The 115,343-nt window shown below is 37.9% G+C and carries 108 protein-coding genes and 1 tRNA gene (2 of these 109 cut by a window edge); 88 read left to right on the top strand and 21 right to left on the bottom strand.

Features of this window, described 5'->3' with window-relative positions:
• Positions 1–865, bottom strand: partial view of an iron-containing alcohol dehydrogenase gene (locus DYE54_RS08605; protein WP_115310834.1) — the 5' portion only. It extends 290 nt beyond the left edge of the window; only the first 865 of its 1,155 coding nucleotides appear in the window; it begins with the start codon at positions 863–865; its stop codon lies off the left edge, out of view.
• Between the two features lie 220 nt (positions 866–1,085).
• Between DYE54_RS08605 and DYE54_RS08610 the strand changes: the two genes are divergently transcribed.
• Positions 1,086–1,454 (top strand): CGGC domain-containing protein, encoded by a 369-nt coding sequence (locus DYE54_RS08610; protein ID WP_115310835.1) that lies wholly within the window; start codon positions 1,086–1,088, stop codon positions 1,452–1,454.
• Between the two features lie 83 nt (positions 1,455–1,537).
• Here the strand turns inward: DYE54_RS08610 and DYE54_RS10170 are convergent, their stop codons facing one another.
• A complete protein-coding gene (locus tag DYE54_RS10170) occupies positions 1,538–1,693 on the bottom strand; it encodes a hypothetical protein (RefSeq protein ID WP_172460583.1) in 156 nt (51 codons plus the stop codon).
• 272 nt (positions 1,694–1,965) lie between these two features.
• Between DYE54_RS10170 and DYE54_RS08615 the strand changes: the two genes are divergently transcribed.
• The 3 genes from DYE54_RS08615 (at position 1,966) to bcp (ending at position 5,383) form a co-directional block, all read left to right on the top strand.
• Positions 1,966–3,279, top strand: coding sequence for a sodium/glutamate symporter (locus DYE54_RS08615; protein ID WP_115310836.1), 1,314 nt, complete (start codon positions 1,966–1,968; stop codon positions 3,277–3,279).
• A gap of 166 nt (positions 3,280–3,445) precedes the next feature.
• Positions 3,446–4,759, top strand: a complete 1,314-nt coding sequence (gene gltS, locus DYE54_RS08620; RefSeq protein ID WP_115310837.1) for a sodium/glutamate symporter — start codon at positions 3,446–3,448, stop codon at positions 4,757–4,759.
• A 159-nt stretch (positions 4,760–4,918) separates the two neighbouring features.
• Positions 4,919–5,383, top strand: coding sequence for a thioredoxin-dependent thiol peroxidase (bcp, locus tag DYE54_RS08625; RefSeq protein ID WP_115310838.1), 465 nt, complete (start codon positions 4,919–4,921; stop codon positions 5,381–5,383).
• A gap of 6 nt (positions 5,384–5,389) precedes the next feature.
• Here the strand turns inward: bcp and pflA are convergent, their stop codons facing one another.
• The 3 genes from pflA to pflB form a co-directional block, all read right to left on the bottom strand.
• Positions 5,390–6,169 carry a pyruvate formate-lyase-activating protein gene (pflA, locus tag DYE54_RS08630; RefSeq protein WP_115310839.1) on the bottom strand — a complete coding sequence of 260 codons (780 nt, stop codon included), beginning with the start codon at positions 6,167–6,169 and terminating at the stop codon, positions 5,390–5,392.
• A gap of 163 nt (positions 6,170–6,332) precedes the next feature.
• Positions 6,333–6,572, bottom strand: a complete 240-nt coding sequence (gene grcA3 / locus DYE54_RS08635; protein WP_115310840.1) for an autonomous glycyl radical cofactor GrcA3 — start codon at positions 6,570–6,572, stop codon at positions 6,333–6,335.
• Between the two features lies 1 nt (position 6,573).
• Positions 6,574–8,724 carry a formate C-acetyltransferase gene (gene pflB, locus DYE54_RS08640; RefSeq protein WP_115310841.1) on the bottom strand — a complete coding sequence of 717 codons (2,151 nt, stop codon included), beginning with the start codon at positions 8,722–8,724 and terminating at the stop codon, positions 6,574–6,576.
• Between the two features lie 529 nt (positions 8,725–9,253).
• On the opposite strand from pflB, the gene DYE54_RS08645 reads away from it, so the two are divergent.
• The 7 genes from DYE54_RS08645 (at position 9,254) to DYE54_RS10175 (ending at position 16,064) form a co-directional block, all read left to right on the top strand.
• Positions 9,254–9,865: a superoxide dismutase gene (locus DYE54_RS08645; protein ID WP_115310842.1), complete on the top strand. Its 612-nt coding sequence runs from the start codon at positions 9,254–9,256 to the stop codon at positions 9,863–9,865.
• A 192-nt stretch (positions 9,866–10,057) separates the two neighbouring features.
• Positions 10,058–11,584, top strand: coding sequence for a lyase family protein (locus tag DYE54_RS08650; protein WP_115310843.1), 1,527 nt, complete (start codon positions 10,058–10,060; stop codon positions 11,582–11,584).
• Positions 11,585–11,788: 204 nt separating this feature from the next.
• Positions 11,789–12,595, top strand: coding sequence for a hypothetical protein (locus DYE54_RS08655; protein WP_115310844.1), 807 nt, complete (start codon positions 11,789–11,791; stop codon positions 12,593–12,595).
• A gap of 24 nt (positions 12,596–12,619) precedes the next feature.
• Positions 12,620–13,741 carry an AAA family ATPase gene (locus tag DYE54_RS08660; protein ID WP_115310845.1) on the top strand — a complete coding sequence of 374 codons (1,122 nt, stop codon included), beginning with the start codon at positions 12,620–12,622 and terminating at the stop codon, positions 13,739–13,741.
• Positions 13,741–15,354: a vWA domain-containing protein gene (locus tag DYE54_RS08665; protein WP_115310846.1), complete on the top strand. Its 1,614-nt coding sequence runs from the start codon at positions 13,741–13,743 to the stop codon at positions 15,352–15,354. Before DYE54_RS08660 ends, DYE54_RS08665 begins: the two co-directional genes overlap by 1 nt.
• A 102-nt stretch (positions 15,355–15,456) precedes the next feature.
• Entirely contained in the window at positions 15,457–15,903 is a 447-nt protein-coding gene (locus tag DYE54_RS08670; protein ID WP_115310847.1) for an Rrf2 family transcriptional regulator, read from the top strand.
• Entirely contained in the window at positions 15,888–16,064 is a 177-nt protein-coding gene (locus DYE54_RS10175; RefSeq protein ID WP_172460584.1) for a hypothetical protein, read from the top strand. Before DYE54_RS08670 ends, DYE54_RS10175 begins: the two co-directional genes overlap by 16 nt.
• Before the next feature lie 248 nt (positions 16,065–16,312).
• Here DYE54_RS10175 and DYE54_RS08675 read toward each other — a convergent pair whose 3' ends face one another.
• Together DYE54_RS08675 and DYE54_RS08680 are read right to left on the bottom strand one after the other, a co-directional pair.
• Positions 16,313–17,209, bottom strand: a complete 897-nt coding sequence (locus DYE54_RS08675) for a prenyltransferase (protein ID WP_115310848.1) — start codon at positions 17,207–17,209, stop codon at positions 16,313–16,315.
• Between the two features lie 6 nt (positions 17,210–17,215).
• Entirely contained in the window at positions 17,216–18,109 is an 894-nt protein-coding gene (locus tag DYE54_RS08680) for a DMT family transporter (RefSeq protein ID WP_115310849.1), read from the bottom strand.
• 126 nt (positions 18,110–18,235) lie between these two features.
• Here DYE54_RS08680 and DYE54_RS08685 point away from each other — a divergent pair, with 126 nt between their 5' ends.
• From DYE54_RS08685 to DYE54_RS08705, 5 genes are all read left to right on the top strand, one after another.
• Positions 18,236–19,702 carry a nicotinate phosphoribosyltransferase gene (locus tag DYE54_RS08685; protein ID WP_115310850.1) on the top strand — a complete coding sequence of 489 codons (1,467 nt, stop codon included), beginning with the start codon at positions 18,236–18,238 and terminating at the stop codon, positions 19,700–19,702.
• A gap of 143 nt (positions 19,703–19,845) precedes the next feature.
• The gene (locus DYE54_RS08690; RefSeq protein ID WP_115310851.1) at positions 19,846–21,174 is read left to right on the top strand and encodes a hypothetical protein; all 1,329 of its coding nucleotides are present in this window, start codon (positions 19,846–19,848) and stop codon (positions 21,172–21,174) included.
• Between the two features lie 13 nt (positions 21,175–21,187).
• A complete protein-coding gene (locus tag DYE54_RS08695; protein WP_115310852.1) occupies positions 21,188–22,069 on the top strand; it encodes a hypothetical protein in 882 nt (293 codons plus the stop codon).
• A gap of 13 nt (positions 22,070–22,082) precedes the next feature.
• Complete coding sequence (locus DYE54_RS08700; protein WP_115310853.1) at positions 22,083–23,210, top strand: hypothetical protein; 1,128 nt, start codon at positions 22,083–22,085, stop codon at positions 23,208–23,210.
• Positions 23,211–23,221: 11 nt separating this feature from the next.
• Entirely contained in the window at positions 23,222–23,974 is a 753-nt protein-coding gene (locus tag DYE54_RS08705; RefSeq protein ID WP_115310854.1) for a hypothetical protein, read from the top strand.
• Between the two features lie 162 nt (positions 23,975–24,136).
• Here DYE54_RS08705 and DYE54_RS08710 read toward each other — a convergent pair.
• Positions 24,137–24,228: transfer RNA gene (locus tag DYE54_RS08710), tRNA-Ser, on the bottom strand.
• On the bottom strand, positions 24,182–24,679 hold the full coding sequence (tadA, locus tag DYE54_RS08715) for a tRNA adenosine(34) deaminase TadA (protein WP_218564780.1): 498 nt from the start codon (positions 24,677–24,679) through the stop codon (positions 24,182–24,184). The genes DYE54_RS08710 and tadA overlap by 47 nt, the downstream gene beginning before the upstream one ends.
• A 421-nt stretch (positions 24,680–25,100) precedes the next feature.
• Here tadA and DYE54_RS08720 point away from each other — a divergent pair, with 421 nt between their 5' ends.
• Positions 25,101–26,273 (top strand): phosphatase domain-containing putative toxin, encoded by a 1,173-nt coding sequence (locus tag DYE54_RS08720; protein ID WP_115310855.1) that lies wholly within the window; start codon positions 25,101–25,103, stop codon positions 26,271–26,273.
• Between the two features lie 100 nt (positions 26,274–26,373).
• Here DYE54_RS08720 and DYE54_RS08725 read toward each other — a convergent pair whose 3' ends face one another.
• The gene (locus DYE54_RS08725; RefSeq protein WP_115310856.1) at positions 26,374–26,748 is read right to left on the bottom strand and encodes a RidA family protein; all 375 of its coding nucleotides are present in this window, start codon (positions 26,746–26,748) and stop codon (positions 26,374–26,376) included.
• Positions 26,749–26,893: 145 nt separating this feature from the next.
• Here DYE54_RS08725 and DYE54_RS08730 point away from each other — a divergent pair, with 145 nt between their 5' ends.
• The 6 genes from DYE54_RS08730 (at position 26,894) to DYE54_RS08755 (ending at position 32,177) form a co-directional block, all read left to right on the top strand.
• Positions 26,894–27,445, top strand: coding sequence for a methylated-DNA--[protein]-cysteine S-methyltransferase (locus tag DYE54_RS08730; protein ID WP_245935712.1), 552 nt, complete (start codon positions 26,894–26,896; stop codon positions 27,443–27,445).
• 139 nt (positions 27,446–27,584) lie between these two features.
• Positions 27,585–28,046, top strand: coding sequence for an NfeD family protein (locus DYE54_RS08735; RefSeq protein WP_115310858.1), 462 nt, complete (start codon positions 27,585–27,587; stop codon positions 28,044–28,046).
• A 31-nt stretch (positions 28,047–28,077) separates the two neighbouring features.
• Positions 28,078–29,085 (top strand): flotillin-like protein FloA, encoded by a 1,008-nt coding sequence (gene floA / locus DYE54_RS08740; RefSeq protein ID WP_115310859.1) that lies wholly within the window; start codon positions 28,078–28,080, stop codon positions 29,083–29,085.
• Positions 29,086–29,102: 17 nt separating this feature from the next.
• Positions 29,103–29,690 carry a hypothetical protein gene (locus DYE54_RS08745; protein ID WP_115310860.1) on the top strand — a complete coding sequence of 196 codons (588 nt, stop codon included), beginning with the start codon at positions 29,103–29,105 and terminating at the stop codon, positions 29,688–29,690.
• Between the two features lie 30 nt (positions 29,691–29,720).
• Complete coding sequence (locus DYE54_RS08750) at positions 29,721–30,500, top strand: ferredoxin reductase domain-containing protein (protein ID WP_115310861.1); 780 nt, start codon at positions 29,721–29,723, stop codon at positions 30,498–30,500.
• 108 nt (positions 30,501–30,608) lie between these two features.
• Entirely contained in the window at positions 30,609–32,177 is a 1,569-nt protein-coding gene (locus DYE54_RS08755; RefSeq protein ID WP_115310862.1) for a nitrite/sulfite reductase, read from the top strand.
• 153 nt (positions 32,178–32,330) lie between these two features.
• Here DYE54_RS08755 and DYE54_RS08760 read toward each other — a convergent pair whose 3' ends face one another.
• The 7 genes from DYE54_RS08760 to rbsK form a co-directional block, all read right to left on the bottom strand.
• Positions 32,331–33,506 (bottom strand): aminotransferase class I/II-fold pyridoxal phosphate-dependent enzyme, encoded by a 1,176-nt coding sequence (locus DYE54_RS08760; protein ID WP_115310863.1) that lies wholly within the window; start codon positions 33,504–33,506, stop codon positions 32,331–32,333.
• Positions 33,499–34,011, bottom strand: coding sequence for an Lrp/AsnC family transcriptional regulator (locus DYE54_RS08765; protein ID WP_115310864.1), 513 nt, complete (start codon positions 34,009–34,011; stop codon positions 33,499–33,501). Before DYE54_RS08765 ends, DYE54_RS08760 begins: the two co-directional genes overlap by 8 nt.
• A gap of 259 nt (positions 34,012–34,270) precedes the next feature.
• Positions 34,271–35,182, bottom strand: a complete 912-nt coding sequence (rbsB, locus tag DYE54_RS08770) for a ribose ABC transporter substrate-binding protein RbsB (protein WP_115310865.1) — start codon at positions 35,180–35,182, stop codon at positions 34,271–34,273.
• Between the two features lie 9 nt (positions 35,183–35,191).
• Positions 35,192–36,127, bottom strand: a complete 936-nt coding sequence (locus tag DYE54_RS08775; protein ID WP_115310866.1) for an ABC transporter permease subunit — start codon at positions 36,125–36,127, stop codon at positions 35,192–35,194.
• Positions 36,127–37,608, bottom strand: coding sequence for a sugar ABC transporter ATP-binding protein (locus DYE54_RS08780; protein WP_115310867.1), 1,482 nt, complete (start codon positions 37,606–37,608; stop codon positions 36,127–36,129). The genes DYE54_RS08775 and DYE54_RS08780 overlap by 1 nt, the downstream gene beginning before the upstream one ends.
• A gap of 75 nt (positions 37,609–37,683) precedes the next feature.
• Positions 37,684–38,097 (bottom strand): D-ribose pyranase, encoded by a 414-nt coding sequence (gene rbsD / locus DYE54_RS08785; RefSeq protein WP_115310868.1) that lies wholly within the window; start codon positions 38,095–38,097, stop codon positions 37,684–37,686.
• A 1-nt stretch (position 38,098) separates the two neighbouring features.
• On the bottom strand, positions 38,099–38,989 hold the full coding sequence (gene rbsK / locus DYE54_RS08790) for a ribokinase (protein ID WP_115310869.1): 891 nt from the start codon (positions 38,987–38,989) through the stop codon (positions 38,099–38,101).
• A gap of 243 nt (positions 38,990–39,232) precedes the next feature.
• On the opposite strand from rbsK, the gene DYE54_RS08795 reads away from it, so the two are divergent.
• The gene (locus DYE54_RS08795; protein WP_115310870.1) at positions 39,233–39,568 is read left to right on the top strand and encodes a zinc ribbon domain-containing protein YjdM; all 336 of its coding nucleotides are present in this window, start codon (positions 39,233–39,235) and stop codon (positions 39,566–39,568) included.
• Positions 39,569–39,720: 152 nt separating this feature from the next.
• On the opposite strand, the gene DYE54_RS08800 is transcribed toward DYE54_RS08795, so the two are convergent.
• Together DYE54_RS08800 and DYE54_RS08805 are read right to left on the bottom strand one after the other, a co-directional pair.
• Complete coding sequence (locus DYE54_RS08800; RefSeq protein ID WP_115310871.1) at positions 39,721–40,959, bottom strand: FprA family A-type flavoprotein; 1,239 nt, start codon at positions 40,957–40,959, stop codon at positions 39,721–39,723.
• Between the two features lie 245 nt (positions 40,960–41,204).
• A complete protein-coding gene (locus DYE54_RS08805) occupies positions 41,205–44,945 on the bottom strand; it encodes a phosphoribosylformylglycinamidine synthase (RefSeq protein WP_115310872.1) in 3,741 nt (1,246 codons plus the stop codon).
• A 265-nt stretch (positions 44,946–45,210) separates the two neighbouring features.
• On the opposite strand from DYE54_RS08805, the gene DYE54_RS08810 reads away from it, so the two are divergent.
• From DYE54_RS08810 to DYE54_RS08865, 12 genes are all read left to right on the top strand, one after another.
• On the top strand, positions 45,211–46,092 hold the full coding sequence (locus DYE54_RS08810; RefSeq protein WP_115310873.1) for a LysR family transcriptional regulator: 882 nt from the start codon (positions 45,211–45,213) through the stop codon (positions 46,090–46,092).
• Between the two features lie 81 nt (positions 46,093–46,173).
• Positions 46,174–46,749, top strand: a complete 576-nt coding sequence (locus DYE54_RS08815; protein WP_115310874.1) for a xanthine phosphoribosyltransferase — start codon at positions 46,174–46,176, stop codon at positions 46,747–46,749.
• Between the two features lie 45 nt (positions 46,750–46,794).
• A complete protein-coding gene (locus DYE54_RS08820) occupies positions 46,795–47,289 on the top strand; it encodes a type III secretion system chaperone family protein (protein WP_115310875.1) in 495 nt (164 codons plus the stop codon).
• A gap of 76 nt (positions 47,290–47,365) precedes the next feature.
• Positions 47,366–47,857: a hypothetical protein gene (locus DYE54_RS08825; RefSeq protein WP_115310876.1), complete on the top strand. Its 492-nt coding sequence runs from the start codon at positions 47,366–47,368 to the stop codon at positions 47,855–47,857.
• A 207-nt stretch (positions 47,858–48,064) separates the two neighbouring features.
• Positions 48,065–48,556 carry a 5-(carboxyamino)imidazole ribonucleotide mutase gene (gene purE / locus DYE54_RS08830; RefSeq protein ID WP_115310877.1) on the top strand — a complete coding sequence of 164 codons (492 nt, stop codon included), beginning with the start codon at positions 48,065–48,067 and terminating at the stop codon, positions 48,554–48,556.
• A gap of 88 nt (positions 48,557–48,644) precedes the next feature.
• On the top strand, positions 48,645–49,349 hold the full coding sequence (gene purC, locus DYE54_RS08835) for a phosphoribosylaminoimidazolesuccinocarboxamide synthase (protein WP_115310878.1): 705 nt from the start codon (positions 48,645–48,647) through the stop codon (positions 49,347–49,349).
• A gap of 12 nt (positions 49,350–49,361) precedes the next feature.
• A complete protein-coding gene (purF, locus tag DYE54_RS08840) occupies positions 49,362–50,786 on the top strand; it encodes an amidophosphoribosyltransferase (protein WP_115310879.1) in 1,425 nt (474 codons plus the stop codon).
• A complete protein-coding gene (gene purM, locus DYE54_RS08845) occupies positions 50,773–51,837 on the top strand; it encodes a phosphoribosylformylglycinamidine cyclo-ligase (RefSeq protein ID WP_115310880.1) in 1,065 nt (354 codons plus the stop codon). Before purF ends, purM begins: the two co-directional genes overlap by 14 nt.
• Complete coding sequence (purN, locus tag DYE54_RS08850) at positions 51,821–52,438, top strand: phosphoribosylglycinamide formyltransferase (protein WP_115310881.1); 618 nt, start codon at positions 51,821–51,823, stop codon at positions 52,436–52,438. Before purM ends, purN begins: the two co-directional genes overlap by 17 nt.
• 61 nt (positions 52,439–52,499) lie before the next feature.
• Positions 52,500–54,029, top strand: a complete 1,530-nt coding sequence (gene purH, locus DYE54_RS08855) for a bifunctional phosphoribosylaminoimidazolecarboxamide formyltransferase/IMP cyclohydrolase (protein WP_115310882.1) — start codon at positions 52,500–52,502, stop codon at positions 54,027–54,029.
• A gap of 18 nt (positions 54,030–54,047) precedes the next feature.
• Positions 54,048–55,319, top strand: coding sequence for a phosphoribosylamine--glycine ligase (purD, locus tag DYE54_RS08860; protein ID WP_115310883.1), 1,272 nt, complete (start codon positions 54,048–54,050; stop codon positions 55,317–55,319).
• Between the two features lie 126 nt (positions 55,320–55,445).
• Positions 55,446–55,808, top strand: a complete 363-nt coding sequence (locus DYE54_RS08865; protein WP_115310884.1) for a helix-turn-helix domain-containing protein — start codon at positions 55,446–55,448, stop codon at positions 55,806–55,808.
• A gap of 271 nt (positions 55,809–56,079) precedes the next feature.
• On the opposite strand, the gene DYE54_RS08870 is transcribed toward DYE54_RS08865, so the two are convergent.
• Positions 56,080–56,751: a metal-dependent hydrolase gene (locus DYE54_RS08870; protein WP_115310885.1), complete on the bottom strand. Its 672-nt coding sequence runs from the start codon at positions 56,749–56,751 to the stop codon at positions 56,080–56,082.
• A gap of 168 nt (positions 56,752–56,919) precedes the next feature.
• Here DYE54_RS08870 and moaC point away from each other — a divergent pair, with 168 nt between their 5' ends.
• The 52 genes from moaC (at position 56,920) to DYE54_RS09130 (ending at position 115,019) form a co-directional block, all read left to right on the top strand.
• Positions 56,920–57,408: a cyclic pyranopterin monophosphate synthase MoaC gene (moaC, locus tag DYE54_RS08875; RefSeq protein ID WP_115310886.1), complete on the top strand. Its 489-nt coding sequence runs from the start codon at positions 56,920–56,922 to the stop codon at positions 57,406–57,408.
• 102 nt (positions 57,409–57,510) lie between these two features.
• Positions 57,511–58,002 carry a tRNA (uridine(34)/cytosine(34)/5-carboxymethylaminomethyluridine(34)-2'-O)-methyltransferase TrmL gene (gene trmL / locus DYE54_RS08880; RefSeq protein WP_115310887.1) on the top strand — a complete coding sequence of 164 codons (492 nt, stop codon included), beginning with the start codon at positions 57,511–57,513 and terminating at the stop codon, positions 58,000–58,002.
• Positions 58,003–58,006: 4 nt separating this feature from the next.
• Positions 58,007–58,360, top strand: a complete 354-nt coding sequence (locus tag DYE54_RS08885; protein WP_115310888.1) for a YlbF/YmcA family competence regulator — start codon at positions 58,007–58,009, stop codon at positions 58,358–58,360.
• The gene (murB, locus tag DYE54_RS08890; protein WP_115310889.1) at positions 58,341–59,270 is read left to right on the top strand and encodes a UDP-N-acetylmuramate dehydrogenase; all 930 of its coding nucleotides are present in this window, start codon (positions 58,341–58,343) and stop codon (positions 59,268–59,270) included. Before DYE54_RS08885 ends, murB begins: the two co-directional genes overlap by 20 nt.
• Before the next feature lie 206 nt (positions 59,271–59,476).
• Entirely contained in the window at positions 59,477–59,917 is a 441-nt protein-coding gene (gene rplM, locus DYE54_RS08895) for a 50S ribosomal protein L13 (protein WP_115310890.1), read from the top strand.
• A gap of 23 nt (positions 59,918–59,940) precedes the next feature.
• Positions 59,941–60,333 carry a 30S ribosomal protein S9 gene (gene rpsI / locus DYE54_RS08900; protein ID WP_115310891.1) on the top strand — a complete coding sequence of 131 codons (393 nt, stop codon included), beginning with the start codon at positions 59,941–59,943 and terminating at the stop codon, positions 60,331–60,333.
• A 211-nt stretch (positions 60,334–60,544) separates the two neighbouring features.
• The gene (locus DYE54_RS08905; protein ID WP_115310892.1) at positions 60,545–60,853 is read left to right on the top strand and encodes a TM2 domain-containing protein; all 309 of its coding nucleotides are present in this window, start codon (positions 60,545–60,547) and stop codon (positions 60,851–60,853) included.
• Between the two features lie 187 nt (positions 60,854–61,040).
• Positions 61,041–61,829, top strand: coding sequence for a tyrosine-protein phosphatase (locus DYE54_RS08910; protein ID WP_115310893.1), 789 nt, complete (start codon positions 61,041–61,043; stop codon positions 61,827–61,829).
• Between the two features lie 18 nt (positions 61,830–61,847).
• Positions 61,848–62,495 (top strand): polysaccharide biosynthesis/export family protein, encoded by a 648-nt coding sequence (locus DYE54_RS08915; RefSeq protein WP_115310894.1) that lies wholly within the window; start codon positions 61,848–61,850, stop codon positions 62,493–62,495.
• Between the two features lie 18 nt (positions 62,496–62,513).
• Complete coding sequence (locus DYE54_RS08920) at positions 62,514–63,983, top strand: GumC family protein (RefSeq protein WP_115310895.1); 1,470 nt, start codon at positions 62,514–62,516, stop codon at positions 63,981–63,983.
• A complete protein-coding gene (locus DYE54_RS08925) occupies positions 63,971–64,654 on the top strand; it encodes a CpsD/CapB family tyrosine-protein kinase (protein ID WP_115310896.1) in 684 nt (227 codons plus the stop codon). The genes DYE54_RS08920 and DYE54_RS08925 overlap by 13 nt, the downstream gene beginning before the upstream one ends.
• 86 nt (positions 64,655–64,740) lie before the next feature.
• Entirely contained in the window at positions 64,741–66,060 is a 1,320-nt protein-coding gene (locus DYE54_RS08930; protein WP_281267714.1) for an exopolysaccharide biosynthesis polyprenyl glycosylphosphotransferase, read from the top strand.
• A 70-nt stretch (positions 66,061–66,130) separates the two neighbouring features.
• On the top strand, positions 66,131–66,892 hold the full coding sequence (locus tag DYE54_RS08935) for a glycosyltransferase family 2 protein (protein ID WP_115310898.1): 762 nt from the start codon (positions 66,131–66,133) through the stop codon (positions 66,890–66,892).
• Between the two features lie 12 nt (positions 66,893–66,904).
• A complete protein-coding gene (locus DYE54_RS08940) occupies positions 66,905–68,041 on the top strand; it encodes a glycosyltransferase family protein (protein ID WP_115310899.1) in 1,137 nt (378 codons plus the stop codon).
• Entirely contained in the window at positions 68,032–68,661 is a 630-nt protein-coding gene (locus tag DYE54_RS08945; protein ID WP_115310900.1) for a hypothetical protein, read from the top strand. The genes DYE54_RS08940 and DYE54_RS08945 overlap by 10 nt, the downstream gene beginning before the upstream one ends.
• Before the next feature lie 110 nt (positions 68,662–68,771).
• Entirely contained in the window at positions 68,772–69,269 is a 498-nt protein-coding gene (locus tag DYE54_RS08950; protein WP_172460585.1) for a hypothetical protein, read from the top strand.
• Between the two features lie 49 nt (positions 69,270–69,318).
• A complete protein-coding gene (locus DYE54_RS08955; RefSeq protein WP_115310902.1) occupies positions 69,319–70,191 on the top strand; it encodes a glycosyltransferase in 873 nt (290 codons plus the stop codon).
• A gap of 54 nt (positions 70,192–70,245) precedes the next feature.
• The gene (gene glf / locus DYE54_RS08960) at positions 70,246–71,358 is read left to right on the top strand and encodes a UDP-galactopyranose mutase (RefSeq protein WP_115310903.1); all 1,113 of its coding nucleotides are present in this window, start codon (positions 70,246–70,248) and stop codon (positions 71,356–71,358) included.
• Positions 71,359–71,377: 19 nt separating this feature from the next.
• Positions 71,378–72,784, top strand: a complete 1,407-nt coding sequence (locus DYE54_RS08965; protein ID WP_115310904.1) for an MATE family efflux transporter — start codon at positions 71,378–71,380, stop codon at positions 72,782–72,784.
• Between the two features lie 29 nt (positions 72,785–72,813).
• A complete protein-coding gene (rfbA, locus tag DYE54_RS08970; protein ID WP_115310905.1) occupies positions 72,814–73,707 on the top strand; it encodes a glucose-1-phosphate thymidylyltransferase RfbA in 894 nt (297 codons plus the stop codon).
• Positions 73,708–73,720: 13 nt separating this feature from the next.
• Positions 73,721–74,749 carry a dTDP-glucose 4,6-dehydratase gene (gene rfbB, locus DYE54_RS08975; protein WP_115310906.1) on the top strand — a complete coding sequence of 343 codons (1,029 nt, stop codon included), beginning with the start codon at positions 73,721–73,723 and terminating at the stop codon, positions 74,747–74,749.
• 18 nt (positions 74,750–74,767) lie between these two features.
• Complete coding sequence (gene rfbD, locus DYE54_RS08980) at positions 74,768–75,685, top strand: dTDP-4-dehydrorhamnose reductase (protein ID WP_115310907.1); 918 nt, start codon at positions 74,768–74,770, stop codon at positions 75,683–75,685.
• Complete coding sequence (rfbC, locus tag DYE54_RS08985; RefSeq protein ID WP_115310908.1) at positions 75,666–76,217, top strand: dTDP-4-dehydrorhamnose 3,5-epimerase; 552 nt, start codon at positions 75,666–75,668, stop codon at positions 76,215–76,217. Before rfbD ends, rfbC begins: the two co-directional genes overlap by 20 nt.
• A 53-nt stretch (positions 76,218–76,270) precedes the next feature.
• On the top strand, positions 76,271–77,782 hold the full coding sequence (locus DYE54_RS08990; protein ID WP_115310909.1) for a capsule assembly Wzi family protein: 1,512 nt from the start codon (positions 76,271–76,273) through the stop codon (positions 77,780–77,782).
• 231 nt (positions 77,783–78,013) lie between these two features.
• Positions 78,014–79,141 carry an OmpA family protein gene (locus tag DYE54_RS08995; protein WP_172460586.1) on the top strand — a complete coding sequence of 376 codons (1,128 nt, stop codon included), beginning with the start codon at positions 78,014–78,016 and terminating at the stop codon, positions 79,139–79,141.
• A 192-nt stretch (positions 79,142–79,333) separates the two neighbouring features.
• Positions 79,334–80,500: a multidrug effflux MFS transporter gene (locus DYE54_RS09000; RefSeq protein ID WP_115310910.1), complete on the top strand. Its 1,167-nt coding sequence runs from the start codon at positions 79,334–79,336 to the stop codon at positions 80,498–80,500.
• A 326-nt stretch (positions 80,501–80,826) separates the two neighbouring features.
• A complete protein-coding gene (locus DYE54_RS09005) occupies positions 80,827–81,918 on the top strand; it encodes a glutathione S-transferase C-terminal domain-containing protein (RefSeq protein WP_245935713.1) in 1,092 nt (363 codons plus the stop codon).
• 9 nt (positions 81,919–81,927) lie between these two features.
• On the top strand, positions 81,928–83,286 hold the full coding sequence (locus tag DYE54_RS09010; RefSeq protein ID WP_218564770.1) for an MmgE/PrpD family protein: 1,359 nt from the start codon (positions 81,928–81,930) through the stop codon (positions 83,284–83,286).
• Between the two features lie 99 nt (positions 83,287–83,385).
• Entirely contained in the window at positions 83,386–84,228 is an 843-nt protein-coding gene (locus DYE54_RS09015; RefSeq protein WP_245935714.1) for a transporter substrate-binding domain-containing protein, read from the top strand.
• Between the two features lie 18 nt (positions 84,229–84,246).
• A complete protein-coding gene (locus DYE54_RS09020; protein WP_115310912.1) occupies positions 84,247–84,975 on the top strand; it encodes an amino acid ABC transporter permease in 729 nt (242 codons plus the stop codon).
• A gap of 5 nt (positions 84,976–84,980) precedes the next feature.
• Positions 84,981–85,703 (top strand): amino acid ABC transporter permease, encoded by a 723-nt coding sequence (locus tag DYE54_RS09025; RefSeq protein ID WP_115310913.1) that lies wholly within the window; start codon positions 84,981–84,983, stop codon positions 85,701–85,703.
• A gap of 93 nt (positions 85,704–85,796) precedes the next feature.
• Positions 85,797–86,555 carry an amino acid ABC transporter ATP-binding protein gene (locus DYE54_RS09030; protein WP_115310914.1) on the top strand — a complete coding sequence of 253 codons (759 nt, stop codon included), beginning with the start codon at positions 85,797–85,799 and terminating at the stop codon, positions 86,553–86,555.
• Positions 86,552–87,115: a GNAT family N-acetyltransferase gene (locus DYE54_RS09035; RefSeq protein WP_172460587.1), complete on the top strand. Its 564-nt coding sequence runs from the start codon at positions 86,552–86,554 to the stop codon at positions 87,113–87,115. Before DYE54_RS09030 ends, DYE54_RS09035 begins: the two co-directional genes overlap by 4 nt.
• A gap of 362 nt (positions 87,116–87,477) precedes the next feature.
• Positions 87,478–87,870: an aspartate 1-decarboxylase gene (gene panD / locus DYE54_RS09040; protein WP_115310915.1), complete on the top strand. Its 393-nt coding sequence runs from the start codon at positions 87,478–87,480 to the stop codon at positions 87,868–87,870.
• Positions 87,871–87,928: 58 nt separating this feature from the next.
• On the top strand, positions 87,929–88,798 hold the full coding sequence (gene panC, locus DYE54_RS09045) for a pantoate--beta-alanine ligase (protein WP_115310916.1): 870 nt from the start codon (positions 87,929–87,931) through the stop codon (positions 88,796–88,798).
• Positions 88,799–88,821: 23 nt separating this feature from the next.
• Positions 88,822–89,811 carry a bile acid:sodium symporter family protein gene (locus DYE54_RS09050; RefSeq protein ID WP_115310917.1) on the top strand — a complete coding sequence of 330 codons (990 nt, stop codon included), beginning with the start codon at positions 88,822–88,824 and terminating at the stop codon, positions 89,809–89,811.
• Between the two features lie 414 nt (positions 89,812–90,225).
• Complete coding sequence (locus DYE54_RS09055) at positions 90,226–92,064, top strand: carbon starvation CstA family protein (protein WP_172460588.1); 1,839 nt, start codon at positions 90,226–90,228, stop codon at positions 92,062–92,064.
• 686 nt (positions 92,065–92,750) lie between these two features.
• The gene (locus DYE54_RS09060) at positions 92,751–96,821 is read left to right on the top strand and encodes an ESPR-type extended signal peptide-containing protein (protein WP_172460589.1); all 4,071 of its coding nucleotides are present in this window, start codon (positions 92,751–92,753) and stop codon (positions 96,819–96,821) included.
• A gap of 147 nt (positions 96,822–96,968) precedes the next feature.
• Positions 96,969–98,501, top strand: a complete 1,533-nt coding sequence (gene zwf / locus DYE54_RS09065) for a glucose-6-phosphate dehydrogenase (RefSeq protein WP_115310919.1) — start codon at positions 96,969–96,971, stop codon at positions 98,499–98,501.
• On the top strand, positions 98,486–99,235 hold the full coding sequence (gene pgl, locus DYE54_RS09070) for a 6-phosphogluconolactonase (RefSeq protein WP_115310920.1): 750 nt from the start codon (positions 98,486–98,488) through the stop codon (positions 99,233–99,235). The genes zwf and pgl overlap by 16 nt, the downstream gene beginning before the upstream one ends.
• A 162-nt stretch (positions 99,236–99,397) precedes the next feature.
• Positions 99,398–99,634 carry a Sec-independent protein translocase subunit TatA/TatB gene (locus DYE54_RS09075; RefSeq protein ID WP_115310921.1) on the top strand — a complete coding sequence of 79 codons (237 nt, stop codon included), beginning with the start codon at positions 99,398–99,400 and terminating at the stop codon, positions 99,632–99,634.
• A 116-nt stretch (positions 99,635–99,750) separates the two neighbouring features.
• Positions 99,751–100,062 carry a heavy-metal-associated domain-containing protein gene (locus DYE54_RS09080; RefSeq protein ID WP_115310922.1) on the top strand — a complete coding sequence of 104 codons (312 nt, stop codon included), beginning with the start codon at positions 99,751–99,753 and terminating at the stop codon, positions 100,060–100,062.
• Between the two features lie 49 nt (positions 100,063–100,111).
• Complete coding sequence (locus DYE54_RS09085) at positions 100,112–100,555, top strand: cupin domain-containing protein (RefSeq protein WP_115310923.1); 444 nt, start codon at positions 100,112–100,114, stop codon at positions 100,553–100,555.
• A 166-nt stretch (positions 100,556–100,721) separates the two neighbouring features.
• Positions 100,722–102,533, top strand: a complete 1,812-nt coding sequence (gene typA / locus DYE54_RS09090; RefSeq protein ID WP_115310924.1) for a translational GTPase TypA — start codon at positions 100,722–100,724, stop codon at positions 102,531–102,533.
• Between the two features lie 8 nt (positions 102,534–102,541).
• Positions 102,542–103,321, top strand: coding sequence for a M48 family metallopeptidase (locus tag DYE54_RS09095; protein ID WP_115310925.1), 780 nt, complete (start codon positions 102,542–102,544; stop codon positions 103,319–103,321).
• 165 nt (positions 103,322–103,486) lie between these two features.
• Positions 103,487–106,897, top strand: coding sequence for a DNA polymerase III subunit alpha (locus DYE54_RS09100; RefSeq protein WP_115310926.1), 3,411 nt, complete (start codon positions 103,487–103,489; stop codon positions 106,895–106,897).
• A 77-nt stretch (positions 106,898–106,974) separates the two neighbouring features.
• A complete protein-coding gene (pyk, locus tag DYE54_RS09105) occupies positions 106,975–108,723 on the top strand; it encodes a pyruvate kinase (RefSeq protein ID WP_115310927.1) in 1,749 nt (582 codons plus the stop codon).
• Between the two features lie 58 nt (positions 108,724–108,781).
• On the top strand, positions 108,782–109,480 hold the full coding sequence (locus DYE54_RS09110; protein ID WP_115310928.1) for a Bax inhibitor-1/YccA family protein: 699 nt from the start codon (positions 108,782–108,784) through the stop codon (positions 109,478–109,480).
• 12 nt (positions 109,481–109,492) lie between these two features.
• Complete coding sequence (locus DYE54_RS09115) at positions 109,493–110,386, top strand: LysR family transcriptional regulator (RefSeq protein WP_115310929.1); 894 nt, start codon at positions 109,493–109,495, stop codon at positions 110,384–110,386.
• A 359-nt stretch (positions 110,387–110,745) separates the two neighbouring features.
• The gene (gene citD / locus DYE54_RS09120) at positions 110,746–111,990 is read left to right on the top strand and encodes a citrate lyase acyl carrier protein (protein WP_115310930.1); all 1,245 of its coding nucleotides are present in this window, start codon (positions 110,746–110,748) and stop codon (positions 111,988–111,990) included.
• Complete coding sequence (gene citF, locus DYE54_RS09125) at positions 111,980–113,533, top strand: citrate lyase subunit alpha (protein ID WP_115310931.1); 1,554 nt, start codon at positions 111,980–111,982, stop codon at positions 113,531–113,533. The genes citD and citF overlap by 11 nt, the downstream gene beginning before the upstream one ends.
• A 157-nt stretch (positions 113,534–113,690) precedes the next feature.
• The gene (locus tag DYE54_RS09130; protein WP_115310932.1) at positions 113,691–115,019 is read left to right on the top strand and encodes a CitMHS family transporter; all 1,329 of its coding nucleotides are present in this window, start codon (positions 113,691–113,693) and stop codon (positions 115,017–115,019) included.
• A 134-nt stretch (positions 115,020–115,153) separates the two neighbouring features.
• Here DYE54_RS09130 and DYE54_RS09135 read toward each other — a convergent pair whose 3' ends face one another.
• Positions 115,154–115,343, bottom strand: partial view of a hypothetical protein gene (locus DYE54_RS09135; RefSeq protein WP_115310933.1) — the end only. 284 nt of this gene lie beyond the right edge of the window; the window shows 190 of its 474 coding nt (coding positions 285–474); its start codon lies beyond the right edge, outside the window; the stop codon is at positions 115,154–115,156.

Raw genomic sequence — 115,343 nt, forward strand, 5'->3', positions numbered from 1 at the left:
GGATAATATATGGCAATAAAATCGCATTGGCTTCACCGTGAGTTAGATGGAATTCACCACCAATTTTGTGGGCCATACTGTGAACGATGCCAAGGGAGGCATTGGTAAAAGCCATCCCAGCCATAGTGGAGGCATTGTGGATTTTTTCACGGGCTAGCATATTATCAGGTTCTTTATAGGCTGTTTCTAAATATTCGAAAATAAGTTGAATGGCATGAAGGGCTAGTGGATCCGTATAATCATCAGCCGCTGTTGATACATAGGCTTCTACGGCATGGGTCATAACATCCATCCCAGTTTGCGCTGTAATCAGTGGTGGCATTTTAGCTGGAATACGATTATCCAATAAAGCAATATCTGGTACCATATCTGGGCATACTAGTGGATATTTAATATTATTGTCGGTATCTGTAATAACACTAAATGCTGTAATTTCAGAGGCTGTACCACTTGTGGATGGAATACAGATTAGTTTGGCTTTGGTACGAAGTTTAGGAAAATTAAATTTTACAAGTTCCATGAAATCATAGCCTGGATATTCGTAGTAGACCCACATAATTTTAGCGGCATCCATAGGGGAACCGCCACCGAGGGCTACAATCCAATCTGGCTTAAATTCAGCCATTTTGGCACCACCTTCAACACAGGTTTTAATAGATGGATCTGGTTCTACGCCATCAATAATTTGTACTTCCATACCTGCTTTTTCAAGTTGTTTCTTGGTTTCATCAAGAAAACCAAAGCGATGCATGGAATGGCCACCGGTCACGATAGTGGCTCGTTTGCCTTCTAACGTAGCTAAGTGGCAGAGCGCATCATTGCCGTGAATAATGGTATTAGGAATCCGAAATGTTGTGTACGCCATGATAAACCTCCTATATAATTTTAATACGAACGATTTACATATTTTTATTGTACGCTTATTCTTGAATAATATCAATGAGTTTACATCATTTTTATGATGAGTAACATGAATTATAGAATATAGTTTTGTGGAGTTGTGTCGCTTTTATGGCAAAATATAGAATCCAGCGTATTTTATAAGGGTTCTTGTATTGGATATATTGATAGTTAGAGGATATAGAATGAAAAAAATAGCAATTTTAGTTAATGAGGATACTATGCAACGTTGTTCTTGTGGTGGTTGTTTAGGTGCTTTTATGGGGAAACGAGATTCTTTTGCGCGCTATGAAGGCGAAGAGTTAGAGTTAGTTGGCTTTACTCATTCTGGGGGCGATTTAGCTAAAAAACTGGCCACGCTACGAAAGAAGGGTGTGGATATCGTTCATATTTCGACCTGTACTAAAAGTAAAAATCCGGAGTATGAAGCCATTGCAGATGCTTGTGCTGAATATTTTGATGTGGTGGGATATACGCATGGTAGCCCTGATGGCAAAGGGACCGGTAAGATGGCATTAATGTTAACAGCACGTCAGCCTAAGGAAGTTGAATAATAAACCAAAAGGACTATCTGGTAACCGAGTAATGGTTACTAGATAGTCCTTTTGGTTTATTATGATTCAGTGACTGATTGCTATTATTTGAAAATTGCATAGTAGATGACGTAGAGCCAGCCAAAAATACCGTGGATAATAGCCCAAGGAATTGAATGCCAATTGGCATAACTAATGACCATGGCCAAGGCAGAACCAAAGGAAATACCTGTGGTTACAGTGGATGATAAAAATTTCATACAAAAACCTCCTCAGCATATAATACTCTTTAATAGAGATGAAATGTAACATCGTAACAGAATTAACTGTTAGTTTACCATGATTATAACGTAGTATGGCGAGTTTTGTACAGTTTTCATAAAAGAAACATAAAACCTGTGGATTCTATATTCTATATTTAAAAAATCTGATTTTATGAAGCAGGAAAAATAATGTTATGTATAGAAGTAATGTTAAGTATGTTTGTCAGGTATAATGAGTATTATGTATTTGAATGTTAGGAGGCCATTGTATGTCATTTACATGGGAACAAGGTGTGCCAGTGATTCAGTTAGATATGGTAGCTACGTTGGCACTGGCGATGATGTTATTATTATTCGGACGATTTTTAGTAAATCGGATTACCGTACTTAGTCGATTTTGTATTCCTGCGCCTGTAGCTGGGGGGTTATTATTTTCTATTTTAATGTTAGTGTTACAACAAACGGGGATCTTGTTAATCAAAATGGATACGTTATTACAGACGCCGTTTATGTTAGCCTTTTTTGCCACTATTGGTTTAATTGCTAGTTTGCGATTAGTAAAAAAAGGTGGCAAATTGCTATTATTTTATTGGGGCCTGTGTGCTTTTTTATCATTTATGCAAAATGTTATCGGCGTATCTTGGTCGGAGGTGTTGGGCCTTGATCCTCTATTAGGCGTATTGATGGGGGCTGTTTCTATGGAAGGGGGCCACGGGAATGCGGCGGCCTTTGGGCCAGAAGTAGAAGCTATGGGTGTTTATGGTGCCACTGCTGTAGCCATGGCGGCTGCTACCTTTGGCCTTGTTTCAGGGGGCTTAATTGGTGGGCCGATTTCACGATATTTAATAAAAAAATATAATTTACATTCTACGGAATTAGAAGATGACAAAGAAGCTGAAGGTAAGCCTGTATTGGAACGAAATACGTCGCCTGGTGATGCTACGACAATTGAAGAAGCTACCACGGTAGAAGCTAAAGAAGAGATGGCTGAAGGGGAAGAGGTATCTTACGAAGTAGCGGCGCATGTCTTTATTATTCATGGCTCTTTAGTTGCGTTATGCATGGTTGTTGGCCTTGAATTAGCTGCTTGGATTAAAACGGCCTTTGGCATTGCTGTGCCTAGTTATGTTGGGGGCATGTTCTTTGCAGTGTTATTACGTAATTTGAATGATCAATTTAAACTTGTGAAACTTCATACACCGACAATCGGACTTATAGGAGATGTATGTTTAGGCATTTTCTTATCAATGGCATTGATGACGCTGAAACTTTGGGAGTTGGCAGATTTAGCATTACCTATGTTGTTAATTCTAGGATCTCAGGTTGTATTTATGATTATTTATAACATATTTATTGCATTTCCTTTATTGGGAAAATCGTATGATGCAGTTATTATGTGTGCGGGGATGGCTGGTCATGGCCTTGGGGCAACGCCGAATGCAATGGCGAATATGAAAGCCGTTACTGAACAATATGGACCATCGACAAAAGCATTTTTGATTGTACCACTTTGTGGAGCGTTTTTGGTTGATTTATTTGCCGTGCCTTGTATAGTATGGTTTATTAATTACTTTGCTCATTAAAGATACAGACTATTAGGTACTATTAATCTATAAAATAGACGTATTTTGGATGAAGATAGACTATATTGGGGATATTAGCAGCGAATGGCTGTAGGTATTAGACGTAAAGTTGCTGGTAGTCATTAGCTTTTTTACGGCTATAAGTGTAGTGAAGGAGGGCAAGGGTATGTCATTTTTATGGGAACAAGGAGTGCCGGTAATCAAGTTGGATATGATTGCCACATTAGCACTGGCAATTTTGTTATTGTTATTCGGTCGGATATTGGTAAATCGCATTAGTATTTTGGGGCGATTTTGTATACCCGCACCGGTAGCAGGGGGCTTATTATTTTCTATTCTTATGTTAATATTACAGCAAACAGGGCTTTTACTTGTAAAAATGGATACTTTATTGCAAGTCCCCTTTAGTTTGGCTTTTTTTACCACGATTGGTCTCATTGCTAGTTTAAAATTAGTAAAAAAAGGTGGAAAATTATTACTATTTTATTGGTTCTTTTGTGCGTTATTGTCGTTAATGCAAAATGTTATTGGTACTTCATTGGCACAAGTATTAGGCATTGATCCACTACTTGGTGTTCTTATGGGGGCTGTATCTATGGAAGGTGGTCATGGTGCAGCTGGTGCGTTTGGTCCTGAAATTGAAGCCATGGGTGTATATGGAGCTACTGCAGTAGCTATGGCTGCGGCAACTTTTGGCTTAGTATCCGGAGGCTTAATAGGTGGACCGATTGCTAAATACTTATTGAACAAATATAATTTACACTCTACGGAAAATGAAGAACTATTAAAAGGCACTGCACTGGATAAAGTGATGAAAAAATCAATAGATGCAGATTCGACAACTGTAACGGAAGCAACCGCAATAGAAGAAATTGAAGAGGCGGAAGAAAGTGGTGAAGTGGTACATGAAGTATCGGTACATTCTTTCTTGCTTCATAGTGGTATTATTGCTGTTTGTATGAGTGTAGGCCTTTGGGTAGCTACTTGGATGAAAGGGTCTTTAGGAATTGCTTTACCAAGTTATGTAGGAGCTATGTTCTTTGCTGTTGTTTTACGTAATTTGAATGATCAGTTTAAAGTTGTTAATTTCCATACACCAACGATTAGTTTGATTGGTGATGTATGTTTAGGTGTTTTTCTTTCTATGGCTTTAATGACGTTAAAATTATGGGAATTGGTTGACTTAGCAGTTCCTATGCTCGTTGTACTAGGGGCGCAAGTGCTCTTTATGATTCTTTATTGTTTATACTTGGTATTCCCTATGCTTGGCCGTTCTTACGATGCGGTTATAATGTGTGCTGGTATGGCTGGCCATGGTCTTGGCGCTACGCCAAATGCAATGGCGAATATGAAAGCCGTTACTGAAAAATATGGCCCATCAACCAAAGCATTTCTTATCGTGCCATTATGTGGGGCGTTCTTGATTGACTTGTTTGCATTACCATGTATCGTGTGGTTTATTAACTATTTTGCACATTAAGTAGTAGTAAAAAAATAAAGAAGGAGGCTGTAATGAAATGTGTGTAGGCACATTTGAGTTACAGCCTTTTGTATTCGTTGGTATTATATTCTTAGTAGTAAGCTATTTTGAATCGTAGTATAATAATAGTAGTTATTCTCAATCTAAGGAGTGATATATATGGCAGAACTAAAAGTAGGGGATAAAGCGCCTGACTTTTCTATTGTGAATGATGCGAATGAAATTGTTAGTTTAAAGGAGTTAACAGGGCAAAAGGTTATTTTATATTTTTATCCCAAAGATAATACACCCGGCTGTTCTGTAGAAGCACAACAATTTAATGAGGCGTATGAAATGCTGAAGAAAGCCGGTTATATAGTACTTGGTGTTAGCCGTGATACAGTGAAACGTCATGTTAATTTTAAAGCTAAATATGATTTACAATTTAATCTACTTGCTGATACGGAGGAAGTTCTTTGCCATGCGTATGGTGTGATGAAAGAGAAAAAGCTTTACGGGAAAGTATCTAGTGGTATAGAGCGTTCTACCTTTGTTATTGATGAGGCAGGTGTTCTTACACATGTTTATCGTGGTGTCAAAGCTAAAGAACATGTAGGGCAATTATTAAAAGACCTTGGTTTATAAGCTTTATTATATTACTTTCTCGGTGCTACTGTAATTTAAGGGGCTCCACCAATGACGACGATAAGCTTTAATGCCTTCGGCTACGACGGCAGACGCTTTACTGGCTAATGCTTTAGTAGCTGGGGGAACACATTTGAGTGGATAGGTTATTCCCATCTCTTCATATTTGCTTTTACCCATTACATGATAAGGTAAACAGTCAATGGTTTCTAGATTTTTTAAACGACCTATAAAAAAGCCAAGTCGGTACCAGCGATCTGCGTTATCAGTAATGGTAGGAACGACTACATGGCGAATCCAAATAGGGATATTGTAGTTGTCGATGAAGCGGGCAAATTTTAAAATTTGTTGATTACTTTGCCCGGTAAGAGCGATGTGTTTTGTATCGTCGATTTCTTTTATATCTAAAATGACAAGGTCTGTAACAGCCATCAGTGCTTCATAGATTTCATGGCGATTTTCATCAAAGTAGATGCCACTTGTGTCTAAGCAAGTATGAATGCCACGGTCTTTAAAATATTTGAAGAGTTCAATGACAAAAGGCAACTGCATTAAGGCTTCACCACCTGTAACGGTAAGGCCACCATGTTTGTAAAAACTTTGGTTTCGCTCAAATTGAGCCCAAACTTCGTCGATAGTTATATTTGTACCTTGCTGCGGATCCCAAGTATCAGGATTATGACAATATGCACAGCGCATAGGGCAGCCCTGTAAAAATAGAACCATGCGCACGCCAGGACCGTCAACTGTGCCCATAGTTTCTAGTGAGTGAATTCGCCCAACCATAATAGACCTTTCTAAATAATACAAAAAATAGTTTAATATAAAGCGATAAGTTAGTCAGTTTGCTATGAGTCAATAAGGCAGTTAGCTTATCATGCGATAATAAGACAATAGGCTCCTCATGTTGGGGAGCCTATTTGCTATATATTACAGAGACGGAGATGGCTTACATTTGTTCGTGGAAGGTACGAGAAATGACTTCATCCTGCTGTTGTTTTGTTAGTTTATTGAAGTGCACGGCATACCCAGATACACGAACTGTGAGTTGTGGATATTTTTCAGGGTGCTGCTGCGCATCACGAAGCATTTCACGGTCAAATACATTAACATTAAGATGATGGCCGCCTTTTTCAGAATAACCATCTAATAATTCTACTAAATTGTCGATTTGTTGTTGGTTGCTCATATTATTTGTCCTCCTTGTTAGAGATGGGAACGTTAGGTTCACGGCAAGCTAAGTTTTCATGGTTTACTGGTAAGCTTGTAGGTATATCGCTTTGTAAAATAGAGTCGAGATCTAAATCCATATCGAGGTCGCTCATGCGGATCATAGTGTCTCCATTTTTACCTAAGGCATCAGGAATAATAGAGAATGTGTTGGAAATGCCATCACTGCAATCACGCCAAGGCATTTTAGCGACAGAGGCCATCGAAGAAACCGCACCATGAGAATCACGGCCATGCATTGGATTAGCCCCGGGGGCAAATGGCATACCTTGTTTACGTCCATCCGGTGTACTACCAGTGGCATTGCCATATACAACATTAGATGTAATCGTTAACAAGGACATGGTTGGAATACTTTCTCGGTAGGTCGGATGTTTACGAATTTTATTCATAAAGGCTGATACGACGGTAGCGGCTAAGTCGTCAACACGATCATCGTCATTGCCGTATTTCGGAAAGTCTCCCGTGATTTCAAAATCAACAGCAATGCCATTTTCATCACGAATTGGTTTTACTTTAGCATGTTTAATAGCTGATAAGGAATCGGCTACTACAGACAGTCCAGCAATACCTGTGGCAAACCAACGAGTTACTTTACGGTCATGAAGTGCCATTTCCAGTTTTTCATAAGCGTATTTATCATGCATGTAATGGATGATATTGAGGGCGTTTACATATACGCCAGCCAGCCATTCCATCATGTCGTCAAATCGTTCCATCACTTCATCAAAATCGAGATATTCTGATGTGATAGGTTTATACTTAGGGCCTACTTGTTTCTTTAGTTTTTCATCTACTCCGCCATTAATAGCATAGAGTAAACATTTGGCAAGGTTACAACGAGCCCCAAAGAATTGCATTTCCTTACCAATGCGCATTGGTGAAACACAACAAGCAATCGCATAATCATCCCCACTGTTAGGGCGCATTAATTCATCATTTTCATATTGAATGGAGGATGTTTCAATGGACAGTTTAGCACAGAAACGTTTGAAACCATCTGGTAAACGAGGGGACCAGAGGACGGTTAAGTTTGGTTCTGGTGCAGGGCCTAAGTTAGTTAATGTATGGAGATAACGGAAGGCCATTTTGGAAACTAATGGACGCCCATCGGAGCCCATACCGCCGATGGATTCGGTAGTCCATACTGGATCACCTGTGAAAAGATTATTATATTCAATGATACGGGCAAATCGAACCATGCGCAGTTTCATAATGAAATGATCGACCATTTCCTGAATTTCTTCTTCGGTATAACGACCATCTTGTAAATCTCGTTCAGCGTAAATATCTAAGAATACGGTGTTACGACCGATTGACATGGCTGCCCCATTTTGTTCTTTGATGGCCCCTAAATAGCCGAAGTATAGCCATTGAATGGCTTCTTTCGTGTCTTTTGCTGGTTGGCTAATATCAAAGCCGTACGAAGCAGCCATTGCTTTTAACTCTTTGAGTGAACGAATTTGGTCACGAATTTCTTCCCGATCGCGAATTAATGTAGCTGTCATGTCGCCCATAGTGATGGAAAAGTCTTTTTCTTTTTCTTCAATTAAACGGTCAATCCCGTATAAGGCAATTCGGCGATAGTCGCCAATAATACGGCCACGGCTGTAAGCATCGGGTAATCCTGTAATGATGTGAGCAGAACGGGCTGCACGCATTTCAGGCGTGTAGACATCGAATACGCCATCATTGTGAGTTTTACGATGTTTTTGGAAAAAATCTTCCAATTGTGGATCCATATTGAAACCATATTCTTTTAGCGCCATTTTGGCAGTGCGCAGACCACCATATGGGAACATAGCCCGTTTCAACGGCTTATCTGTTTGAAGACCTACGATTTGCTCTAGGTCTTTTATAATATAGCCTGGACCATGGGAAGATACCGACGTAGCTACGTCAGTATCGGCATCGAGTACGCCACCCTTTGTTTTTTCTTCTTCATAAAGACGTAATACTTCTTGCCACAGTTGTTGTGTCCGTTCAGTTGGACCAACTAAGAATGAGTCGTCCCCTACATAGGGGTTATAGTTACGTTGGATAAAGTCACGCACATCAATGGCTTTATCCCATACACCTGTAATGAAGCCTTTCCATGCAGTATGTTGCATTGTTGCACCTCCATTAAGGAAATAAAGAATGATAAGATACTTTAAGTGTATACTGTCTTATAGGTTAATTCAATATTTATAATGATATTATTTTTCGATTAGTGCTATGCGTAAAATAAAAGATGAAGAAAAATGATAAGATTAATGAAGTTTGTTAAAAATTCATGATTATAAAAATATGATTAGTGATTTATGGCTGAAAGGAGCTGATGGAATATGTCTGAATGGATTATAATCAGCATTTATACTATCTTTCTGATGTTTATGATATGCTATTAAATATGTTTTTACATGATGTATTTATGAATATATATTTGACGGCTTGTGGTATTTTATGTCAAAAAAATGATAATTTTAAAACTAGTTATAGACAAAATAAATGAAAAGTGTTATCATTATTATATCGAAAGATTGAAAAATATAAATTTAGTTTTTGAAATTTGATTGAAATATTTTTTAGTTTACGTATAGGACATATTGATAGAGTCCTAATTTATGATTACCCCGATAGGGGCAAGGAGGTATTTTTATGGCATACACATTACCAGAATTACCATATGCTTATGAAGCTTTAGAACCACATATTGATGCAGAAACAATGCATTTTCATCATGATAAACATCACAACACGTATGTTGTAAACTTAAATGCGGCTATTGAAAAACATCCAGAATTGGGTGAAAAAGACGTGGAAGCGTTGATTGCAGACTTAAACGCGGTGCCAGAGGATATTCGCACAGCGGTGCGCAATAATGGTGGTGGCCATGCTAATCACACGTTCTTCTGGAACATTTTGGCACCTAATGCTGGTGGTAATCCAACAGGTGCTATTGCAACGGCTATTGATGAAGCTTTTGGTAGTTTTGAAAACTTTAAAACTGAATTTGGTAAAGCCGCAACGGGCCGTTTTGGTTCTGGTTGGGCTTGGCTTGTAGTGAATCATGGCAAATTAGAAGTTGTGTCTACACCAAATCAGGATTCACCACTTAGTGAAGGTAAAACACCTGTGTTAGGCCTTGATGTGTGGGAACATGCATATTATTTGAAGTATAAGAATGCACGTCCTGATTATGTAACTGCATTCTGGAACTTAGTTAATTGGGATCAAGTAAATAAACATTTTGCAGCAGCTACCAAGTAAGGGCTGACTGCAGCGGACATCCTCGCTAGTCCGTAGATATAAAAGAGCGCCACCTGTCTTTTGACAGGTGGCGCTCTTTTATGTTTTTTTATGACAAATACTTAAAAGCGTGTTATGGTTAAAAAAGATATATAGATATACAAATGCATAGTTCATAATAGTTATTAAGGTAGAATCATTTTAGGAGGGCTTATGAAAGAGGATTCTGTTAATAATACGATAAAGACTCAGTGGACATTTAATCCTTATAATTCATCACGAGAGCCTATGGTGCAGGCAATAGATACTGATACGGAGGATGTATTCTTTTGGATAGGTGAGATTAATAAGGCTTCGTTAGTAATTAATTCTAATCAAGGTTTATTAGATAGGCGTTTAGCTAAGGAGCTTGCCAAAGGGTTACAGCAGGTATTAGCTAAAGGGCAACGCATAGACACAAGACCTCAAAATGTTGTAGATTTTGAGGTCTTGTGGGTGAGGGAATCTGGTTCTGAGGTGAGTCGTATTCATATAGGGCGCTCTAGTCAAGATATGTTGACGACAGCTAATATGGCTATGCTAAGAACTGCTTTATTAGATTTAGGTAAAGCGTTGTTGGCACTTAATGGTATTCTTTTAGAATTAGCCATAAAGCATAAAGCAACTATCGTGCCAGCTTATACAAATGGTGTTGCTGCACAGCCAACGTCATATGGTCATTATTTACATGCTTTTTTTGAAGGTTTTTCACGAGACTTAGACTGTCTGCAGGCCGTGTATGGGCGAATTAATCGTAGTCCTATGGGGGCTATGGTGCTTAACGGAACGGGCTGGCCTTTGGACCGAGAGGCTATGGCGCAGTATTTGGGGTTCAGAACATTAGCCTATAATTGTTATGATGCCACACAGGTATATACGTTAGAATATGCTGTAGATTTGGCTTCCATAACTAATAGTATAGCGATTCATGTAGGCAATTTTATTGCCGATGTGATGCAGCAATATGCGCAACCTAGACCTTGGATTGTATTACAAGAAGGTCTAGGGAATACGTATATATCAAGTGCTATGCCACAGAAACGAAATCCTGGCTTATTAAATGCAACGCGCACGAAAGCAACGACTTTATTAGGAGAGGGATATACGGCTGTAATGAGAGCACATAATGTGCCACCAGGCATGGCTGATGCGCGAGGTATTGATTTAGTTGACTTGGTGCAATCAGCTCAGTTAGTAGTTACTCTGTTTAGCCATTGTTTACAGATGTTGCAAGTGAATGAAACGCGTGCTTTAGAAGAACTAAATTTAGATTGGACCGCGTCGCAAGAGGTGGCAGATATTTTAATGAGAGAGTATAATATCCCTTTTCGTATTGGACATCATGTAGCTTCAGATATTGTAAGTTATGCTAGGATGCATCAGATAAAACCTTTGGAGTTTCCTTACGAAGCAGTGATTCGAATTTATACATCCATTGTTGAGACGGTGAATGATATAGGGTTACCAGCCATTTTCCCCATGAGTGAAGCACGATTTAAAGAGGCGTTAAATCCTATTGAAATTGTACAACACCGCGCGGTTAAGGGGGGCCCTCAAATGGTGGAAATGGAATATATGTTACAGCAAAGCCAGGTTGTGTTAAACAATAAGGTGAATTGGTTGAAAGCGGAAACAGACATTTTACAAAAGGCCCGTGAAATATTACAACATGATTTTCAAACCGTATTGAATGTCGAATAGAGTGCGTTAGTAATGTAAAGACATGTTATTTTATATCTTTTTAGCGACAAAACTATTGAGAAATGGTATCATATATATAGAAACGAATTTATTCAATATAATAGAATGCAATTAAAGTGTAAAAGAGCGGTGACTGTATAGTTATTTTTAGTATATGGTCAGAGATGTAATTAGTAATATAGTGATTGTCAGTAAGGAAGTCATATGGATAACGAAAAAAATTTGCGGATTGTGAGTATCAATCCCTATGCAATTGCACAAATAGAAAATCCTACGGAAGAAATGAAATTGACAGCTCTTCGCAAAAATGGCATGGTGCTGCAATATATTAAAGACCCTACGCCTGAAATGGTAGATATTGCCATGACGAATGCACCAAGAGCAATTCAATATATTAAAAATCCATCACGTGAATTACTAGAATTAGTAGTTTCAAAGGGATGGAATAATTTAGAGCTTATCGATACTCCTGATGAAGGTTTAATTCGAATAGCATTAGCACAATCAGGTTGGGCCATTCAATATTTAAAAAATCCGAGTGAAGAGTTGCAATTATTGGCGGTTGAATCTAATTATGATGCGATAAAATTTATTGCCAAGCCCTCGGAAGTGGTGCAATTAGCTGCAGTGAAGCAGAATTATCAAGCATTAAGTTATATTAAAGAGCCAACGGATAGCGCTATTGATTTAGCCGTTACATTAGATCCGCAAGCTGTTCGTTTATTAGGTGAAGTGACAGTGGACCAAGCACTTCATTTTATCAAAATTAGTAGTTTGATTACTAAATATTTGCCAGCTGGCTACATGATTCCGCCAACATATTTAGAAGAAACCTTAAAAGTTGTTTTAGCGGATGAAAATACGAGTGAACAATATGTACGTGATTTGCTAAATTGTACCTATATTGGTAAACATAATAAAGGATTTGAAGCGGATGTAGTGGGGCTTATTGATCAATATGGGACTCAGAAAGCACGGCGTGTAGCAGTGGATGAATTATTGAAGTTTTAGAATAGAGTAAGAAGGATTAAATATATGAATTTTGTTGAAACAATGAAAAGTGTAGAGTTAGTATTGGCAGCCGGGCAGGTGCCATTGTTAATTGGTGAAACAGGGATTGGTAAAACCTCTTTAGCTCATAAATTAGCATTACAAAAGGATTGGGCTCTGGTGACTATTGATGGTAATTTATTGAAAGAAGGGGAAATTGGTGGGCTACCAACGGTAGATAGTTTTGCACGCCAAATGGAAGATGGAACCACGGCAACAGAAAAAGTGACAGTATATGCGATTCATTATAAATTGAAGAAAATTGCTGATGAATTGGCAGCAGGTCGGACTGTATTGTTGTTTATTGATGAAATTAATCGTTGTGAACATGCGGTACAACAAGAGTTAATGAATTTAATTTTGAATCGTGAGATTAATGGGTTTACCCTTGGTAAGGATGTACATATTGTAGCGGCTATGAACCCTACTAATAGCTATGATTACCAGACTGTTGAAATGGACGTGGCTCAACAAAACCGTTTTGTTTGGCTTCAGATGGAGCCCGATTATATGCAATGGCTCGATTGGGCTGCTGATGTTGAATTAGAGCCGATGGTCATGGAATTTATTAGTACTTATCCTGAGTATTTACATAAAATGAACGAAGATGATATTTATGCAACACCACGTAGTTATGAGCGTGTATCTGCTTTATATAAAATGTATAAAGAAAATCCAGAAGCCGTAGGGAAGGATGTATTTTTCAATGTCATCCGCGGTAATGTGGGGAAAGTGATTGCTCAGGAATTTGTCAGTTTTGTAGCGGCTGAACATGAGCCATTAATTACGTTTGATGATGTATTTAGTGGTGATGCCTTAGCAGAGGCCGTAGTGACACGTTTACAGACAGAAAGTCATACACGTTTATATTTGACGGCTAAAAATTTGATGCGTCATATGGAATTAAGAGCTCATCAATTATTTGTGGATGACACAACGGCTCAAGGGTTAATGCGTCGTTTTATGGACTTTATGAAACACTATCCAGAAGATTTACAGATGGCCGTGATGAAAGATATTCGCAATAATTTCCCTCGTTTTTATACAGAGGCTATTAAAAGTGATGATTTTGTCAATACGTTTTTTGACTTACAGCGGAGTTTATAATGTCTATTAATAGCGAAATTGATATTGTTACTCGTCGTGATTCGGTAGTTCATATGACGCCCACGTCTAAGGATCCTTTAGAGTTGAAGCGCGTACAATTATTGGCGGAAGCTAAACAAATTGTAACAGCTTGGCAACAAGAGCGCGAAGCCTTACAACGGGCCCAAGAAATCAAAGATAATGCGTATACCAATTCTATTGGTTATGCAATTACCGAAGCGGCAGCTCTTGCTGCAGGTAAACGAGATTTAGCAGTAGGTATGGTAGATTTAGAAGCGAGTGAAGATTTTAAGCGACGTTTTTTACAATTCGTTTCTAAATTAAATTTACGATTAGTTGAAAATGATCCATTTTATGGCTATTTCTTTTTACAAGTGGGGCAGGAAATTCGTTTTACTATGACGAGTGGCACAGGAATAAATTTTAAAGGTAGTCGCTATATTATGTATTTTAATCCGCTCATATTTTTAGATATGACGCCAGCCCAGATGGTAAGTTCTATTAAACATGAGATTTTGCATGTTATTTCGTTACATTTGATTCGGGCAAAACGACTCTATGAGCGGTATACGCCATTAGCGATTAATTTAGCCATGGATATTGTGGTGAATAATTATATTGAACCTTTGCCACCAGGCGCCATTGATGTGAAGTGGTTAAATAAAAATTTTGGTACTCATGTAGTCGCTTTTAAACCTTTGGAATATTATGTGGATGAAATTCAAGCTCATATAGATATGGCGCGTGAAACGGATGGGGCTACTGAAGTAGAAGATGGTTTGAGTGATGTGCCTATGAGTCCAACGGATGTGGCAGAATCGTTTGATGCGGCTAAAAGCCATGATATTTGGGCAGAATCTGATCAAGTAGATGGCGATTCGCAGGAGCAATTGACTGAAAAAATGGTAGATACATCGGCAAAAGGTGAACTTCCTGGCTATTTGTCTGGTTTACTTAGTGAAATGAAACAACATAAGGCGAGTTTGCCTTGGTCTGTTTATTTGAAACGTCTTATTGGTTCGGTGGCATATGGTCATCGTAAAACGACGACACGACGTAGTCGCCGACAACCAGAACGATTAGAGTTACGTGGTACTTTACGGAAACGGCGTGCTAAAATTGTAGTGGCGCTTGATTGTAGCGGTAGTATCACCGATGGAGCCTTTCGGCAAGCGATGCTTGAAGTATTGGAAATTACAAAAAGCTATGATTTTGAAATTACCGTTGTAGAATGTGATAGTGTGATTCGTCGTACCTATACAGTTAAAAAGATCCAAGATGTGGAGCCACGGGTAACAGCTCGTGGGAGTACCTTATTTACGCCAGTGGTGGCGTATGCTAATGAACTTCAAGCCGATTTGTTGATTTACTTTACGGATGGTAAAGGGGAAAAGCATTTAAAAGTAAATCCTAAACAGTATAAAATTTTGTGGGTTCTTGTGGGGGAAGAGGCAAAATTGTCAGTGGAGACACCATGGGGCTTAGTCAAACGGTTAGCACAAACTGTTAAAGAATATGATATGACTATCGATTATGAGCGGACTGATGGGTATTCAATGAATAACCAAGAGGGTTTCTCTATGGCTAATCAGGAAAAAGATTGGGACGAATAAGTAATATATTTAAAAAAATCGATTAATTTCATTGACAATTAATGTCTATGGATATACTATATCTATAGATGTTAATTGTCTTTTTATATAGAGGAGATTTATTTGAAAATAAGTAAAAGTTTAGAACAAGCAACCTTTGTATTGTTGATGTTAGCGTTACAAAAAGAACATCGTCCTATTAAAAGTATTGTTTTTAGTCAGCGGTTAGGAGTTTCAGACTCTTATTTAAAGAAAGTGTTAAGAAAACTTGTTGTTGCCGGTTTAATTAGTTCGAATGCTAGTAAAGATGGTGGCTTTCAATTAAGTCGCAATATTGAAACCATAACTTTATATGATGTATATAAAGCGGTTGAAACAGATGATATTAGTACATATCACTCGGAGATAGCAAGACATTTATTTAGCGATGAAGCTTATGTAGTACAGAGTGAAACTAAGATTCGTAATACGTTTTTACAAGCGGAGAATATTTTGCAAGAACGTAAGTTATCGGATTTGATACGCAAGGATAAGTATACAGAAGGTGCTGTAGAGTGGAGCACCGTTTAGTTAAAGATGCCAAGCGTATTATGGTGAGTGATTTAGAATATAATGCGGCTAGTCGTGATAAAATACGGTGCTTAGCACATGAATGGAAGGGCGTTAATTTAGAAACTTTCCAGTATAAAGAAACAAGAGTCAAGATGCTATTTATTCATTACAATGGTTAATCCATATGAGTAAAAAAGAAGAATGTCGAGCTATCATTGCGAATCATGATCCTGAGATTAAGCCAGGTATACTTACCATTTAATTGGTTTGGTGTAAGCGTTTGGTATATTCAATTAAATATAGTTATAGTAGTTTTAAGAGGTATGTCCTATATAGGAAAGATTAATGTTATAGGATAAAATTAATAACGCGGTTTGAAGAGTAATCAGTATCTTCAAACCGCGTTATTAGTTTTTAGTATATAGGGTTATCCTATTAATAACCCCAAGCTCACTAATACATGATATATCGTAACACTTATTGAGGTAAATTTCATAGCTTCGTTCATTTTTACTACATCAGCGTAGCGGGCTAGAATAACAGAGCTTTTAAAAGCTGGAATTAGCGCTAGTGCACCTAATAAGGTAGCATAGGGAAGTTTTCCTAATAAAGCCCAAAGTAATAACCAAAGTACACAGAAAACAAATAACCCCCGCAATAGACGAATGCCTTGATCTTTACCCAATAAGATAACTAAAGTGCGACGGCCATGAGCTTTATCATTGCTGAAATCACGCAAATTATTGGTCATCATAATATTACCAATTAAAATAGTAGAGGGAATAGCTGGAATTAAAAAGTCCCAAAATAGAGTACCTGTCCAGGTATAGGCGGTAATGTAAACGATGGCAAATCCCATGGCAATGCCGGAGGCTAATTCACCATATGGTGTGCGAGAGATAGGTTTAGGTCCACCAGAATAAAATAGGCTAATGAGAATACAAACAGTGCCGGCAGGAATGAGCCACCAAGAGACTTGTGAGGCAAGTAAAATACCTAATACAAGAGGTGTAATGGTAAATATATAGCCTAATTGTTTGACTTGCGTAGGAGAAATACCTTCGCGGACGATGGTACCACTATTACCAGCAACTTGATTTAAATCAAGGCCCGACTTGAAATCAAAATATTCATTCCAAATATTAGCCGCTATTTGAGCACTCATGACACAGATTAAAATTAATAGTGTATAAAATAAACTTAAAGCTGTACTTTGTGCCTGAGGATGCATCGTGCTAGCAAAGGTAGCACCTAGAATAACGGGGCTAAAGGCAGCTGTTAATGTGCGTGGTCTAGCCAAACGATACAATTGAGAAAATGTCATCAATACTTACTCCTTTCGACGACAGAAGGGACCAATATATAATTGTGGCGGACATGGTAATTGAGCTAATAATACGCCCGTACACATGGCGATTAAGCCGATGATTTCTTGATAGTTAAGGCGTTCATCTAAAATTAAATAGCCCATAATACCAGCAAAGACAATTTCAAGGCTCATAATGAGTGAAGCTTGAGTAGCTGGTAGTTTTCGCTGACCTAAGAGCTGGCCTGTGAAGCCAAGACCTACGGATAGCACACCACCCCACACAATAAATAACCAAGAATTTTCAATGGCTGTCCAAGATAGTGGTTCAGACCAAAAGGCGGCGATGCCTGAAAAGACGGCACAGCCTAAAAACTGTCCTATCGCTAATTTAAATGGATTATATTGCTTGCTAATGGCACTTAATAGAATAATGTGTAAAGCCCAAAAGAGCGTTGAAATTAATATAATTCCATCCCCATACGATGGGATAAAACTTTCTTTTAAACTCAATAAACCAGCGCCGGTTACCGAGCAAAGAACACCCGCTAAAGCCAGTAGACTAATGGGTTGTCCTATAAACAAACCAAGGGCAGGAACGATTACTATATAGAGTGCCGTTAAAAAGGCTGCTTTTGAAGCTGTTGTATAGGCGATGGCATATTGTTGTAAGCTGACGCCTAAAAAAAGTAAAAAGCCTAGCAATAAAGACGTCCAAATGATAGGAAATCGAGCTTTTTGTGAGGGTGGAGTTTGTTTCATAAAAAATAATAACGGACTGACCGTTAACACGCCTAATAAAAATCGCGTTGCATTATACGTATGAGGACCTACTAAATCAGCGGCTAATCGTTGCGCGACAAAGGTTGAGCCCCAAACAAAAGCGGTAAGTAATAAACATAAGCGAGCCTGTAACATAAAAAGAGGATTCCTTTCTATGAATATAGAATTATATAAAGATAGGCACTAACAATTGTAGCTTAAATACTAGTGCTTGTAAATTGTTATCCCATTTATAAATTATGGAGAGATGAGGAACGTATTGTGATTAGTAAAGCTTTATTAACAGATTTATATCAATTCACTATGATGCAAGGTTTGTTTAAAGAAAATTTACACCGTACACCTTGTGTGTTTGATCGTTTTTATCGTAAAAACCCTTTTAATGGTGCGTATACTGTAGTGGCCGGGTTAGAGCATGTCATTGATTATTTGAAAAACTTAGCGTTTAACGAGGATGATATTGCATATTTGCGTGAAACAGGTTTATTTGAAGAGGATTTTTTAGAATATTTAAAAGATTTTCGTTTTACTGGCACTGTGTATGCTGCACCGGAAGGTTCAGTCGTGTTTCCTGGCGAAGTTCTAGTTCGCATTGAAGCACCTAAGGATGAAGCTATGCTTATTGAAACGCCTTTATCTATGTATTTAAACCATGAGTCTTTGATTGCTACAAAAGCTCGTCGGATTCGCAGTGTCGCAGGGAGTGATAGCTTAGCGGAATTTGGCATGCGCCGCGCACAGGGGACTAATGCAGCTGTATATGGTGCCCGTGCTACTATTATTGGTGGTTTTAATGGTACGAGTAATGTATATTCAGCGGCTCAATATGGAATTAAGCCTGTTGGCACCATGGCTCATAGTTGGATTATGAGCTTTCCTGATGAATTGACAGCGTTTCGCTCGTATGCAGCGCAGTATGAAAATATGCTAGTATTGTTGGTTGATACCTATGATACGCTACAGCAAGGTGTTCCCAATGCGATACAGGTATTTAGAGAAGTGAAAGAACGACGAGGCGGCACTATGCCGAAAGGCTACGGTATTCGGTTGGATAGTGGTGATTTGTCGTATTTATCCCAAGAAGCGTTTCAAATGTTAAAAGAGGCTGGCTTTGAAGATGCTACTATTTTTGCCTCTAATGATTTAGATGAGCATCGTATTGCAGATTTAAAAAGTCAACATAGTGCAATCACATCTTGGGGTGTGGGAACCAAACTTATCACGGCTGACGGCACATCAGCTTTAGGCGGTGTGTATAAATTAGCAGGGCAATGGGATGAAGCGGGTCAATTCAGACCAACTATGAAATTTTCTGACAACATAGAAAAAGTGACGAATCCAGGGTGTAAGAAAGTGTTGCGCCTTATTAATCGACGGAATCGTAAGCTTATTGGTGATTTAATTTGTTTGGTCGATGAAACTATCGATACTACAAAACCTTATACGTTTGAAAATCCCATGTATCCTTGGAAATGCACTCATTTGGAAGCAAACAGCTTTGATGTGATTGATTTGTTAGTGCCAATTTTTGAAAAAGGCAAATTAGTGTATGACTTGCCAAAATTGCCAGAAATTGTGGCCTATGCTAATGAGCAAATTAAGCTATTGTGGCCTGAGTATTTGCGTTTAAATCGTCCACCAGTAGTGAAGGTAAATATTAGTCAGAAACTTCATGAACTAAAACAAACTTTATTATTGCAAAAAGTAAAACGTAATCATCATGAGTAAATTACGTTTTCATTAGAGTATATAATTAAAGGGTAGGTTAAGTAGAATTATAGTGTGTATTCAATAAATTCATTTAAAATATACTTTTTGGTTATATATTGATTATATAGCAAATTTTGATTAGAGGCAAAGGAGTGGGTTAGATGCAACGCAAACATATATATGGACTAGTCATGGCTGCTCTATTGGGGAGTAGCATGGGCTTTGTAGCGCAAGCGGCTGAAGTGAATAGTGCTACATTGGGAATGGTGTATGCAGTAAGTGAGAGAGCGCAAGCGACTAAGAGTAAAGCGGATAAAACAGCAGATTCAGCCCGTGAGATAACAGTAGGACAAGCTACGACAGTACCTAGTTATAGCGGCATTCAACCTGTATTAGTAAGCTCTGTTTTGACAACGGTAGATAATAGGGCATTGAATACACCACAAGGTGTGACGGTATTTGACCTAAAGCGGATGATGACGCCACAAGGTATGATTGATGGTACCGCTTTTCTTTCGGCTAAACAATTCAACGAGGATTATGTGAAAGATATTCGGGAATTGGCTGAAAATAAAGATATTAATTTACCTGAATTGAAAAATTTCCAAGGTGAGATTTTTAGGGATTGGAATGCCTATCAATTGCGTGGTGAAGATGCGAAAGGAGTTCATACGGCGTATGTCGTTGATTTGGCGTTAGGGAAAGATTATATTCAAGGTGAGCGGGCGGAATTGAAATTAACGAAAGCATTATGGCAGGCCTTGGAAAAAGAGGTCGATGGTACAATGTCTACAAGGGTTGCTGTACGTGGTGGTAATGTGAATTTATTAGATTCGTTACAAGCGGCTCAGCAAGCTACTGGATTTGCTAGTGGCGTATCAGATATAGCTACATTTGGTTCTGCCAATGATTCTAATAAAATGGCGCATACCTGGCAATTTATGAAAGAACTTAATGCGACTGTATTAGCTGAAAATGAAGCTTGGTTGGCGCCCTATCCGATGACGTATAACCCTGAAACATTCCACTTGGCTACGATTGAAGGGTATAAGGCGGTACAGACATCACAAGATGCTCTGGCCTTTAATACTTTCGTGAGCGTATATAAAGATAAGTTTGTGAAAGCGATAGTGGCTGATTTAGCGACTCATGAAAAAGAACTGGCTAAAGATGCTAAGACGAGTGAACGGGCCAAAGAAAAATTAGCGATGAGTGGTAAAATTCGTGAAGGTTTACAAAAATTCTTTGCTACTTCAGATATTAAGGCGGATGAGTTAGGTCAGTTACAACAAGTAACTTCAAAGCTAGGCCCCGTATTGTATGCTGATAGCCGTATGGCCTTCACATTTGATAGTTATGAAATTCCTGTAGGAAATATTAATTTGATTCGCTTCGAAGAAGAAGGACCGGTATTTACCTTCTTAGTTACGAATGATGGTGATTTTAATTATTGGGAAAAGCAATTAAAAGCAACCTATGGAATTCAATAAGGAGGAACGGGTTATGAAATTTTGGAAACGAAGTGCTTTAGTAGCTATGTTAGTAGTAGCTGGCGTGCCTTTTGTTGGGCAAAGTGCGACGCAAAATACTATGGGCGTAACAACCCCAGTCGTGACAACCGGGGCTGTAACAACTGAATCGATTAAGGTAGGGGCTACGGAAGTATTAGGTCATAAAGGGGCGATTATGGTGCCACGGGATGTAACGATTCGCCGATTATCTGATACGGTTATTGTGCCTGCTATAGCAGAGTTAGTTGAAAAGGGGTTAACAGAGGATATTGCCAAAGGACCACGTTTACGGAGTTGGGAAGATAATAAATTATTAACGGGTGAAGCAAGAGCACAAAGTCTAAAAATGTATGAACGACAACAGCGTCAGTTACGTCAGATGGATGACTACCGTTTGGGTGAAAAGGCTGATGTATATCAATGGCAATTAAAAGATCAAGAGGGGCGCAAGACAGCGACTGTATTTGGTTTAGTTTTGACACCTGAAACAACACAGGGGCTTTCTACCTTAGCACAACCAGCGTTTATTGATAGTCAATTGCCAACTTTAAATGAACAGTGGTTACAAAGTGATGGTAAATTATACAAAAAAGTACAAGAGTTAGCTATGAACAAAGGAATTTCAGCCTTTGCCTATACTAAAGCGGAATTAAAAGATCAGACACCTTGGACACGATTACCTCATAGTACACATCCCGCTTATATGGCAAGTACGAGATTTTTGGCTGGTGTTAATGGATTAGAATTGCCTTATTATTTGCAAGGGGCAGTTGTGTTAACTGAACCTGATCCGGTAGCTTATGTATTAGTAACGTCTGATGTTGAAAAAGAGGCGTTTGCACCTCGTTTTGTACAGTTTATTCAAGAATTATAAGAGGGATACATGTATGAAATTTAAAAATAAAAGACAGTTGCTATTAGCACTTGCTATAAGTTTTGGTGTAATTACGAGTGCTAGTGCTTCAGAGCGTGCGCTGGTTGCGGGTGGTAGTGCTTCATATAGTCCGGTTATCAACCCTATGTCTGGCGCTAGCAGCGTTAGTTCGGCAGCACCACTTAGCATCATAGATACAAGAAGTCATGTATGGCAGACTACAGATGGTAAGCGGGTACCTTTAAGTGATACCGTTAAAATTTTTGATTTGAAAAAAGCAATGGAAGCGCGTACAACGGATCCAACATTGTATGCGAAAGTTATAGATATTTACAATTCGCAATATGCGCAGCTTATTCGTAGTCTGGCTCAAAAAGATACGTTAGATATACCTGAGTTAGCTGAGTATAATAAAAATACAATCAAAAATGTTAACTTTTATCAATTTCAAGCACAAGATAAAGCGGCTCATCATGTAGCGTATGCTTTTGAACTTCAATTGGAGCCCGAGTCTATCATATATAATGAGGAAGGCTATCAATTGAGTCGTAAGCTATTTTTACAGATGATAGCTGCTGCAGAAAAAGATAATAATAAGGCCGTCGTAGAAAAATTAAAGGCTGACTTAAAACAACATGACGATTTTTATCAAAATAAGCGTGTTGGCTATCATCCTGATGAATTATATCGTTGGGCCGAGATTCAAAATCGTGAAAATATGGCACAGGGGAAACAGATAGAGGGATTCGATACGTATATTATGCAGATGATGCAGCAATTTTCACAAAGCCTTGTAAATCAACAGCAAACTAACAGTATTGACATGAAAGCCATAAAGCTAGAACAAAAAGACTTTATGGCTAAGGTACAAGCTTTACAAGAAGCTACTTTAAAAACGATGAATATAGAAAATTTAGAAACTGAAGCTATACCAGAAATTAAGGAGCATACCGCATTAGGTAAATTGATATTTAATCATCAACGTTCCAATTTGAGTTATGATGGCTATCAGGTTCCTATGGCTACATTTTCTTTGATTCGCTATGAAGCAACAGGACCGATTATTACCTTTATTATGTCTAATGATGCTGATGGTGAGTTTTGGCAACAGCAATTTGAAAGAATATTACAATTAAACTAGGGGGCTTATTAATGAAACAATGGAAGAAATGGGCACTAACGGTGACTTGCTTAGTTGGTTTAGTCAGCACTGTACCCGCTGTTAGTGCGGCTAGTTTGTCAGCGAACACTAATAGTAAGGTTGTTGCACAGAAAGTGATTGGTGGCACAGCTAATTTGCCAAACAATGTAACGGTAAGTCGCTTATCCAATAGTATTTTGATTCCAGGTTATATTGATTTAATTGAAAAAACGGCCCGAAAAGAAACGGGCAAGACGATTCAAAATAAAGATTTTAAATTAGGTGAAGCGGCTGATGCGTATCAGTGGCAACTGAAAGATAAAAAAGTGTTAAAAACCGCGAATGTGTTTACTATGGAGTTAACACCAGAGAACACTAAGGGATTTTCGGCCGTGTTAAATCCAGTGCTTGTCAAAGAACAGTTGCCAATGATTAATGCGATGTGGCTACAAAGCGAACATCAGATTAATCAATTTTTACAGGGAGCTTTTGACAATAGAGCTGTTAATTCACTATCAATGAATGTGACGGTTGATATGGAGGATCAAACCCCTTGGACAGAGTTAAAGGGGGCACAATATCCAACGTATACAGCCGGTTCTCGTTTATTTGTTAATGCACAAGGGGTTGAGTTACCATTCTATGCACAAGGCGCTATGATTTTGAAAGCTCCAAATCCAGTGGCCTATGTAATGGTAACTTCAGATGTAGAGCGAAATACGTTTGCTCCTGTTTTTGAAAATTATATAAAGAGTTTTAAGTAGCTTAGACGGAAACTAGACGGAAATTAGACGGAAATAGTTGAAAACTATGGGGAATATTTGACTATTTGACAAAAAGAAAAACCTCTTATAACACTAGATAATACCTAGTATTGTAAGAGGTTTGATTATTATTGAAATTAATCGAAAAATACGGTGTATAGATGGCGGAGAAGGAGGGATTTGAACCCCCGCGCCGGTTGTGCCGACCTACCGCATTTCGAGTGCGGACCCTTCAGCCTCTTGGGTACTTCTCCGTTTTTTACGCCGTTCTTTGAAAAAGTCTTTCATTATTTGACTACACTCATCCGCTAATACACCACTTAAAATTTCTGGTTCATGATTTAAGCCTGGATGCGTAAGTACATTAAATAAAGACTCTACAGCACCGCCCTTGTAATCGCTACTACCATATACTACTCGATCAATTCGACTGTTAATAATGGCACCAGCGCACATCGGACATGGCTCTATAGTAACATAAAGCGTGCAACCGGTCAACCGCCAACGATCAAGTATTTCGCAAGCTTCGCGAATGACTAAAATTTCAGCATGTGCTGTTGCGTCATGGTCTATTTCACGGCGGTTATGATGACGTGAAATAATAATACCATCTTTTACAATAATCGCGCCAATAGGAATTTCTCCTAACTCATAAGCTTTTTGGGCTTCCATAAGAGCCTCTTGCATATATTCTTGATCTGTCATGATTACCTCCTTGCTACTATTAATACTATATACTAAAATACCTTTCTTTGACTATATATAAGAGCATATTTTGATTATAAATAGAAGGACATTACAGGGGATAACCAAAGGGAATATGAGTAATAGGTGAAAAGTGATGAGAAAACTTCACTCAACTCTCACGGTTTTCACATGTAGAATTCATTTTAGACTTGTATTCTATACACATAGCAAGAAACTCTTACAGAGAAATGAGTTTTCATTTTCTGTTGTATGTAAGAGATTGCTATAATATCCCCTTTTAATGCCTCACGAAGCTTTAAAAGACTCTCTCTAAACACACAACACACAAACACAAAAAAACACACAAACACAACACACAAACAAAAAAGCCTGTGAATTAAGGATTTACAGGCTTTTTTGTTTTAAGAAAGGATTATGTATGAAACCAAAATCGAGCGCTATATGGCAACGAGCTGCATTAATGACAATAGTAGGTACCACTTTATATGGTACGGCTTTTGCTAACGAAGCTACATTGCCTAAATCGGCTATTCCACGTTTGCCATTACCTACGCAAGAAAGTCGTCTTGAAAGCGAAGCCGCTCATGGAAGCGTGGTTCACTCAGTGGCAAAAGTAACGCGTATGGCTGTCAATCCTAATATCATGTATGCTGATAAACGTCTTGTTAATCCTTATACACCCTATATGTGGCGGGTAGATAGTGAGGTTCATGCGACGTTGCCTGCTAACTTTAGAACAACACATGATTATTATAAGCTAAACACGGTGAAGGAAGCTAATGAGGAAGAGATTGAGTCTGTTAGCCCGATTGATGAGTTGGCAATGGCTACATTACCAACGCGCGAAGGATTAGATGGTTTACAAATGTCTGGGAGTGCGCAACCTTCGGAGTCTCAATTTAAGCAATTAACTAATATATTGCGGACTAAAACAGATGGTCCTATATATATTATTGACTTGCGTCAAGAAAGTCACCTATTTGTAAATGGGATTTCTGTTAGTCAGTATGGTAAACGGAATTGGGGTAATGTTGGAAAGTCACAAGCTACGGTTGTAGAAGAGGAAAAACATTGGCTGACTGCTTTGCCACATACGAATTTAGTGGTAGCATCTTTGAATAAAGAAAAAGAAGCGATTAATCAGCAATCATTAGTCGTTAATTCGGTTAAAACGGAGGAACAGGTAGTAAAAGAAAATGGGTTACGATATATACGGCTGGCAGTAACGGATCATACTTGGCCTGATGAAACGAGTATTGATCGGTTTATTGCGTTGTATAAAACCTTACCTAAAAATGCATGGCTTCATTTTCATTGTGAGGCCGGTAAAGGGCGGACAACAACCTTTATGGCTATGTATGATATAATGAAAAATCCTAATTTGTCATTAACAGATATTTTGAAACGTCAGCAATTACTTGGGGGGAATGATGTGGCTCATACAATGACAGAGGATACATGGAAAGCGCCTTATTATGAGGAAAAAGCTATGATGATACGCAAATTTTATCGGTATGTACAGCAGAATCATCACACTGATTTCCAATTAAGCTGGAGTGAATGGTTGTACCCTACGGCTATGAACAAATAATATACCTGTTAGTGATAGTTAAGAAAAGCACTTCTCATCATAAATTACAATGTATTGTGAGTTTATGGAGAAGTGCTTTGTAGTGTTTGCTTATATTTAATTATTCAGCAATTGCGATAACTTCGACTTCCACAGAGAAGTTAGCTGGTAATTCTTTAACCGCTACGCAACTACGAGCTGGTTTGCTTGTGAAATATTCTGCATAGATAGCATTAAATTTAGCGAAATCATTAATATCTGCTAAGAAACAAGTAGTTTTTACTACTTTGGAGAAATCAGAGCCTGCTTCTTTTAAAATGGCTTCAATATTTTTCATTGATTGTAAAGTTTCGGCTTCAACGCCACCTTCGACTAATTTGCCTGTTTCAGGATTAATGCCACCTTGACCAGAGATAAAGACAAAGCCATTGGCTTTAATAGCCTGTGAGTAAGGACCAAGTGCTTTTGGTGCATTTTCTGTAAATACTGCGTTCATAATGAAACTCCTTTCATAGACAATCACGTACTTAAATGAGTATAATTTACTTATACACTTATTATAAAATAAGTTGCTCCATAAGTACAACTGCAAATGGACAAATTATACTAAAATGTACAATTCCACGGCAAAGGAGGGTTTTATGTCGCAGATATTTTATTCGTATACTCGTAGTTTCCCTAGTATTGGTGCGATTACTTTGTATAGTGATGGCGACAGTTTAGTAGGTCTTACAATGCCTTCACAGCAATATGAGGTGGCTACCGACACGAGTTTAATTATTGAAGAATCATTACCTATCTTTGATGAAACCTTTATGTGGTTGACAGATTATTTTAATGGACATATATCAACAAAGTTACCTCAAATTCGCTTTATAGGCACAGCATTTAGGCAAGCAGTTTGGCAAGAATTGTGCCATATACCTGTAGGCTCTTTAGTTACTTACGGTGATTTAGCTAGAACATTGTATCCTAAGGATCGAAATACAGGAATTAGGGCACGGGCGATCGGGGGCGCCGTGGGACATAATCCGATTCCTATTATTGTGCCTTGTCATAGGGTTATTGGGGCAAATCATAATTTGACTGGATATACAGGTGGCTTAGCTATCAAAGTAAAACTTCTTGAACTAGAAGGTTTTGATGTGAGTCAATTGAAGTGGCCTAAACGGACAACAAAGAATACCGTATAAATGTATAAATCCCTGCTAGTCTAGCTTGATTAGGGGGATTTTTTATGACTTCATCAAAATTTTAGGGGAAGAAAAAAGGTATTTTGTAAAACCGTATCGAATTATATAAATAAGATTGAATGGAGAAAGGAGGAGAGGCATGATTACGTATTTAGTGATTGGTGGCGTAGTTTTACTAGGCATTGAATCTTTGGTGCCTGGTATTGGGATATTTGGCTTGCTAGGTATAATTGCTCTCTTGGGAGCTCTTTATTTATATTTGGGGGCGGGCCTATTGGCTACTATGGTTGTGGCCGTAGTGGCAATCATTGCCTTAATCGTTGGGGTTTGGTTAATTAGAAAGGCCCCTAACAGTCGTCTTGGTAAAGCACTAACTTTGACCTTAGAATCTACGAAAGAACGTGGGTATAGTGGTAGTGAAGAACGCAGTGATTTACTGGGTAAAACTGGTATAGCTCAATCTGTATTACGGCCAGCTGGGCGAGTTTTGTTTGATCAACAGCCGGTTGATGTAGTGACGGATGGTGAATTTTATGAACCTGGTACTGAAGTGGTTGTCGTTGAAGTAACCGGTGGTCGTATTGTAGTTAGAAAAGTCTAATGTAGTTAGTAAAACATAATGAGGAGGACGTATGGAAGATTTATTGAGTTTTAGCTTTATTTTTGTAATTTTTGCCGCCATTGTGGTTATATCTTTATTTTTCCATTTTGTGCCGTTAGGGCTCTGGATTTCAGCCTTAGCTGCTGGCGTAAATGTAGGTATTTTTACATTGATTGGCATGCGTTTGCGCCGTGTATCGCCATCGAAGATTGTGTTGCCTTTAGTAAAAGCGAATAAGGCCGGCTTAACGGTAAATGTTAATCAGTTAGAGGCCCATTACTTGGCTGGTGGCGATGTTGACCGCGTAGTAGATGCTTTAATTGCGGCTGAACGAGCTTCTATTCCGTTGACCTTTGAACGGGCGGCAGCGATTGACTTGGCTGGTCGTGATGTGTTAGAAGCAGTACAGATGAGTGTTAATCCGAAAGTGATTGAAACGCCGACTATTTCAGCTGTTGCAAAGAATGGTATTGAACTTAAAGTTCGTGCTCGAGTGACGGTACGTGCGAATATTGATCGTTTAGTTGGTGGTGCAGGTGAAGCTACGATTATTGCCCGTGTTGGGGAAGGTATTGTTACGACGGTAGGTTCTTCCGAGGAACATACAGATGTATTAGAAAATCCAGATCACATTTCACGGACTGTATTGAATAAAGGCCTTGATGCAGGGTCTGCTTTTGAAATCCTATCCATCGATATTGCTGACGTAGATGTGGGACGTAATATTGGGGCTCAGCTTATGACGGATCAAGCGGAAGCGGACAAAAATATTGCGCAAGCGAAGGCGGAAGAACGCCGTGCTATGGCGGTGGCCAAAGAGCAAGAAATGCGAGCCTATACTCAAGAGATGCAGGCAAAGGTTGTGGAAGCACAGGCAGAAGTACCACAGGCCTTATCGCAGGCATTGCGTGATGGTCATATGGGTGTTATGGATTATTATAATATGAATAATATTATGGCTGATACTAAGATGCGTGAAACAATTGCTGATGGTGAAACGACTGAATTGTCGACACAACAAGATAACCATAAGAAATAAGTAGCGGAGGCTAATATATGGATTTAGGTTTACTTGTGTTTTTATTGGTATTAGGATCTGTCATTTTTGATAGCCGTAAGAAAAAGCGTTCTCGTAATCAAGAGAATCCAGGTCAACAAGAGCCGACAGACGTGACTTCAACAAAGCGAGAACCGTATGATTGGTCAGAACCAAGTCGTCAGTCGCGACCTGGGCCGAAGCCGTCTAAAACAGCGAAGAAATCTTCAAAAGATACTATGACCTGGGAAGCTATGGAAGAGTATTATGGTATAAAAATGGAACGCAAAGAAACGCCTGTAGCAAGTGGCCAAGAAAAGCCTGAGGCGAAGGAAGCAATTCTGGCAACATTCCCAAGTAAAGAGAAGTCGGTAGACAGTAAGTCGGAGCTGGATGAGAGAACCAAAATACTAATAAAAATTGCGGAAGAAAATAATAATAAAAAAGAACCGTCTCTGCCTCAGGGGAAAGTCTGGGAGCCAACACAATTAAAACCAACGCATAAACGTTCACAAGTGTTGCCACCAGGTGGTTTACAGGCAGGTATAAAGTGGTCTTTAATTTTAGAGCCACCTAAGGCTAGACAATGTAGGGGGTATCGTCATTAATAGGAAGAAGCAAAGAGAGGAGTTTCTCTTATGGCAGTACGAATTGCAGAGATATTAGGCTGTCGCCGTTTAGGACGATTGATGAGGACCTATACATTGGCTATGCCTGAAGGCCTGACTTGGGCTGGTGGGGCTAATATGAAGATAGGCTTATTTGAAGGACTGGATCCTACGATGGGTTCAAGGATTAAAGGTTGTGATTTAGCCACTCGAAATGCTGAGTCAACTGCATTAACGCCAGCCTCTTTCGACCCTAAATATACGAGAGTGGTGTCGATATCGACACGACCACAAGATGGGGTTATCGTATTTTCCACTCGAATTCCTGATAATCCGTCCATATTTAAAGGTGACTTGGCAACGTATGAAGTTGGCGATAGTTTATTTATCTTAGAAGTAAATAATCATTTAACTGTGCCAGCCGAAGGACCTCTAGTGTTATTGACACAAGGGGTGGCCCTATCAAGTATGCATGCGTTTATTCGCGATATATTAGAGGCTGGTGGCGAAGGACCCATTATATGTGTGAATGTAGTGGAGCCTGTAGAAGAATTACGTGATTTAATGGTGGCTGATGAGCGAGTTCAATATATTTTTAAGAGCAATCGGTATGCGTTTGAGCAAACGGTACAAACAATATTGAAAAATGAATCAACGATAAGAAATTCTCGCTTTGTTGTACTAGGTGGTCATGGATTTATGAAACAATGGATTCATGGATTACGGACAGCCGGTATAGAGGACGAACGAATATTTATTGATCGGTTAGATTCACAACGTAGTATATACTTCCCTGAAATAAGTCCCTAGCACGGCATTCAGTATTGACGCGGTTTAGGGGACGTGTTACGATTGAATAGTTGTATATCATCTTGATTGATATAAGTATGTCGTTACAAAGATTGAGAGGGACAAGTTATGACATTTTTGACCAATGAGGTGAAGGAACGCCTCATTAAAGATTTACCAAGTTTTGCTAAAACGAGTGAACAATTCTTTAATAAAGAAATTTCTGTTAATGATTATAAGGGCTTGTCTGGTCCTTTTGGTACTTATGCAGAACGTGGTGCTAATACGGCTATGTATCGTTTGCGTTTGCCAGGGGGGCGCATTACGCAACAACAATTAGCGTTCTTAGCAGATATGTTTACACGTTTTGAATTGCCACATCTTCATTTTACAACAGGCCAGTCTATCCAGATTCATGGCTTACAGGGACCACAAGTTGTTGAAATGTTTAGAGAATGCCATGCTCATGGCATCTATTCTCGTGGTGGTGGTGGTGACCATCCACGTAATATTGCCGCTAGTCCTTTACGCGGTGTAGTTGCTGGTGAACCATTTGATATTACACCATATGTACAAATTGCGAGTGAATATATTCTTACATTGATTCCTGATTTTAAAATGCCTCGTAAACTTAAAATCGCGTTTACCAATGGTCTTGAAAATAGTACCCATGTTACTTTTAAGGACTTAGGGTTCTGGGCACAAGCTGATGGTACTTTTACTGTGTATGCAGCTGGTGGCTTGGGTGGTAATCCCCGTAAGGGCATTTTATTAGCTGAAAAGGTAGATCCTGCTGAGATTTTATACTACATTAAAGCGATGGTTCGCACATTTATTGAAAATGCAGATTATAAAACACGCAGTAAGAACCGTACTCGTTACATGGTAGCGGATATGGGTGAAGATAAATTCCGTGAAACATTTAATAAATTCTTAACGTTTGTAAAACGGACTGAAAATTTAAGTTTCGAATTGCCAGAAACAGCCATTACTAAAACAGGCACTGAACATTTGACAGACGAAGAGTTAGCTAAGGCTAATGGCTTAATTGGCGAACAAGTACAAGATGGTTTATACTACGTGTATTATCATCCAGTAGGTGGTCATGCACAACCGGTAGTGGCTCGTGATGTATTCCAATACGTAGGCTCCTTAGAAGGTGCTGAAGCCCGTATGACCAGTGAAGAAGGGACTTATTTTATTAATTTAACGGCTACGGAAGCACGTAAAGTGTACGAGTTAATTAAAGATGATAGTTCCACTTCTGAGTTTTCTGCTAGTGTATGTTGTGTAGGGGCTGCTAAATGTCAGGTCGGGTTCCAGAATTCTCAAGCAGCCTATAAGGATATTTTAGCGCATTTGGCGGCTGAAGGAATTGATGATAGCTTATTACCTAAGATTCATATGTCTGGTTGTCCATCTTCTTGTGGTACCCATCAAATTGGTACGCTTGGCTTACATGGCTTTGTTAAACAAGTAGACGGTAAACCACAGCCAGCATTTAACCTGTTCAAGGGCGGTAGTGATGCCTTAGGATTTGTTACGTTTGGTGAACCTTTAGGCGCGATTACTACAGCTGATTTACCAGCTTTTTTTGCTGACTTAGCCAATACCTTGAATAAAGCAGGTCAACCTTATGATACATGGATTAAAGATCATAGTGATGACTTTGAAACGCTAGCTAAAAAATATATCTAACGCTTTAAGGAGGATATAGAAGATTCTTTCATAATTAAATATGTGAGTTAAGAAATAGATAAGCCGTAGGCTACTAAAAGTTAGTAGACCTACGGCTTATTTTTAGTTATATATGGTATTTTAAGTAATGGCGGGCCTCATTGTAGGCTACGATTATTGTTTGATTTCTGTTAAGAATTCTTTAATTCGTTTTAAGGCCTCTTTAATATTGGCTAAGGAGTTAGCATAAGCTACGCGGACGAAACCTTCACCACAGTCGCCAAAGGCATTACCTGGCACGATAGCGACATGTTTGGCAAAGAGAAGTTTTTCACAGAAAGTTTCAGAGTCAAAGCCTGTGGAACGAATATCAGGGAATACATAGAAGGCGCCTTCTGGTTCAAAGCAAGTAAGACCTAATTCATTAAAGGTATTCACTAAGAGACGACGACGAATATCGTATTGATCACGCATGTACTCAATATCCTTATCGCCATTTTTAAGGGCTTCAATAGCGGCATATTGTGCAATGGATGGTGCACTCATAATGCCATATTGATGAAGTTTAGTCATTTGTGCAATCACTTCTTTAGGGCCTACGGCAATGCCTAGACGCCAGCCTGTCATAGCGAATGCCTTAGAAAAACCATTAATGACGATAGAGCGTTCCTTCATACCTGGAATAGAAGCAATTGTTACATGCGGTTGCGAACCATAGGTCAACTCACTATATAATTCATCAGAAATGACAAATAAATTATGCTTTTCAATGACGTGAGCGATTTCTTCTAAATGTTCACGGCGCATAACGGCTCCGGTTGGATTATTAGGAAATGGGAGCACTAATAGTTTAGTCCTTGGTGTAATATGTGCTTCTATATCAGCCGCAGTGAGGCGGAAGTTATTTTCTGCTTTAGTCTCAACTTGGACAGCCACGCCTTTAGCAACTTCTGTAAGTGGTGTATAACACACAAAGCTAGGTACGGGGATGAGGACTTCATCACCAGGATTAAGTAAACTACGTAGCGCCAAATCAATCGCTTCAGAGCCACCGACACTGACTAAAATATCAGTTGCAGGCGCATAGCTTACACCATATTTTCGTTCAAACCACCGACTGATTTCTTCTCGAAGATCAGCAAAACCCCGATTGGGAGAATACCAAGTTTTACCTTTTTCTAAGGAATCAATACCTGCTTCGCGGATATGCCAAGGGGTAGAGAAGTCAGGTTCCCCAATGCTAAGTGAAATCACATCATCAATTTCACTGGCAATATCAAAAAAACGGCGAATACCGGAAGGTTTTACATTAGCTAATTCTTGATTTAAAAACTGATCATAATTAATCATAGAACACATTGCTCCTTGTTTCTTTTTGTACCTCATCATGGTAAATTACGTTACGGTCTTTGTAACGGCTAAGAATGAAGTGTGTGCCCGTACCGCGTACCCCTTCGAGTGTAGATAGTCGACGAGCTACAAAAAGGGCAATATCACGCATACTTTTGCCTTGGATGATAACTGTTAAGTCATAGCCACCAGACATGAGATAAACGCCTTCTACTTCTTCAAATTGCATAATACGGTGGGCTAATTTATCAAAGCCTTGTTCTGGTTCTGGCGTTACCTGTAATTGAATGAGAGCCGTGGCCTTATTAGCATCAATTGCTTCCCAGTCAATAACAGCTTGATACCCTTTGATGATACCTTGTGATTCTAAGGCGGCAATACGTTCAGATACCTCGGCTTCGGCTACACCTAGCATGGCGGCTAATTGGCCATGGGTTAAATTAGCATCCGCGGCCAAAAGGTCGAGTAGCTTTTTGTCAGTAGCAGTTACATTAGAATTACTCATAATTAATGTCTCCTTTCATCTATCGGAAGGGTGAAACCATCCGAGGTAGGTCGGTTAGTCCGACGATTCATATACTGTCTATTTTACCACTCTTTGAAACTGAATAAAATAGTTGATTTAAATAAAATGCGTAAAAATTATAATTTAAATAACTTATATGCATATATAAAACAAAGGCCCTTACCACTAGTTAATATAGTTAGTAGTAGGGGCCTTTAATAGTTTCTATATGAGTTTCTATCAAATTTGTTGAAAAGTATTATTGTTTAGTAACAACTTTTAATTCTACAGGAATTTTGCTGTCAACTTGTTCGCCTTTGATCACTTTAGCAGCAGTATCTACGGCAATTTTACCCATTAATTCAGGTTGTTGGGCAATCGTAGCTGCTAAGGTACCATCTTGTACAGCTTTTTGTGCATCTTCAGTGCCATCAAAACCTACGATAAATACTTGTTTACCAGCAGATTTAGCAGCTTGAATAGCACCAAGCGCCATTTCGTCATTGTGAGCGAAGATAGCTTTTACATCAGCGTTAGCTTGAAGAATGTTTGTGGATACGTTTAAGCCTTTAGTGCGGTCAAAATCAGCACTTTGTTTAGCTACTACGTCTAAGGATTTATCAGCTACATTGTGGAAACCTTGACCACGTTCGCGTGTAGCCGATGCACCAGGGATACCTTCGATTTCAGCCACTTTAGCATTATTACCTAATTTATCAACGATTAATTGAGCAGCCATTTCGCCACCTTTTACATTGTCAGAAGCGATGTGGGCTACGACTTTACCATTATCAGTAGAGCGGTCAACCGTAATAACAGGAATGTTTTTAGCATTGGCAGCTTCTACAGAAGTAGCGATAGCTGCGGAGTCAACAGGGTTAACGATTAAAATGGATACACCACTTTCTAATAAATCAGCTACGTCATTAGCTTGTTTAGCTGGGTCATTTTGAGCGTCAACGATTTTAACTTTAAGACCTAATTCTTTAGCTTGTTTTTCAACACCATCTTTTAAAGATACAAAGAATGGGTTGTTTAAGGTAGAAACAGAGAAACCGATAGTACCTTGTTTTTTGTCGCCATCGCCACCGTTAGAAGAGCTGGAGCCACAGCCAGCGATTAAGCCAATCACTAGAACCATAGCAGCGATGATTGTTAATAATTTTTTCATTCTAACCTCCTACGCTTTTTTGCGGTCCCCAAGGACAGCAAGTAAAATTACAATACCTTTTACAATTTGTTGATAGAAACTGGAAACGTCGAGAATATTTAAACCATTATTTAAGGTACCAATGATAAGGGCACCAATTAAAGTGCCAACGATGTGACCACGGCCACCAGCAAGGCTAGTACCACCAAGTACTACGGCTGCGATAGCATCGAGCTCATAGCCCATACCAGCAGTAGGTTGGGCCGAGTTAAGACGAGAGGTGATGATGGCCCCTGCAATAGCACTAAGCATACCTGTTAAGGCATAGGCAAAGATTTTTACGCGATTAATCTTAATCCCTGCAATGTAACTGACTTTTTCACTACCACCAATAGCATAGGTTTGGCGACCTAGCGATGTTTTCTGTAAAATGAACCATAAAATGAGGAAGGATAAAAACATAGTGATAGCTGGGATTGGGAGTCCGGCTATATCGCCTTGTCCAAAAGCGTGGAACATAGGATCTGAAGTAAGACCACTAATAGGATTACCATCTGTGAAAACCAGCGTGGCCCCGCGGTAGATGGTCATCGTAGCCAAGGTGGCAATGAATGGAGCCACTTTGCCATATGCAATTACAATACCATTGATACCCCCTAAGAGGATACCAACGCCAGCAGACGCTAAAATAGCCACTTCTGGATTCATACCATTGACGATAAAATTGGCCATAATAGCACTTGATAAGGCTAAGATAGAACCAACCGATAAGTCAATACCGGCTGTTAAAATAACAAAGGTCATACCAAAGGCAATAATGGCATTGATAGATACTTGGCGTAATAAGTTACGCAAGTTAGAAAAATCTAAGAAGCTGTCATTAAGACTAGCAATGATAATAAATAACGCAATTAGACCGATGAGGGGGCCTAATTTTTTGATTGTGTCTGTCATAGTTCGATTCATTATTGTCCTCCTGTAGCTAGGTTCATGATGGATTCTGGCGTTGCCGCTGCACGGTCTAAAATACCAGCTACGGCGCCTTCGTGAATAACCATGACCCGATCGCTCATACCTAATACTTCTGGTAGCTCTGAGGATACCATGATGATGGAGACCCCTTGGCTAGTTAATTCATTCATTAAGTCATAAATATCTCGTTTGGCCCCGATGTCGATGCCTCGAGTAGGTTCATCCATGATGATGATAGAGGGGGAGAGGCCAATCCATTTGGCGATAACGACTTTCTGTTGATTCCCACCAGACAGGGAGGAGGCTGGCAAATGAACCGATTGGGTTTTAACACCGAGTTTTTTGGATAAGGTGTCAGCAAACGTTACGAGTTTATTTTTATTTAATACATGGGTAGGGCAGACTTGTTTTAGATTGGGTAAGGTAATATTTGTACCTATAGAAAAATCAAGAATTAAGCCTTCGCCTTTTCGGTCTTCTGTAATAAAAGCAATACCAGCTTTTATCGCGTCTTCTGGTTTTTTGAAATGAAGAGGTTGGCCGTTTAAGGTGATTTCACCGCCATCATGAGAATCGATACCGAAAATGGCACGCATGATTTCAGTACGACCAGCGCCCATAAGACCAGCAACACCTAAGATTTCACCTTTTCGTAAATCAAAGGAAATATCATGTTTAAATTCTTTCGGTTTTAAATGATTGACCGTTAGAATCACATCTCCTGGAGTAGTTGTACGATCAGGATAGAACTCATCAATTGAGCGTCCTACCATATCACGGACTACTTCATCGACTGTAGTATCTGTCACTGGTTTGGTGCTAATTGTATGACCATCGCGCATAACCGTAATGATGTCACATTCACTAAATACTTCTTCCATACGATGAGAGATATAGACAATAGCTACGCCTTGTTCTTTTAATTGGCGCATCATGCGAAAGAGTGTGGCTGTTTCACGTTCTGTTAATGCCGCAGATGGTTCATCCATGATAACGACTTTGGCATTGAGCATTAAAACACGTAAAATTTCCGCCATTTGCTGTTGGCCAACGGAACAAAGACCCGCTTCTTTAGTTAATGGCAGGTCAATTTTCATTTCTTCACATTTGGCTTTGGCTTCTTGTAGCATAGCCTGTTTATTAAGCATACCTAAGCCATTTGTTTTAGGCTGCATTAAGTACAGATTTTCTAGTAGGCTTAGATTAGGCCAAATATTTAATTCTTGATGAATGAAGGCAATGCCGTGCTTTTCCGCTTCACGAGGACTGCTATAGGTTGTATTTACACCATCGATGGTAACAGTGCCTGCATCAGCCTTATGAAGACCGGTCAGAATATTCATGAGGGTAGACTTACCAGCTCCATTTTCACCCATTAGGGCATGCACTTCACCGGCTTTTAAAGTGATATTAACATCTTTAAGTACCTGGTTAGTACCAAATGCTTTGGCAATGCCGGTCATTTTAATTTCCATTATAATCTCCTGCTTAGTTTATTTGTCTGGAATATAGACAGACATATGATTTGTAGTTGCTACATATGTATGTAATTATTTTTCTTCATTAAAGATACAATCTGCTTGTAAAATTACATTGGCATACGGTGTAGTTTCACCTGTACGGATAATGCATTTACAGTGTTTAGTAGCTTCTTTAAATTCTTCATGGCTTGTTAAACGCCATGCGTAGCGATCTTCTGGATATAATTCTTGAAGAACGGCATAATTTCTAGGATTTTCCGTTTTTATAGGTTCGGCCACATGGATTGATTCAGCTTGCATATGTTCTTTGAGCAGTCTTACGACTTGTTCAAAGCTAGGTGTACCAAAGGCCAGGGCTAAATCAATTTTTAAGACTCCCGTTGGTACGGGAAGACCGCAGTCACCGATGCAAATAGTATCTGTATGACCTAAATCAGCTAATACTTTAGCAATATGACTGTTTAAAATACCACCTTTTTGCATATTAGCTCCTTTCGGCGAGGAAGGCTGTTACTTCAGCTGCCGTTGGCATACCTTCTTGAGCGCCTAATTTTAAAATAGAAAGAGCAGCCGCTGCATTTCCATAGTGAACAGCTTCTTCAATGGTTTTATTATTAACAATGGCTGTCGCAAAGGCCCCATTGAAGGTATCGCCAGCACCCGTTGTATCTACAGGTGTTACTTTGAAACTACGCATGCGTCGCAATTCGCCATCTTGTGCGTAGGCAACCCCTTCACTGCCTAAGGTTACAATAATTTTACCTTCATTAGCTAAGATGATATCTTCCGTATTATTGGCTGGGTAGAGAGCAGCTAATTCATGTTCATTGGGGGTAATGTAAGTGGCATTCGTTAGCCATTGCGCTTCTAAATCAGCAGCTGGTGCTGGATTTAAAAGCACTTTAATACCGTTTTTAGCGCATTTTTCGGTAATATAACCGATTGTAGGTAATGGAATTTCATTTTGTACCATCACTAAATCAGCTTTTTCTATAGCGTCCCACGCTTTGTCGACAACGTCTTTTGAAACGTGTGCATTCGCACCGGATAATACAATGATGCTATTATCGCCTTCGGCTAGTGTAATATGAGCTGTGCCGCTATTTTCATTATCTAAAGTTATAAGATAATCGGTATTGATTTGGTAACGGTGTAAATTATCTTTAATCATTTGACCATAGGCATCATTACCGATGCAACCAACCATAGTTACCTTGGCACCAAGTTTAGCCGCCGCAACGGCTTGGTTAGCCCCTTTACCACCAGGGGAAATATTTAAGCCTGTGCCTAAAATAGTTTCACCTGCAGCGGGACGCTTTGAGGCCAATACGGTAATATCTATATTACAACTGCCGATAACCACAATATTATTCATGGAAACCTCCCTAACGTTTAATGTGCATTTCTTTAGTATACACCAGATTTCTTTATTTTAATAGATAGTTTAATTCTTAATTTAGTATATACTAATTATTTGTGGTTGCCTACTGTCAAAATACAATGACTAAAAATATATATGAAATATGGTAAAATTAGGAATTTTATTTTAAAATAGGTTGAAATTTTGATAAAATATAATATATCTATTAGAAAAAACGTATTTTAAAGGAGGATTTGAATGGCGACGTTACCTAATTGTCCAAAATGTGGTGAAGCTTATACATATGAGGATGGTCATATGTATATATGCCCAATGTGTGCTCATGAGTGGACAGCTGCTGATGCAGAGAGTGAAGCAACTGCTCTAGTTGTGCGTGATGCTAATGGCAATGTTTTGCAAGATGGCGATTCCGTGACTATTATTAAAGATTTGAAAGTAAAAGGTGCTTCTGTATTAAAACAAGGTACACGGGTAAAAAATATCCGTCTTGTTGATGGCGATCATAATATTGATTGTAAAATTGATGGTTTTGGGGCGATGGCGTTAAAATCAGAATTTGTGAAAAAATTATAAGTCATATTAGAATAAATTAGAAAACCCCTCCACAGTGACTCTGTTTATATGCATTGAGTCAACGTGGAGGGGTTTTTATTTAGATTAAGAACTTATTTTTATAACTTTCTCTGTATTAGACTGAGTCAATTAACGGATAGGTAAGTTATATATTATAAGCTAAAGGTTTGAATTTCAGTAGCTTCGATGGAGGCTACAATATCATCAGCTAATTTTTCAAAGAGTGGTAATTGTTGTGGATGTAGAGCGCCACGAATATCGAGTGGGGTACCTACAATTTCCATATCTTTAAATTCATTTGTAAAGTATTCAACCATTCGTTTCATAGCCGCTGAAGCCCAAGAGTGATTACCTACAATGGATACTTTATGATTGTGGAAGTTAAGAGCTTTCAATTCATATAATAAGTTTTCCATAGTGAGGTATAAGGCTAAGTTGTAAGTAGGGGCCATACATACGAGATGGCTGTACTTCCAAGCATCGGCAATGATATAGGATGGATTCGTTTTAGAAACGTCGTAAATTTTAATATCCGTAATGCCACGTAAAGACAATAATTTAGCCAATTGTTGTGCCATTTCAGCGGTGTTACCATACATGGAGCCAAAGGCAATGACTACGCCTTTCTTTTCAGCTGAGTAAGTGCTCCAGTGCATGTATTTTTCAATCATATATTTAATGCTTTCAGGCGTACGCCAGATTGGACCGTGTAGTGGTGCAATCATTTTAATGCCTAATGGTAGTGCTTTTTTTATTGCATTTTGTACTTGAACACCGTATTTACCAACGATATTGGTGTAGTAGCGACGTGCTTCGTCTTCATATACGCGTTCAAAATCAAGCTGATCGGCAAAGATATTGCCATTAATGGTGCCAAAAGTACCAAACGCATCAGCTGAGAATAAAATACCTGTAGTAGCTTCAAAGGTACAAGTAACTTCTGGCCAATGTACCATTGGCATTGTATAAGAATGTAAGGTATGTTTACCTAATTCAATTGTGTCGCCTTCTTTTACTTCATAGTAATTATCTGGACAAGGGCGACCATAAAATTGTTCGAATAAGCGGAAGGTAGTACGATTGCCCACCAATTTTACATTAGGGTAACGATCAACTAATTCAACTAACGTAGAGCAATGGTCTGGTTCCATGTGATTAACCACAACGAAATCCAAGTCGCGACCATTTAGTAAATATTCAACATTGTCAAAAAATTCTTGACGAATGCTGTCATCTACAGAGTCAACGATACAAGTTTTTTCATCATCAATAAAATAAGAGTTGTAGCTAACACCTAAAGGAATTGGGAATAGATTTTCAAAACGTTCTGTATCCCAATCATTGCTACCTATCCAATAAATATTATCTGTCAATTTTTGTGCGCAATGCATGTCCGTACATCCTTTCAACTTAAGAATAACAAGAGCTGGTTATGTCTCTAAACTTATTCACCAACTATTATGATACTAGTAATCATATAGATACGCAACCTATAGATAAGAAAAAAACGACATTTGTCATGCCGTTTTCTTCTTTTAGTATGCATTTTTTGAAATAATAGGTGTTTCCAATTGGTGTATTTCAAAATGAATTATGTTTATAAGTACCTAATTAGTAGTGACACTCGTACATATAATTAATCTTTGAAATACGCTACACCAGAGGCAAAGACAGGCATACCTTGTTGGCCTGGAATATTTTTAGCAATGCCATAGCCAGTTCGTTCAATATGTCCCATTTTGCCAAAAACGCGCCCATCTGGACTAAATAAGCCTTCGATGGCGGCTACCGATTGGTTTGGATTAAAGCGCGCATCATAGGACGCAATCCCTTCCAAATCTACATATTGTGTTGCAATTTGACCACTGCGGTTAAATTCAACAACTTGGGCTGGGGAGGCAATGAAGCGTCCTTCACCATGGGAAATTGGTACTGTGTAGATTTCGCCAGCTTTAGTGAGATTCATCCATGACGATTTTGTAGAAATAACTTTAGTACGAACCATACCAGATAAATGGCGTCCAATCGTATTGTACGTTAAGGTAGGACTAGATTCTGTCATAGGGGCGATATCACCATATGGTAAAAGGCCTAATTTAATGAGCGCTTGAAAGCCGTTACAGATACCTAATGCTAAGCCATCACGATTATGTAATAAGTTATGTAAAGATTCACTTAAATATGGATTTCGGAATAAAGTAGCCATGAATTTACCAGAGCCGTCTGGTTCATCTCCGGCACTGAAGCCACCAGGGAAGAATAGAATTTGAGCCTCATCTAATTTGCGTTTCATTAGTTGGATTGAGTCTTCTAGTTCAGCAACGGTACGATTGCGAATGATTACAATATCGGCTAGGGCACCAGCCGTTTCAAAAGCGCGCGCTGAATCATATTCACAGTTAGTACCAGGGAATACGGGAATAATAACCTTTGGCTTAGCGATACTTGGACTTTGACGCGGTTTGGCGTGTTGGTCGTGAATATAAGCAACCGCTTCACCTTGGCCTGATTTGGCTGTTAGTGGGAAAATAGGAGCTAGCGTACTTTCGTAGGCTGCTTCAAGTTCTTCTAATTCAAGCTCGTTATCATCGATGACGATTTGAGACTCTTCGGTAATGGTACCAAGTAATGTTACATGATCCTGTTTGGCCCATTCAGTTGCCGTCGTTTCATCGGTTTCAATAATCCAAGAGCCACTGTATGGAGCAAAGAGCATAGGTTCTACGTCGTCAATTAATTTTACGCCTAAGCGATTGCCTAAAGCCATTTTGGTAATTGCTGCGGCAATTCCACCTGCTTCAACCACATAGGCGGCGGCTACCTGACCGGATAAAGCGTGTTTAGTAATCGAGTCCGCTTGTGCTTTGAAGACATCCCAAGCCGGTGTAGCATCTGCTTTGCGTGGCGTGTTTATGTGTAATAGTACATGACCGGCCTCTTTAAGATGTGGTGTCATAATATCATCTACATTGGCTGTCGTAACGGCAAAGGATACGAGAGTTGGTGGTACCGTTAAATTCATGAACGTACCAGACATAGAATCTTTACCGCCAATAGCACCAATTTCTAATTGTTTTTGTGCATCATAAGCGCCTAATAGGGCTGCGACTGGTTTACCCCAGGCCGTTTTATCTTGATTTAACCGTTCAAAATATTCTTGTAAGGTTAAATATACAGAACTACGGTTTCCACCTAGAGCTACAATTTTAGCTACGGATAATAGGATGGCTTGTTGGGCTCCGTGGAATGGGCTCCATTCGGAGAGATAAGGGTCAAAACCATGTGTCATAAGGCTAGCCGTTTTTGTTTCACCATGTAATACAGGGAGTTTCGCCGCCATCCCTTGGACTGGCGTTTTTTGGAAGCGACCACTAAATGGCATGAGTACCGTACCCGCACCAATTGTACTGTCAAAGCGTTCACCTAGACCTTGTTGAGAGGCAACGGCCAAGTCTTTTAGGGTAGCAAGCCAATGTTCTTTGATATCGTCTACGATAGGTTCTTCGTAGTAAGTGCCAACGGGAGCGACTACGTGTGCAGCTTGGCTTTGTTTAGCCCCATTGGTATTTAAGAAATCTCGTGAAATATCTACAATGTTAGTACCTTGCCAGGTCATAATCAACCGATTAGAATCTGTTACATCAGCAACGATAGTAGCTTCCAGATTTTCTTCATCACAGAATTGGCGGAATGTATCCCAGTCATTGGCTGCGATGACACAGGCCATGCGTTCTTGTGATTCTGAAATAGCTAATTCAGTGCCATCAAGACCTTCATATTTTTTAGGTACCGTGTCTAAGTTGATGAGTAGGCCATCAGTTAATTCACCGATAGCTACGGAAACCCCACCGGCACCGAAATCGTTACAACGCTTAATTAAGGTGGTCACTTCTGGGCGACGGAATAAACGTTGAATTTTACGCTCTGTTAACGGATTGCCTTTTTGGACTTCTGCTCCACAGCTAGCCAGCGAGGATAAGTCATGTTCTTTTGAGGAACCAGTAGCACCACCACAACCATCACGACCTGTTTTACCACCGAGGAGCACGACAATGTCACCAGGGGCAGGGGCCTCACGACGTACATTACTGCGTGGAGCAGCCCCCACAACAGCGCCGATTTCCATGCGTTTAGCAACATAGCCTGGATGATAGTATTCGCGTACTTCACCTGTAGCGAGGCCAATCTGGTTGCCGTAAGAGCTATAACCACGGGCTGCGCCTACTGTAATTTGTGATTGTGGTAGTTTACCTTCCAAGGTTTCACTGAGAGGTGTTAATGGATTGCCTGAACCAGTAACACGCATGGCTTGATATACATAGGCACGACCACTTAATGGATCGCGGATACAACCGCCTAAGCAGGTAGCAGCGCCACCATACGGTTCAATTTCAGTCGGGTGATTGTGCGTTTCATTTTTGAAAAGTAACAGCCACTCTTCAGTTTCACCGTTTACATCGACAGGTACAACAATAGTACAAGCATTGATTTCATCAGATTCATCAATTTCTTGTAAGCCGCCTTGCTCACGTAATTCTTTGACGGCTAAGGTGGCCATATCCATTAAGTTACGTGCTTTTTCACGACTGGCGTAAAGATGACGCCGACCATCCATGTATTCTGCTAAGGCTGCTTGGATAGGCACCGTTTCCGGTGTATTATCAATCGTAATATCTGTTAGCTCGGTCATAAAAGTAGTATGACGGCAATGATCAGACCAGTAGGTATCTAATACTCGAATTTCAGTGATTGTTGGGTTGCGCTTTTCTGTATTGGCAAAATATTCTTGAATTAACTCAATATCGGCAGCACTCATAGCTAGACCTAATTCACTGCGCCAATTTTGTAATTCTTCAGGACTGGCGGTAATGAAATTATCTAAGGTGGCAACCGGTTCTGCTGGTTGCACATCAAGTTGTAATGTTGTAGGTAATTCAAGTGAGGCTTCTCTTGAGTCTACTGGGTTGATATAATATTGCTTTATACGAGCAATGTCTTTGTCACTTAAATCGCCTTCTAAAGCAAACACGCGGGCTGTGCGCACGGTTGCGCCTGATTTAAGGGTTAACATAGCTAGACATTGCTCAGCTGAATCAGCACGTTGGTCATATTGGCCAGGTACATATTCCGTGGCAATGATATGAGTTTGTTCTGTATGAGGGAGGGTGTCAAATAGTTCATCTACCGGTGGTTCGGAGAAGATGAGTTGCTTAGCGTTCGCTAAGTCGTCAGTTGATACGCCTTCAATGTCATAGCGTTCGTAAATGGTTACAGAATCTACGGGAATGCCGAGTTCGGTACGAATGGTGTGACACATAGATGTAGCTTCGTGCGCAAAGGTGTTACGCTTACGGACGAAAATGCGATGAATTGACATAGTAAGCCTCCTCGTAATGGTTGTCAATGAATGTACTAACTATTGTGTAGATGCTGAAATATAGATATAATATACCTATATTGACAATTCTAGTATATACGGTTTAGACTTATTAGTAAAGAAAAATTTAATTAGTTGGAGTTAATAATCAGTTTTTAATGATTAGATAAACTAATTAAAAAATAAGTTATACCTGTTGCTATGGTTTGACAGTATTTATGGGGTATTGAGTGGTAGTTGTTGTAAAGGAGATAAAAGATATTATATGAGTATTTCCACAGATTTGTATCGTACTTTTTTAGGGGTAGGGTTGCACTTATCCTTTTCTAAAGCAGCTAAAGAGATAGGGGTATCTCAGTCTGCTATTAGTCAAAGTATTAAGCAGCTGGAAAAAGAATTGAATATTGTACTCTTTGAACGTACGACTAAGTCAGTTTCTTTTACGCCGGAAGGAAAAGAACTTTTCGATACAGTGGCCAACGCGTTCTCTATTTTAGACAATGGGGTAACACAGTTACAAGATCGGCTTACGCATGAACAAGAAAGTGTGAAGCTGGCAGCCACCGATACTTTATGTCGCCACTTTTTATTGCCGTATTTTAAAAAATGGCAAGAAAAAGAGTTAGAAACGGGGTTACAGATTACGAATCGACCATCGCCTATTTGTGTGCAAATGGTTGAAAATCGAGAAGCCCAAATGGCAATTGTTAATACCTATGAAGGGCTAGAATCGAATCCGCAATTAGAAGTTATCGAATTACAGACTATGCAGGATGTATTTGTTGGTGGTCCTTTTTATAAAGGTATGGGAACAATTGATTTAAATCGATTAATGCAGGAGCCATTATTGCTATTAACGCAAGGGGCCGCAAGTCGTGAATTCTTTGATAACTTGACGGGCAAAGCTTGTAAAAAACCTTCCTTTGAATTAGGCAGTCTTGATGTTTTGATGGACTTAGTAGAAATTAATATGGGCATATCATTAGTGCCCGATATTTTGGTGAAACAAAAAATAAAAGAAGGGCGTGTGGTAGAGATTAAAACAGATATTATTGTGCCACCACGTAAAATTGCTTTAGTTCGGTCCCGCTTATTGCCCGTATCACAAGGGGCGGCGAAATTTATTGACCTTCTTTTAAAGAAGTGATATTGTAGTATAATCAGTATAGTATTAGTACTTGTAATGAGTACGTAAGTAATAAATATAACGCAACAAGGAGACTCTCGTATGGAATTGTTAAAAAAACGCATTATGGAGGAAGGCATTGTTTTAAACAATCGCGTCTTAAAAGTAGACAGCTTTTTGAATCATCAAATTGATCCTAAATTGTTTGTCGCTATTGGTAAGGAAATTGCGGCGCGCTTTAAAGATAAGGGCATTCAACGTATTGTGACCATTGAGGCTTCTGGTATTGCCGTCGCTTTGCAAGTTGCTATTGAGATGGATGTACCACTTGTATTTGCGCGCAAGAAAAAATCGATTCTTATGACGGACGATGTATATCATTCCGTAGTGTATTCCTATACTAAAGAAGAAAACTATGATGTGACGATTTCTAAGAAATTCTTACCACAAGGTGAGAAAGTTCTTATCATTGATGACTTCTTAGCTAGTGGGGAAGCGGCTATGGGGTTAGTTAAATTAGTAGAAAGCGCGGGCGATACCGTAGAAGGAATCGCTATTGTTATTGAAAAGTCCTTCCAACCTGGTCGTGAACGTTTAGAACGAGCTGGTTATGATGTACAGTCTTTAGTTCGGATTGCTAAATTTGAAGATGACCATTGTGTATTTATTGACGAGTAAGCATTGTCAATTTATTATTAGTATTATATAAAGGGAGATGTAATAATGAACACAAAAGCAGAACAATTTGATCAATTTTTACAAGAACGCAATGTGGCGAATTGGTTTACTAAAGAAGAACACCAAGATGATGTTCATTCCGTAGTATATCGTGGCTATTTTGATGTAGCAGCTCAACAGTTGCCATTGTTTGTAGTGTTAGATGATACTGTATTTAATTTGGTTCGTTTAGTGGTAACGACTGGGGCTGTACCGGCAGAAAAGCAAGCTGATGTAGTGGCGTATCTTAATGAATTAAATGGTAAATTTAAAATCTTCAAATACTATTTAGGGGAAGACGATAATGTCGTATATATGGATATTAGCTTGCCAGCGTCTAAAGAAACATTTGATCCTAATTTATTAGTTGGCCTTTTGTTAGAAGTATTAGAACCTCACATTAAAGAATATTACCCAAGCATTCTTGGTAAAGTGTTAGCTACAGAAGATTCAGATACTAAAGAAAAAGGTAAAAAAGATAAGAAAGATAAAGTAAACTAAGTATTCGTTTTTGCTAGCTAGTTAATCGATAGGTAAGATGACTAGTGATAAGTCCACAGAGCAGAAGAGGTGTAGTATGGCAAAGCCTAAGAATGAAAAAAGCACTGTTTTTGAGGCGTTCTTAGTTGAAGAAAACATAACTTGCTTTGATAAGCGTGAGATTCAGGACGAAGAAGATACTATTGTATATCGCTCTTATATTCAAACTGATATAGGTGATATGCCTATCTTTGTGTTGCTTGATGCAACGATTTATAGTGTCATACGCGTAGTGGTAGGTGGCAATGTAGTAACGCCAGAGAATTACCAAGCGATTGTGGACTTTATTAATCGTGAAAACAGTATTTATAAAAACTTCAAATATTATGTAGAGCATGATGATAATAGCTTATATTTAGACTGTGTATACATGTGTTCTAATTCATCGTTTGAACCACAGCTATTGTATGTGTTGATGAATCAAATTGTACAATATATGCCAAAAGCGGTACCAGCTCTTAAAGAGGCTATGGGGATTTCGCAATTGCCAGATCCCTTTATTGCTCATGCCCATGAACATGATGAATAATAATAAAAGACTCTCTAATTAATTTTAGAGAGTCTTTTTATTAATGTTCGGAAAGTATCGAACATTAATAAAAATAAATAAATCAACATTCGAATATTATATTGACTAATAAGTTTGGGTTTGTTAGAATTTAGATAGAAATTAATATCGTGATAGACTTGTGATTTTAGTCAATGTATAGGGTCAGTTTATATAGGAGGGACTCACATGAAAGTTGGCATTGTAATGGGTAGTGACTCTGATTTAGGAGTTATGAAAAAAGCGGCAGACGTACTGAAAGAGTTTGGTATTGATTATGAAATGGTTATTGCATCGGCTCATCGTACGCCAGAAGAAGTAAAAAAATTTGTAACTCGCTTAGAAGCTGAAGGTGCTATTGCCTTTATTGCAGGAGCTGGAGCGGCTGCTCATTTACCTGGGGTTATTGCTAGTTTCACTGTATTGCCTGTTATAGGTGTACCTTTAAATGCTACGGCCTTAAAAGGTATAGACGCTCTATTAGCGATTGTGCAAATGCCGTCCGGTATGCCTGTTGCTACTATGGCTGTTGATGGCGCTAAAAATGCGGCTTTATTTGCAGTACAAATTGGGGCTGCTCAAAATGCTGATTTAAAAGCGCAGTATAAAGTGTATCGTGAAGATATGGCAAAAGCAGTGATTGCGAAGAATGAAAAATTACAAGCAACATTAAATAAATAATTTAACGATTTCCCGTCAGTTTTAGGGCAGTTGATAGACTGTTCCTCGTTTATAAAATGACTATATTATGTTAATAGGAGGCAACACCATGAACATGTTATATGAAGGTAAAGCAAAACAAGTATTTGAAACAGAAAACGCTAATGAATATTTAGTTCATTATAAAGATGATGCTACGGCATTTAATGGTGAAAAAAAGGGGACAATCCATGATAAAGGTGTTTTAAACAATAAAATATCCTCCTTCTTCTTTGAATTGTTGGCAAAAGAAGGGGTACCTAATCATTTCATTAAACGTCTTAATGATCGTGACCAATTAGTTAAAAAATTAGAAATTTTGCCATTAGAAGTTATTGTTCGTAATATTATTGCTGGTTCTTTGTCCAAACGTCTTGGCATTGAAGAAGGAACGCCTTGTAAACGCCCTATTCTTGAATTTTGCTATAAAAATGATGATTTAGGGGATCCTTTCATTAATGAAGATCAAATTTTAGCATTAGGTTGGGCCACTGAAGAACAAGTAGCGCTAGTTCGTAAATATGCTATGCAAGTTAATGAAATTCTTAAAAAATTCTTAGCTGAAAAGAAAGTTACCTTGGTTGATTTTAAATTAGAATTTGGCCTTCATAATGGTGAAGTATTGCTAGGCGATGAAATTTCCCCTGATACTTGCCGTTTCTGGGATAGCGAAACGAATGAAAAACTTGATAAAGATCGTTTCCGTCGCGACCTTGGCAATGTAGAAGATGCTTATAAAGAAATGTTATTCCGCCTAACTGGCGAACGTGCGTAATAGGAGATACACATGCATTACGACTCTATATTTGACAAGTGGCATGAAGAGTGTGGCGTATTTGGGATGTATGATCGCCATTTAAATGTAGGTAATTTCACCTATTGGGGCTTGTTTGCCTTGCAGCATCGCGGACAGGAAAGTGCCGGTATTGCTATTAGTGATGGATCTAATATTGAGGTTACTAAGGGCATGGGCCTTATTACCGAAGCCATTAAACAATTGCCTGATGTACCTGGTGGTTTCATTACGTCAGGCCATGTACGTTACTCTACAACGGGGTCTAATAATCCTAAAAATATCCAGCCTTTGGTTATTCATTATCAAGGCGGCGATATGGCAGTTGCTCATAATGGGAATTTAACTAATGCCTTAGATTTGCGCCGTGAACTAGAAGGTAGTGGGTCAATTTTCCAAACGACTATGGATTCGGAAGTTATTGTTAATTTGATTGCTCGTTCTAAAGCAGAAAGTACAGAGGAGCGCATTGTAGAAGCGGTGCGTCGTATTGAAGGGGCATTTTCTTTAGTTATTAGCACAAATGACAAACTGATTGGGGTTCGTGATGCTAATGGCTTTAGACCACTTTGTTTAGGCAAGACGGAACATGGGTATGTGTTGTCTTCTGAAACTTGTGCACTTGATGCGATAAAAGCAGAATTTGTGCGTCATATAGATCCCGGTGAAATGGTTATTATTGATGACAGTGGTGTACGAAGTCGTTTATTTGTAGAATCCGAAGCGGCTATTAATAAAGCTCTTTGCGTATTTGAATATATTTATTTTGCCCGTTCTGATAGTGAAATTGATGGCCAAAGTGTGTACCAAGCTCGTTTAAATATGGGACGCGAGTTAGCACGAGAAACTAAATATGAAGCAGATTTAGTTATGTCAATTCCTGACTCAGGCACAACGGCAGCGCTCGGCTATGCACGGGAATCAGGGATTCCTTTTGGCGAAGGATTGATTAAAAATCGCTATATGGGACGTACCTTTATTAAACCAGATCAAGCACAGCGAGAATTAGCTGTGCGCATGAAACTAAATGCAGTGGCTGATGTGGTGAAAGGTAAACGCATTGTTTTAATTGATGATTCGATTGTTCGCGGTACTACCAGTGGTATTATTGTGCGGATGTTAAAAGAAGCAGGCGCTAAAGAAATTTATATGTGTGTTAGCTCACCGGCTATTGAATATCCATGCCATTATGGAATTGATACATCCGTGCGTAAAGAGTTAATTGCAGCGACGCATACAACGGATCAAATTAGAGAGTATATCCAAGCGGATAAACTTCATTATTTAAGCCGTGAAGGCTTGTGCCGTGCAGTAAGTGGTGTACCAGAAGCAGAGCTGTGCTTTGCTTGTTTTGATGGCGATTATGCTGTAAGTGTTCCGGAAGACCAAGACGAGGGAGGAAAATATGTGCTCGAATAAAGGTGGCGTAACATATCGTGATGCTGGTGTTGATATTGATGCTGGCAATAAAGCAGTCGATTTAATGAAAGCAGCGGTGCGACGTACGTATACATCTGGGGTAGTTGGTGATATCGGTGGCTTTGGAGGCTTGTTCTCCTTAGCTGGTTTTGATATGAAAGAACCTATGCTTGTATCCGGTACAGATGGTGTAGGTACTAAATTACGCTTGGCAATTATGATGGATAAACACGATACGATTGGCCAAGACTGTGTGGCTATGAGTGTGAATGATATCCTTGTACAAGGTGCTACACCACTTTTTTTCTTAGACTATATTGCCGTTGGTAAATTAGTGCCAGAACAAGTCGCTACTATCGTGCGCGGTGTGGCCGAAGCTTGTGAAGAGTCGGGCTGTGCTTTATTAGGTGGTGAAACGGCTGAAATGGCTGGTTTCTATGGTGATGGTGACTATGATGTGGCTGGTTTTGCCGTTGGCATTGTAGACCGTCCGCGTTTGTTGACAGGTGAAACAATTAAAGCTGGTGATATTTTATTGGGGTTACCATCTACAGGCGTTCATTCCAATGGTTTTTCTTTAGTTCGTAAAATCGTATTCGACGTACAGAATATGAAGTTGACGGATGGAATTCCAGAATTTGGTAAAACACTAGGTGAAGAATTATTAACGCCAACTCGTTTATATCCAAAAGCTGTATTGCCATTGACTCGTAAAGGGCTTTTAAAAGGAATGGTACACGTGACGGGGGGCGGATTCTATGATAATATTCCACGTATTTTACCAGATGGTACCTCTGCCCGTGTAAATGCGGATGCGTGGCCTAAATTACCTGTTTTTGAAAAATTACAAGAATGGGGTAAGGTGGCGACAAAAGAAATGTACCGTACCTTTAATATGGGAATTGGTATGATTTTAGTCGTAGCTCCTGAAGATTTAGCGGCTGTGAAAGCACAATTGGCTAAAGTAAATGAAACGGTATATGAAATTGGGCGTATTGAAACTGCTGGCGATGAACGTGTAATTATGGAAGGACGTGAATTCGTTGACTAAGCGAATTGCCATTTTTGCAAGTGGTCGTGGTTCGAATGCAGCTGCTTTATATGAAGCCATTCAAGCAGGGACGATTCAGGCGCAAGTAGTGGTTGTGTTAAGCGATCATCAAGAGGTACCTGTGTTAGGACGAGCGGCTGAATGGGGTGTGCCCTCTGTTGTTGTAGAACGTAAAGCCTATGCGAGTAAAGAGGCTTTTGAAGAAGCTATGTTAGCAGCTATTGCACCTTATGAACCAGAAGCGATTGTATTGGCTGGTTATATGCGCTTGTTAGGGCCTACGTTTATTAAGCCGTATGAACATAAGATTTTAAATATTCACCCCGCCTTATTACCTTCTTTTCCTGGGTTGCATGCGCAGGGGCAGGCTGTAGCAGCGGGTGTAAAGGTAAGTGGCTGTACGGTTCACTTTGTTGATACGGGTATGGACTCAGGGCCGATTATTATGCAAGCTGTGGTACCAGTTTATGCGGATGATACCGAAGATACCTTAGCAGCGCGTATTCTTCCAGAAGAACATAAAATATATAAAAAAGCATTGGCCCTCTTTTGTGAGGACAGATTAACGATTAAGAATCATATTGTGCACATTGAGGACTAGCCTTAGGGCGGTCCTTTTGTGCCCATTTGGGCTTGTTGAGCCAGTTTGTAGGAGGTTTTCTATGATTAAAAATGCACTCATTAGTGTATCCGATAAAACAGGTGTTGTTGAATTTGCGAAATCTTTGGCTGACTTAGGCGTAACGATTTACTCTACTGGTGGTACATTTCGCGCAATAGCTGATGCTGGTGTGGCAGTACATCAAGTAGAAGAGTTAACACAATTTCCTGAAATGATGGATGGTCGTGTTAAAACGTTGCATCCTATGGTTCATGGTGGCATTTTGGCCGTACGTGATAATGCGGAACATGTAAAAGCTATGAATGACCATGGTATTCAACCATTAGATTTAGTGGTCGTTAATTTATATCCATTCCGTGAAACGATTGCTAAACTTAATGTTGCTTTAGAAGAAGCCATTGAAAACATTGATATTGGTGGCCCTACCATGGTTCGCTCGGCGGCTAAAAATAATGCCTATGTAGGGATTGTAGTCAATCCTGAACGCTATGATGAAGTGATTGCTCGTTTGAAGGCCGATGGTGATTTAGGCCGTGAATTCCGGTTTGCTTTAGCGAAAGAAGCCTTTGCACATACAGCGGCTTATGATACAGCCATCGCTAATTATTTTAGTGAACAATTAGGGCAGACGCCATTTCCACCAGAATATTTACAGGCTTATGAAAAAGTAACGGACCTTCGCTATGGTGAAAATCCACATCAAAAAGCAGCTTTTTATAAAGAAATTGGGGCAGCCACTGGCATGGGGGCCATGAAACAACTTCATGGCAAAGACTTATCCTATAACAATATTGTAGATATGGAAGCGGCTTGGAATATGGTTTGGGAATTTGAAGAGCCGGCTGCTTGTATCATTAAGCATACAAACCCTTGTGGGGCCGCTACGGGCGCAACCTTGCAAGAGGCATATGTAAAAGCCTATGAAGCTGATTCCGTATCAGCCTTTGGCGGTATTGTGGCACTTAATCGAGACGTAGACGAAGCTACGGCAACGGAAATGAGTAAACTTTTCTTGGAAGTGATTATGGCGCCTAAATTCTCAGCTAAAGCGTTAACTATTTTGGAAGCCAAGAAAAATATTCGTCTTATTGAATTAGAAAAACCAGCGTCCGATCAAGTAGTCGTAAAAAAAGTATCTGGTGGCCTATTAGTGCAGACAGAAGATGATTTACAAGAAGATGAAACTTCATATACGGTGGTTACTAAAGTACAACCCACTGAGGAGCAGTGGCAAGCGCTTCGCTTTGCTTGGAAATTGGTTAAACATGTAAAGTCTAATGCCATTTTAATTGCTAAAGATAACCAAACCTTAGGCGTTGGCGCCGGTCAGATGAATCGTGTAGGGGCGGCCAAAATTGCGCTTGAAGAAGCTGGTGAAAACGCACAAGGGGCAGTACTTGCATCTGATGCTTTCTTCCCATTTGGAGATACTGTGGCTACGGCTGCAACCCATGGTATTACGGCGATTATTCAACCAGGTGGTTCTATTCGTGATGAAGAGTCAATTGCTAAGGCTGATGAAGCAGGCATTGCTATGATATTCACGCATGTACGTCATTTTAAACACTAATTGACCCAAGGAGGATATATGAAAGTTTGCGTAATTGGATCAGGTGGTCGTGAACATACGTTAGCCTGGAAGTTGGCTCAGAGCGCATCGGTTAGCTCTGTCTATGCATTACCTGGTAGTAAGGCTATGGAAGATGTAGCGACTTGTGTAGCTTTAGATTGGCAAAAATTTGATGAAGTGGTTGCGTTTGTGCAAAAAGAAAACATAGATCTTGTAGTGATAGGCCCAGAAGCTCCGTTAGTAGCAGGTTTAGCTGATGCAGTGCGGGCTGTTGGGATTGCTGTGTTTGGACCATCTAAAGCAGCGGCACAATTAGAAGGGTCTAAAGTGTTTGCTAAGGATTTGATGCAAAAATATAATATTCCAACGGCGGCGTATGGTGTTTTTTCAGAAGTAACAAAAGCTAAAGAATTTATCGCTAAGACAGGGGCACCTATTGTTATTAAGGCAGATGGGTTAGCAGCTGGTAAGGGTGTTGTTGTAGCGATGACGGAGGCAGAGGCTAATGCTGCCGTAGAAGATATGCTTTCAGCAAATCGTTTTGGTGATGCTGGTCATACCGTAGTCATTGAAGAGTTTATGGCGGGGGAGGAAGCATCTCTCTTGGCATTTGTAGATGGCACAACAGTAGTCCCTATGATTTCCTCGCAGGACCATAAGCGTATTTTCGATGGCGATAAAGGCCCTAATACAGGCGGTATGGGTACCTATGCTCCCGCGCCTGTTATGACAGAGGATCTTCTCAAAGAGGCCTATGATACAATTTTAGTGCCTATGGTAGCTGCTATGAAAGCAGAAGGTATGCCATATGTAGGCTGCCTATATGCCGGTCTCATGATTACGCCAGAAGGACCTAAAGTGGTAGAATTTAATGCTCGTTTTGGTGATCCTGAAACGCAAGTAGTCTTGCCTTTACTAAAGGGGGATTTAGGGACCATCATGTTAGCTTGTGCTAAGGGGGAATTAGATTCTCATATGGTAGAGTGGCATAAAGGGAGTGCTGCTTGTGTTATTTTAGCCTCTCAAGGTTATCCTGAAAGCGCTCACAAGGGGGACGTTATTACTGGTGATTTAAGTTTTACTGAAGATACCTTAGTGTTCCATTCGGGGACAGCTTTTGTTGAGGATCATTTTGAAACCGCCGGTGGTCGTGTATTGGGAGTCGTTGGCCTTGGTAAAGACTTACAAAGCGCTCTTGATGTAGCCTATCAGCGAGTAGGTCGCATTCAGTTTGAAGGTAGCCAGCATCGCACTGACATTGGACAAAAGGCATTTGCTCATTTAGTTTAAAATTCAGCGATTTGTGAAGTATTAAATCAAAATATTTACGCTTGTTGAAAAATAGGTGTATAATAGAGACAGAATTTGTCTATTTTGAGTAGTATATGATAGGCCAATGAAGCGGGGCGTGATAATATGGCGTTATATAAAAATCTTAAACGAGTTCGTATGAGGACCGGTAAAAGTCAATTGGAAGTAGCTAATAGTGTAGGTATTAGTAATGCTGCTCTATCTAATTATGAAACTGGCTACCGTGAGCCTGACTTAGAAACGTTAAAGCAATTAGCCGTATATTATGGTGTGTCCTTAGATGAATTGGCTGAGGTCAAACCTAGTTTGCCTCCAGTCTACGACTTATGGGCTGTTATCAAAAACAAGGAAGTTGCCTTTAATGGTAAACAGTATGCCTTGAAGCCTTCACAGCGGCAACAATTGCGCAAACAATTGGCTGCATTTTTTGAGAAATACGACCCTGTAGTCGAAAAAACAAAGAAGTAAGGTAACCGTAAATAACAGAATAAGTTAAAAGGGTAGGCTGATTGCTTAGCAAAAGCATACCAACGATTAGTAATGAATACATAAATGTAAGTAGTAAGTTGTAAAATGTTATGTATGAATTAAAATAGGCGAAATACTAAAAAGGAGCTATGGCCTCAAGCTTGTCTTGAGGGATAGCTCCTTTTTGGGTGGTGACTACTATCGAAAATAGAGTCTTGTCCTATAACCCAGAGTCTGATAGATGTATAAGTGATTAAGATGAAAATTACTTTTATAAGGTAATTGTAGTACCTGGATCTACCACAAGTCCTTTTAATTTATGGGTAGCTTCTAATTGTTTCACATAGTCATGCGGATCTTTGTCGATAACAGGCCAAGTTTTATAGTGAATAGGAATTGTAACTTTGGCTTTGATTAGAGAGGCTGCTAATAGCGCATCTTCAACGCCCATTGTGAAATTATCACCAATAGGTAATAAGGCATAATCAATATCGCCAAAGCGATTTAAATATTGCATATCACTAAAGAAGGCCGTATCTCCCGCAAAGTAGATTGTTTTGCCGTAGAAGTTAAAAATGCCACCCGCTGCATGGCCCCCTGGAATACCGGCACCATGAAAGGCAGGGGTAAGACGGACAGAACCAAATTCGAAATCAAACTTGCCCCCTAGATGCATAGCATGGGCTTTTAAACCTGCTGATTCTGCTTTGTGTGCGACTTCTGCTGTAGAAATGAGTAATGCATCATTGGCTTTACCGATAGTATCGGCATCACCATAATGATCGCCATGGCCGTGGCTGACAAAAATATATTGGCACTTAATATCTTCGGGTTTAGCAATCTCCCAAGTATTACCATTGAAAAAAGGATCGCATACAATAGAAACTTCGCCATTGCTGAGTAAAAAGGTAGAGTGACCATAATAGGTTAATGTTACTGCCATAAGAGATGCCTCCTTGTGATTAAAATATTAGACTACTTATATATAACATGATACCATAGAATTAGATTGAATTATATGAAATAAGTAAGCGCTATTATATTAATAAAGCGCGTAAAGATTAAACATGTAAGAGTTGTTAAAAATAATAGTACATTTTTGAGGTTGTATATGGAACTAACACATTTTGATGAAGCGGGTAATGCGCGTATGGTAGATGTCAGTGATAAAGCGGTAACAACGCGTGTGGCTGTAGCAGAAGGATTCATTACGGTTAATGAAGAGATTTATAAACGGATTGCAGCAGGGACAATGAAAAAAGGGGACGTGTTAAGTGTTGCTCAGTTAGCGGCGATAATGGGTGCCAAGCAAACATCTAATCTAATCCCTTTGTGTCATCCTTTAAGTTTGAGTAAAGTGGCTGTGATTTGTGAATTAGAGCCAACTAAACAAGCCGTTAGAATTGAAGCGACGGTTAAAACAACAGGACAAACTGGAGTAGAAATGGAAGCGCTTACCGCTGTGCAGGTGGGATTACTCACTGTATATGATATGTGTAAGGCTATTGATAAAAGCATGGTTATGGGGCCAGTCTATTTACTTGAAAAGTCGGGGGGCAAGAGTGGTCATTTTGTGAATACTTCAGTTAAAACCGTGTAAATTCTTTTGTGGTGACAAGCCATATTGAGAAAAGACTTGAAGGTAGCGTTATAATTAGGTAAAATAAGATGTTAGACTAAATAGTAAAAAGAAGGATGACTTATGGAAATAGTATTAGTAGAACCAGAAATTCCTGGTAATACAGGAAATATTGCTCGTCTTTGCGCAGCTAATCATATGACACTTCACTTGGTAAAACCCTTAGGGTTTAAGTTAGAAGATAAGTATTTGAAACGAGCTGGTCTTGATTATTGGCATTTAGTGGATGTGCAAGTGCATGAAAACTTGCAAGAAGTATATGATAAATATCCAGACCGTCGCTATTTTTATGCTACAACGAAAGCAAAACATACCTATGCGGAAGTAAAATATGAGATTGGGGATATGCTAGTGTTTGGTAAGGAAACAAAAGGCTTACCAGAAGAATTATTAGCAGCAAATTATGAGCAAACCATTCGCATTCCTATGATTGAAGAAGCCCGTTCTTTGAACTTATCCAATTCAGTAGCCATTATTGCCTATGAAGCAATGCGGCAATTGAATTTTCCAGATTTAAAAAATTTAGGTCATTTAACAATGAAAGGTGGTAATTAAATCCATGAATTACGACAAAGCGTATGAATTACAAAAAGCAATGCGTGAGAGCGAAGAGTACAAAGCATTGATGGAAGCGCAAGCGGCTGTTGAAAGTGATGCAACAGCTAAAGGTTTAATTGAACAATTTTTGATGCAACAGATGCAGTGGGAATATGCCAAGATGGCTGAAGCGCCTGAAGCTGAAGAAATTGGCAAAAAATTAGAAGAATTAATGCCGATGATTCAAGCTAATTCTGGTGCGCAAAGTTATTTGCAGGCCCATGTACGTTGGACGCAAGTATCCAATGATGTATATCGTATCATTAGTGAACCTATTACAGAAGGAATGAAAATTCTTGAAAAAGCTAAACAGTAATTTACAAGCGCTTTATGCCGATTTACAGCATATTGTACCGGCATCTGCTGTATGCTGTGAAGAATCACTAGCAGCTCATACAACGTTTAAAATTGGTGGACCTGCGGATATCTTTGTAACACCACAGACCATGCATGAGTTAAGCCAAGTGTTAGCGGCAATTCATAAAGCACAAGTACCATTGACAGTATTAGGCAGTGGCTCTAATGTGCTCGTATTAGATGGTGGCATTCGTGGGGTTGTATTATCTCTTAGTGAGATGAAAGAAACAATGGCGGCCATTGGTAGTGTTTTGACGGTTAGTGCTGGTTATATGTTAAAAGATGCCTCTCAGTTTGCCTATGCAGCCGGGTTAACAGGTTTAGAGTTTGCTATTGGCATTCCAGGCACCTTAGGGGGCGCCGTTTTCATGAATGCTGGTGCTTATGGTGGCGAGATGTGTCAAGTGGTAACTAAAGTGCGGGCCGTGGATGTAACTGGGCATATTAATGAATATACTGCAGAAGAATTAGCCTTTGATTATCGTCATAGTCGTTTTCACGAAAGTCATGAAATTATTGGTGAAGTGGATATCACCTTGAAAACAGGAGATAAAGATGCCATTCTTGAAATGATGGAAGATTTGACACAACGCCGTGAGAGTAAACAACCATTAGAATATGCTAGTGCAGGTTCAACGTTTAAGCGACCACCTGGGTATTTTGCAGGCACTTTGATTGAACAAACAGGTCTAAAGGGATTGGCTGTCGGTGATGCTGAAGTGTCTCAGAAACATGCCGGTTTTGTGATTAATAAAGGCTGTGCATCGGCCAAAGATGTGCTAAATTTAATACATAGTGTGCAAGCGCGTGTAGCAGAAGCTCATGGTGTTAATTTAGAAACAGAAGTGCGCATTATTGGGGAAGAATAAATAATTAAACAGATAAGTTTGACATTGAAGTATTCTCTCCATAAGTAAATGAGCATTATATTTAAAATATCTGAAATAGTGGTTGACAGTCTATAGTCAAATCACGTATAATATTTCGGTAAGCATTTGTATCTTATTCCATTAGCCCCGGAAAGAGAGCAGGATGCTTTTTGGTAAAGTAGTCGTTATGAGGAGGAATTAGCAGCATGAAAACTACATATATGGCCAATCCGAACACTATTGAACGGAAATGGTATGTTGTTGACGCTGAAGGTAAAACTTTAGGACGCCTTGCTGCCGAAGTAGCTAAAGTTCTTCGGGGCAAAAATAAACCGACTTTCACACCACACGTTGACACTGGTGACCATGTTATCGTAATCAACGCTGAGAAAGTTCGTTTCACAGGTAAAAAATTAACTCAGAAAACATATTTCCGCCATTCTGGTTACCCAGGTGGTTCCCGTTTCGTTACTCTTGGTAACATGTTGGAAAAACATCCAGAACGCGTTGTGGAAATGGCAGTTCGTGGGATGCTTCCTAAGAACAAGCTAGGCGCTCAAATTTATCGCAAATTGAACGTATATGCTGGTCCTGAACATCCACATGCAGCTCAGAAACCTGAAGTTTTGGAATTTGATATTCGGTAATTACCGGGAGGAGGAACATTTACATGGCAGTAGCTCAGTACTACGGTACAGGTCGTAGAAAATCTTCCGTTGCCAGAGTTCGTCTGGTACCGGGCACAGGTAAAATTGTAATCAATAAACGTGATCTTAGCGATTACTTTGGTCGTAAGACTTTAGAATTAATCGTAAAACAACCGCTTAACCTTACTGGTACGGTTGAACAATATGATGTTATCGCTGACGTTGCTGGTGGTGGCCCATCTGGTCAAGCTGGCGCAATCCGTCACGGTATCTCTCGTGCTTTATTAGGCGTTGACAGTGAACTTCGTCAATCTCTTAAAAAAGCTGGTTTCTTGACTCGTGACCCACGTATGAAAGAACGTAAAAAATACGGTCTTAAAAAAGCTCGTAAAGCATCTCAGTTCTCGAAACGTTAATTTGTATTTTACAAATTATACCCTGCAACCATATGGTTGCAGGGTTTTTGCATATTATGGAAGTCTTTGTGCGCAATAGAAGAGATTGGATACAATAGGTGCTTTTCAGGCTATAGACTCAATAGAATTAGTATAATATGATATAATGAAAAGAAAAATAGGATTAAGTAATTAGTCAAATTTGAAATAATTATAGATAAGGGAGTCGTATATGAAAACCAATGAATTATTAGCTTTACAAGAATTAACACAGGCACAGCGTGAATATGTATTACTTAAAGTTACTAATCAAAAAGATACAGGAATGGCATATTTGTGGTGGTTTATTTTTGGTGTACATTATTTTTATCTTAAAAAGCCAATTATTAATTTATTATATTGGATAACGGCAAGTGGTTTTGGGATTTGGGCGGTAATTGATTTATTTCGAATTCCAGGGATGGTTCGTCGTTATAATGAACAACTACTGAAAGAAGCGATTCTTGAAGCTAAAAATTTGTATCCGAATCAATCTTTGTAAAGTATCGTAAAATATGGGCTATACTTGGTGAAAAAGGTAGAGATAAGCTAGCTTTTTTGATAAAATATAATATAAGTGATTTATAAAAAAAACAGTGGGATTATGCAATAAAATTAATGTTTAGATAGAAAATTTATATGTAAATATTAATTTTATACAAATCTTGTGAAGGAAGGGCAAGTTAGTAATGATTGATATTCATACGCATATACTCTATGACATTGAAGGTGATGATGGATCAAGAAGCCAAGAGATGACATTAGAGATGCTAAAGCTGGCGGTAAATTCGGGGACTACTGCTATGATTGCAACCCCACATATTAATCGTCAGGGAATTATACCTAGTTGGCAATCTATTTTAGATAGAGTAGAACAGGTTAATCAGTTAGCTTCTGTAAATGAATTACCTATTAAGATTTATTCAGGAGGGGAAGTTCAATTAGATTATGATGCCATGGCAAAATTAACGGGCAAAAATAGAGAATACTGTTTGGCAGATAGTCGATATATTTTAATTGAGTTAACTGAAAATAGCGAAGCTAAAGCGGTAGAACAAATGCTTTTTGAATTAATGCTTCGTGGTTATATGCCTATTTTAGCTCATCCTGAAAGATATACACGTATTATGCATCACCCGGAGATTGTATTGGAATGGATGCATAAGGGGATTGCTACGCAGTGTAATACTGGTAGTTTTCATGGATATTTTGGTGAAAAGGTACAAGCGCGAGTTGAGCGATTATATAGACATCGGATGATTACATTTTTGGGAACTGACGCTCATAGAGAACAGATTAGAACACCAGATTCAACACCGGCTAAGCAGGCCATTTGTCAGTTGTCTAATGGTGAAATTTTTTGGAACAATTGTCAATCGAATGCACAGTTTATTTTAGAGGATAGAGTTTTATATCCTGATGTTCCTGCATCTTATGAAACAAAAAAACGAGGATTCTTTAGTCGTTTATTTGGTTAATTAGAGTACGAGGTTTTTATGAAAAGAAAAATAGCATTACTTACATTGGTTGCTTCTACATTTTTAGGGGCTAATGTTCTCGCAGCAGATTATACACTACGGTCGGGTGATGAACTTAATATTGTGGTGGCTCAGGATCCTGCCATTAGCAGTACCCAAAATGTAAATACCACATCCTATCATGTGCGTCCTGATGGTAAAGTGTCAGTTCCATATGTTGGTGAAGTTGATGCATCAGGCATGACTGTTAGTGAATTTACTACGATTCTTACACAACGTTTATCCAAGTATTATGTGAATCCAGATGTATCGGTGAATGTGACTAAATTAGGTACAGTGAGAGTGTATGTATTTGGTGAAATTAATAAACCAGGGGCCTTTGAGTTGACTAAAGGGCACACTGTGATGGATGCAATAGGGGCTGCTAATGGTTTTAACTGGGACACAGGCAAAAAGAAAATTTACTTAATTCGCCAAGATAATAAAAATCAAATTATTCCTATTAATTTGAATAAAATGTTAGAGACTGGTGATTTAACAGAAAATTATGAAATGCAAGAAGGGGATATTCTTTACTTAACTAAAAATGGTCGTATTAGCTTCTCTAGAGATATTGCGCCATTATTTAGTGCTGCATATACTATTTCTGAGATTAATAAAGATTAATTAAAAAGGAGTTTACTAGTGGAAGATCAAGTAATTGACTTGAAAGATATATATAACTCTATATCTGCCAATAAAAAATTTATAACATATACTACCGCAGGATTTGCTTTATTAGGTGGCATTTATTTATTATTTGCTACACCTACATATCAGTCCACATCATTACTTAGGATACAACAAGAAAAAGGCCTTGGAGATTCGTTATTGCAGACTGTAACGGGAGGAAACTCTGCGATGACTACTCAACGTATGCAAACGAATGCAGAGATTCTTAAGAGTAGAAATGTTATTATTCCTGTTATTGAAGCAACTGAAGAACCAGAAAGTGATGGATCCTATCCGGAATATGAAGAATATATAAAAAAGCATGTTGTTACTAAGCCATTTAAAGATACTGAAATTTTAGAGGTAGCTGTAACAGCAGATAGTCCTGAAAAAGCACAAAAAGTTAATAATTTGATAGTAAATGGTTTTATTAGTCGGTTGACGGATTTGTCACATGATCAACAAAAACAAACTCGAGAGTTCTTAGAAAAAAGAGCTCAAACATCAAAGCAAGAATTAATGGAAGCAGAAGATAAATTACAAAAGTATCAGGTCGCTAATCAAATGTATTCTGCTAGTGATCAAGTTAAGGCTTTTACAGATAAGGTATCATTAACAGATAAAACAAAAGCTGAAAGTCAGTTAAACTTAGATACAGCTCAGGCTTCATTATCTTCGATTAATGGGCAATTAGACAGTGCCGGAAAAAGTATTGCTGATAGCCCTGCTATACAACAATATAAAACTCAATTAGCTCAGCTTGTAAGTGAGAAAGCAAGTTATCTTGGAAAATTTACTGATGAGCATCCTAAGATGCAGGAAGTAAATGAACGTATTGCTCAATTAAATGTGGCAATGAATGAAGAAATACAGCGAATTATCAACCAAGAAGCGCCTTCTAGTAGTTCGGTTCAACAAGAGTTATTAGCTAGCAAATTTAAAAATGAGGCTATTATTGCTGCTGAACGAAGTAAGTTAGCTACTTTGGGAGCAATGGAGAATGAAAATAATAAAACATTATCAGAGCTTCCTGCAAAAGAACAAGGATATGTTCGTGTAAAACGGGATGCTGATGTAGCTCAAGAAATATATGTAATGTTGGCAAAACGTTTAGAAGAAGCTAAGGTAGCAGAAGTAATGGTGCCTAATGAAATTCAGGTTGTTGATAGTGCTACGTTACCTGAGAAGCCGATTGCGCCACGAAAAGCGCTTATATTAGCAGTGGTGTTAATATTAGGGTTTATTTCTAGCTCTCTGTATGTTATTATTAGGGACTTTTTTAATAAAAAAATTATATCTGCGGAAGAGGTGGAACGTCTTCTTGAGATTCCTGTAATTGGGTCAATTCCTGATGCGGCTAAAAAGTTAGACTCTTATGGTGAGGACAGTAATACAAAATCTGGATTTATTACTAGAATGAAAGGATTATTATGGAAGAGATAACACTAATAGCACATAAAGATAAAAAATCCCCAATATCAGAAGCCTATCGATCTATTCGAACTAATTTAATATTTGCTTCTGCTGGTAAGAAAGAAAAGATTATTAGTATAACATCAGCTACCCCGGGGGAGGGAAAATCGACAACATCTTCTAACTTGGCTATTATTATGGCTCAGGCAGAAAAAAGAGTATTGTTAATAGATTGTGATTTACGCAAGCTATCTTTACAGAAAAAATTTAATTTGCAGAATAAAGGATTAACTAATTATATTGCAATGAATGAGTCCTTGGATGATGTGTTATATGTTGATGTTGTACCTGGTCTCGATTTGCTATTGAGTGGACCTGTGCCACCAAATCCTTCTGAACTACTAGGGTCTAAAAAAATGGAAGAATTATTAAAACTTGTTGAAGAGCAATATGATTATATTTTTCTTGATTTACCACCTATTTTAGCAGTAACGGATGCTGCAGTTTTAGCAAAATATATAAATGGAACTATATTTGTTATGCAAGCAGGTGCTTTAGGAAAAAATGAAGCTCTTGAAGCAAAAAAAAGGTTGACTCAAAGTGGTGTGGAAATATTAGGGATTGTTTTAAACAAGGTTGAACCTACTAAACATAGTGGAAGCTATTATTATTATTATGGTGAAAAAGATTTGAAACCCTAAAATATGTAAATAATATGGTTTGGTATTAAGAGAGGTGATTAGTTGTGGGGTTTCAGAATCCTGTTAGTATAACTTTATTTAGAATAGTGAAATTATTGAATGTTCTTTTAATTACACTTCCATTTGGATTTATATGGATGCAATTTTATTCCAATGCTATTTATGAGTCTTTTTATTTTTGGGGGAATTGGGCTGTAATAGCATTATTCGTATTATGCTATATTATATTTTCTAGAATATATCATGTATATAATATTTCGTTTAGTTCTATTAGTGAAATTTTTTATAGTGAATTATTAGCACTGTTCTTTACTAATATTATAATGTTTTGCATAATTGTATTGTTAATGAGGTCTATGCCAAACCTTTTACCTCAAGCTATATCTATTATTTTTGAAATATTTATTGCCTATGCCTGGGCGTATAGTGCGTATACTTGGTATTTTAATCATAATGGTGTTAATCGTACATTAATCTTATATGATGAGCATTATAAAAAAGATAATCTCTATAAGCAATTACAATCTTTGCGTGCGTTTAATGTAGAAGGTGAGATGAATATTCATAGTGCAATTGATAATGGCTTAGGCTTGTTGAAAAATGTAAATTCAGTTATATTATGTGATGTTCATAGCCATGAGAGAAATAAAGTATTAAAATATTGTATTGAACATAATATTTATGTATTTGTTTTACCTCGTATTGGAGATGTATTAATGACAAGTTTAGAGCCTATTCATTTATTACATTTGCCAGTATGGAAAGGATGTCGTTATTCACCAGCATTAGAATTTACTTTTTTTAAACGTATATTTGATATTGTATCTTCGGGGATTGTATTGTTATTAGCTTCTCCTATTATGTTAATTACTGGATATTTAATACATAAAACTGATGGTGGTCCTGTTTTTTATCGACAATGCCGCTTGACGAAAGATGGAAAGAAGTTTGATGTATTAAAGTTTAGAAGTATGCGTGTTGATGCTGAAAAAGATGGAGTCGCACGTTTATCTACTGGTGAAAAAGATGACCGTATTACTCCAATAGGTCGGTTTATTAGAAAATGTCGTATTGATGAATTACCTCAATTAATTAATATTATTAAAGGGGATATGAGTGTAGTGGGACCAAGGCCAGAGCGTCCTGAAATTGCGGCTCAATATGAAAAATTTTTGCCAGAATTTTCTTTACGATTACAGGCTAAAGCAGGGTTAACTGGGTTAGCACAGGTTTATGGAAAATATAATACAACGCCATATGATAAATTGCAAATGGACTTAATGTATATTGCTAGACCAAGTCTTATTGAAGATCTTCGTATTATTTTTGCTACGATTAAAATTTTATTTGTAGCAGAAAGTACGGAAGGTTTTGAGGTAATGAGAGATTCTAAAGATGAGAAATAAATTATTGTGAGTGATGATTTTGAAGTTGAAGTATAAAATTTGTAAGTATTTTATATAGAGAGGATATAAAATGATTTTAGATTTAGTTTCAATTATTACACCTTGTTATAACGGAGCTCGATATATTGGAGAAACAATTGATTCTGTTTTAGCACAGACACATACTAATTGGGAAATGATTATTGTTGATGATGGATCTAAAGATGATTCAGCGCAAATTATAAAAGAATATGTAGAAAAAGATCCAAGAATAAAGTTCATCCAACAAAAAAATGCGGGGTCGGCAGCGGCAAGAAATAATGGGATTAGAAATGCTTCAGGGCAATATATTGCGTTATTAGATGCAGATGATATTTGGTTACCAGATTTTTTAAAAAAACAAATTAAATATATGAAAGACAATGATGGTATATGTGTAGCTGGATCTTATGGACTTATAGATGAACATTCAAAAGATATTTTAAGTCCTGTTCAAGTAAAAGAAATTATTACGATAAAGGATATGCGAGTTAGAGGGCAGGTTGGTTGCTTGACAGGATTATATGATTGTTCTAAATATGGGAAAATTTATTTAAAAGAAGAATTAAGAAGTTTACGTGATGACTATGCGTATTGGTACGATATTGTTTCGTTAGAAGGTGTCATTTATGGAAATCCAGAAATTTTAGCTAAATATAGGGTGTTAAGTAATAGTACTACTGGAAATAAAATTAAACTAATAAAGCCACAATATAAATTTTATCGAAATTATTTGAAAGAAGGTAGAATTGAAGCATTTATCAATTTAATACGTTGGGGATCTGTAGGAATAAAAAGATTTTTCAAAATATAGCTGAGGATTACAATGAAAGTTTTATTTATAAGAGCTAATAAAGGGCTACCAGATTCTAGAGTAGAAAAGGAATTATATTCTTTATCTAAAGAACACGAGGTTGAACTATTAGGTTGGAATAGAGAGGAAAATACTGAGAATATAGAAGAAAAGAATATTGCCATTAATAATAAAAACTTTAAGTATTATTGGATTGGTATTAAGGCTCCACAAGGAGAAGGATTTAAAAAAATACTTTTTCCCATGCTTAAATTTTGGATTACTATTTGCATTTTCTTATATAAAAATAGTGGTAAATATGATGTAGTACATTTTTGCGATTTTGATACATCGGCTATAGCTTTTTTTGTTGCGAAATTTAAAAAAATGAAAATTGTATATGATATTTTTGATTATTATGCAGATTCTCATAATGCTCCTAAGTTTATTAAATCAATAATTAAAAAATGGGAAAACTATATAATAAATAATAGTGACACTGTTATTTTGTGTAGCGAAAAACGAAGAGAGCAAATTTTACCAGCAAAAGCAAAAAAAATTATTATAATTAATAATAGTCCTAGTAAAGCAATTGAATTTGAAAATATTAACTTGCAGGGGGATGGAACACGTAAAAGATTAGTATATGTAGGGATGTTATCTGAAGATCGATTGTTAGATAAAATTGCACAAGTAATAATAACACGTAATGATATAGAATGGCATGTTGCAGGTATGGGGATATTAGCGCCATACTTTGAAAAAATCTCCAAGAAATATGATAATATTTTTTATTATGGAAAAATATCGTATCCTCAAGCTCTCTGTTTAGAATCTCAATGTGATTATATGACTGCTATTTATGATCCTCAGGTATCTAATCATAAATATGCTGACCCTAATAAATTTTATGAGGCAATTCTATTGAGAAAACCTATAGTTGTACTTAAGGGAACTGGGATAGATGAAGTTGTGATAAATAAAAAGTTAGGCATTGTTCTTGATTATAATGTAAAAAATTTTAAAAGAGATTTTAGTAATGCATTAAATAATCTTGTAGAAAAAAATGAGATATATTTTAATAGAACAAACGCGTCAATTTTATCTGATACAGTTTACTCTTGGGAAATAATGGAGAAAAGATTATTGGAGGCATATAAATGGCTATAGACCCATTATTAAGAGAAAACGCTCGGATGAGCAAAATTATAAGTTGTATTTTAGTTTTTTTACCTTTATTAGATATTTATGAAATTCCTATATTGCCAATATCAATATCTGAAATAATATTAATTTTTTTAGTTTTATATTCTTTGTTTTTGCGAAATATAATTTTAAGCAATTATGCATATATATTTTTTTTGATATATGCATTTACTACATCTTTAATTATTGCGAATTTAAATAATTATTTCTACATTGATGAATGGATTTTTAAGTGGGGAAGGATTATTTTATATTCTTATTGTTTTTTATCTTTGGCTCCTCAATATTTAAATTTGAATATTTTTGTTATAACTATAAAAAGGTTAAGTGTTTTTTTTGCGATTATTCAAATTTTGCAATCTTTTCTGTGGTATATTTTAGATATACCTCTTTATTTTATTGTTCCAGGTATAAAATTGCATTATGTTATTAGCGATTATAATGAATATATTCAGCATTTGATGGAATGGGGGGGAGCAACATGGAGGCCTTCTAATTTTTTCTTAGAACCTGCACTTTTTTCTTTTTATGCTGTTGTTGCGTTAATATCATTTTTATTTTTACAAAAAATAAAGAGAACCTAGTAGGCCCTATACTAATTACTCTTTCTATTTTTTTAGCAGGGAGTGCATTAGGAATTATCATATCAATTATAGTTTGGTTTATGTGGGGATACCATTTTAGCCGAAAAAATATGATAAGATATTTACCGCTGTTTATTATTATAATAATTAGTGGTATTTTATTTGTTTTTATAGATAATTCTGTAATGAATCAAGTAATGTATAGAGTAGGGACTATTGGTGAGGAAAATTCTTCAACTGGAAGTTTAAGATTATTAAGAGGTATGGCTATTTTTGAAAGGCTCCCAATTGAGTTACAAATCTTGGGAGTTGGGCTTGGAAGTTTAAAATCTTATTTAGTTACAAATTTCATTGTCACTATATACGATAATAATTTACCTATAGGTAATGAATACATGAATACGTTATCATATATTTTAGTGAATACAGGTATAGTAGGAATAACTTTTTTTATAATTTTTGTTGGTACTCTATTTTATAAATATCAAGAATATGGAAAACGGGTTCTTATAATTTGTTGGCTGTTTTTTTCTATTGCTTCATCAGATTTTTTAAGTATTAATTATGTATATCCTCTAATGCTAATTACGTCTAGAAGTAATAATTGATATTTAAAGTATAAGATAAAAAATAAATTTTGGGTTTAAGAGGCTAAATATGGAAATTCAAAAAATAGCTTGTGTTGTGTTAAATTATAATGATGCTGAAGAGACTATTAAGTATGTATCTTGGGTTAAAGAATTAGATTTTTATTCTATAATTATCGTGGTAGATAATAATTCATCTGATGGTTCATATGAATTATTAAAGCAATTATCTTGTGAGAAAGTTTATGTTGTTCAATCTGATAAAAATGGTGGATATGGATATGGGAACAACTTTGGTATAAGAATTGCTAAAGAAAAATATCAGTGTGATATGGCTTTTATTTCAAATCCAGATGTATCATATAGTGAAGAAAGCATTGCTAATATGGTAAAGTATTTAAATGAAAATCCTACTTGTGCAGCTGTTACAGGTCTACAATATAACGGGTTCACAAAAAAGCCAATAAAAGATATTGCTTGGAAATTGCCTACTTATAAGAATTGTTTACTCATTAATTTGTATTTGGGTAGAAAATTCAATAAAGATATGTATTATCAATTGAGTGAAAAATATGAAATTGTCGATTGTATTCCCGGTGCTTTTTTAGGGGTTAAAATTGATGAATTTTTACTTTGTGGTGGATATGATGAGCGACTTTTTTTATACTGTGAAGAGGCTACGTTAGCCTATCGATTAAAGGAACAAGGTTTGTATACATGTTTATTGACAAATGAATCTTATTTCCACTATGTGTCAACGTCGATTTCTAAAAATATTCCTAATGCAGTTAAAAGGCATAAACTGCTTTTAAATAGTTATTATTTTTATATTGAGAATTATTTAAAAGTGAATTTTAGTAAAAGAATTTTAGCAAAACTAGTTTTTAAAGTGTCTATTTTAGAAGAGTATTTAAAAACTTTTATTCGAAGTGTAAAAAATTAGTAGAAGTATAAATTAATCAAATATATTTTTAGAATAGTAAGTGAGGTGTTAATAATGTATGATTATTTAATTGTTGGTGCGGGCTTATATGGGGCTGTTATGGCTCATGAGTTAAAAAACTTAAATAAAAAGATTTTAGTGATTGATCGACGTGAGCAGATTGGTGGAAATGTTTATACTAAAGAAATAAATGGAATTCAAGTACATCAGTATGGTGCACATATATTTAATACTCATTCTACTGAAGTGTGGGAATACGTACAGCAATTTGCTAAGTTTAATAGATTCACAAATTCACCAATTGCAAATTATAAGGGGGAAATTTTTTCCTTACCATTTAGCATGTATACATTTAATAAAATGTGGGGAGTTATAAAACCTGAAGAAGCTAAAGTTATTATAGAAAAACAAAAAAAAGAATCAGGGATTATTGAGCCACAAAATTTAGAGGAGCAGGCTATAAGTTTAGTTGGAAAAGATATTTATGAGAAATTAATTAAAGGATATACTGAAAAACAATGGGGACGAGCTTGTAAAGATTTACCTTCTTTTATTATAAAGCGATTACCAGTACGATTTATATATGATAATAATTATTTTAATTCTCCCTATCAAGGGATTCCTATTGGTGGATATACAAATATGGTCGCTAATATGTTGAAAGATATTGAGATTGAATTGGGTGTTGATTATATTAAAAATAGACAAGTCTATAGTAAGATGGCTAAAAATATTATATATACGGGCCCAATAGATGAATATTTTGATTATAAAGTAGGAAATTTGGAATATCGTTCAGTAAGATTTGAAACAGAAGTGCTTGATATATCTAACTTCCAAGGGAACGCTGTTGTTAATTATACTGATGCTGAAACTCCTTGGACTAGAATTATTGAACATAAATGGTTTGAGTTTGGTAAAGATCAATCCGGAAAAGATATAGAAGGTACTGTAATTTCAAGAGAATATAGTTCTGAATGGTCTCGTGGAGATGAACCATATTATCCAGTTAATGATGAACGTAATAATTTACTTTATAAAAAATATGTGGAACTTGCAAAGCAAGAATCTAATGTACATTTTGGTGGCAGATTAGCAGAATATAAATACTATAATATGGACGCAGTTATTGCAACTGCACTGTCTTCAGTAAAAAAGGTATTATAGTATAATCCGAGAGGGGAAGATGAATCAATCTCGTTTTTTACAGAATATTTCTTATTCTTTTGGCGCTAATATTTTATCGTTATTAGTATCGGTTATAATGGTTATTATCGTTCCTAAATTTTTGTCTTTAGAAGCGTATGGTACATGGCAATTGTTCTTGTTTTATTTCTCTTATATAGGTTTTTTTCATTTTGGCTGGATTGATGGATTGTATCTTAGATATGCTGGAAAGGATTATAGAAAACTAGATCCTAAGTTATTTTCAGGACAATTATTAGGTATATTTATTTTACAATTGATTATTGCTAGTATAATAGTTTTTTATTCTTTATATTATGTTGAAATATCTAATAAGAGAGAAGTTTTAATGGGATTAGCAATATTAACTCCTATGGTAAACCTAAATAATGCATATAACCAAATTATGCAATTTACAAACCGAATAAAAGATTATGCTAAATTATTATCTTTAGAACGTATTTTATTGTTATTATTTGTGTTTGTATTTATCTTTTTAGGATATAATTCATATACAGATTTATATTTTGCTAAACTTATATCCGTTACTATTGTTTTTTTATTTAGTATTTTTATTACTAAATCTTTAGTGACTTTTTCTTTATACTCCCCTGGTTCTATTTTAAAAGAAGCTAAACTTAATATTGAAGCTGGTAGTAAATTAATGTTTGCTAATATTGCTAGTATGCTTATTATAGGCTGTATCCGTTATGGAATTTCCGAAGGCTGGGATATTGAGACTTTTGGGAAAGTTTCATTAACTTTAGGGATTTCAAATTTTCTGTTAATTTTTATTAATGCACTAAGTGTTGTATTCTTTCCTGTTATAAAACGAGCAGAGGAGAAAGAATTAGTAAATTTATACATATACATTAGAACTTTATTATCAGTGATATTGTTAGCATTATTATTGTTGTTTTATCCTCTAAAAGAAGGGCTTGTGTGGTGGTTACCACAGTATGAAGATAGTTTTATATTTATGTCGGCATTATTTCCTATATGTATTTTTGAAGGGCGCGTACAATTATTAGTTAATACATATTTAAAAAGTCTAAGAGAAGAGACTTTAATGTTAAAAATTAATTTAGCATCAGTGATTTTAGGATTTTTTGTTACATTACTTACAGTTTTTATACTCCATAATTTGTTATTAACTGTATTTGCTATTGTATTTGTATATGGATTTCGTTGTATTTTGTCAGAAGTTTTTTTACAGAAAATTCTTAACATAACATTATATAAAGACTTTATTATAGAAATGATTTTAATCTTAGTTTTTATAATAAGTGGAACATTTTTTTATAGTATATATTCTGCTTTATTATATTTGTTGTTATATTTAGTATATATTCTTTTTAATAAGTCAATAGTAATCGAACTATATAATAAATTGAATAAATCAATTTAAAATTATTTATTAATGCTGGGATGGATATTATGAAAGGTATAATTTTAGCAGGTGGAAGTGGCACTCGTTTATATCCACTTACATTGGTAACCTCAAAGCAGTTGTTGCCAGTATATGATAAGCCGATGATATATTATCCTTTATCGACTTTAATGTTAGCAGGGATTCGGGATATATTAATTATTTCTACACCAAATGATTTGCCTAATTTTGAAAGATTATTAGGAGATGGTTCTGCTTATGGAATTCAATTAAGTTATAAAGTTCAACCTTCTCCTGATGGATTAGCTCAAGCGTTTATTTTAGGTGAAGATTTTATTGATGGTGAGCCTTGTGCAATGATTTTGGGGGATAATATATTCTATGGTGCTGGATTAAGTAAGTACTTAAAAATGGCAGTAGAGTCAGTACAAGAAGGTCAGAGTGCCAATGTTTTTGGTTATTATGTAGAGGATCCAGAGCGCTTTGGTGTTATAGAGTTTGATGATGAAGGACGGGCCATTTCAATTGAAGAGAAGCCGAGAAGCCCAAAATCAAATTATGCTGTAACAGGATTATATTTTTATGATGAACATGTATGTGAATATGCTAAGCAAGTTACACCGTCAGCGCGTGGTGAACTGGAAATTACTGATTTAAATAAGATTTATTTAAATCGAGGTGAACTAAAAGTAACTACGTTGGGGCGTGGTTATGCATGGTTAGATACGGGGACAATAGATAGCTTGAATGAGGCATCTCAATTTGTTAGAGCTATTGAAACTCGTGCAGGTATACAAATTTCTGCATTAGAAGAAATATCATTTAATAATGGCTGGATTTCAAAAGAGATTTTATTAGAGAATGCTATAAAATATGGAAAAGCACCGTATGGTCAATATTTAAAAAAAGTGGCAGACGGAAAAATTTTAAAAGAACAGTAAAGGGATATTTAATATGAAGATAATAGTAACAGGTGGAGCAGGCTTTATTGGTGGTAATTTTGTACATTTGATGGTAAATAAATATCCAGAGGATCATATTATTTGTTTAGATGCATTAACTTATGCAGGAAATTTAGCCACTTTAAAGAGCGTAATGGATAAACCTAATTTTTCATTTGTTAAAGGTGATATTGCTAATCGTGAGTTTATATATGACTTATTTGAAAAAATCAAGCCAGATATAGTTATAAATTTTGCAGCCGAGAGTCATGTAGACCGTTCTATTTTAGATCCGGAAGTTTTTTTACGAACTAATGTTATTGGTACGAGTGTTTTAATGGATGCATGTCGAAAGTATGGTATTACGCGGTATCATCAAGTTTCTACTGATGAGGTATACGGAGATTTGCCATTAGATAAGCCAGATTTGTTTTTTACAGAAGCAACTCCTTTGCATACTTCATCTCCATATTCTGCCTCTAAGGCAAGTGCAGATTTATTAGTTTTAGCCTATCATAGAACGTATGGATTGCCAGTTAGTATTAGTCGTTGCTCTAATAACTATGGGCCTTATCATTTTCCTGAAAAGTTAATTCCTTTAATGATTATTAATGCTTTGCATAATAAGAGTTTACCGGTTTATGGTGATGGTTTGAATGTACGGGACTGGTTATATGTGACTGATCATTGTGAAGCAATTGATTTAATTGTGCGTCAGGGAAAAGTTGGAGAAGTTTATAACGTAGGTGGTCATAATGAAGTTAATAATTTGACTATTGTGAAAACAATTTGTTCGATATTAGGAAAATCGGAAAATTTAATTGAATATGTTACTGATCGTCAAGGCCATGATCGTCGATATGCAATTGATCCAGCAAAAATACATAGTGATTTGGGATGGCTTCCTAAAGTTAAATTTGAAGATGGTATTGTAAAGACTATTGAGTGGTATAAGCAAAATAAAGATTGGTGGGAGCCCATTATTTCTGGAGAGTATCAGAAATATTATGAGTCTATGTATCAAGGAAAATTCAATAATTAAGTATTGTTAGGTGATTCTATGAAAATATTAATTACAGGTGTGACAGGGCAATTAGGATATGATGTGGCTGTAGAAGCACTTAGTAGAGCCCATGAAGTTATTGGTATTTCACGAAGAGCATACACGATTAATAATACTAGATATAAAAACTTTATTTGCTCTATTACTGATGAAGCGAAAATTAAGGAAGTCTTTACTGCTGTTAAACCTGATGTAGTGATACATTGTGCTGCTTGGACAGCTGTTGATGCAGCTGAGGAGTCAGAGAATAAGGATATTTTGTATAAGACTAATGTAGAAGCGACAAAATATATTTCTAAGTGCTGTGAAGTAATAGATGCTAAATTGATATATATTAGTACTGATTATGTTTTTGATGGTCAGGGGACAGCCATATGGCAGGAAGCTGAGCAAAATTTACATCCTATTAATTTATATGGAGAGTCTAAATTATTAGGTGAACAGGCGATTCTTTCTGCTTTGAAGAAGTATTTTATTGTGCGAATTTCTTGGGTTTTTGGGATTAATGGTAATAATTTTGTAAAGACTATGTTAAGTGTTGGTCAAAAATATGATTCTTTAAAAGTGGTTAATGATCAAATTGGATTACCAACATATACTAAAGATTTAGCAGGATTATTACTTGATATGGCAGAGTCAACGTCTTATGGAATTTATCATGCTACCAATACTGGTTCTTATATTTCATGGTATGATTTTGCTAAAGAAATTTTTAAACAAGCTAATTATCAAACTAACGTAATTCCTGTAACCACGGATGAATACGGTATATCTAAGGCCAATAGACCCAAAAATAGTCGTTTATCGTTAAATAGATTAAGTGATAATGGATTTACACTGTTGCCGAATTGGAAAGATGCTTTACAGCGCTATTTGCAAGAATTGAGGAATGAGGATGAAATTAACAAAAACTAAATTAGAAGGCGTGATTATTTTAGAGCCTAAAGTATTTGGAGATAATAGAGGCTTTTTTATGGAAAGTTGGAGCAAGCGACAATTAGAAGAATTAGGCCTATATTATGATTTTGTACAAGATAATCACTCATCTTCAACACGAAGAGGGACTTTAAGAGGTATTCATTATCAGAAAGGTGAGCACAGTCAGGCTAAATTAGTTCGTTGTGTTAGAGGGGCGGTTTTTGATGTAGCGGTCGATTTAAGAGTTAAAAGCCCAACATATGGACAATGGATTGGCGTGGAATTGTCTGAAAAGAATAAGAAGCAGCTATTAATTCCGCGTGGGTTTGGACATGGATTTGTTACATTAACAGATGATGTAGAATTTATGTATAAAGCTGACAATTATTATTGCCAAGAGTCAGATAGAGGCATTCTGTGGAATGATCCTCAAATTAAGATTGAATGGGGGATTGATGAACCTATTTTATCTGAAAAAGATAAGAGGCATCCAGCTTTGAGTGAAATTAATGAAAGTGAATTATTTTAATTATATTTTATAATTATTAAAGTTAAAAAGGTTTTTGGGAAAGTGTGGTTATAATGAGAAAATCTTTGCTTACTTCTATGTTGGGGGTACTTTTTGCAAGTGCACTTCCTTTTGCTTCTGTTAGTGCGCAACATATTGTTTCGCCTAATGTACCTCAAGATTCATATGTATATGATTATATTGATAAACTTGATGCACTGGGATATTTACCAGAAGCTCGCCAAACTTCTAAGTCATATAATCGTTTGCAAGTTGCAAAATGGATTGTGACCATAGAAGAGGCTGTTGCACAAAAAGGGGCGAAAAGTCCTTTTGTAATAGCTATGCTAAATCAATTACGGGAAGACTTTGCAACAGAGTTAGAAATTTTGTCAACTGGTGAAGTTCCACATGAGTTCAACGTTACACAAGCAAAAGTTGGTATTGATGTAACTAAAGGAAAAACAATTTCACAAAATAGAACTAAATCCTCATATCAGCCTTTTGCAGTAAATAATAGCGGTTATGATTATGCTGATGGTGTAAATGGTAATGCATCATTTGAAGTTTCGGGATATTTAGGTAATAAATTTGCGGCAGAGATTACCCCTAGATTTGATATAGATAAGGATGATGCTGAACTCTCTTTAGCTCGTGGATATGTGAAAACGTATTTAGGAAGTATGGAAATTCAGATTGGTAAAGATGATATGTGGTGGGGACCTAATCAACGAGGTGTGTTAGGGATGACTACCAATGCTAAAGCTCAAACAGGCATTAAATTATCGTCTATTGATCCTATAGAAATTGGTGGGACATTTAAATTTTTAGGTAAAGTAAAACCAACTTTCTTTTTGTCTAAATTATCAGATAACCGTACTGATGTTAAGGAACCAAATTTATTTGGTGGTCGTATAGAGATTATGCCTAATAAGCGTTTAGTATTAGGTGCTAGTATGCTATCAATTGTAGGTGGGGAAGGAAATCATCTTTCTTCAAGTGACTGGGGAAATTGGCTAGTTGGTAAAAATGATGATTCTAATGATAAATGGAATAGTTTAGCTGGATATGATGTGATCTATAAAATGCCTAAAGTACAAATTTATGGTAGTATTTATGGGGAAGATCAATCTACGGGACTCGGGTTTATTCCATCACCATCGAAAATAGCTTGGAATGCAGGTCTATATTTGCCAACATTGTCAACTGATGGTCGTTGGGATTTACGAATTGAGGGTGGTAAAACTAATAATTGGTGGTATAATCATTGGGTTTTTACGGATGGCTTTACTCATAAAGGACATATAATGGGTGATTATATGGGGCATGATAGTCGACGTTTATATGCTCGCTTAGGTTATTTTGATGATAAGGCAAATCAAATTGGGCTTAATGTTGAGTATTTAGAGATGAATAAAAATAGTCTTGAAAAACCAGAAGTGTTGGCCGTATGGTTAGATGCTCGTCATCGCTTGCAAGAAGACCTGCTTCTTGAAGGTCGTTTAGGTGTAGCTTCTATTGATAGAAGTAAGTCTGGTGACACTACTGATTATATTGTGGGTGTTAATGTGACAAAAACATTTTAAATAAAGAATATTTATTCTAATTAGTGCCTCTTATACCAATGAGGTTGGGGCTGAGGAAATAGTTAGATTTGAAAATCTAATTGGTATAATGGTTTCTATTTGTAAAAATTGATAATATCTTTCTTTGTGAATATTCTATTGATTTTATGTCAATATAACTCTATAATTATATCAATATATCATTTTATTGTGTTATAGTTGTGTTGTAGTTTTACGAAAAGAGGAGATATTATGAAAAAAAGAGCTTTATTATTAGCAGTAGTAGCTGCTTGCGTAACGTCAGCCACTTTCGCGACTCCACAAACTCAATGGCAAGAAGGAGAATGGCAAGTAGATTTAGGGGCTTGGAATGTAGAAGCAAGTACTGATACTAATAAGTTATTTGGAGATGCCGGTATAGGTGATGTCACTACCAATGATAAATGGAATCTTCAAGGTGGTGTTACTTATGGTTTAAATAACTTGTGGGCTCTTCAATATAACTATTATGGGTTAGAAACTAAGGACAGTAATAGTACCGCTGATTTTCATACTGATGGTAATAGCCAAGAAGTAAATCTACTTTACTCTATTAACAAAAATTTTGCAGCTTATGCTGGCTGGAACCGTATTGATAATAAAATTAAAGGAGACGATGAAATCGGCTCTAGAAAGAATAATATTGCTCAAATTGGTATTATTGGTAAAGCTTCGTTAACAGATAAATTAGATGTATATGGCAAAGCTGCTATTGGTACTAAAAATACGACAATTTGGGAAGCTGGTCTTGGTTATAGTATTACTCCTGATTTAGATGTAAATGCTGGGTATCGTTATATAAATACTAAATTAGTTGATAAAGGCGATTATGATGTTATAGGCGATGATGCTAATATTAGTTATAAAGGTTTTATTGCTGGACTTTCTTATCGTTTTGGCAGCGATTCTTATGAAATAGAAGAACCAACGCCAGCGCCGGTATATCGTCCACAGTCGCAACCACAAACTGTGCCTGTAGTGCAACAAATGCCAGCACCTCGGAATGACTATTATTTAGAAAGTGTTCATTTTGGCTTTGATGAAGATCAACCATTAGGCACTGAACAATCTAAATTAGACCATTTTGTACAAGTTGCTAAAGCTAATCCAACGCATACTTTTAAATTAGTAGGTAATACTGATGCAAAAGGCTCGAATGATTATAATACTGCATTATCACAACGTCGTGTAAATAATGTAGCCGCATATGCACAGAGTCAAGGTGTTGCAGCTTCTCAATTAGTCCTTAACTACAAAGGCGAAGTAAATCCAGTATCCACCAATGATACAGATCAAGGCCGCGCCGATAATCGTCGTGTAGATATTTGGGAAAATAAATAAATCATATAATGAGATTTAATTTTACAAATGATATCATTTGTAGTAGAATACATTATTGTCTCGGTAAATAATTTTGTATGGCAACATACAATCAAAGAGGATTCCTCCATATGGGGGAATCCTTTTTTACTTAAATCATTGATAGATATTTAGGATAATATATTTAAAATAGAGTAGGAGGAATGGAAGTACATGAATACAATTACAATATTATTAATTGCTTTTATGGCTGCTATAGGGCCTTTAAGTACAGATATTTATTTGCCCGGGCTGCCTAATATAGCAGCTGATTTAGGCACGAATGCATCGGGGGGACAATTAAGTTTAACAGCTTGTTTTCTAGGATTAGCTATTGGTCAGATTATCATAGGTCCTTGGAGTGATGGGGTAGGGCGACGTAAACCAGCTATTTTATCGTTTATAGGATTTGCGATTACTTCATTTTTTTGTAGTACGGCGACTACGTTACCTATGTTTTTGCTTTGGCGTTTTGTACAAGGGCTAGCAGGCGCTGGTTGTATTGTATTAGCACGATCGATTGCGTCTGATAAATTTTCTGGAAATGAATTAACTCGCTTTATAGCCTTATTAGTTTTAATATCTTCCGTGGTACCCATCGCGGGTCCTATTATAGGAGGGTTTATCTTAGAAAAATTTACTTGGCCATATATTTTTATGTTACTTACTGTGGCTGGTATTATTGGTAGTATTGGTGTTTTGTGGCAATTACCGGAAACTCTTCCATTAGAAAAACGCATGGCTGGTGGCTTAAAAACATCATTACATAATATGCGTATATTATGGCAAAACACATCATATAGAGGTTATTTATTAGTGCAGGGGTTAACCGCTATGGGCTTATTTGGTTATATTGGAGCTGCACCGTTTATTATGGAAGAGATTTATGGATTTTCGCCTAGTGAATTTAGTATATTCTTTGGGATAGGGTCAGCTAGTTTTGCTGCTGCGGCACAAATCAGTGGTCGTATTAGCAAAGCATTCGGTGAACCACAGATTTTGAAATTAGGCATTGGGTTAGGCGGTCTGATTGGTTGTGGTTTGCTATTGGCATCGTTTATTCAGCCTGAAACCCCATATATAGTAGCGGCTCTGTTGATAGGTTTGATTTTTAGCTGTGGCGTTACTTTGCCATTGAGTTTTTCATGTGGTATGAATTCACATGTAGGCATAGCCGGTAGTGCTTCGGGCTTATTGGGTGTCATGTCATTTTTAGCAGGTGCTGTTGCTTCTCCGTTAGTCGGATTAGGTGGTTCCCATACGATGTGGCCATTAGCCATTTTAGTTATGGTTGTACATGGGGGCGCTATTATTGTAATGAGACGATGGGCTCTTTCTTAATCCTAATTGTTAGCGTTGAATTAATCTATCATTATATAGTGAAAAATTCTTATATTAAATAATTTTTGAATAAAGTAGTGTATAAAACAGTGGCTATTATATATTGATTTTAGTATATAATAGCCACTATTTTATTTATATTTATTACAAATATAGTTTCAGTATTCATTAGATAATAGGTAAAAATTAATCATACTTTATTGACAGGAATTAATGCGCGGTGTAAAATGAATGCACATTCATATATAAATTTGGATGTTTTTTATTTTTATCAGTTATTCCTATACAAAAAGAAGGAATTAAAACTTATACTAAGGAGAGAGAGTATGATTAAAGACAAATCTATTGAAGAAGCTAGAGCTGAGATTCATTTTACTCGAAAAATGAATGCGTGCCCTATTGATTTTTCCCCATTTCAATCGAGTAATCCAAGAGCTATAGGGGAACAAAAAGAATATGAAGGCCGTGATGCATCTAACTTTAATCGTCGTCAAAAATATGCAGATCCAGAAGAGCCTCAATTTACAACGCCATTTGGTGATGGTGAAGGAGAACTTCCAGTAGAAGAAGGTCGTTACCGTTTAGTTTGGTCTCGTCATTGCCCTTGGGCTAATCGTGTGTCTATCGCTATTGATTATTTAGGGTTAGATAAAGTAATTTCTAAAGGCGTAGTAGATCCGCTCCGTCCTGCTGGCGTTATTGGGGATTGGTTCTTTACTCTTGATGAGGGGGATGTGGATCCTGTTCTTAAAATTCACTCTTTAGGGGAGGCTTATCGTAAAGGTAATCCTAATTATGATCAACGTTCGACTGTACCTGCCATTGTAGATGTGCAAACAGGAGCTGTGGTTAATAATGACTATCATGTGTTGACTACGGATATTGCTGTGGCATTTAAAAAATTGGCAGATCCTACAGTACCAGATATTTATCCAGAAGAGTTGAGAGATGATATTGACGCTCTTAATGAAGTAATTTATGCGGATGTCAATTTAGCTGTTAATTTGGCGGCTATGGTGAATAATCAGAAAGATTATGAATTCTATTTTGATCGAATTTTTAATCGTTTAGATTGGCTCGAAGAACGTCTTAGCCGTATGCGTTATCTTATGGGGGATACAATTACAGATCCAGATATTCGTCTATTCGTAACATTGCAACGTTTTGATCTCGTGTTTTATCAAAAATACTTTGTTAATAAGAAACGTTTGGTTGATTATCCAAATCTTTGGAATTATGCTAAAGATTTATATTCCATTCCTGCTTTTGGTAATAATACAGACTTTGATTCCATGCGTAAACGTTTTTATTATGTGGATTATACACCGATTGAAGATTTACCACGTTTAGTTCCGAAAGGACCTGATGATGCTATTTGGTTAGAACCTAATGACCGTGCTGAGAAATTTGCAAAATAAGGAATTTTTATGAAAGAGATGGATGAAAACACAGCCACTATTGTGGAATTAATTCAGACTACCAATCTAATAGATAGACCTGATTTGTTAGCATTGGCTAAAGTTGCTTTTATTGATTATGTAGCCTCTACCTTGGCTGCTTCTAAGGAGCCTAAGGTAGTGGCTACAGCACAGCAACTTGCAACGCGTAAACGTGTTGCTCATAATCGAAAGCTAATAGGTCAACCGTATGAAGCGGCACCTGAGTATGCGGCCTTTTTTAATGGCTTTTGTTCTCACTATTTAGATTATGATGATGCACAGGCCAATATTGCCGGTCATTTTAGTACCGTGCTATTTTCTGTTCTGCTGTCTGTTGCTAAACCCACTGATATGGTGTTAGATATTTTGACTGCTTATGTAGTAGGTGCTGAACTAGAAGGTTTGCTAGGTGCCTATCTAAATCCACAACATAAATTGGTTGGTTGGCATTCTACAGGTACGATAGGTCCTTTAGGTGGTGCGGCCGCTTTAGCTAAATTAGCTAAGCTTACCGCGTCTGAAACGGCTCAATTATTATCGTTAGCAGGTACACAATCGGCAGGAATGGCTTTTCAAGCCGGATCAGATACTAAACCGCTTCATGCAGGGTTAGCGGCTCGTAATGCGGTCTTTGCTTTTTGGCTCTTACAAGAAACAAAATTAACTGCGAACCAGAATGTATTTAATAATGAGACCGGTTGGCTTAAGACATTAGGTGCTGTTGATATAGAGCCAACACAGTTACAATCACAGTGGTTACAGCCAGGGCAAATTAAAGAACCTGGCTTATGGATGAAGCTACATCCTTACTGCTCGGCAGCTATTTGTGGTGCTTCTGCTTGTGAAAAAATTCGTAAGCAATATCTAGTTCCAAGAGGATATAGTTGGGCAGATATTGAGCGCGTTACCTTTCACTTTCCGCCAAAGGCAGATACTGCTTTGCGATATAGCGCACCACAGAGTGGACAAGAAGGTCGTTTTTCTATGGAATTTGTTGGTTGGCAAATGTTAGCTTTAGGTCATATTGAAGACGATTTATTTAAACAGGCATCGGTACCGGAGGGATTTGTAGAATCACTGCAAGCAGGTCGTTTTTGTCGAAAGCATGATTTGCCTGAAGTCGCTAAGGATGTACGGATTACGAAAGTTACTGTGCAGGTAAAAGATGGGCAAGAATTTTCCTATATGGAAACGGCACCATTAGGCTCCCCTGCAAATCCATTTACTGCGGATATCTTATCTATAAAATTGGCTAACGCGACATCAACTAAAATGAGTGAAACCTTATTAGCGGTTATGAAAGATTGGCCACAGGGTACTATGGCTGAGATATTAAAACTTTTATAAGTCAATGATTTATAGAAAGAAATCAGTATATATTTACATAAAAGATAGTAATTAAATATTGAAATACATAAAATGTTGTGAAAAGAGATGAGGAATAGTATGAAGTTAAGAAAATATTGGAAGCGTGCAGCCTTATTAGGTACTTTGGTATTAGCTTTGGGGGTAGTTGCTGGTTGTGGTAGTGATGAAAGTACGGATACAGCCACTGTAAATCCCGATGCAAAAGTAGTAAATGTAGCTACGCGAGGTACATCGAAACCATTTTCTTATACGAATGATGATGGTACATTAACGGGGTATGATGTAGAGATATTGAAGGAAGTAGAACGACGTGATTCAAGCTTGCATTTTAACTTTAAGCCAATGGCTGTAGATGCGGCATTTGTAGCAATGGATGCAGGTCAAGTAGATATGATTGCGAACCAAATGCGTAATAATCCACAGCGAGCTGCGAAATATATTTATACTAAAGAAATTAATAATTACACAGTTCGGAAGTTAGTAGTTAAAAAAGGGCGCACTGATATTCATTCTTTAAAGGATTTAGAAGGGAAAACAGTAGCTGCAACTACTAATTCAGAATTTGTAGATTTATTAAAACAATATAATGAAACGGCAACAACTCCAATTAATGTTATTTATACAGATAAGGGGACGGTAGAAACATTAAACTTAGTAGCTACTGGTCGTGCAGATGCAGCTGGTGAATATGAATACATGGTAACTACGGCTCAGAAAGATCGTAATTTACCAGTTGAATCTGTGGGTGATACATTAACGGATGTTCCTACTTATTTCTTACTTCGTAAAGATCCTGAAATGCAAAAAGTAGCAGATAAGATTGACGCACAAGTAAAAGCTATGCGCGCCGATGGGACTCTTAAAAAATTATCTGAGCAGTATTTAGGTGGTGACTATACAGTAGAACCAGCTAAGCAATAGTTGGTAGGGAGGAATAGTATGGGACAGTATTTTGATGTAGCCTATATGGTGAAATCCTTTCCAATCCTATTAACATCGCTTAATATAACATTAACTATTACGATTGTAGCAACTATATTGGGTATTTTATTAGGATGCCTAATTGCCATTGCGCGTGTTAACAGAGTGCCTGTTTTAAAACAGGCACTTACTGTTTATGTCTCATTTATGAGAGGAACTCCTTTTTTAGTACAACTGTTTTTAATTTATTTTGGAGTGCCTGAAATTTTGAGTCATGTAGGTATTAGCACTAAGAATGTACCCGGCTTATTATTTGTTCTTGTTGTATTTACATTACATATAGGGGCTTATAGTTCTGAAATTTTGCGCAGTAGTATTTTGACGGTGTCACAAGGTGAAAAAGAAGCCGCTATGAGTTTAGGGATGACTAGTTTTCAAAGTTATCGCCGCATTATTTTACCACAAGCGTTTACTATGGCGATTCCGCCATTAATTAATAGTGTGATTGGTATGATGAAAGGTACATCTTTAATTTTTAATGTAGGTGTAGTAGATATTATGCGTCGTGCTGATTTAATGGGAGCTAATTCACAGCGTAGTTTAGAGTTATTTGTAGATGTTGCTATTATCTATGGGTTATTAGTATTGATTATTTCATTAATTGGGCGATTTTTAGAGCGTCGTTATACTATTAGTGAGCGCGTTGCACGGATGACGGCAAACCGTACCGTTGCTAGTAAGGGGTGAGGCACATGGAATCAACCAGTATTATTAGCTTTCAATACATAAGCGGTACTTTTTGGTATGTATTAGGATATGTAAAAGTAACTTTGTGGCTTACGTTTGCTAGTGTAGGCCTTGGTGTAGTATTAGGTTTACTTAGCTCGGTGGCACAGCTTAATCGAATACCGATTATGAGTCAGATGGCAGATATTTTTGTTATTGTATGTCGTAGTTTGCCTAATATGGTATTACTTTATTTAGTATATTATGGTTTACCTATTGTATTCCTTGCCTTAGAAGATCAGACGGGTGTTCATGTACCATATGAAAAAGTACCAGCTTCGTTAGTCGCTGTAGTGGGCTTAACCTTGCATACAGGAGCCTATTTGAGTGAAATTTTCCGCGCCGCGATTCAGTCAGTTCCTAAAGGGCAAGTAGAAGCTGCATTAGCTATTGGCATGACATGGACACAAGCATTTCGTCGTATTGTGTTACCACAGGCTACCGTATTTGCCTTGCCTTTATTCGCTAATCAGTTCTTAAATACGATGAAAAGTACTAGTATAGTATTTATTATTACCGTAGTAGAATTATTGGGGGCTGCGAAGCTTTATGTGGAAGATAATTCAGCCTATTTTGAAGCGTATATTGTAGTAGCGCTTATTTATTGGGGATTAGGAATTATTTTTGAGTTTATTTTTGAACAGTTGGAGCACCGGTTGAGTCAATATAAACGAGGTAATGCTGTGTAAGTAAAGTATATCTATATGTATTTAGTTACATAAGATTATAGTATTAGCATGTCTAATGGCGTATATATAGATTAATTGAGAGTAGAGGATTCTATGATTGAGATACAAAATGTGAGAAAATCCTTCGGGAATCGTGAAATTTTGAAGGGCATAGATATAACGGTACCGACAGGGTCGGTTACTGTTATTCTGGGGCCTTCAGGGAGTGGTAAAACTACATTTTTACGGACGCTTAACTTTTTAGAAAAAGCGGATGCTGGAAAAATGACCTTGAATGATGTGACGGTAGACTTACATAATGCATCAAAGAAAGAAATATTACATATTCGTCGCAACACATCTATGGTATTTCAGATGTATAATCTATTTTCTAATATGACGGCTCTTGAAAATGTTATGGAAGGGCTTGTGACTGTTAAAGGGATGAAAAAATCGGAAGCTCGTATTAAAGCTGAAAAATGTTTGGAAGCAGTTGGGATGAAAGACTTTGCAGATTATTATCCCGTACAACTATCTGGAGGTCAACAACAGCGTGTTGGTATAGCCCGGGCGATTGCAATGGATCCGGCTGTCATATTATTTGACGAACCAACCAGTGCGCTTGATCCTGAACTTGTGGGTGAAGTGTTGGGGGCGATTAAAACGATTGCTCGTGAAATGCATGTTACCATGATTGTCGTTACCCATGAGATTGGCTTTGCTAAAGAAGTAGCTGATCAAGTTATCTTTATGGAACAAGGTGTTGTAGTAGAACAAGGAACGGCCAAAGAAGTGATTAGTAATCCTCGTGAAGAGCGTACTCGCCAATTTTTAAATCGCTACTTAGGACAGTGGGAGGATTATGTAATATGAGTCAAACTGATGTAGATAATCAAAATATGGATAAACAAGTTAAGTCAATTCGTATTGAATCACTTGATAATCTTACGTATCGTCAATTGACTGAGGCTGATGGAGCTGTGTATTACCAAGTTCTTCATGAGGGGTATGCTAGCAATTTAGAGTATGGTGTTGATTTTTCAGCTAGTCATATGACTGAAGTAGATGCTACAGCTTGGCTGAGGGAACATCCTACATATGGTTTATTTGTAGCCGAGCAATTAGCGAGTTCCATTACCTTGCGTATGCCATGGGGGCCGAAGCCAGGGCCGCGGGAGTATCCGCATATTGGTCATTTTGTAACGTCACCACATTTCAAAAATCAAGGCTATGCAAAGAAATTGCTTCAATGGTTAGAATCAGAGGTTTTGCATAATCAGTTAAAGGCCCCATTAGTTACTTTGGGCACGGCGGATACACATCCCTGGCTTAAGGATATGTATATAAGTTTAGGGTTCACGATTACGAAAGTAATGCAACTGCCGGGACTTACACATCAAACAATTTATTTTGAAAAGAAAATTTCACAATAAGGCAGTAATAGAAATATTTTATATATAATATTTAATAAGGTAAGCTAGGTGTTAGCAAAAATTTGTGGTATACTGCAGTGGGAGATAGTATTCTGCGGAAACTATACTCTATCTGACACACAATGCTTCATGTATATAGACGAGAGACAGTCTCACCATGTAGGGGCAATCTATAGGATGCTTCATACAGTTCGGAGAGGCTTAGTTTGCCTATTTTTAGTGTTCGATGGATACGCTCCTCGAGCACTTTTTTTATTGCTTATTGTTGATGGTTGTTAGTTTTGGTTGTGACGTAAATATATGTAACAAATAGCGTTAGCCTGAGAACATCATAGGGATAAGTATTGATAAAGGAGATAAAAATGATACGTGAAGTGTTAGCTGGTAAGATTCATCGTGCTACGGTGACTCAAGCCGAGCTTGATTATGTAGGAAGTATTACTGTAGATTCAGAATTATTAAAAGCCGCAGGTATTTATGAATATCAAAAAGTAGACATTGTTAATATTAATAATGGTGAACGATTTCAAACTTATACTATTTGTGGAGAACCTAATAGTGGTGTTATTTGTTTGAATGGAGCGGCTGCTCGTTGTGCCTGCACAGGGGACATGATTATTATTATGGCCTATGGGCAATTAGATGACGAAGCGATTGAACATCATAAACCGTCCGTTGTGTTTGTGGATGAAAAGAATGCCATTGTAAGAGTAACGAATTATGAGAAACATGGTTTGTTAGCTGATATGAAGTAATTGTGCTGTCAGAGCAGAGCTATCTTCACAAACATAAGTCATGAAAGGACGGATTAGTATGAAAATTATAACGACGATTGCTGAGGTGCGTGCTATTGTTAAAGAATGGCGCCGTGCTGGTGAGACGGTAGGCTTTGTACCTACTATGGGATATTTACATGAAGGTCATGCTTCATTAATTAGTCGGGCGGTAGCTGACAATGATCATGTTGTAGTCTCTACATTTGTTAATCCGACTCAATTTGGGCCAACGGAAGATTTGGAGGCATACCCTCGTGATGAAGCGCGTGATGCCGCCTTGTGTGAAGGTATGGGCGCAGATATTATGTTTCGTCCAGACCCTGCTGAAATGTATAATAATCCTAAAGTATCCGTTGTTGTTAACGATATGAATGAACATCTGTGTGGGCTTAGTCGCCCTATTCATTTTCATGGTGTATGTACAGTCGTTACTAAATTATTTAATATTGTGACACCGGATACAGCTTATTTTGGTGAAAAAGATGCGCAACAATTGGCAATTATTCGTAAAATGGTTCAAGATTTGAATATGCCATTAGAAATTGTTGGCTGCCCTATCGTACGAGAGGCGGATGGACTTGCTAAATCTTCGCGCAATACCTATTTATCATCAACGGAACGAGAAGCCGCACTTTGTTTATCACGAAGTATTTTTTATGGCCAGGAACAAATTAAAGCGGGGATGCGGGCTAATGATTTAGAACAGGCTATGAAAGAAATAATTGCTAAAGAGCCATTAGCTAGAATTGAGTATGTGAAGGTAGTAGATGCTCTTACAATGAATGATATAGAAATCATTGATCGGCCTGTATTAATCGCTGTGGCGGTGTATATTGGCAAAACCCGCTTGATAGATAATTTTAGTTTTGATCCTAAGATAAATACTACACCATCTAAAAATAAATAGGCCGAGGCCAGAGGAGGAAGCTTATGAATACATTTGTAGCTATCTTGCAACGCATTACGGGGATGATTATTAAGTATATTGGTGTCATTATTATTGCGTTTACGATTTGGGCCTGTTGGACTCCTAATGTTTTTAGTTGGACTGTTAGTTATACGTCTATTTTTCTAGGTGTTGCTATGTTTGGGATGGGGCTTTCTATTAAGGCACAAGATTTCAAAATTGTATGGGCTAATCCTAAGGAAATTTTGTTAGGTGGCGTCTTATTGCAATATACTATTATGCCTATTACAGCCTATATACTTTGTCAGGCTTTGCAATTGCCGACAGATATTGCAATTGGTGTTATCTTAGTAGGGTGTTGTCCAGGGGGCACAGCGAGTAATGTAATTACGTATATTGCTAAAGGTGATGTTGCGTTATCCGTGGGGATGACGATTGCCTCTACGTTGCTAGCGCCTTTGATTACCCCATTTCTTATTTTTTCATTAGGGGGTACTTGGGTAGATGTATCCTTTTTAGCCCTGGTCATGTCTGTTATTAAGGTGGTATTAATACCTGTCCTAGTAGGTATTGTGATTCATCATTTCTTTGGTAAAAAATTAGAGGCCTTATTGGCTTGTATGCCTTTAGTTTCATCCATAGCCATTGTTATGATTATTGCCGGTATTATATCTGTGAATGTTAGTAAAATTTTTACGGCTGGGATATTAGTGTTAGCCGTTGTTATGCTACATAATTTGATTGGTATGGGATTGGGACTTATAGCGTCAAAAATTTTGCGTACTACCTATCCTAAAGCGACCGCCATTGCCATTGAAGTGGGAATGCAAAATAGTGGGCTGGCTGTATCTTTAGCGACGTTGCACTTTGCTATGAATCCATTAGCTACGTTGCCAGGCGCTATTTTCAGTGTATGGCATAATATTTCTGGTGCTATCTTTGCGTCTATACGCCAAAGGCATAAGGGGGACGAAGTAGCGATGCCTACTGATTTTGTAGGAGAATCTGAATAGGCGATTTTTTGACGATTCTATACTAAAATGTAATATTATTAATTCATTATTCGTAAATGATAATTGACACTCTTATGAAACGATGTAAAATGGGTATATGAAAGATTGCATTTTGGCATAAGTGTGTAATAATGATTAATATTTTTTAGAATTGTAGAAAATAATTAAGCATTTTATGATTTGTGTCATCGGGAGGATGTAATCACAGCTAGACACTGGGCCATACAATGTCAGTTTGTGAACTCTAATTTAGGTTGTTTATGAGCGGAGATATGGACTTATGTCTTGAAGAATAGACGCTCCCTTAATAACAACATTGCTTGTGGGGACACATCGATTATTATTTTGTTCTTATTTTTTATGAATGTGAGCCATCACCTTCAGTGTTGTTATAAACACTGGAGGTGTTTTTTTGTGGAAATGAATGGTTTGTATTTAGTAATTGCCTCGGCGTGTATCCTCGTCCTAGCGTATCGCTTTTACGGGGCGTTCCTCGCGTCAAAGGTATTGGTGTTAGACCAATTTCGTCCAACACCAGCGGTCGTTCATAATGACGGCCATGACTATGTACCTACAAATAAGTGGGTTACCTTTGGTCATCACTTTGCGGCTATTGCTGGTGCCGGTCCATTAGTAGGTCCTGTTATTGCGGCGCAATTTGGGTATTTACCAGGTCTACTTTGGATTTTAATTGGCTCGGTAGTAGCTGGTGCAGTGCATGACATGGTCATCTTATTTGCGTCAGTTCGTTATGACGGTAAATCGATTGCTGACATTGCGAAAGAAGAAATTTCCAATTTAGCGAGTGTAGGGGCTATGTTAGCAACGTTGTTCTTGCTTATCATTACATTAGCAGGGATGGCCGTAGTAGTTGCAAATGCACTTCATAACTCTGCTTGGGGTTTCTTCTCTGTAAGTATGACAATTCCAATTGCTATTTTTGTTGGTATTTACTTACGTTGGTTACGACCTGGTAAAATTCAGGAAGCTACTGTAATTGGCGTAGCACTTATCTTTGCAGCTATCTTTTATGGTCCTGAAGTTGCGGCATCTCAATATGCTTCTTGGTTTACCTATGATTTGCAAACAATTGAAATCATGTTAGCTGTTTATGGTTTTTTTGCTGCTGCATTACCAGTTTGGTTGTTATTAGCACCTCGTGATTATTTATCTACCTATTTGAAAATTGGTACTATTGGTGCGTTAGCACTTGGTATTATTATCGTAATGCCAGTCATTCAGATGCCAGCGGTGACTCAATTCATTCATGGTGGTGGCCCTGTATTAAAAGGATCGGTTTTCCCATTCATCTTTATTACCATCGCTTGTGGTGCTTTGTCTGGTTTCCATACCGTAATTGCTACCGGTACTACACCTAAGATGATTACAAATGAACGTGAAATTTTACCTATCGGTTATGGTGCTATGCTTACCGAAGCGTTCATTGCTATGATGGCATTGATTGCAGCTACAGCTTTACATCCAGATGATTATTTTGCCATTAATTCAACGGCTGAATCTTTCAAAACATTAGGCTTACAGGTTCATGAATTACCAGCTTTATCCGCTATGGTTGGGGAAGATTTAATGCATCGTCCAGGCGGTGCAGTATCTTTGGCTGTTGGTATGGCTCATATTTTCTCTAAATTGCCTAATATGGACCATTTAATGGGCTACTGGTATCATTTCTGTATTATGTTTGAAGCTTTATTTATCATGACATTAATTGATGCGGGTACTCGTGTAGGTCGTTACTTATTACAGGAATTATTAGGTCGCTTCTACAAACCACTTGAAAACGTTAACTGGGCACCTGGTGTATACGGTTGTGCGGCCCTTATCTGTATTATGTGGGGATATCTTGTATTACAAGGTAATATTGGTATTATTTGGCCATTATTTGGTGTATCGAATCAGTTGTTAGGGACTATGACCTTAGCTGTTAGTACTACTGTTATTATGCGTCTTGGTCATAAACGTTACGCTTGGGTAACTGCTGTCCCTTGTTTCTTTATGGCTATTATCGCTATCGCTGCTGATTTTGAAAATGTATTCTATAGCTACATTCCAGCAGGTAAATGGACACTTGTTGCTTTTAGTTTAGTTATGTTCCTTATGATTGTAATTGTGCTTGTAGAAGCAATTCGTAGCTGGATTCGTTTAGCTAAAATGCCACAAAGTTATCGTACACAAGAAGAAATTGAAGCAGAGAGCCTCAAAAAATATGGCGCTCCTAATGTAGAAATAAAATAATTTATATTATGAATATGGTTTGAATGACATTTACCATAAAAATAACCGCTTTGAGCTCGAAAGAGCTTGAGGCGGTTATTTTTGTGTTCGTATTTTTTATATATGATTTAAGTTATGATGTATAATCGATTATTCGAAAAAAATAGATATTATTTCAAGAAAATGAAACTATTATGAGATATAGATATAATTGAATGTAAAAAAATAGTAAAAATGTCTTGTGGGGGGGGATTTTTGTGCTATTATTTCTTTGGAAAGTGGAAAGTGGAAAGAGATCTTGGGAGTATATTGTAATTTATTAAATATTTGTATTTTAATCATTAGCAAATACTAGTAAATTAGTAATACACACAACATTTAACACATAAAATAATATAGATATGTACTCAAAGATGCTTCCCTTTTTGATGTCGGCCATAAGTTTAGTGATATTGTGAAACGTAGAGGCTCCCATTTGTGAGATTCCTCATGAATGGGATTTTTTTCTAGCTTATAACTCACTATTTCACTATACATTTGGTTAGAGAATCATATAACTTTGAGGATTAATTTTGTTGATTATTATTCAAGTATTATCACATTATATGATTCGATTATTTGCGTGAATATTTTGTGTTAGAGGATATTAACTTTGGCGATGGCTTTAATAGTTAGTATCAAAAGTGGAAGAAAGGGTGAATTTTAGCGTGAATAAGATTTACAAAATTATTTGGAGTCGTACAAAAAATTGTTATGTAGTTGCATCTGAATTGGCTAAAGGTCATGGGAAAGCAACTTCATTGGGGATCGCTAAGAAGACTAGCCTAGCATTGGCAATTAGTTTAGCTTTGGGGGGTTCTCTTTCGGGAAATGCTGTTTGGGCTGCACAGGGACCTGAAGACAAGACTTCAACGGCTACGGGTACCAATAGTGTCGCATTTGGTGGTGCTACGGCTAATGGGCAAGGTACAGTTGCTTTAGCTGGTGGTATTGCTAGCGGAGATGGGAGTATAGCTATTGGTGAAGGCGCAGAAGCGGCTGATGGTGCATTAGCTATAAATGGTCAAGCTAGCAATGGTGCATATGCAGCGATTAAAGGTTATAGTGATGGATCTCAAACTTTGACATTTGGTGGTAGTGCTTTAGGCATGATGTCTCAATCGATGGGTGTACTTTCTTATGCAGATGGGGAAGGAGCTTTATCATATGGGTTTAGAGCTGCTGCAGTAGGTGATAATACCATTTCTATTGGTCGTGAGGCTAGAGCAGATAATAATGACTCGGTTGTGATTGGCGCTATGGCTAGTGCTCAGGGGGCAGGCGATGTATCCATAGGTAAAGAGGCTGTGGCGAATGGTGGTATTGCCATTTTAGGTACTCTTAATCAGGACTTAGAGGATGAACCTGAAGGCGGTAGTGTAGCCGTTCTAGGTAAGGTAGATGGTAATCGTTCATATACTATTGGTGGTCTGACAGAGGGTGATGATTCGCTATCTATAGGTTCCCGTGCTAATGTTGATGGTAATTATTCATATGCTATTGGGGTTAATTCATCTGCAATAAGTAATCATGGTATTGCTATTGGTGACTATGCAGTTTCTAAGGCTGATAGTACACAAGCGATAGGGGAGCAAGCTCAAGTTTGGTCATCAGGCGGAACGGCTATTGGCTCATGGTCATCTGTTGATAAGGATTCACCAAATGCAGTTGCCATTGGTTATTCCACAGCAGCTAGTGCTGACAAAGCTTCCGCACTTGGTGCTGAAGCGAGTGCAGATAAAGCAAATTCCGTAGCACTTGGTGCGAACTCTTTAACTAATAAAGATTTTGCTGTTGTGACAGCAACTTCTGAAATTACTAAAGGAACCGGATCTAATGCTGTAGCAACTAAGTTTGGGAATTTTGCTGGCACCGCTACAGGTGTAGTATCTATTGGTAATGTTGGAGCTGAACGTCAAATTATTAATGTAGCGCCAGGTGAAGTATCGGCTTTTTCTACTGATGCAATTAATGGCTCTCAATTATTTACTGTTGCAGATCAAGTAGTTCAAAATCAGGCGGATATTAAAGCAGTTACATCTACTGCTGATTCAACAGCTAAAGCTGTTAATGAAAAAGGTATTACCTTTGCCGGCGATACCGGTTCAAAAGTTACTAAAAAATTAGGTGAAGAAGTTAAAGTCTTTGGTGGTAAAACTAATACTGATAATTTAACAAATAATAATATTGGTGTAGTAGCAGGGACAGAGGGCTTAGAAGTTAAATTGGCTGAGAAGGTAGATTTAGGTTCTCAGGGCCAGTTAACTGTTGGCAGTACAATTATTAATCCAGCTTCTATTACTACTAATAGTTTAGCTATTACTGGTGGTCCTAGTATGGATAAGGCTGGCATTAATGCAGGAAATAAAAAAATTACTAATGTATTAGCCGGCACCAATTCTACAGATGCAGTAAACTATGGACAACTAACGAGTGAATTAGATAAGGTAAAACCAGAAGCTGGTAATAATATTACAATTGATGGGCCAAGTGAGGCTAATGGTAATAAATATGTTATTAATGGCTTAAAAACTACTGTATCAACATCAGATAAGTATATCATAGTTACTCCAGGTGCAGAGGTTGAAGGAACAACCGATTATGCAATTTCTTTGAGTGAAGCAACAAAAGCGGCAATAGATTCTATCGATGATAAGATAGATAAGAAAGATGTTGCTAGTGTAGCGCAATCTTCTATTGCGGTAGAAGGTACAGAGCCAAATGTAACAGTAACATCAAGTGCCGATTCAACAGGTAAGCTTACATATAATGTGGCGCTTAATAAAGAATTAGATTTAACTAAAGATGGTTCTATTACTATTGGTGATACGGTAATTGATGGTACAAAAGCTCTTGTAGCAGATACTACTATTAATGCAGATGGCATTACAACGAATAAACTAGCTATTACCGGTGGTCCTAGTATGGATAAGGCTGGAATTAATGCAGGTAATAAAGTAATTTCTGGTGTAGCTAAGGGTATAAAAGGTACAGATGCAGTTAATGTTGATCAACTTAATGCTTCTTTAGGTGAATTAGAAACTAAAGTAACATCTAATATTCAGTATACCTTTGCTGGTGATGTAGCGACTGGAGATGGCAGTAGTGAATTTGTAAGAAAAACTGGTGATACAATTAAAGTTACTGGTGGGGCAGAAGCTGTTACTGATGTTACTAAGTTAAGTGAAGGTAATATTGGTGTTGTAGTAGATTCTACAAATGGGGAATTGGCAGTTAAACTAGCCCAGAATCTTAATCTTACTAATACTGGGTCTATCTCTATTGGCGATACTGTTGTTGATAGCAATCATATAGCGGTAGCAGGGACAACTATTAATGATCAAGGCATTAGTACTGTTGGTAATATTACATTATCAAAAGATGGAATTTATGCTGGTGATAAACAAATTAAGGGTGTTGCTGAAGGGATTGCTGATACAGATGCTGTTAACGTGAGTCAATTACGTTCGGAACTTGGTAAAGCAGTATCTGAGGTTGGTTTATCTTTTGCCGGTGATTTAGGGAATACTGTAAAAGTAAATAATGGTGGTACCTTAAATATTTCTGGCGGTATTAAAGAGGCTAATAAATTAGTTGATGGTAACATTGGCGTGATTGGTACCGATAAAGGTTTATCAGTACAATTAGCTAAAGACTTAACAGGCTTAAACTCTGTAACAACTGGTAATACGGCTATTAACCATGATGGACTTACTATTAAAGGCAAAGACGGTAAAGATGGTGCCGTTATTAGAGAAGATGGTATGGCTATTAAAGGCAAAGATGGTAAAGATAAAGTTGTTGTTAAAGAAAATAAAGTTGATGTAGGTGGCAATGTTATCCAGAATGTTGGGGATGGTTTAAAACCAAATGAAGCGGTAAACCGTGGTCAATTAGATGCCGTTGAAGATCGTGTAGATGGTTTGTCTAATGGTTTTGGTAACTTAAATGGTCGTGTTAATAAATTAGATCGTCGTGTTGATAAAGTAGGTGCTGGAGCGGCTGCATTAGCTGCATTGAATCCTTTAGATTTCAATCCAGATGATAAATGGAATTTTGCGGTTGGCTATGGCTATTACAAAGATACAGACGCTATCGCAATGGGGGCTTATTATCAACCAAATGAGGACACTCGTTTTAGTGTAGGCGGGACTATTGGTAATGGCGATAATATGATTAATGCAGGTGTTAGCTTACGTTTTGGACAATCTAATGGTGTGTCAACCTCTCGCGTAGCATTGGCTAAAGATGTAGAATCACTTAAACGTATTGTTCAACAGTTAGTAACTGAAAATGAACAATTACGTCGTGGTGGTCATGGTGCAACGTCTGGCTATCCAGATATTTCTGATCGTGAGTTCCCAGATGTGCCTAAGAATCATTGGGCTTATGAATATGTGGATACTATCACTAAGAAAGGGTTCACTATTGGTTATCCTGATGGCGAATTTAAAGGCGACCGTACGCTTACTCGTTATGAATTTGCAGCTGTTGTATATCGCGCACTTAAAAATGGTGCTGAAATCGATGGCGGCATGGCACGGGCAATTGATGAATTTGGTCCAGAATTGGCCCGCCTTGAAGGGCTTGATCACAGCCGTGTAGATCGTGTAGCTGGTGAAGATAATGATCGTTACAAAATTGAACGTCTTCGTGTAAACAATAAAGATAATGAAGAAACAAACGATTATCGTGACATTTATGGTAGCAAAATTCAAAAAGAAGAAGTAGCTCAATAAGAGGTTTGTTTACACAAGAAGAAGCGACTGTGCAGAATGTCTGCACAGTCGTTTTTTTAGTATCATATAGGGGGATATTGAAGTTCTCTTCATTTTGTGCTAGAGTAAGCATATAATGATATTCTATAGTATAGGAGATTGCTAACGATGAGTGCAAAACCAATGACAGTTTCGTATAATTGCCGAGAACAGCTTTGTGTGGAATCGGCACCAGGTCCAGGGGCCATTGTTATTTTTGGGGCGTCTGGGGATTTGACGAAACGAAAATTGTTACCCGCTATCTATGCTTTATTTGAGCGGAATTTATTGCCAGAAAAGTTTGCCGTAATTGGCGTGGCTCGTACGGAGATGAGTAATGAAGATTTCCAAGAGGAAGTACGTGAGGCTATGTTAGTCAATGGCGATACTGTAACAGAGGAGTTCTTACATCGTTTTTCCTATGTGGCGGGCCAATATACGGAAGCTGATACTTTTGCCCGCTTACAGACTGAATTAGAACGGGTTAGCGAAGTACATGGTACGGAAGGCAATGCTTTATTTTATTTAGCTATGCCACCAACTATGTTTGAACCCATTGTAAAAGGGTTAGCTGAACAAGGTTTATTGGAAGAAGAAGAAGCTTGGGCTCGTGTGATTATTGAAAAACCGTTTGGTCATGACTTAGAAAGCGCAGTAGCCCTTGATAAATCGTTGAAACGTTACATTAAAGAATCGCAGACCTATCGTATTGACCATTACTTAGGCAAAGAGACGGTTCAGAATATTTTGATGCTTCGCTTTGCAAATTCTATTTTTGAACCTTTATGGAACCATACATATATTGAAAAAGTAGAAATTACAGTGGCTGAAGAATTAGGCGTAGAAAAACGTGCTGGCTATTATGACAAAGCGGGCGCTTTACGTGATATGTTCCAAAATCATATGGTGCAAATGTTATCGTTGATTGCTATGGAACCACCTGCTGTTTTTGAAGCGGATGCGTATCGTGATGAAATTGCTAAGTTAATTTCATCCATTCGTCCGTTAGAAGGGCAGGATTTAGGCAATATTTCGGTTCGTGGGCAATATGTAGAATCGGTTGATTCTGATAGACCTGCTGCTGGTTATCGTAAGGAAGAGGGCGTCGATCCTCGTTCACAAACTGAAACGTATGTAGCGTTAAAATTATTTATTGATAACTGGCGTTGGCGTGGCGTGCCATTCTATATGCGGACAGGCAAACGCTTGCCTAAGAAGTCTAGTGAAATCGCGATTACCTTTAAGCCAATTCCACATTCGATTTTTAAACCAATTCGTCCAAAAGATTTTAACCAAAATGTATTATTATTACGCATGCAACCGCATGAAGGTATGGGCTTATCTATTGAGGTAAAAGCACCAGGCTCGAAGTTGTGTGTTAATACATTAGATATGGACTTCTCTTATAGTGATTTTATGCAAGGGGAAGATATTCCTGATGCGTATGAACGATTAATTTTAGATGCTTTATTAGGGGACCAAACACTCTTTGTGCGCAATGATACCGTAGAGGCCTCTTGGCAATTATTTATGCCATTAATTCGCGCATGGGATGCTAATCTTGAAAACGTGCCACTTTGTTTCTATCCAGCCTTCAGTGAAGGTCCAAAAGAAACCAACGAAATTTTGGAAGGAGGATCCTTACAATGGCGCAAGATTTAATTCATTCATTTGAAACACCACAAGAAGTGGCCGAAGCCGTAGCAAACTCTTTTGTGCAGTTAACCAATCAATGCATTGCTGATACGGGGTCTTGTGTAGTGGCTATTTCAGGTGGGACTACACCGAATACGTTGTTTGAACTTTTAAATACCGATGAATATCGCAAACAGCTTGACTGGGAACGCATTTATTTTTTGTGGGTTGATGAACGCTTTGTGCCTCAAACTAATCCAGATAATAATTTCTATCGTGCCAAGGAACGCTTATTTGCTTATATTGGGGGGAGTAGTCACTTCTATCCTGTTCCTACGAATGGCGGTACGGTGGAAGAAGCCGCTGAGGCGTACGAAAAAGAAGTAATGATGGTTCTTCGTGCGTGCGAAAAAGACGGCGTTGATTTAGCTTTATTAGGCCTTGGTGATGATGGTCATACAGCTTCTTTATTTGCGCGCTCTAGAGCCTTGGAAGAAACGAGCCGTGCTGTCATTCCTGTGACAGATGGCAAGGTTTGGCAACGAGTTAGTATGTCCTTCCCGTTTTTAGCTAAAGCTAAACAAGTCTGGTTTACCGTGGTTGGTGAATCAAAAGCAGCAGCATTAGGCCGTGTGCTTCGTCAGCGTGCTGATTATGCCGATGATACTTGGCAAGATCGGATTGGTCATGTGCTGCCAGGGGCTGTGCTATCTCAAGAGGAAGTTGTGTGGTATGTAGATACGGCAGCTAAACATAAATAAAAGTAAGCCTTGCAAATGAAGATACGGCTATCATGATAGCGTTCGCTTAAAATGTATATCTAGTTTGACAATTTGCTATGGCTAATCTATAGCTATTTAGGTGCTTTTCGTGTTACACTGTAGAGAGAAATCATTGTATTGTAGCTAAACGAGGTGAAAATTATGTTTAATTTCGGAACACAAGAATTAATCTTAGTGCTCGTAATTGCACTTGTTGTGTTCGGACCAGGTAAGCTACCAGAAGTGGGCAAAGCCATTGGTAAGGGCATTAATGAATTTAAAGATGCAGTAAGCTCTGATAAGAAAAAAGAAGAAAAAGTGTCTGATGTAGCAAAAGTTGAAACGATTGACGTGGAAGCGGGCGCTATTAATGACAAAAAGCATAAAGACGCAGAATAATAAATACGTAAGGCCTCCCTATGCCGTCAGGCCGAGGGAGGTCTTTGTGTCGTTAATTAGATTGTTTGTAGTTGATTCATAATTGAGAAAGTGAATCAAGGATTGGAGGAATTTGTATGTGTAAAGAATGCGGTTGTGGCAGCACTGGCCACGCTCATCAACAAGTATTTAATGTGCCAGGAATGATGTGCAGTAACTGTGAGAATACAGTTAAAACAGCAGTGCTTGGTTTGCCTGGTGTTATGTCTGCTGAAGTAGATTTGAAATCTAAAGATGTAACTATTTCCTATGATAGTAATAAGGTGAATGCCGATGCCATTAAAGAAGCCATTGATGCGACTGGTTTTGAAGTAGCTTCTGTATCAGCAGCCACTCATACTCATGAGCACGGCGGTCTTATGGGTACCCTTAAACGTTTATTTAAGTAAGATGCGATGCGTCCGTTGCAGAACGGGCGCATTTTTTGAGGTGAAACTGATGATTAAAACCTTTGATGAAAAGAATTATACGTGGGACGGTGTCGATACACTAGTATATAAACAAGATGGGAGTCCGTTTAAAGATGTGACCCGTCAAGTGCTTTTTAATGGTGCTTTTGATATTCCTTGCCAGTTTCGGTATTTTGAAGTAAAGCCCGGCGGTTATTCGACCTTAGAACATCATGAACATACGCATATGGTTATGATTTTCCGTGGACAGGGGCAATGTTTATTAGGTGATACTATTGTTGATGTAAAAGTGGGCGATTTCATTGAAATTCCTAGCCACACGATTCATCAATTTAGAGCGAATAAGGGGGATTATGTAGGCTTTTTATGTCTCGTCAATGTAGAGCGTGACAAGGTACAAATTCCGAGTGCTGAAGAGATTGAAGCGTTAAAGGAAAATCCAGCAATAAAAGAATTTTTAGAAAGTTGTTAAAACCTATTCTTTGTGTTATAATTAAGCGTTATCATTGCAAATTATTGGAGTATATCCGTTAAATAATAAGTATGATAACCTTAGACTGCTGCGTAATGAATCGTGCCTGCACGCTTCATTTCACACATATACTTTTGATTTGTAGCGAAACAGGAGGCATACATACATGATTCGCGAAGATATTCGTAATGTTGCAATTATTGCACACGTTGACCATGGTAAAACAACTTTGGTAGACGCTTTATTAAAACAGAGCCATATTTTTAGAGAGAATGAAAAAGTGGCGGAACGCGTAATGGACTCTAATGACTTAGAACGAGAACGTGGGATTACCATTTTGTCTAAAAATACGGCTGTTATGCACAATGGTGTTAAAATCAATATCGTTGACACCCCAGGCCATGCTGACTTTGGTGGCGAAGTAGAACGTGTACTTAACATGGTAGACGGCGTATTGTTATTGGTAGACGCTTTTGAAGGTCCTATGCCACAGACTAAATACGTACTTCGTAAAGCATTGGAACAAAAATTAAAACCAATCGTAGTTATTAATAAAATTGACCGTCCAGACCAACGTGTTCATGAAGTAGAAGATGAAGTCTTAGAATTATTCATGGAACTTGAAGCGGATGATGATCAATTGGACTTCCCAGTTGTGTATGCATCAGCTCGTGATGGTATTGCGAAAGCAAGCATGGACGATGAAGGCAAAGATATGCAACCTTTATTTGAAGTGTTGCTTAAAGAAATTCCAGCACCACAAGGCGATATTGATGGTCCATTGCAGTTCATGGTAACAACCCTTGACTATGATGATTATGTAGGTAAAATTGCGGTTGGCCGTATCGTACGTGGTCGCATGAAGCCAAACCAACAAGTTGTAATTATGAATGGTGAAAGCACTCGTAAAGCTAAACTTGGTCGTGTATACACCTATAATGGTTTGAACCGTGTAGAAACTGATGAAATGGCTATGGGTGACATCACTGCTTTCGTAGGTATCGAAGATATTAATATTGGTGAAACCGTAGCGGATGCGGAACATCCAGAAGCTTTGCCAGCTCTTACTATCGATGAACCGACTCTATCTATGGTATTCTCCGTAAATAATTCGCCATTTGCAGGTCGTGAAGGTGACTATGTAACAAGCCGCCATTTACGTGATCGTTTATTTAAAGAAGTAGAAACTAACGTTTCTATGAAAGTGGAAGAAACAGAATCTCCAGATGCCTTCAAAGTATCTGGTCGTGGTGAACTTCATTTAGCTGTATTAATTGAAACAATGCGCCGTGAAGGGTATGAATTACAAGTAGGTAAACCTCGTGTAATTTACAAACGCATTAATGATCAATTGTGTGAACCATTAGAATATTTAACAATTGACGTGCCACAAGAATTCATGGGTACTGTTATGGAAAACTTAGGGGCGCGTAAAGCTGAGTTGATTAATATGAATGAATTAGCTGGTTACTTACGTATGGAATTCATCATTCCAGCTCGTGGTCTTATCGGTTTCCGTGCTCAATTCTTAACAAGTACTAAAGGTAATGGTATCATGAACCACGTATTCCATGGGTATGCCCCATTTAAAGGTGAAATCCCTGGTCGTACGCGTGGTGCCTTAGTGGCGTTTGAAGATGGTGAAACGACACCATATGGCTTGAACTCTATTCAAGACCGTGGTACTTTATTCATTGGACCAAATGAACCAGTATATACGGGTCGCGTTATTGGTGAAAATGCTCGTGAAAGCGATATGGACGTTAACCCATGTAAGAAAAAACATGTTACTAACATGCGTTCTAGCTCCTCTGACGAAGCAGTGCGTTTAGTGCCTCCTCGTATTTTCAGCTTGGAACAAGCCTTAGAATGGATTAACGATGACGAATTAGTAGAAGTAACACCTAAGAGCATTCGTATGCGTAAAGCAATCCTTGATCGTGCCGCTCGTGCGAAAGCAGCTAAAAACGGCCGTTAATCGATGCTATGACTAGATGGTTACAACGTTCAACGCGAAAACCAAAATCTGAAACTTACGAGTTGCGGATTGCTGGCGAAGTTGTGCCCTATACAGTAACGTGGAAAACCATTAAGAATATTAATTTGCGTGTTATGCCCGATGGCGCTGTAAAAGTATCAGCGCCGTGGCGTACATCGTTGCCTGTCATTTCACGATTTGTGGATGAGCATACGGGCTTTATTATTAGAGCTCGGCAACGATTTGCAGCGCATCAGAAACCTGTAGTGCCCCCGACATATGAGACGGGGGCCTTGTTTCGTATTCTGGGCTATGAGGTTACGTTGCAGGTTGTATTTTGTGAACCGAAACAGGCACCGTATGTGACTTGGAGTGAAAGTGAGCCAGCTGTTATATATATGTATGTGAAACCTAACAGTACACCTGCTGATAGGGGGCAGCTTATGCTACGTTTTTGGGCGGGGTTATGTGAATCCGTTGTTAAGGATATGCGTGATCAAGTCTATAATCGCTATATTGAGGCTGGTTATGATGTGCCTTATCCAAGTTTGCGCATTCGCAAGGCCAAAACTCGTTGGGGATCTTGCTCTTTGCGGACACAGCGGATTATGATTAATGAGCAATTACTCTTGGGGCCTCGCCACTTTTTAGAATATGTAATGATTCATGAGTTTGCTCATTTTATACAGCCTAATCATTCGGCTAAATTTTGGCGGGTGGTGGCTGAGTTTATGCCACAATGGCAAACGATTCGTCATGAATTGACGGCCTATTTTAGAGGCTATTGATGGGAGCTATAGAGATGATGGTTAGCTAGGTAAACGAGCTGGTTTCATAGCTAATAGACGAACAAACTTGTGGTTTGTGATATAATTAAATAAGGTACAGAATTGGGACTGACCTCTTGGTCGGTCCTTTTTATATAAAATAAATCTGATGTAAAGGAGGAACCTATGAAACCATTTGTTCACTTGCATGGTCATACGGAATATAGTTTACAAGACGGCATTAGTCGTTTGCCACAGATGGTGGCACGAGCTAAAGAATTAAATATGCCAGCGTTAGCGATTACGGATCATGGGAACATGTGTGGGGCCATCTATTTTTATAAAGAAGCCGTTAAGGCAGGGATTAAGCCTATTATTGGTTGTGAAGTGTATGTCACATCAGGAAGTCGTTTTGATAAAGATATGAATACGGCTAAACAAGAGCGATTAAAACATCTAATTTTGTTGGCGGAAACAATGGAAGGCTATCAAAACTTAACAAAGATTGTTTCGCGTGGTTTTACAGAAGGTTTTTATCGTAAGCCCCGTGTTGACCATGAGATATTGCGTAGCCACAGTAAAGGTCTTATAGCCCTTAGTGCTTGTATTCAGGGGGAAATTCCACAATGTATTTTACAGGAAAATCCTGAAGGGGCTCGTCGTGCTTTAGAAACATACATTGACATATATGGGACGGAGAATTTTTTCTTAGAAATACAGAATCATGGTTTACCGGCGGAAGTAAAAGCACAGGAAGCATTGCTCGCACTGGCTAAAGAATATGGTGTAGGCATAGTTTGTTCTAATGATTTTCACTATGTGTTAAAAGAAGATGCGGATGCACAGGATATTAAAGTCTGTATTGCTACGGGTGCGAAAGTAGCTGAAGAAAAGCGTTTAAAGTTTCCTAATGATGAATTTTATATGAAAAGTGGCGACGAAATGGAGGCTTTATTTGGGCATATTCCAGGAGCAATGGAGAACACGTTAGCCATTGCAGAACGTTGCAACGTAACTTTTAATTTTGATGAACATCATTTGCCGCATTTTGATGTTCCAGAAGGTGAAACTGCGACTACCTATTTACGTCATCTTTGTGAACGGGAAATTCCTCGTCTCTATGGGACGGTAACACCAGAATTACAGGAGCGTCTTGATTATGAATTGTCTGTTATTGCGCAAATGGGGTTTGATGATTATTTTCTAATTGTGTGGGATTATGTGCGCTATGCTAGAGAACATGACATTTTAGTTGGCCCTGGTCGTGGCAGTGCAGCCGGTTCAGTAGTTGCTTATTTACTAGGTATTACGGGTCTTGATCCATTGAAATATAATCTACTATTTGAACGGTTCCTCAACCCAGAACGTATTAGCATGCCTGATATTGATATTGACTTTTGTTACGAAAAACGTGGTAAAGCCATTGAATATGTAACGCAAAAATATGGTCAAGCACGGGTGGCACAGATCATTACTTTTGGTACGGAGGCGGCGCGGGCCGTTATTCGTGACGTAGGGCGTGTCCTTGATCATCCATTACCAGAAGTGAATCGATTAGCTAAGATGATTCCCAATGAATTAGGAATTACCTTAGATAAAGCGCTTAAAGGTAAAGAATTGAAAGCAGCCTATGAAAGTAGTCCGCAAGTTAAACAACTTTTTGATTACGGACGTAAATTAGAGGGGATTGTACGCAATGCATCTACCCATGCGGCGGGGGTCGTAATCTCGGCGGCGCCTTTAGAAGACCATGTGCCAATTCAAAATGCCAATGATAGTGGCTTTGTTACGCAATATGATAAAGATAACATTGAAGAACTAGGCCTATTAAAAATGGACTTTTTAGGCTTGCGTACGTTAACTGTTATGGGCGATGCGTTAAGTCTTATTAAGGCGAATCGGGGCATTGATTTGGATTTGGATGCCATTCCACTTGATGATAAGGCGGCTTGTGAATTGCTGACTAAAGGGGATACACCTGGTGTGTTTCAGCTGGAGTCAGAAGGGATTACCAAGCTTGTCATGGATTTACGGCCAACACATTTTGAAGATCTCATTCCACTAGTGGCGTTATATCGACCAGGCCCTTTAGGTAGTGGCATGGTGGAAGATTTTATTAAGCGCCGTCACGGTGAAATGGCTATTACCTATTTACATCCATTATTAGAGCCTATTTTAAAAGATACCTTTGGGGTTATTTTATACCAAGAACAGGTTATGCAGATTGCCTCGGCCATGGGGGGCTTTTCATTGGGACAAGCCGATTTAATGCGTCGTGCTATGGGCAAGAAGAAAGAATCTGTCTTAAAAGCACAGCGTGAATCCTTTATTGAAGGGGCGACAAAGAATCATATTGATCCAGCTATTGCTAATGAAGTCTTTGATTTGCTTGTATATTTTGCTGGTTATGGTTTTAATAAATCTCATAGTGCGGCTTATGCGTATATTGCGTATCAAACAGCCTATTTAAAAGCGCATTACTATCCTGAATTCATGGCGGCTACTATGACGAGTTTCATGACGAATGTAGATAAATTAACGTATTATATTAATGATTGTAAAAAGCATGGTGTTGAAGTATTAGGGCCAGATATTAATTATGGGGAACAAGCTTTTGCAGTACAAAAGGGAGCAATTCGTTTTGGTCTAGGTGGTGTAAAAAGTGTTGGTGATAATGCAATTGAGCAATTATTACTAGAACGTCAGGCTAATGGCTTATATACGTCGATTCTTGATTTTTGTAAGCGCGTTGATTCTAAAGTTGTGAATAAGCGGCTATTGGAAAGCTTAATTCGTAGTGGTGCTATGGATAGTTTCAAAGAAAACAGGAATCAACTGTTAGCTATGTATGAAGGGGCACAAAGTTTAGGACAACGTTTGCAAAAAGAAGAAGCGCGTGGCACTATGAGTCTTTTTGGCGATGATTTGGCCGTTGAAGAAACGATTGAAGTTCCTGATTTACCAGATCTGCCATCGGAAGAGAAATTGCGTGATGAAAAAGAATATACGGGCTTTTATATTACGGGACACCCATTAAATTCGTTTGCCGAAGAGTTAAAAGGCTTATTTGAGATGGGGAAGTTAAATGAAAATCCTGAACAATATGATGGACAGACTGTGACGGTAGGCGGGCTTATTGTTGATAAATCTGATAAAGTGACACGGCGTAATGATATTATGTCCGTATTGCGTTTAGAGGATTTTTCTGGGGCCGCCACGATTGTAGCGTTTCCACAAGTCTTTCAACAAAGTCAGGCTTATTTGGCGGTGGATATGGCAGTTCGCATTACTGGCCACATTGATGCGGATGAAAAAGGCGTACAGATTATTGCTGATTCCGTGAAACCTTTAAAAGTCAATTATGAAGGGGCTAAGCAAGTAATCTTACACATTCGCCCGGGGTTTGATACGGCAGAAGCAAGTAATGGCTTAAAAAAATTATTGCTTGAAACAGATGGGACAGTTCCAGTCTCTTTCTACCTACATCGACAACGCAAACGAATTAATGTAGCTAAGGAATATTTTATCAAGCCTGGGACTCAAATATGCCAAGCTATCGAAAAAATTTTAGGACCTGATAGTGTAGAAATTATGTAGAATACTGGTGTATAATGGGTACTATGAAGGGAAAACATAGGCTTTATATCAATCCATTATAAGTGAGGTATTCTACTATGAAGAAAACTAAGATTGTTTGTACTATTGGACCGAGCACAGACGCACCTGGTGTGTTGGAACATATGTTAGAAGCGGGCATGAACGTGGCTCGTTTCAACTTTTCACATGGCTCTTATGAAGAACATACAAAGCGCATGAATGCTGTTCGGGAAGCTTCACGTAAGACGGGGATTCCAGTAGCCCTTATGCTTGATACTAAAGGCCCAGAAATTCGCTTAGGTCATTTTAAAGAAGGTAAGGTTATGTTAGAAGCAGGCCAACCTTTTATTTTGACTATGCGTGATATTGAAGGAGATGCTACGATTTGCTCGGTTAACCATAAAGGGTTAGTTGATGACGTAACGGTAGGTTGTCAGATTTTATTATCTGATGGTTTGGTAACTTTGAATGTTGATAAGATTGAAGGCACTGAAATTTATACGACTATTCAAAATAGCGGTCCTATGAGTGATCGTAAGCGTGTTGCTGTACCAGGCGTGCCACTTAGTTTGCCACCAGTTTCAGAAAATGACATGGCCGACTTACGCTTTGGTTGTCAACAAGGGGTTGACTATGTGGCAGCTTCCTTTATGCAACGTGGTAGCGATGTAGTGGCAATCCGTCGCATTTTAGAAGAAGAAGGCAAGGATATTAAGATTATTTCTAAGATTGAAAACGAAGAAGGCATTAACAATTTAGATGATATTCTTCGTATGTCTGATGGCCTTATGGTAGCACGTGGTGATTTGGGAGTTGAAATTCCCGCTGAAGAAGTGCCAGTGCTCCAAAAAATGATGATTAGTAAATGTAACAAAGCTTCGAAACCGGTAATTACGGCTACGCAGATGTTAGAATCTATGACAAGTAATCCACGACCAACACGGGCGGAAGCGAGTGATGTGGCGAATGCGATTCTAGATGGCACTGATGCGGTTATGCTATCAGGTGAAACGGCTGGCGGTAAGTATCCTGTAGAAGCGGTACAGACTATGGCACGTATTGCGGAAGTAACAGAACATTCTACCTTGTATTGCAATATGGAACATCCATTTGTAGCTGATGTGGTGCAGACGACAGAAGCTATTAGTGCGGCTACGGTTACGGTGGCTAAGAACCTTGATGCTTCAGCCATTATTACATGCACCGAAACCGGTAAAACGGCCATGAGCATTTCACGAAATCGTCCATTGGCTAAGATTTTAGCGGTGACGCCCCATGAAGAAACGGTGCGTCGTGTTCAATTATATTGGGGTGTAGAAGCGGTAAAAGGTATGGGCCATGCTAATTCTGATGAAATGGTACATAGTGCGATTAGTGCTTCCTTAGCAGAAAATCATATTGAATCTGGTGACTTAGTAGTTATTACGGCCGGTGTGCCATCAGGTACAGCGGGGACGACTAATATGATTCGTGTTCATGTAGTAGGTCAAGCCGTATTAGCAGGCAATGGTGTTGGTAAAGGGGCTGCGACTGGTCGGGTATGCATTGCCTATGAAGCAGCTAAAGCACAGGCGATTTTCCGCGATGGTGATATTCTAGTTGTACGTACATTAGAAGCTGATTTAATGCCATTTGCTAAGCGGGCTAGTGCTATTATTGCGGCTGAAGATGGATTTACATCGGCGGCTGCGATTGCAGGCATTAATTTTGGCATTCCTGTTGTACTAGGGGTGTCTAATGCGGAACAAACAATTAAAGATGGAGAAGTTGTAACTGTGGATGGATCACGCGGTAAAGTATTTGAAGGGATTGCTAACGCTCGTTAGGACTCCTGTTGAGTTATACTGTGGTGATTCATAGCAGATAGAATATGAGGAGGTTTTTATGAATTACTCTATGCCGGTAAATGCAGAACAATCGGTAGTATCTCAAGTGGTTGCACGTAAATTGCGCAACTCTATGCTATGGATGGGGTGGGGTATTTTAACCACCTTTGTAACGTTATTGGCTGCGTTATTTAATCCGCAGTGGCTCAATATGGCTGCATCCAATTATAATATTATTTTACTTATTGAATTAGGTGTTGTTATTTTATTTAGTGCTCGTCAAATGAGTGCCAGTCTAACAGCCCTTAAAGGTATGTTTTTTATTTATTCGATTCTCAATGGCTTGACGCTGGCTGTGTTAAGTGTTGTTTATGGCAGTACGGCTTTCTTTTATGCGTTCTTAGGAACGGTGGCCTTCTTTGGTACGTTTGCTATCATTGGAGGTGTGATTAAAAAAGATTTGACATCTTGGTCTACCTACTTAATTGGTGCTGTCATTGCCCTTATCGTAGTTAGCCTATTGAATATGTTTTTCTTTAACAGTGGTTTGGTTAATCTAGCTTTAGGCGGTTTGGGGGTTATTATTTTTACCATCTTTACCGCCGTAGATGTGAACCGAATTAAAGGTATTTTAACGGCCGCAGCTCTTGAAGATGATGATGTGTTAGAACGAATTGAATTAATTGGCGCTTTAATGCTTTATTTGGATTTCATTAATATCTTCTTATCTATTTTGCGATTTTTCCGCAGAGACTAAGGAGGGCTTACTATGGATGAAAAAGAATGGCAAACCTTTGTTACCGTTGTAGCGGAAGGAAATATTACCAAAGCGGCGGATAAACTGTTTTTATCTCAGCCTGCTTTGAGTTACCGCTTGCGTCATTTAGAAGAAGACTTAGGTTGTCCTTTGTTGTTGCGTACTAATGAAGGGATTACCTTAACGCCGCAAGGAGAAGTCTTTCACACATATTGCCGTCGTATGCTAGAAGAAACTGAAAGTTTGAAGCAGTCCATTGGTGAAATGAGTGGTGAGATTCAAGGTACGTTAAAGTTAGCTTCTTCGATTAATTTTGCTGATTATCAGTTGCCTCACTTACTTAGTTTATTTACGAAGGAATATCCGAATATACACATTCAAGTTAAAACGGGTTATAGCTCACATGTAAATAAAATGTTTAATGGTGGCGAAGTTATGGTTGCCATTGCGCGCGGCAATTATAAAGAAGCGACTAATACCATTAAGCTCTTTGAAGAACCGTATTGTTTGGTCTATAAACAGGAAATCAGTCGTAAGGAGTTGGCTGAGTTGCCATGGGTACAGTATCGTACTGATGCGTCTATTTCAGCTATTGTAGAGAGTTGGCAAAGTGAAAACTTACCGGCCAACTTAGAACCTGCTATGGAACTTGATTCTATGGTAACATGCCGACATTTTGTGCGTGAAGGTCTTGGCTGGGCTATTCTACCGTATTTAGGCTTGGGAAGTTGTAAAGACGAAGGCATTTATGTAGAGCCTATTTATCAGAAAGATGGTAAGCCTTGGGTGCGGAGCACTTTTTTACATTTTAATGAAGTGAGCACTAAACTCATTGCGGCTAAAACATTTATTGATTATGTACGTGATTTTTATCAAAAACAATCACCTGTTAATATTGAATATTAAAGAATATAATTCATGAAGAATGCCTAATTATAGAGGCTTATAATGCTATATTTAAAATGCAATAGTGGTGGACAATTTACTAAAAATATAAAGAACCTTTAGTCGGTATAGGGCTAAAGGTTCTTTTATTATGCTATTTTTTAGGGATATTACATAAAGTTATGATTCTTATAAATTTAGGACGGATAAAAAATTTATAGCATGCATAATTCCTTTTTATTTTTCTTATAAAAATCCTGCTCGTATAATGGGTTCATAGGTTAAATAACGATTGGCTATACAGTCAAATTCGATTTCAGAATATATTGTAATTCTATGTAATGGTTAGCCTGTTGATTCGTTTGAAAGGATGCGAAGCTATGAACAAATTAGTAAAAGCAGCGACTGCTGGTTTTGACGAAAAACAAGATTGTCTTGTAACCGTTGAACCAATCGCAGCTGGTATTGAAGTAGAGTTAACTTCAAAAGTAAAACGCCAGTATGGTAAACACATCGAAGAATTAATTGTAAACACAGTTAAAGAAGCTGGCTATGATGGAGTAAAAGTTATTGCCGATGATAAAGCGGCTTGGGATTATGCTATTAAAGCTCGTGTACTCGGCGCTTTAGAACGTGGTTCTGAACCAAAACCGGCTGTAACACATGATGAAACTCGTCCGGTAGAAGTTAAAAATTTGCCATTATCAGAGGCTGCTAAAGCTCGTATTTCCCGTAGCATGATGTTTGTGCCAGGCAATACACCTAAAATGATTAACAGCGCTGATATTCACGGTGCTGATAGCTTGATGTTTGATATTGAAGATTCCATTCCTGTTACAGAAAAGGATACCGCTCGTTTGATGACTGCGGAAGCTTTAAAAAGCATGACATTCCGTTCTGAAACGGTAGTACGTATCAATCATCCAACACAAACGCCATATGGCTATGATGACCTTGATGTAATTGTACCAGCTAAACCAAACTTGATTCGTATTCCTAAAACAGAAGACGTATCTGAAGTTGAAATCGTAGCTCGTAAAATTGAAGAAGTTGAAAAAGCTAATGGTTGGGAAGAAGGTACGATTAATATTATCGTTGCTATTGAATCTGTAAAAGGTCTTTATAATGTACGTGAAATCTGCCATGGTCCTCGCGTCGTAGGTATCGCTCTTGGCGCTGAAGATTATCGTGCTGACCTTCGTACAGGTAAATCTAAACCAGCTGTTGAATTGACCTTTGCTCGTCAATCTATCTTGTTGGCAGCTCGTGAAGCCGGTATTCGTTGTGTAGATACTGTATTCTCTGACGTTAAAGATCCAGACGGTTTTGTAGAAGAAGTACAGTACATTAAAGCTCTTGGCTTTGATGGTAAATCTTGTATCCACCCAAGTCAGATTAAATTAGCTCATAAAGTATTTACACCTGATGAAAAAGAAATTGCTCATTCCGTTAAAGTATTGAATAGCTATGCCGATGCTTTGAAAAACAATAAAGGCGTTATTGCCGTTGACGGTAAGATGATTGATGGTCCTATCGTAGTTCGTGCGCAACGCATTGTAGATAAAGCACGTGCAGCCGGTATTAAAGTAGAAGTAGATGAAGGAGCTGAAATTAATGTTAAATAAAGCAAATCGCGAAATTCCAATGGATTTACCAGCTCTTGCGGGTCGTGAAGTATATCAAGGCGAATTCGCTGTTGAACCTAAAGTACGTCGCGCAGGTCGTCCTGTGGCTAAATATAATCAAGGCGGTGCTGATAAATTATTATCTTCCATTGATGAAGCTATTGAAAAAACAGGCTTAACCGATGGTATGACCGTTTCTTTCCACCATCATTTCCGTAATGGTGACTATGTTATGAAAATGGTTATGGAGCGTATTCAAGCTAAAGGGATTAAAGATATTACGGTGGCTTCCAGTTCTCTTAGTCCTTGTCATGACTTCTTAATTGACATGATTAAAGATGGCACGGTAACCGCTATTGAAACTTCTGGTCTTCGTGATGCTCTTGGTAAATTCTTAACTAAGAATCCTGGCGTTTTGAAACGCCCTGTAGTGATTCGTTCTCATGGTGGTCGTGCGCGTGCTATCATTGCTGGCGAAGTTCACATCGACGTAGCTTTCATGGGTGCCCCTACTTGTGACCGTCGTGGTAATTTTACTGGTATGCAAGGTAAATCTGCTTGTGGTGCGCTTGGCTATGCTATGGTTGACTCTCACTATGCAGATAAAACAGTAGCAATTACAGATAACTTAGTTGATTATGTATACCCATATTCTGTGCCTCAAACAGATGTAGATTATATTGTTGAAGTAGAAGCGATTGGTGATCCTGAAGGGATTGCATCGGGTGCAGTTGGTTTCACAAAGAACCCTGTACAGATTAAAATCGCTGAAATGGCTGCTGAATTCCTTGATCAAGCAGGCATTATTAAAGAAGGTTTCAGCTTCCAGCTCGGTGCTGGCGGAGCGCCTTTAACAGTGGCTAAATTCATCGGTCAAAAACTTAAAGAACAAGGTGTTAAAGCTGGTTTTGGTATTGGTGGTGCTACCGGTATCTTAGCAGGTATGTTAGAAGACGGTTTGATCAATGCAATCTATGATACTCAAACATTTGATACTGTGGCAGCCGCTTCATTACATAAAAACCCTGCACATATTGAAATGAGTGCTTCTATGTACGCTGATCCTTGGACTGACAACATGACTAATTATCTTGATGTTGTATTCCTTGGGGCGACTGAAATTGATACAAACTTTAATGTTAACTGTATGACAGATTCCAATGGCGTTCTTATGGGTGCTTCTGGTGGTCATAGTGATACAGCAGCTGGTGCTAAATGTACAGTTATTACTTGTCCATTAGTACGAGGTCGTTTACCTATGATTCTTGATAGTGTGCAGACAGTTATTACGCCAGGCGAATCAGTAGACGTAATTGTTACTGAACGTGGCATTGCTATCAACCCTCGTCGTACTGATTTAATTGAACGTTTCAAAGATTCCAATTTGCCAATTTACACAATTGAAGAATTGCAAAAATTAGCCTTTGATCTTGTTGGTAAGCCAGAAGGGGTTACCGTAAGTGATAAAGACGAAGATGTAGTGGCTATTGTTGAATATCGTGATGGTACTATCATTGATGTAGTGCGTAAACCACTAGATTAAGTTATACATTTTAAAGGCCTACCTAGTAGGGCTCCTCGTAAGGAACAACTTTGACAGCTGAGGATTAGCTAGTCTAGTCCTCGCTGCCAATTTATTTGGCAGAGCTTCAAATTAGTTTATATATTTATTTTTCTTTTTTGAAAGGAGTTTTCTCGCAATGTTTTTAGGTATTCTTGGCCTATTGATGATTGTTATCATCGTTTGGTCCCTAATTCAATCTAAAACAAATCCAGTGCCGATTTTCGTAATCGTGCCAATTATTATGGCTGTTATTGCTGGTTTTGGTCCATCTGACATTTTTACATTTATTCAAGCAGGTGTATCTAAGACTTGGTCCACAGCGGTATTATTTATCTTCTCTATTGTATACTTCTCCTTGATGAGTGATGTTGGTTTATTTGATCCTTTGGTAAATTATTTGGCTAAAAAAGCCGGCAATAATATTATGTTAGTTACCATTGCAACTGCACTTATCGCTGTAGTAGGTCACTTGGATGGTGCATTAGCATCTACATTGTTAATCACAATTCCAGCTATGCTTCCTATTTATAAGAAGTTACACATTCGTCCTGTAACTTTGGTATGTATCATTGGTGCCGCTATGAGTATTATGAACTTAGTACCATGGGGTGGCCCAGTAGCTCGTACAGGCGTTGTATTGAATGCTGACGTAAATGCATTATGGCAGGCGTTGATTCCATTACAAGGTGTAGGTTTGGTAATCTTGATTATATTTGCTGCTTACATGGGTATGGTTGAAAAACGTCGTGGTGCAGGCTTAAATCCAACTGGTGAAGCTGCTTTGTTAGATTCCTCTTTAGTACCAACTGATGGCAATGTAACTTCTGAAGATTTAGAAGCTATGAAACGTCCTAAATTATTATGGTTCAACGGTTTATTGACATTAGTCGTTATTGGTTTACTTTGCTTCACTAAGATTCCGCTTTACGGGGCCTTTATGTTTGGTCTTGCTATTGCTTTAATCGTAAACTTCCCTGGTGCTAAAGCACAGTCTAAAGCAATTAAAATGCATGCTGATACAGCTTTGACCATGCCTATGATTTTATTGGCTTCTGGTGTATTCCTTGGTGTATTAAGTGGTACAAAAATGATGGATAACATGGCTTCCATGTTGATTACATTAGTACCTGATTTCCTTGGTGGTCATTTACAGACTATCTTCGGTATTCTTGGTGTGCCAATCGGTATGTTGCTTGGTACTGACTCCTACTTCTTTGGTCTTGTTCCATTGGCTATTAGTGTAGGTGAAAAATTTGGTGTAAACCCTCAAGATATGGCTATGGCTATGTTGATTTCTAAAAACTATGGTGTATTAGTAACCCCTCATGCGGCGACTACATTCTTAGCTTGTGGTTTAGCAGGTATTGAAATTAAAGATATGTTGAAATTCTGTGCTCCACGCTTGTTCATCATGTCCTTGATTTCCTTGGCTTGTGGCGCTATGTTAGGTTTATTCCATATCTAATATTGACTAGGAAAAACTCGCTTATAATTTTCTAGCTACATAAAAAGAGCCTCGAATAAAACGATTGTATCGTTTATTCGAGGCTCTTTTTATTATTGGATTCAGGGAACACCTTAGTTGTGAGGTGTTCAAAACTAGGGTGTTTCTTCATTAAAAATACTTTCACCTGGTTGTAATGGATTAGGAACGCGGCCTGGATTACTAGTAAAATCTTTTAAATCTGGCTTAGTAGGCGTTTCTTGGGGCACGGCTAATTCTGGATGTAGCCATTCTAGTTGCATGAGTCGCCATTGAAAGGCGTGCGTTTCTTTTTGCAATTGCCAA

This window comes from Veillonella criceti, assembly GCF_900460315.1.
Taxonomy (GTDB): domain Bacteria; phylum Bacillota; class Negativicutes; order Veillonellales; family Veillonellaceae; genus Veillonella_A; species Veillonella_A criceti.

Bases quoted from the DNA above. Each gene is read 5' to 3' on its own strand.
- DYE54_RS08610 (WP_115310835.1), top strand. From the start codon at position 1,086: ATGAAAAAAATAGCAATTTTAGTTAATGAGGATACTATGCAACGTTGT.
- DYE54_RS10170 (WP_172460583.1), bottom strand. From the start codon at position 1,693: ATGAAATTTTTATCATCCACTGTAACCACAGGTATTTCCTTTGGTTCT.
- DYE54_RS08615 (WP_115310836.1), top strand. From the start codon at position 1,966: ATGTCATTTACATGGGAACAAGGTGTGCCAGTGATTCAGTTAGATATG.
- gltS (WP_115310837.1), top strand. From the start codon at position 3,446: ATGTCATTTTTATGGGAACAAGGAGTGCCGGTAATCAAGTTGGATATG.
- bcp (WP_115310838.1), top strand. From the start codon at position 4,919: ATGGCAGAACTAAAAGTAGGGGATAAAGCGCCTGACTTTTCTATTGTG.
- pflA (WP_115310839.1), bottom strand. From the start codon at position 6,169: ATGGTTGGGCGAATTCACTCACTAGAAACTATGGGCACAGTTGACGGT.
- grcA3 (WP_115310840.1), bottom strand. From the start codon at position 6,572: ATGAGCAACCAACAACAAATCGACAATTTAGTAGAATTATTAGATGGT.
- pflB (WP_115310841.1), bottom strand. From the start codon at position 8,724: ATGCAACATACTGCATGGAAAGGCTTCATTACAGGTGTATGGGATAAA.
- DYE54_RS08645 (WP_115310842.1), top strand. From the start codon at position 9,254: ATGGCATACACATTACCAGAATTACCATATGCTTATGAAGCTTTAGAA.
- DYE54_RS08650 (WP_115310843.1), top strand. From the start codon at position 10,058: ATGAAAGAGGATTCTGTTAATAATACGATAAAGACTCAGTGGACATTT.
- DYE54_RS08655 (WP_115310844.1), top strand. From the start codon at position 11,789: ATGGATAACGAAAAAAATTTGCGGATTGTGAGTATCAATCCCTATGCA.
- DYE54_RS08660 (WP_115310845.1), top strand. From the start codon at position 12,620: ATGAATTTTGTTGAAACAATGAAAAGTGTAGAGTTAGTATTGGCAGCC.
- DYE54_RS08665 (WP_115310846.1), top strand. From the start codon at position 13,741: ATGTCTATTAATAGCGAAATTGATATTGTTACTCGTCGTGATTCGGTA.
- DYE54_RS08675 (WP_115310848.1), bottom strand. From the start codon at position 17,209: ATGACATTTTCTCAATTGTATCGTTTGGCTAGACCACGCACATTAACA.
- DYE54_RS08680 (WP_115310849.1), bottom strand. From the start codon at position 18,109: ATGTTACAGGCTCGCTTATGTTTATTACTTACCGCTTTTGTTTGGGGC.
- DYE54_RS08690 (WP_115310851.1), top strand. From the start codon at position 19,846: ATGCAACGCAAACATATATATGGACTAGTCATGGCTGCTCTATTGGGG.
- DYE54_RS08695 (WP_115310852.1), top strand. From the start codon at position 21,188: ATGAAATTTTGGAAACGAAGTGCTTTAGTAGCTATGTTAGTAGTAGCT.
- DYE54_RS08700 (WP_115310853.1), top strand. From the start codon at position 22,083: ATGAAATTTAAAAATAAAAGACAGTTGCTATTAGCACTTGCTATAAGT.
- DYE54_RS08705 (WP_115310854.1), top strand. From the start codon at position 23,222: ATGAAACAATGGAAGAAATGGGCACTAACGGTGACTTGCTTAGTTGGT.
- tadA (WP_218564780.1), bottom strand. From the start codon at position 24,679: ATGACAGATCAAGAATATATGCAAGAGGCTCTTATGGAAGCCCAAAAA.
- DYE54_RS08720 (WP_115310855.1), top strand. From the start codon at position 25,101: ATGAAACCAAAATCGAGCGCTATATGGCAACGAGCTGCATTAATGACA.
- DYE54_RS08725 (WP_115310856.1), bottom strand. From the start codon at position 26,748: ATGAACGCAGTATTTACAGAAAATGCACCAAAAGCACTTGGTCCTTAC.
- DYE54_RS08730 (WP_245935712.1), top strand. From the start codon at position 26,894: ATGTCGCAGATATTTTATTCGTATACTCGTAGTTTCCCTAGTATTGGT.
- DYE54_RS08735 (WP_115310858.1), top strand. From the start codon at position 27,585: ATGATTACGTATTTAGTGATTGGTGGCGTAGTTTTACTAGGCATTGAA.
- floA (WP_115310859.1), top strand. From the start codon at position 28,078: ATGGAAGATTTATTGAGTTTTAGCTTTATTTTTGTAATTTTTGCCGCC.
- DYE54_RS08745 (WP_115310860.1), top strand. From the start codon at position 29,103: ATGGATTTAGGTTTACTTGTGTTTTTATTGGTATTAGGATCTGTCATT.
- DYE54_RS08750 (WP_115310861.1), top strand. From the start codon at position 29,721: ATGGCAGTACGAATTGCAGAGATATTAGGCTGTCGCCGTTTAGGACGA.
- DYE54_RS08755 (WP_115310862.1), top strand. From the start codon at position 30,609: ATGACATTTTTGACCAATGAGGTGAAGGAACGCCTCATTAAAGATTTA.
- DYE54_RS08760 (WP_115310863.1), bottom strand. From the start codon at position 33,506: ATGATTAATTATGATCAGTTTTTAAATCAAGAATTAGCTAATGTAAAA.
- DYE54_RS08765 (WP_115310864.1), bottom strand. From the start codon at position 34,011: ATGAGTAATTCTAATGTAACTGCTACTGACAAAAAGCTACTCGACCTT.
- rbsB (WP_115310865.1), bottom strand. From the start codon at position 35,182: ATGAAAAAATTATTAACAATCATCGCTGCTATGGTTCTAGTGATTGGC.
- DYE54_RS08775 (WP_115310866.1), bottom strand. From the start codon at position 36,127: ATGAATCGAACTATGACAGACACAATCAAAAAATTAGGCCCCCTCATC.
- DYE54_RS08780 (WP_115310867.1), bottom strand. From the start codon at position 37,608: ATGGAAATTAAAATGACCGGCATTGCCAAAGCATTTGGTACTAACCAG.
- rbsD (WP_115310868.1), bottom strand. From the start codon at position 38,097: ATGCAAAAAGGTGGTATTTTAAACAGTCATATTGCTAAAGTATTAGCT.
- rbsK (WP_115310869.1), bottom strand. From the start codon at position 38,989: ATGAATAATATTGTGGTTATCGGCAGTTGTAATATAGATATTACCGTA.
- DYE54_RS08795 (WP_115310870.1), top strand. From the start codon at position 39,233: ATGGCGACGTTACCTAATTGTCCAAAATGTGGTGAAGCTTATACATAT.
- DYE54_RS08800 (WP_115310871.1), bottom strand. From the start codon at position 40,959: ATGCATTGCGCACAAAAATTGACAGATAATATTTATTGGATAGGTAGC.
- DYE54_RS08805 (WP_115310872.1), bottom strand. From the start codon at position 44,945: ATGTCAATTCATCGCATTTTCGTCCGTAAGCGTAACACCTTTGCGCAC.
- DYE54_RS08810 (WP_115310873.1), top strand. From the start codon at position 45,211: ATGAGTATTTCCACAGATTTGTATCGTACTTTTTTAGGGGTAGGGTTG.
- DYE54_RS08815 (WP_115310874.1), top strand. From the start codon at position 46,174: ATGGAATTGTTAAAAAAACGCATTATGGAGGAAGGCATTGTTTTAAAC.
- DYE54_RS08820 (WP_115310875.1), top strand. From the start codon at position 46,795: ATGAACACAAAAGCAGAACAATTTGATCAATTTTTACAAGAACGCAAT.
- DYE54_RS08825 (WP_115310876.1), top strand. From the start codon at position 47,366: ATGGCAAAGCCTAAGAATGAAAAAAGCACTGTTTTTGAGGCGTTCTTA.
- purE (WP_115310877.1), top strand. From the start codon at position 48,065: ATGAAAGTTGGCATTGTAATGGGTAGTGACTCTGATTTAGGAGTTATG.
- purC (WP_115310878.1), top strand. From the start codon at position 48,645: ATGAACATGTTATATGAAGGTAAAGCAAAACAAGTATTTGAAACAGAA.
- purF (WP_115310879.1), top strand. From the start codon at position 49,362: ATGCATTACGACTCTATATTTGACAAGTGGCATGAAGAGTGTGGCGTA.
- purM (WP_115310880.1), top strand. From the start codon at position 50,773: ATGTGCTCGAATAAAGGTGGCGTAACATATCGTGATGCTGGTGTTGAT.
- purH (WP_115310882.1), top strand. From the start codon at position 52,500: ATGATTAAAAATGCACTCATTAGTGTATCCGATAAAACAGGTGTTGTT.
- purD (WP_115310883.1), top strand. From the start codon at position 54,048: ATGAAAGTTTGCGTAATTGGATCAGGTGGTCGTGAACATACGTTAGCC.
- DYE54_RS08865 (WP_115310884.1), top strand. From the start codon at position 55,446: ATGGCGTTATATAAAAATCTTAAACGAGTTCGTATGAGGACCGGTAAA.
- DYE54_RS08870 (WP_115310885.1), bottom strand. From the start codon at position 56,751: ATGGCAGTAACATTAACCTATTATGGTCACTCTACCTTTTTACTCAGC.
- moaC (WP_115310886.1), top strand. From the start codon at position 56,920: ATGGAACTAACACATTTTGATGAAGCGGGTAATGCGCGTATGGTAGAT.
- trmL (WP_115310887.1), top strand. From the start codon at position 57,511: ATGGAAATAGTATTAGTAGAACCAGAAATTCCTGGTAATACAGGAAAT.
- DYE54_RS08885 (WP_115310888.1), top strand. From the start codon at position 58,007: ATGAATTACGACAAAGCGTATGAATTACAAAAAGCAATGCGTGAGAGC.
- rplM (WP_115310890.1), top strand. From the start codon at position 59,477: ATGAAAACTACATATATGGCCAATCCGAACACTATTGAACGGAAATGG.
- rpsI (WP_115310891.1), top strand. From the start codon at position 59,941: ATGGCAGTAGCTCAGTACTACGGTACAGGTCGTAGAAAATCTTCCGTT.
- DYE54_RS08905 (WP_115310892.1), top strand. From the start codon at position 60,545: ATGAAAACCAATGAATTATTAGCTTTACAAGAATTAACACAGGCACAG.
- DYE54_RS08910 (WP_115310893.1), top strand. From the start codon at position 61,041: ATGATTGATATTCATACGCATATACTCTATGACATTGAAGGTGATGAT.
- DYE54_RS08915 (WP_115310894.1), top strand. From the start codon at position 61,848: ATGAAAAGAAAAATAGCATTACTTACATTGGTTGCTTCTACATTTTTA.
- DYE54_RS08925 (WP_115310896.1), top strand. From the start codon at position 63,971: ATGGAAGAGATAACACTAATAGCACATAAAGATAAAAAATCCCCAATA.
- DYE54_RS08935 (WP_115310898.1), top strand. From the start codon at position 66,131: ATGATTTTAGATTTAGTTTCAATTATTACACCTTGTTATAACGGAGCT.
- DYE54_RS08940 (WP_115310899.1), top strand. From the start codon at position 66,905: ATGAAAGTTTTATTTATAAGAGCTAATAAAGGGCTACCAGATTCTAGA.
- DYE54_RS08945 (WP_115310900.1), top strand. From the start codon at position 68,032: ATGGCTATAGACCCATTATTAAGAGAAAACGCTCGGATGAGCAAAATT.
- DYE54_RS08950 (WP_172460585.1), top strand. From the start codon at position 68,772: ATGATAAGATATTTACCGCTGTTTATTATTATAATAATTAGTGGTATT.
- DYE54_RS08955 (WP_115310902.1), top strand. From the start codon at position 69,319: ATGGAAATTCAAAAAATAGCTTGTGTTGTGTTAAATTATAATGATGCT.
- glf (WP_115310903.1), top strand. From the start codon at position 70,246: ATGTATGATTATTTAATTGTTGGTGCGGGCTTATATGGGGCTGTTATG.
- DYE54_RS08965 (WP_115310904.1), top strand. From the start codon at position 71,378: ATGAATCAATCTCGTTTTTTACAGAATATTTCTTATTCTTTTGGCGCT.
- rfbA (WP_115310905.1), top strand. From the start codon at position 72,814: ATGAAAGGTATAATTTTAGCAGGTGGAAGTGGCACTCGTTTATATCCA.
- rfbB (WP_115310906.1), top strand. From the start codon at position 73,721: ATGAAGATAATAGTAACAGGTGGAGCAGGCTTTATTGGTGGTAATTTT.
- rfbD (WP_115310907.1), top strand. From the start codon at position 74,768: ATGAAAATATTAATTACAGGTGTGACAGGGCAATTAGGATATGATGTG.
- rfbC (WP_115310908.1), top strand. From the start codon at position 75,666: ATGAAATTAACAAAAACTAAATTAGAAGGCGTGATTATTTTAGAGCCT.
- DYE54_RS08990 (WP_115310909.1), top strand. From the start codon at position 76,271: ATGAGAAAATCTTTGCTTACTTCTATGTTGGGGGTACTTTTTGCAAGT.
- DYE54_RS08995 (WP_172460586.1), top strand. From the start codon at position 78,014: ATGAAAAAAAGAGCTTTATTATTAGCAGTAGTAGCTGCTTGCGTAACG.
- DYE54_RS09000 (WP_115310910.1), top strand. From the start codon at position 79,334: ATGAATACAATTACAATATTATTAATTGCTTTTATGGCTGCTATAGGG.
- DYE54_RS09005 (WP_245935713.1), top strand. From the start codon at position 80,827: ATGATTAAAGACAAATCTATTGAAGAAGCTAGAGCTGAGATTCATTTT.
- DYE54_RS09010 (WP_218564770.1), top strand. From the start codon at position 81,928: ATGAAAGAGATGGATGAAAACACAGCCACTATTGTGGAATTAATTCAG.
- DYE54_RS09015 (WP_245935714.1), top strand. From the start codon at position 83,386: ATGAAGTTAAGAAAATATTGGAAGCGTGCAGCCTTATTAGGTACTTTG.
- DYE54_RS09020 (WP_115310912.1), top strand. From the start codon at position 84,247: ATGGGACAGTATTTTGATGTAGCCTATATGGTGAAATCCTTTCCAATC.
- DYE54_RS09025 (WP_115310913.1), top strand. From the start codon at position 84,981: ATGGAATCAACCAGTATTATTAGCTTTCAATACATAAGCGGTACTTTT.
- DYE54_RS09030 (WP_115310914.1), top strand. From the start codon at position 85,797: ATGATTGAGATACAAAATGTGAGAAAATCCTTCGGGAATCGTGAAATT.
- DYE54_RS09035 (WP_172460587.1), top strand. From the start codon at position 86,552: ATGAGTCAAACTGATGTAGATAATCAAAATATGGATAAACAAGTTAAG.
- panD (WP_115310915.1), top strand. From the start codon at position 87,478: ATGATACGTGAAGTGTTAGCTGGTAAGATTCATCGTGCTACGGTGACT.
- panC (WP_115310916.1), top strand. From the start codon at position 87,929: ATGAAAATTATAACGACGATTGCTGAGGTGCGTGCTATTGTTAAAGAA.
- DYE54_RS09050 (WP_115310917.1), top strand. From the start codon at position 88,822: ATGAATACATTTGTAGCTATCTTGCAACGCATTACGGGGATGATTATT.
- zwf (WP_115310919.1), top strand. From the start codon at position 96,969: ATGAGTGCAAAACCAATGACAGTTTCGTATAATTGCCGAGAACAGCTT.
- pgl (WP_115310920.1), top strand. From the start codon at position 98,486: ATGGCGCAAGATTTAATTCATTCATTTGAAACACCACAAGAAGTGGCC.
- DYE54_RS09075 (WP_115310921.1), top strand. From the start codon at position 99,398: ATGTTTAATTTCGGAACACAAGAATTAATCTTAGTGCTCGTAATTGCA.
- DYE54_RS09080 (WP_115310922.1), top strand. From the start codon at position 99,751: ATGTGTAAAGAATGCGGTTGTGGCAGCACTGGCCACGCTCATCAACAA.
- DYE54_RS09085 (WP_115310923.1), top strand. From the start codon at position 100,112: ATGATTAAAACCTTTGATGAAAAGAATTATACGTGGGACGGTGTCGAT.
- typA (WP_115310924.1), top strand. From the start codon at position 100,722: ATGATTCGCGAAGATATTCGTAATGTTGCAATTATTGCACACGTTGAC.
- DYE54_RS09095 (WP_115310925.1), top strand. From the start codon at position 102,542: ATGACTAGATGGTTACAACGTTCAACGCGAAAACCAAAATCTGAAACT.
- DYE54_RS09100 (WP_115310926.1), top strand. From the start codon at position 103,487: ATGAAACCATTTGTTCACTTGCATGGTCATACGGAATATAGTTTACAA.
- pyk (WP_115310927.1), top strand. From the start codon at position 106,975: ATGAAGAAAACTAAGATTGTTTGTACTATTGGACCGAGCACAGACGCA.
- DYE54_RS09110 (WP_115310928.1), top strand. From the start codon at position 108,782: ATGAATTACTCTATGCCGGTAAATGCAGAACAATCGGTAGTATCTCAA.
- DYE54_RS09115 (WP_115310929.1), top strand. From the start codon at position 109,493: ATGGATGAAAAAGAATGGCAAACCTTTGTTACCGTTGTAGCGGAAGGA.
- citD (WP_115310930.1), top strand. From the start codon at position 110,746: ATGAACAAATTAGTAAAAGCAGCGACTGCTGGTTTTGACGAAAAACAA.
- citF (WP_115310931.1), top strand. From the start codon at position 111,980: ATGTTAAATAAAGCAAATCGCGAAATTCCAATGGATTTACCAGCTCTT.
- DYE54_RS09130 (WP_115310932.1), top strand. From the start codon at position 113,691: ATGTTTTTAGGTATTCTTGGCCTATTGATGATTGTTATCATCGTTTGG.